Origin of the sequence: Bacillus nitratireducens (assembly GCF_036320425.1) — a bacterium.
GTDB lineage: Bacteria > Bacillota > Bacilli > Bacillales > Bacillaceae_G > Bacillus_A > Bacillus_A nitratireducens.
Genome location: NZ_JAUMJO010000002.1, coordinates 558,034 through 673,376, shown reverse-complemented (window position 1 = coordinate 673,376; position 115,343 = coordinate 558,034). Strand labels below are relative to the sequence as shown.

The window sequence follows — 115,343 nt, the reverse complement described above, 5'->3', positions numbered from 1 at the left end:
CATTAGAAGATGTTGATATCGGCTTTGCCTTTTTAGAAAAATTCCGTTCGAAAGGGTACGGCTATGAATCAGCTGCTGCGGTAATCGAATACGGTGTACATAAGCTAGGTATGAAACGAATTGTAGCAATTACTTCTATAGATAATGCTGCTTCAGGCAATCTGTTAGAAAAAGTAGGATTGCGATTCGAAAAAATAATTTCAGACTCCGGAGAAGATCTAAAATTATTCGGGTATAACGCATAACAAAAAGGTCGCCATTCATGGCGACCTTTTTGTTACTTCACTTCTACCGTATAATTCCCTGTTCCCCCACCATATTGATATACATGTAAATAATACTTACCTGGATGCGCATTGTAGCTGCCCACTAATTTATTTCCTTGCGTCTGAGCATACGTAACATAATTATTTAAATCTGCTGCTGAATAAAGAACCCAGTTTACCCCAATATTATTTTCCTTCGTTACGTTAATTTGGAGATTCCTAGCTGTTTCCACATTTATTTCAAAGTAATCACTTGTATCACCGTTTCCTAAACTTGCACGTAACAATTGGTTTAACTGCAGTTTATTCGCTGTTTGGAATGAATTATTCGGCTCTTTTTCTACACTGTTATCTTCTTTCTTTTGAACAGTTACACTTGCTGTAGCAGTATTAGTTAATCCTTTATCGTCTGTTACTGTTAATTTCGCCGTATACGTTCCTTCTTTTGTATATACGTGATTTGGATTTTGCTCATTACTTACCGCACCATCACCGAACTCCCATTTATAAGAAGCAATTTTCCCATCTTCATCTTTTGATCCATCGCTTTTAAACGAGATTGCTTCATTTACATTTCCGTTATACGGACCATTTATAACCGCTATTGGCGCTTTATTCACAGCACCTTCTTCTGTATTAATACCGTGGAACACAACATCATATTCAAATTGCCCTGATGCATTCACACGGTAATTCACGAAGTAAGCTGTTACTGTTTTATAGCCTGTCCATTCTTTCACACTTAAACGTTTTAACGTATCATTAACGTTTTGCGTAATTGTTTTCCAGTCTTCATTTTCTCCTTTTGCAGAAGTTCCTGTATATGTTCCTTGTAGTGTAAATGTATTAAAGAACTGTGATTTATTTTTCTTTACTGATACATTACTTAATTTTGCTTCCGCTGTAATTTCTGCCGCAATATCCGAAACTGGTTTCGGTGCATGAGTTGCTAAATAATCATCTGATACTAATGGAACGTTATATTTCTCACGATTATCTATTAACATTTGCATATAGTCTTGATACTCTTTATTTAAATTCGCATCTTGACTTAATGCAGAGCGGTATGCATCATATGCTGTCACATCATTTTTCCTAATAAGATCATGAATTTTGTCAAACATATCGTATCTCTTATTGTACATATACGATTGTAACGCAAAGGAATAATTGTAGAAATCCCACGTTCCATACTTTGCATTTAACGTTCGCTCTGCCGTATAACGTTCTGCTGGATTTGAAGATAGTCCTCCTATAATACTCTTTCGCGGTACAACATTATCTGTTCTCGTTGCCCCTGCAAAAAACTCAGCATTCCCTTCTTCAAACCAAGATAATCTCTCATTCTCATACAGCTTACCTTGTCCCCAAAGTCCTGGCACTTCATATCTACCTTGTAAGTAATGCGTGAACTCATGGCGGAACAATTCTTCTAAACTATAAATACTTTCTTCTGGCGTACGTTCATAAGTAAAGAACGTACCTGTTCCTTCTATATAAAGACCACCGTTATTCGTTTCATATCCATATAATTGACGATTAAATTGATATTCAGCAGGGCTATTATAAATAACCATCGTTAATACGTCATCGGGATTTCCTTTTTCTAACGGTTGGTCACTTTCAACCGTACGATGGAATTGTGCCTTCACTTCTTTTGCTGCCCAATATAAACGTTTAACTTTCTCCTCAGTCACTTTATCTCCGGCTTTTAAAACAATTGCACCATCATCAAACGTATACGTTTTCGGCAAATACTTTTTCTTCCCATCTTCTCGTATTTGATCTAAATTAACAACGTTACCGTTTGCATCTTTTCCGCCATAATTCGTCGTAATTTGCTCAGCTGCTACGAAATATTGCTCACCTAAATAAGGATAGATTTTCATCGCATCTGTTGCAACTTGTAATCCTTTTGTCCCCGTACTATGGAATAGACCGAGTCTACCTGTATAATAAATGCCATTATTAATAAGCCATCCGTTTTTTTCTGTAATCGTTCCCATTAACGCAAATCTACTTAACTCATTAATATAACTATCTATTCTCTGATACCATACTGTATCTTTCGGTGCTTTTCTCGTATCGTACAAATACGATTGAATATCGTAATCAACACCTTGCATAATATCGTAAATCGCATTTCCAGCTGAAAGATTATCTACCAATGTAGAAAAATTATCATTATATTGCTTAAAAATCTTTGCAGCCGATGTTATCGTTTCCACATCACTCGAAGCATTTCCTATTAATTTTCCGTATGATGATACAACTCTATTTTGTTCCAATGTACCGAGCTTGAAATTTGGATTGTTCGCAATCGGTTTTAACGCCGGCAAGCACTTGTCATGATAGCTCCGTTCATTAAGTTTGCTTAATTCTGCATTATAAAAACCTAAATAAAATCCAGAGCGCAATACCTCTACTAATGTCTCAATCCCTTTTGAATCATCCTTCGTATAAGCTTGTCCTTGCTGCTTCAATTTATCAATAATCGCCTGCATCCTACTATCATTTTGATAGAATGCAAGGCTGTCCTTATTAAACTGAAATAGCCCCGTAATTTGCTCCCAATCGATTGTTACAAGTAAATCTACTAATTGTTGATTGCTTAATTGATTTAATTCAGCAATTGTATAAGTTTTTGCTACAGCTAATTGTTTACTTTCCTTTTTTACTTCAGGCGGTCTTTGCGATAAATCAGCAAATTGTAGCCTTTTCTCAAAAGACTTGCTTTCTAATACTTTCGATGAATGAGCTAATTCTTCCACTGGCAGTTGTACACCAACCGGCTCCATTTTTAGTACATTTCGATATGAAACTTGCTCTCCCTTAGTATCTTCCGCCAATATGCTTCCTTGAAAACTCCCTAACATTAAACTAGCAAAACTTACCCCTACTAAAACTTTTTTTGAATAGCCTTTCATACTCTCCCCTACCTTACATTTTTTAGTGTCCTGCACCATTATTTTACTATTCTGACTATTTATTCTGTATTGAGAAAAAAAGAAGGGAACGTTCACACATGTATCCATTCAAAGTGAAATTAACACTTGACTTCACATGTGATTCATGTCAAAAAAGGATAGATAATAGCGAAATTCCTGCTACATCTATCCTCTATTTCAACACTATGATTTTAACTTTATAAACGTAACTCCCGGCAATGTTTGCATATGCTGAATAAATGCATTCTTTTCTTCTGACGATATATTTTTCAATTGTATTCCTACCTTATAAACTATTTCTGTATCTTGCTGTAAAGCTTCAACTTCATATGAAAGTATTGGAATACCTTTCACTTGTAGCGTCTCTACTATTTGTTGTACCGCTTCCTGTTTATTTATACACATTTGCACTGTTATATTTTGCGGAAATAAAAATTGCACCTTAAAAATACGACTTACAATCTCTAAACCAATCAAAACGAGAATCATCGCTCCAATCCCTACAACATACATACCTGCTCCAATTGCTAACCCTATTCCTGCTGTAGCCCATAAACCAGCCGCTGTCGTTAATCCTTTCACTGCCTGCTTTTGAATAATGATTGTACCTGCACCTAAAAATCCAACTCCACTAACAACTTGCGCTGCAATCCGGCTCGGATCAAGAGCCATATGTTCTTCAAACACAATATCCGAAAAAGCATATTTCGAAACGACCATTATTAAAGCACTCCCTACGGCTACTAGGAAATGTGTTTTTAATCCAGCTTCTTTTGAGCGAATTTCCCTTTCAATACCGATTATCGCCCCTAACAAACCAGCAACACCGATTCGTATAATTAAATCAATATGTAAGCTCACGGGCACTTCCCCCTTTTATTCATTATAGAGAGATAAAACAAAAATTATCACATGCATCTATCCATCGATATAAAAGCATTTTATTAAAATACATTTAATATCCCAGTGATTTTATGTTAATATTTTAAATATTAACATAAATTGAATTCAACCTACTTTTTATACGAAAAACCATAAACTGTACTTTCCATTTAAAAACGAGATATGGATTGCATAAAATGAGGTTGAGAAAGTTTAGAAAACGCTTTCATTTTGTAACGTAATTTTTTAAAAATACTACATAAATAAAGGAGATTACCAACAATGAACGTCTCTTTACTAACACCTACTACCGATTTACAAGAAGAATACTTAGATTTTTATACCGAATGGAAAGATAGCGGTGAAACGATGATTCCATGGGTTATTTCAAAAAACCCTTCTAATTTCACGGCAATGATTCAAGAATTACACGACGCACATAACGGAATAAATATTCCTGAAACTTGGGTACCAGATTCTACTTATTGGCTCGTGACAGATGAAAATAGAGTTGTAGGAGTTGTTAATATACGTCATAGTTTAACTGATCATCTATTTAACGCTGGTGGTCATATCGGTTATGGTATTCGTCCTTCTGAAAGAAGAAAAGGTTATGCTACGAAATTACTAGAGTTATCACTAGAAAAAACGAAAGAATTAAACATCGAGAAAGTACTTGTCGTTTGCGACGAAGTGAATACTGCTTCTGAAAAAACAATTTTACATAACGGTGGGCTTCGTGATGATGATTTCACTGAAAAAGATGGAAATGTTGTAAGAAGGTTTTGGATTGAGCTATGAAGAAGTCATCCAATGAAAATAATCTTATTATAGAGAAATATAGTAGAAGTAACGAGCTAAAAGTAAAACAACTTATTGATTTATATAATGAAGACTCTTATCTATTTAACTTATTACGAGATAGTAAAACAAAATGTGCGTATGTTGCCTGCTATAAAAAAGATGTAGTAGGCATCTTTCTCACCTGGAACAGTAGCTTCCATCCATACTGCACATACTTTCGAATATATACGAACCCTTTCTATTCAGAGCTACACATAGAACAATTTTTATTAAACGAGATTCTAAAACGAGAAAACTTCAACTTACCATTACAAACCTCTATATGGGAAACATCGGCTCATTTAAAAGCCTATTATGAAGAACATAATTTTACGGAAATCCGAAGAACATATATACCGATATTAGACGTACGAAAAATCATAGCTATCAATACAATGATTCATTCAAATTATGCTGTACAAACCTTATCAAACATCTTGTCCAATAATAGCTTCTTTGAAAAGCTAGCTCACTTAGTAAAAACGAATTATGAGGATACTCACTTAGCAAATCCGGTTGCCTCATTCCCGCTCGAAGCTTGGAAAGAACAGATCTTAGCTGATGACGCATTACTAGATGGGAGCTTTGTAATGATAGATGAAGAGAATGAAATTATTGGGTACTCTTTCCTCCATACATCAGAAAAGGCTAATACAGTAGAACTAGGATGGTGTGGAACTCACACTACAGAAAATTTATCCTTACTGAAACTTCTCGTTTTCAAACAAGCTATGTATGCAAGTAAACACGGTTATTCTTTCATTCAAGGTGAATTCGATTCAACGAGTATATATGCAATGGAAATATTAAAATCCTTTCCTTTCAATTCTTGTGCTACTTGGATTACGTATCAAATAGAAGCCGGAAAGTGATTATACACCTTCCGACTTCTTTTATGCTGTTTCTATTTCAAACTGCACTGTAATATCACTAGGATCTACTACTGTAAATCCGTTTGTACTTTCGTTTACTTTATGTTGTTTTTCTATTAATCTTTCTTTCACTTCATCTAACGCTTCTTTGTGCGGTAATACAATTGTATACACCTTCAGTCCAGTTGCATGTACTGGTGGATGCGGGTTATTTACCCCGTTCCACGTATTTGCACCAATATGGTGATGGTATCCACCTGCTGAAATAAATAAGCAATCATCTTCACGCTGCTGTACTTCAAAGCCTACTGTTTCTACATAAAACTCATGTGATTTCTCTACATCAGCTATTCGTAAATGTACGTGCCCAACGACAGTATCAGCAGGTAATCCATCAAACTCATAATCAACGAGCGTTGCTAGTTCTTTTAAATCAAGTGGCGTACTTCCTCCTGGCCCTTCTCCCCACTGATCACGCGGACGGTCTGCATATATTTCGATACCATTCCCCTCTAAATCTTGTAAATAAAACGCCTCACTATACGTATGATCACTGGCGCTATTAAACCTTGAAATTGGTAAAATTTCATTTGAATATGTATAACGTCCTTCTTGCTCAGCTGGACTATCAATTACGTTCTTATTGCGAAGCACACCAAATAATGCCGAAGCAAAAGCTTCACGAGTCGGAACTAAAAAGGCAACATGGTATATTCCCGTTGTACGTGGTTCTTGCAGTACCCCGTCCTCTAATTTTTCAAGAACAAGTAATGTATTATTACTACCTTTTCCAGCTAAATGTGCTTTATTCCCCTCTTGCTTTATAACTTCTAAGCCTACTACATTTTTATAAAAATCAACTTGACGCTCTAAATCTTTCACTTTAAATTCAACATGACCAATACGTGTTTTCGGATGAATTTGTACCATGGATAACTTCCTCTCCTAGTCCTTTATTTCAAAATAAATTAACATAGCCGTTACTATGAAGGATACAACTAAAAACAGACTATGTAAATAAGAAAAATCAGAATTAATAGTTTTTGTGGGCCGTTAATAAAAAAAGCCATCTCCTCTGAAACTCAGAAGAGATGGCTTCTATTATAGAAACTATAAATCTTTTACTTTATTATCTTTTAACTAAATATTTATTTCATCTTATGTACTTCAGCAACTAACTTTCCGCCTTGTATGCCCATATAAAGCTTAACAGGCGCATCATTTGTGTTTTCAAATACTAAATCTAAATATGGATACGCAATTGTAGCATCTCTTCCCTGAGGGACATAACCTACTGTTTTAGAATGTGTAGTTCTCTCTACCATTTTCAAACCAGCTTGATCTGCTGCATTGTATAGAGTTGATGATGTTTGACAAACGCCACCACCATAACCATCTACTAATTTACCATCTACAATTTCTTTACCTAATTGATATCCTTTATCCGGCGTTGTATCACCGATTAATGCATTGAAAGAGAAACTGTCTCCTTTTGCTAATACAACTCCATTTATGCTCGCTGCCGACAAACGAATATTCTCAATACGGCCACCTGCTGATCCACCTAAATTCGTTTCATATCTACCAATTACCGTGCCACTTCCTTGCGCATCACTTAATGTTGCGATAGGCTTTTTCTCAACAATAGGTAATTGATATGAAGAATCCCACATACCTACGTTTAATAATTTATCTACTAATTCTTTTTCCATTAATTCATAAGAAGGTTTTCCTTCTTGCCAACTTCCATCAGGAGCTATACGTGAAGGAACCATCTTTTTGTCAACGCTTTTCCCAACTTCACTTGCAACCTTCGTTACCGATTTTTTAAATTTCGCTTCATCTTCAAAATAACCTAAGCTCGATAAGTCTAATTTTTTCACTTCAGTACCAGTACGCGCATCAACCAAGCTAATTGAATCCTGTACATCAGCCTTAGCCTCTACAACGTTCCCACCAATATCACTCACTAATGCTACATCACTTACTTTTGCGCCACAACCACTTACTACAGCTACGCATAGTACCCCTACTAATATACCCTTTACTTTTCGGAACAATATACTCTCTCCTTTTCCCCAACATTATTTCTTAAGTTTTATTTCATTTTATGTATGTTTTGTTACAATCATTTTACAATATATTTAGAAAATGTTACAAGTTGTTTTTTACTCTATTTAAATTACTCTTTTCTTTTGTAAATGTCTATACATATTTATATAAATTTTTAAGTTTGATAAGATTGTAACTTTTATGTAACCTATCTCTATCCAGTATATACCATTTAACAGATGAAATACAATTGTAAAACTCTTTCATTTCACCTCTTTATTCACCTACATGCTTCATAAAACATAATGCTGATTTCTCATATATGATCATTATTAAACAACTGAAACCAACTTTTTATAGATCAAAAAAATCAATCCATTCAGCGCATCTAGGTATTTGCCGTGCCACTACTCCGCTTTTGCACATACATTATGATGAATTTAACCTATTTTAAAGAAATGGAGGATGTTTTATGTACCCCTACAATCCATACGATCCATATAACCAAAATGCTTATCAGCCTCAATATGATTTACAAGCACAATACCAACAATATATAGATCCAGCAGAACAAGTAGATCCATATGATCAAAATCGACAATTCCAACTTCCAATCTCTTTTCCTGGTACTGGAAACCGTCAACTAGAAAGACGAGTAAATGAGCTTGAGCAAAGAGTACGTCAACTAGAAAACACAGTTGAGCGACATACGCGTAGATTAAACCGCTTAAATCAGCGTTTACGTACAGTTGAAAACAGACTAAACATTCCATTTTCAGCATTAGAAGATGGATTTTAATTTCGAAAACTAAAAAATATATGAAGGAAGGGCTCCCCCCTTCCTTATATAAATTGACGAAAGTTTTTTCCATCTCTATACTGATAAGAGTTAATGAAATGAAACAAGGTGATAAAAATGGATTTTGAAATAAATTTTCTTTCCTTTTATGTAGTACAAGTAGAAGGAAAAGGTGAAGCAGTTGATAAACGCTATAAACATTTTCAAACATTAGACGCTGAAGAATATGAAGATAGCTCCTTAAAAGAATTTTTGAATGGTGAATTATTAAAAATTTCAAAGCGAAAAGTAGAACGTCACGCAAAAACGGAACAAGCCCCAACCAAGATTGGTCGCTTTATTGTAGAAGAAGGACATGAACTTGATTCAAACCCTCATTACAACCTTTTTAATCGTATTCGCTTTGCGGAAACAAAGGAAAACTTCAAAGATATGAGTGAGCCTCTCGTTTATACATATCTTGACACAAGTGCTGTACGCGGTGGTGTATTTTTAATTGCGCAAGCAAAACTACGTAAATACTTTGATGATCCATTCGTTTTCGTTATGAAATGTGACTTCGAGCCGAAAGTCGCTTCTATTTCCGATGAATCCACACTGATTCGTAACGTCGAAATGGCCATCACAACAAAAAACATGAAATCTATCCAATATCCGTACATGCCTGAAGAAGGCATCGTCGAAGTAGGCGAGCTAAAAATTCACCAAGCATCACACGCCCGTTACTTTGAAGACTTCTTAAAATTCGTCGAGTACGAGCGCTCTATGCCTGAAATTATGAAAACACAAGTAATGGACATGGTATACGACCAAATTGAAGATGTATTTGAAGAAGGTACGGAAGAACGCGAACAATTCGACCAAGCAATGGAAGTATGGGCTGCCAGTCCGAAACGTGAAATTATGGAACAATTTTCAACCGAAGAAGTAATGGAAGCTACCGCTCAAATCGTCGAGCATGCTCCTGAAGTGGAATTAAAGTTAAAAGCAGATCATATCTCTGTGAAGGCCCTGCTTGCTGATTTCGGAGACTTAATACATATCGCAAAGGTAAACGACCGCTATGTATTAATGATTGAGGCTGACACACTTACGTTTGAAAAAGGCTTCTCTCCCATTGAGTTTCTGAAGCCGGATGAGTTGCAAGACGTAATTGAGCGGATTGAGAATAAGCAGCAGTATTCTTATGATACGAACGGGATTGAATAAATGCTTCCATATAATTATTTTTACTGAGCGTTTTTAACAAGCGCTCTTTTATTTTGGACATAGTTAACATTTATATGAAAAACCGATTCTACTAAGAATCGGTTTCTCTGCTTTATACAAAATATGCTTATTTTTAATCCAAGATAACATTTGTTGCAGCGTCAAGTAGATTTCTTCCTTGTTGCACAAGCGTATTTCCATTAGAGATATCCGCTTCAATATTTCTAGTAGACCAAGTTCTTCTATAAGTTTTTCGTGTTTTTCCTTTTAGTCAATATGTATGTTGTTAAAATGAAAATTTCATTTTACTACCTCAAATTTATTGTACTCGTAAAAAGATAATTGAAAACGATATTTCGGATGCTCTCTCACCCAATCGTAGGCTTCTTCTAAAATATCCATTTTGTTTTGCGGGTCATTAAGTTCACTACATTCGTCCCTTTTCTGTTTGCACAGAGGGCAGAATCCATTCACTATCTCAGCACTCATCGCACGAATAGTTTTACTTTCTACGTCAACTATTAGACGAAGAATAAGGGCATGTTCCGCTTTTGTAGTCACCATCATTTCAGCAATCCTATCCTCATTCCAAAAGACACCGTTTAATTCCATCTTTACATTGACATCTTTGATATCCAAGTTTATCATCATCACATCTCCCATGTATAAAACGCTTATCTTACTTTTCAATTTTAATCTTTAATACACCACGTTTTAAAGATATGTTAAGCTTTTTCCAATTCTTCTTCTTTGCTATAAGAGGAAGTGTAATAAAAGCAAAAAGTGATGTGAATATAATACAAAAAACTAAAATGGTTAAAATGTTAAAGATTGCTTCCATTTAACTGTATCCTCTTTCATTTCTATGAGTTCTTATTTTATTAATACACTTTAAAATTCTTACTACGCCTTAATTTTCAAAGCAATTATAATGACTCAATTGCAACAACAACTTTATTCCCATTTAATATGAATACATTATTCACCCGTCAATACGATGACATTAAATTTATGTAGTTAGAAATGGAGGAGAATCTCATTTAACCTCTGTATTCTCCTCCATCTCAGCCAAATACCTAAGTTGCCGCTCTGCCTTTCTCACTGCAGTAGGAAAGTGCTTTTTCAGAAGTTCTACTGCAGATTCACTTATATAATATCTTTCCGTTATACTTTCCCACGTGTCACTACTTTCAAATGCACCCCATACAAAAGGACGCTCTGCACTTTTTTTCATTTCTTTAAATGCCCATTTTCGCATCTTTTTTTTCGCTTTTTCTGTTAGTTTTCCGTTCTTTACAAGTTCAAGCTCACCATGTCTCTTGTATCGCTTATTAATATCTCTCTCACTATATGCTTTAAGAAATATATTCGCTGTATTCTCAGCATCTGCGAAAGCACGATGTTGCCTACCTTCCCATGTTAAATCAAGCTGCTCCACTGCAAATTGTAAACTTGGTGTATGCTCAAATAATTCTTCATACGCTTGGAAAACAAATTTTTGCACATCAAATCTGCTCTCTTTTTCCATGCATGGGCATTCTACACCATGTAATGTACAATCGTGAGATAGAAAACGATAATCTTCTTTTCCCCATGAAATAAATATAAAATCTTCTCCGATAAACTTAATAAATTTCTCTATAATTTGAGGGAACTTCTCTACACCAATTAAATCTTTCTTTGTAATTCCGGTTAATTTTGTTGTATGACGAGTTAATGGGGCACTTGGTTTTACTAACTCTGAAAATTCTCCAATAATCTTCATTGTACTCGCATCTATTTTTACAGCTCCAATATCAACTATTTCTGACGGATCTTCCGATTTATATGGCCTAAAATTCCTTTCAATATCAAACACAATGAAATGTGTAGCGTTTTTCAATTTATTTACCTCTTTCTAAATTCCTTTTCACGCAAATACTTTATTTTCAGTATTTATTTATTAATGCACTTTATGCATGAAATACCTCGTGTAAAAAAAACAAAAATTCAGTCTTATTATCATATGTACATTGGAGGATATTCAATAAGAACGCAAAAAAAAGAAGGGCAAGCCCTTCTTTTTTTCATAATTACTTCTTGTTTACGTTTGTAGCTTGAGGTCCACGGTTACCTTGTTCTACTTCGAAAGTAACTTCTTGACCTTCTTCTAAAGATTTGAAGCCGTCGCCTTGGATAGCTGAGAAATGAACGAATACGTCTTCTCCGCCTTCAACTTCGATGAAACCGAAACCTTTTTCTGCGTTAAACCATTTTACTTTACCGTTTTGCATTTAAAAAATCCTCCTACAATGTACCTATATGTACATATTCATTTTCAACCACTTTACAATAATACGTCATAAATTAAAAAACTGCAACCCCCCGAAGGAGATTTAACATTGCTACCCCCTTGGAAGTTACAGCTCATTTAAATCTCTATATTATTAAAAGTAAAATGGTTTAAAGTAACTATATCATATCAATATAATAAAAGTAAAGTTTTTTTCAGCTATACAGCTTTTTTCTTCCATTGCATCGCTTTTAATTCACCTGATCCAGCTACAACATAGTCTTCCTTTTCATTCACAATGCGCCAACCATGCCCTTTAACCGAATCACATACTGTAACAATTCCTTCTTCAAGAAGCACACGGCAAACAGCGCTAATTCCCGCCTTATTTTGCGTTGACGTTGTATATAACACATGTTGATCTACACTTAAATCTAAATAGCTACTAGCTTTTTGTTCACTTTGACATGTATGCCAACATATTTTTTCATTCTCAATACTATCATCTATTTTACAAAAAGAAATATTCCCACTAACTCCCCTACACGATCCACTTGCCGCTACTAAATAGGAATTATGTATAGTCAACGCAGAAATCATCTGGTTCATCGCTATTTTAATCCTTTTTAATTTACGTGTCTCTAAATCCAAAAGCCAAACACCACCATATTTAGTATGTATTTTCGTACCGATAAATAAGTAATGTTTATATAAAAATAATGATCGAATAGATGGTGCCTCGCTATCGTAATCAAGAAATGGCTGAATAGTCTCCCATGTGGAACCAAAATTATTAGAATGATACAGTGTTTTATCTCCATGAGCAATTACTGTTCCATTTTCATTACTACATACATTCCAGCTCGTTGCTTTCGTTGGAAAGCGCTGGATCGTCCACGTTTCTCCACCATTCATACTACGAATAAAAACTCCTTCGTCTCCTACTCCATAAACTACGTTATCTTCACTATGTAAATCTCGAATTCGTTTTTGGAATCCAGTTAAAATCTGTTTCCATTCTCCATCTTTTTCAATGAATAAACCATTATATGTAGTAGCTAACAAAAGCTTTCCATCTCTTAACTTTGTAATAGCGGTTGCACTGAACTCTGTTTCCACGTTGACACTCCCATTCTTAGAACTTCTCGGCAAAAGCAATTGCAAAATCACTGCATTTTTCAACGTCTTCTTTATCTTCTGGAGCTAATTCAATTTTCAATCCTTCTTGTACAAGTTCTGCCCCGCATTTTACAAGACGTTCTTCAAATATCGTTACTGCTTCACAAAACAGTTCATACGCCGTATCACCTGATCCAAAAACAGCCACTTTTTTCCCCGTTAAATCTATATTTTCTAACTCATCATGGAAATCTTCCGCTTCAAATGGTAATTCACCATCACCCCACGTATAAGATCCTAAAATGATTCCATCATAAGCTAATAATTCTTCAGCATCCATACCTTCCATCTCTTGTAATACTACTTCATGATCAAAGGCATCTAAACTTACTTTAATTAAATCAGCAATACTCTCTGTATTCCCTGACATACTTGCATACGCTATTAAAATTTTCGCCACTTTGGCATCCCCCTCTTACAATGAATGATTCTCATTCTCATTATATTAATAATGAGAATCAATTTCAATTATATTTTTTGCTATTTTATTTAATTCCATAAAAAAAGAACGGATGACTATACAATCATCCGTTCTTTTTTATTATTTTTTAAAAATACCAAATGGTTTTCCAACTGGTAATACAACTTTTCCGAAGTGTGTATTTAACACAGCTGCTGCTGAACCATAGAAAGATAATAATGAAATACATAGTTCAGAATACGCTGCTAAATTATGCATTGCGTGCGGCATAACACCTAAAGTACTTAATGAAAGACCGATAAATAAGAAATCAATAAGGACGAAAATCATAAATAATACTTTATGTGTTTCCATTGCACCAATTGTCATAAAGATCGTGAAAATCAAGTATCCGATAAAGGCTACACCAAGCTGTTTTGAATCTGCAGTTTGGGCTAATTTTTCGCCAAATACTCCAAGTTGAATTAACCAAGTCATTCCAACACCTAACCAAAATAGGCCGTACGCACCAAATGCTGTTGTACCAAACGTATTGTTGTGCTTTGCATCGTGAATGCATGCAAAGATTTGTGCAAATCCTCCTAAAAAGATTGCCCATGGTAATACAAGTGAAACGCCATCTGTTAAGCCTAACTTTTGAGACGATGCTACAAGTGTTACCATCGCTAATCCAAATAGACCGATTCCAGATGGATCTGCTGTTGTCATTTTCACATGATGTGTAGTAGTTTGATTGCTCATATAAACCTCCTGATTATAAACATACTCGAATACAATACTTAAATCAGAAGGCTATGTCAATGGTTTTTTTTGTATGTTGTCAGACCTTATTCCCTATAATAATCGAATACACTTTGGGCGATTTCATACGGTTTTATATTTACATTTGGCAACTCATTTAGCGGCATCCATAAAGGAATATAACTCCCTCTATCTTTCAGCTCGAACTCCTCGCCTTTACCACTTCCGAACACTCCATCTGTAATATGGGCATTATAATAATACTCCGTACCTTTATACTCCACCTTTGCGATCAGATTCTTCACTTGTATATGTACCCCTAATTCTTCATAAACCTCTCGCTTCGTTGCTTCTTCAGGTGTTTCTCCTTTTTCAATTCCCCCACCCGGAAAAACAAAATACATTCCATCTTCTCGAACACGTTTTATAAGAGCGATTTTACCGTCCTGTACAATAATAGCTGCACCACGATTTCTTCTCACTTTATTACCTCAACACCAATCGCAACTGTTCCCCATTCATTTTCTTGTTCTTTCGTATATATTTCGTATGTACTTTCTAACATTTCTTTTATACTAACTCCTTCACAATCAAATAATTTTTTATCAATTTGTTCGTACATTGCTTTAAAACTTTCGTATCGTTTTATCTCCGTTACTTTTACAGCCATCGTTTCTGCTGTCGTAAGGTTCGTAAATACAATTTCATCGTCTTGTTTTATAAGTTGACGTTTTTTATCGTATAAGCGTACTTCATATACTTTTTTTCCTGATTGAATTGACTGAAAAGGTTTATTATATAATCCCATTTCGTATCTCATACATTCCACTCCCTTTTATTCATCTTGCCTACTAACATTTTTGCACATTACTATTTCATACAACATAGTTCGCCTTACTTCACCTTGCATATAATGTTCCATATCCATTACTTTCTTTAGAGAGGATGCTAAAATTGGTATGTTATATTTAAATCAAAAACCAGAATATAATAAATATGATATCGGTGATTATACTTACAGTAAAGTAGGCCCTTTTATTTTTTCTTGGAATGATGAAACAAAATTAAAAATAGGTAAGTTTTGTTCATTAGGAGAAGAAGTCGTTTTCATACTTGGCGGTGAACATCGTGCTGATTGGATAACAACTTATCCATTTAATGTCCTCTTCGAAGAAGGAGCACACATTACTGGTCATCCTTCTTCAAAAGGTGATATCGTAGTCGGAAATGACGTATGGATTGGTTATCAATCCTGCATTTTATCTGGTGTTACAATTGGTAACGGGGCCATTATCGGGGCCAAGAGTGTTGTTACAAAAGACGTACCTCCATATGCAATCGTCGCTGGTAATCCTGCCAAACTAGTTCGATATCGTTTCCCGCAAGAAATCATTGAAAAACTAGAAAACCTTGCATGGTGGGACTGGGACATTTCCGTTATAAAAGGAGCTATTCCATTTCTACTCTCCAACAAAATCAACGAATTTTTCACTTCTCCCGAAGAAGAAGCTACTTGATCCAAACAAAAAGAGCATCCTATTCTTTCAGGATGCTCTTTTTGTATTTATTTTTTATTTATTTGTAAGTGATTACATGGAGAACATTGAAATGGAATTTTATCTAAGCAATTAAAGTTTGTTTCACAAATTTGTTCAATTGTTGGAACAAACGGAATAACAACCATATTACTTTCTATTATTTGTGTAACAGGTGGCAATACTGTTCCTACTTGATGTTCGAAACGAATACTTGCTTGATTAATATAATTCCCTGAACCACTTGGCGCGCTCTGAACTACTACTTGGAACGAAACTGTCCGTGCTTCACCTGGATTTAAACTTCCTATAAGAAATCCTGATACTGGGTTTACATTTGGCACCGGCGTATTATCAACAGTTACACTTCCAAGGACAAATTGAACACTACTATCTAACATATCTTGAAAACGAATATTTTGTATCGCTGTATCACCCGTATTTGTAATAACTGTCGTAAACGTAATAACATCTCCAATTGTTGCTGTTTGATGATCCGCCGTTTTTACGACTGTCGTTGAGACATTTTTAGGAATAAACGGGATAACAACTGTATTGCTATCGCCTTCAACTACTACAGGCGGTTCATTTGGATTCACAGTTGCAAACCCACTCGCTGTCGCTGTATTTGTAACTAAGTTATTTATTTGCCCTCCTGTTATTACAACTTGGAAATTAATAATCGCTGCATCATTTGGTTGAAAATCACCTAAAGAGATACCAGTATTCGGATTGGTAAATGGAAAAGGTACATCATTTACTATTATCGTGCCATTTATAAATAACGTATTTGGGTCAATGATGTCTGTTAAAATAATATTCGTCACAGGAACTGTACTATCATTTATAACAGCAATTCCATAAGTGACAACATCTCCTACCATTGCTACTTCAAAATCCGCTCCTTTTGCAACAAACAAAATTGCAGTATTTACCGTTACAATAACTGTATTACTTGTGTCCATCACTGTAACTGGTGGCTCTCCTGGTACTAAAATATACTCTGCTAATGCCCCAGCAACGTTCACTACCGTACCACCATCAGGAAAACTTGTAATCGTAGCTTCATATGTTACAAATGCCGTCTCACCGACTGGAATGTCTAAAATTGTAAATCCAACCTGCGGGTTTACTCCTGGTTGCGGGATTCCATTTACAGTTACACTGTTTGGCACAAAAACAGCCTCCTGAGATAACACATCTATAAATTGAACATTCATCGCATCAGCAGTACCAGTATTTAATATACGAACAGTATACGTTACCGTTTCTCCTACTCCAACAATTGGATGATCTACTTCTTTCAGCATATCTAAACTACCTCTATTTACTGGTGTGACTGTCGTATTACTTGAATTCGTAATTGTAAACGGTGGTTCTCCTGGAATCAATTCGAAATCACCAGTTACTCTCGCTGTATTCATAATGCTACTAGAAGGTGGAATTGCGATTACATTTACTTCAAATGTGATTAATACGCTATCCCCTACTGCAAGATCCGGTAATGAAAAACCTACAAAAGGATCTAAACCTACCTGCGGAATTCCATTTATTTGTACACTTCCTGGAACGAATTCTAAACTAGGTGATGGGACGTCAATAAACTGAACATTTGTCGCTGTTACCGTTCCCGTATTTGTAACTTGCACACTATAAGTTAACGTATCTCCTAAACGTGTCGCGTCTTTATTTGCAGATTTTATAACGCTGAATCGTCCTCTATTTACCCTAGTTATCGTCGTATTACTTGGCTGATTCACTACAACCGGTGGCTCTCCTGGCACTAAAGTAAAACTTCCAGTTATATTTGCAACGTTCGTAATCGTTCCTGATGACGGGATGTTTGTAACTGTCGCTTGAAACGTCACTATTACCATTTCACCAACGAGTATATCTCCAACTTCAAACCCAGTAACCGGATTTAAGTTTGGTTGCAGGGCTCCATTTATCGTTACACTATTTGGGACAAATGACGCTCCTGCTGAAATCGTATCAATAAACTGAACATTGTTAGCTGTTACTGTTCCTGTATTCGTTATTTGCACTGTATACGTTAATACATCCCCAACTAAGGTAGCAGCTCTATTGACTTGTTTAATAACAGTATAGCGTCCTCTATTTACAGTTGTAAGCGTTGTGTTACTTGGCTGATTTACTATAACTGGTGGTTCTCCTGGTACTAATATAAAGCTTCCAGTAACATTTGCCGTATTGGCAATTGTTTCGTTTAATGGGACACTAACAACAGTTACTTGGAATGTGACTTCTACACTTCCCCCTGGATTTATATCTGGAAGTGGGAATCCATTATTAGGATTGAACCCAGGTTGTATCACACCACCTATCGTTACACTATTCGGTACGAATGTTATAGAGGAAGGTAATACATCACTATATTGAATATTCGTCGCTGTCACTGTCCCTGTATTTTGAACTACTGTCGTATATGTGATTGTATCGCCTACTGCAACAATTGGCTCACTTACTGATTTTAAAACATTCAAACCAGATTCATTTATTTTCGTTAATGTCGTGTTACTTGTCGTTGTTTCAGTAATAGGTGGCTCTGTTTCACTTACAGCAAATGTAGCTGTAACGTCTACAAAGTTAACAACGGTTCCACCTTCCGGTATGCTCGTCACCATCTCTTGATATGTGACAAGTGCAAAATTATCTACAGGTATATTTGGAACTGTAAAACCAATGAAAGGATCTAATCCTGGTGCCGGCACCCCGTTTATGCTCACACTTCCCGGTACAAATGCTACACCGGCGGAAGTAGTATCGATAAATTCAACATTGATCGCTGCCACTGTGCCGAAATTAAAGATTAATACATCATACGTTAAAATTTCTCCTACAGTGGCTACTTCTTTATCTACTAATTTTAATGGAAAAATAAACGCTATATTAATTGTCGTAACGACTAAATTCGTTAATATCGTTTCCGTAATCGGTGGTTCCTGCGGATTTGGTTGTGAAGTAAATGTAACGTCTGCATCATTTAATATGACTTCATTATCTGGAATTTCTGTAATCGTCACTCGGAACGTTACCTCAATACTTCCACCATTAATTAATAATGGAGTAACTGTAAATCCTATTTCTGGATTTAAACCAAGTTGCTGCACCCCGCCTATCGTTACACTATCTTCTACAAATGTCGTTCCTTCTGGTATGACATCTTGGAAGAACACATCTGTAACAGGTATAATTCCTACGTTTGAAATTAGCACGGTATACGTTAATACATCCCCAACCGCTCCAGTTGCAACGTCAACTGTTTTGATTGCTGTTACTTCACCAGGAGGAGGTAACGGTATCGTAACTACTGTCGTATTACTTGAATTTGTCGTTGTTACAGGGGGCTGTAAAGGATTTAATAAAAAAGTGGCTGTAGCAGATGCCGTGTTTAGTACGGCTCCGCGCGTGGATGGCGCAACTACTGTTACTTGGAACGTTACAGTCAATGATGTTCCAGCAGCGATATTAGGAAGCGTAAAACCTATATTTGGATCAAATCCAGGTTGAGGCGTTCCATTTATCGTTACACTATTTGTTACAAATGTTGTTTCTGAAGCAATTGGATCAATGAAGGAAACATTCGTCGCTGTTACCGTTCCATTATTTCTAATGACAACAGAATACGTGTAAGTTTCTCCAAGTACAGCTTGTTGTACAGATGAAGATTTTTGTATATTTAACTGTGCTGTGTTTACTTGCGTCACGACGAAATTGCTATTCGTAACAGTTGTTATTGGAGGATTTGCTGGGTTTATAAGAAAACTTGCAGTAACGTTCGATTGATTTCTTATATTCCCTCCACTTGGAACACTCGTCACTGTAACTTGCAACGTAATTGTAGCAGTTTGCCCGACTGGAATATTTGGTACTGGAAAACCTGTCATAGGATTCGCGCCTTGCTGAACGACTCCATTTATCGTTACGCTATTCGCAACAAACGTTGTTCCAACAGGAATCGGATCTTGAAAAATAATATTTGTTGCAGGAACAGTTCCTGTATTTTGAATGCGAATTGTATACGTTAACGTATCTCCTACTCCTGCTTGTGGTGTATTTACACTCTTCATTACATTAAGTGATCCTATATTCACTCGCGTCACAACAATATTACTAATCGTTACAATTGTAATTGGTGGCTGCAAAGGACTTACTTGAAAATCAGCAGTCACATTCGCATTATTCGGAAGAACTCTATTTGGTGGTACACTCGTGATCGTCACCTGAAAAGCAACTGTTACCATCCCTCCTACTGGAATATTGGCAAGCGGAAATCCAGTCGTTGGGTTTAAACCTGGCTGCGGTGTTCCGTTTATTGTTACACTATTTGCTACAAACGTTGTTCCAGATGGAATAGGATCGAGGAATGATACATTTGTTGCTGCTACTGTTCCACTATTTTGTATACGAACTGTATACGTTAACGTATCTCCTACACCTGCTTCAGTAGCGCTTACACTTTTCATTACATTTAGCCCTGAAGAATTCACAACTGTCATAACAGTATTACTTGGTACTGTTACAGTAATTGGTGGCTCTGTTGGATTTACAAGGAAATCTCCAGTTACATTCGCATTATTTACGACATTATTTCCTTGGGGAATTTCATCAATTAATACTTCAAACGACACAATTACACTCGCACCAGTAGGCAAATTATTTAGTGGGAATCCAAGTTCTGGATCTGCCCCTTCTTGTAAAACACCATTAACCAATACACTATTTTCAATAAATAAAGTCCCTTGCGGAATTGAATCTTGGAAAAACACATTTGTAGCTGGTACACTACCCGCATTAATTATTTCGATTGTATATACTAAAACATCCCCTACCGTTGCAACATCCGTATTGACTGATTTCACAACCTCAAAATTCCCTGATTGTACAGTTGTATTAACAATGTTACTAGGAACATTAATTGTTACTGGTGGTTCACTCGGATTCACTTGAAAACTTGCTGTTACATTTGCTTGATTTAAAATATCTTCATTTGGCGGATCCTGCTCAATTAATACTTCAAATGTAACTACAACTGTCTGAGCCGCAGGGATATTCGGAAGAGAAAATCCTGAATTTGGATTTAGTCCACTTTGTGGTGTTCCATTAATTGTTACAGAGTTTGCAACGAAAGAAACCGCTGAAGAAGTAGTGTCTTGGAAAAATACATTTGTTAACGGAACGTTACCTGTATTTTGGACGGCAATCGTGTATGTTAAAGTATCACCTACTGCCGCTTGAGCTGTATTTACTTCTTTTATTACATTTAAACCACCTGTATTAACTTGTGTTACAACGGTATTCGTTTGCCTATTAATCGTTACTGGCGGTTGATTCGGAATAACGACGAAATTAGCAGATACATTACCGCGATTCGCAATCGTACCTCCTGATGGGGTAGATGTCACTCGTACTTGAAAAGTCACCGTTCTACTTCCACTTGGAGATATATTCGCTACTGTAAACCCAGTCGCAGGATTTGCTCCAGGCTGTGAAACCCCATCTACAGTCACACTATTTGGAATAAAAGTCGTTCCAGTTGGGATCGGATCTTGAAAAATAACATTTGTCGCAAGTACATTTCCTGTATTTTCAATTGTAACGGTGTACGTAAGAACGTCATTCACTGTCGCAAAAGCTCTATCCACTGTTTTTCTCGTTCTTATATCAGCTATATTAATAGTAGTAAATACAGTATTACTTGTCGCTTGACCTGAAATTGGTTGTTGGCCAGGCACTGGAGTAAAGTTAAATGTTACACTTGCACGGTTCGGTATTGGATTGACAAGAGGGTTCGATGTCACTCGAACTTGAAAGCGCACTACAGTCGTTTGCGAAGCATTAATACTTCCAAGATTAATACTACTTGATGGATTCGCTCCTGGACGCGCTACTCCATTTACGGTAACACTATTTGGAACAAATGTTGTTCCTGCAGGGATACTATCAACAAAAATAACATTGTTTGCAGCAACATTCCCATTATTCGTGACATTCACTGTGTACGTTAATACGTCATTAAGCGTTGCCGTCTGTAGATCTACAGATTTTTGCATACTTATAGTTGCTTGATTCACTGTCGTTTGTACTGTATTTGAAGAAGATGTACTTGTAATAGGGGGACTACCGACAAAAGGACGGAATTGATATGACACCATTGCACGATTTGGAATAGGGTTTGGGTTCGGGAACGATGTTATTCGAACTTGAAATGTAACAATTCTTTGCGTGTTATTTGGGATTGTACCTAAATTAATTCCATTCGCTGGATTCGCACTCGGTTGTGTTACTCCACCTACCGTTACACTACCTGCTACAAATGTCGTTCCGTTCGGAATACTATCTTGTAATACAACGTTTTCTGCACTTCCTGTTCCTGTGTTCGGGACCGTAATCGTATAGGTGAGAGTATCCCCTACCCCTGCAACTGTTCTATTAACCGATTTAACAGGATTAATGATTGGACCTGTCGCATCAATTTGAACACCAAAACCAGCTGCAGCGTATCCATCTCCATTTGTGACAAAGCGAACAGTTGCTGACGTCTGATTGTTTACTAAAGAAGATGAGGCATCTACATTCGTAATATCCCACCCTTGTCTTCGGACCGCTAAAGCTATTCCTAACGGCTGATTCAAATCTCCAAATGTGCCGCTCGTATCTAGATTGCCACTATCATTACAAATTTGTGATTGAAAGAAATTATTCGCGGGGTTTCTCGGTCCGAATAATGCGACTGTAGCATTTGCATTCGGTCCAAAGCGAAGCTGATCTCCAACAATGTTAGAATCACCTTCTTGAGCAGTTACGAGCACTCTTCCTGTAACAGCTCCTGTTGCCGGAGTAGCAAATCCTGAAATAGTAGCATCAACTGGCGGGGATGAAGCATCGATAATTTCTTGACCTGCATATACTGATAAATTCCGAAGTGGTAAACTTGCATTTTGATAAACTACCTCAAGCGTCCAGCCAGCTGAACGACTGATTGTTGGATCAGCTGAAGTTCTTGCAGCTGGCACGGCACCTGTTGTATATGTGCCTGCCCCACCTGCACTTACAAGATTCGTTACATTAGCAGAGCGAGCATAATAAAACTGGTTTCCTACCGAACCTTGCTGCGCCGTTGCAGGATCTGGTGTAACAGAAAATGTTCCTGCTGGTGTTGTAAATGAAATATTATCATTTAAAAATGCTGTAACATCCTCTGTATCGGTCCGGTATGTGCCGGCCCATACTAGTTCTGCGTATAAAACACTACTCCCTGCTGGAAGGTTCAAAATTGCACTTGAAGAATTTAATGGCCAGTCATTCGTTGTTCCTGCCGGGAATCCAGGTATTTGAAGCGATGTATTTATCGTTGTAAACACATTAATCGTACCGAAGTTATTGTTTGGTGCAGGTGATGTAGGACTTAGTCCCAACGTGTTCCCAGTGAACGTGACGGCACCAGTTACAGTTGTCGTAAAGCGATTCATAAAAGGCACACAATCATCTCATTTCATTTCATTTATAGTAAAAAGTGCTCTATACTATAAAATGTAGACAAACTATGCAACGTACGTTGTCCAACAAAATTCCACATATATGGAGAGGAGTTTATTACACTATGCGCTACGTTATCGTAACAGGAACTTCCCAAGGTTTAGGTGAGGCCATCGCCACGCAATTGTTAGAAGAAAATACAACGGTCATCTCTATTTCTAGAAGAGAAAATAAAGAGCTTACTAAACTCGCAGAACAATATAACAGTAATTGCATTTTCCATTCCTTAGATCTTCAAGATGTACATCATTTAGAAACTAACTTTAACGAAATCATTTCATCCATTAAAGAAGACAATGTATCTTCTATTCATTTAATTAATAATGCGGGTACAGTTGCACCTATGAAGCCGATTGAAAAAGCAGAAAGCGACCAATTCATTACGAACGTTCACATTAATTTACTTGCCCCTATGATCCTTACATCTACGTTCATGAAACATACGAAAGACTGGAAAGTAGATAAACGCGTTATTAACATTTCATCTGGCGCAGGAAAAAATCCTTATTTCGGATGGGGCGCTTATTGTACAACGAAAGCTGGCGTAAATATGTTTACACAATGCGTAGCGACTGAAGAAGAGGAAAAAGAATATCCAGTAAAAATCGTCGCTTTTGCACCTGGTGTTGTGGATACAAATATGCAAGCACAAATTCGCGAAACAAATAAAGAAGACTTCACAAATTTAGACCGCTTCATCACATTAAAAGAAGAAGGAAAGCTATTATCACCTGAATATGTGGCGAAAGCTATTCGTAGCTTACTAGAAACAGAGGACTTCCCGCAGGGTGAGGTAATTCGAATAGATGAATAACAAAAAGGCACGCTATACTAGTGTGCCTTTTCATTCTACTTCTCTAAAAATATAAGTACAGACTCCATAATCTGTTCATAACCGATTTCTTGATAAATTTTATTCGATGTTGGATTTGCCAGGTCAGTATATAATGTCGTTGTTTTGTAACCTTCATCTAACATACGTTGACTAAGTGCAGCTACACAATTTGATGCGTACCCTTTTTTCCGTTCTTCTTTCGGCGTATATACGAAATTAACTGTTATATTATTTGTAGTTGGTCTTGTTTTTGCAGCTACAGAGACTAATTTCCCGCCAACCTCCAGACCAAATAGACGGTTGGTAGTTATTAATGTATGTGCGGTTTGCTTCGCTTCCTCTTTCGTAGTAGGTAGCTTCACGTCTTCGCAAAATTGATATATCCATTTTTCTATTAATGGTAGCTCATCACTATTTATCGTACGAAAGATCTCATCCTTGTTCCACTTCTTCTTTACTCGTTTTAATTCATATACACCTTGCTCCATTCCAACTACAATTTTTTTCTGTTCTAATATCGCAATCTCTTCAGCTAACTTCTGTATGACTTTCTTATTACCAATGAAACCAGGAATATCCGGATATACTTTCGTTAACTTCTTTGCAAGTTCCACAATATCTTCTTCCGCAATTTCAGACGTAGCAACAATCATTTGTTTCTCTACAGTTTGAAGAAATACAACTGCAATTTCTTCTCCTTGTTTCGCTACCGCCATAAATATCGGTTCTTGAACAACTTGTAAAACGCCTAATATTAAATTATTCTCCTGCTCATTCTTTTCTAAAAATGGTGTAACATCTTCTTTAAAACGGAGAACCTCTTCATATACGTGTAATTGAATCATCGACAATCTCTTCCCTCAATTTATATTTTAATTAAGTATTGGCGATTAATTCATTAAATCCTCCTTTTACGATTCAATAATATTTGAAACTAATGTGCTCAAATCATTTTCAGCATGCAACACTCTCTTCTTTTCCTTCTCAAATATCTCTTCTTCTTTTCGAAAAGATTCTTTGCGTTTTTGAATCATACGCTCCATCTCTTTTTTACTCGGACCACCATATACATTTCTTTTTTGAATAAAAGCTTCTGGTGATATAATTTCTTTCCACTCTTCTTCTAATAAATTTACTCTTAACTTTTCTTGCAAGTACATATTTACTTCTTTGAAATGTAATTCATGTAATTCTTTCTTCTGCTGCATAGACATATTCGCAATCGCACTTGCTGCATGGTGTGCATGCCGGAATGGTATTTCATAGTTTTTTGTTAAAACATCTGCGAAATCAGTAATCGTAATCGCGTGTTTATATGAACGGCTTTTTAACGTTTCCGCTTCTACTTTCATCGTTCGAATAACTGCGTTCATAATACAAAAAACACGAATCACCTTTTCGATTCCTTTATATAAATACGGCTGCAAATCATCCTCCGTATCGACAATATCGCCAAATGGTGTATTATGAATCATTTGAAATACAGTAAAGGCTTCCCCTAAAGCACTACTCGTAATAGCGCGGGCATGTTCAATTGAAACAGGATTTCGTTTTTGCGGCATAATACTACTTATTTGCACATATGGCTTCGCTACAGTAATCCCACCATATTCTTTCGTCGCTAATAGTAAAAAATCATGAATCCATCTACTTGTGTTCGTCATAATAACCATTAGCAACGAACTAACTTCTAATAAATAATCTGCCCCAGCGACAGCATCATATGAGTTCTCAATTACATTTGTAAATCCCAGTAGCTGTGCCACTCGTTCTCGCTTAATCGGGAAACTTGTTGTAGAAAGGGCCGCTGCCCCCATTGGAGAGTGATTTACAAGATGATACGCTTTTCTCGTTCGTTCTAAGTCTCTTTGCATCGTATCGTAAATTGCCAAAACATAATGACCAAATGTTGTTGGTTGCGCTGGTTGTGTATGTGTATACGCAGGCATAATTGTTTCCATATGTTCCTCAGCGAGCTCCAGCATACTTTCTTGCAGCAATAAATGATGTTCCATTAACCGTAATACATATTGCCGCAAACTCATGCGATACATCGTTACACCCATATCATTTCTACTCCTACCGATATGCATATTACTGACAAATTCACACTTTGCTTCTTGAGAAAGTAAATGTTCAACTAAGAAAAAAAGATCTTCATGTTGCTCTGTATATAGCAACTGATCCTTTGGAATTGCCCCTACCTTTTTAAGCGCTGTTAGTATAACTTTCGCTTCTTCTCTTTTCATTAACTTTTCTTCTGTTAACATAATAATATGTGCCCTATGCACTTGAAACATATCTTTCAATAAATAATTACGCTGAAAATCAAATACATGCTGTAGTACACAGTCTACATATGTTTTCCCAGGGAAATCAGCGCCTTCATTTTTAATAAACTCTTCTTTACTCTGTTTCATCACCTTTTCCCCTTTCGCCTAAGTATTACTACCCATCATACCCAGGGATGAAAAAAAAGTGCTTGTACGTAAAAATAAACTCGGCGCTCATAGCACCGAGTTTATTTAATAAAAGTCGCATCATACTTATCACTTTGCAATACTTGGAAATGTAAATTTGCTAAATGTTTACGTATTTCAGCACTGTCATCTTCATTTAAATTATTTGCCAAGAAAACAATTTCTGTACAGTTTCCGCGTTTATCCATTGCATAAACTGCTTTAGTTACCGTCCATGGTGTATAACCATTCTTTTGCCCGGCATGCCTGAATGTTTTACGATATTTCTTCGCACTCATATCTGTTTCAACGATATTCGCCCACACTTTTTCTTCCGCTTCTGTAAGACCACCTTGATGATTGGCCTTTTGAAGCAGTACCATATAATCGTTAGCGGAAGCAGCCGGCAATCTATCCGACCAAATTTTATCATATCGTTCCTCTAAATAAAGAGGAATTTCCTTCTGTAATAATGGCCCCTTCTTTTTTAAGCGTTCATGAATAATCATAGCATATTCACGATATTGCTCTTGAGACATTTCTTTTAACTTTTTCTCTATTTTATATTTTGGAACATGTAATTCTTTATGCAAATATCCCGGAATGTATAAAGATGAAACAATCGGAAATAGCGGTTGATGTGCAGGAAGCGCTAAACTTTGTAAATTCCGATTAATATTGTCTAATCCTAATACCTCCATTAAATATTCAGTATTTGCATTAGAACTAAACTTAACCATTCCTTTTGCAACTTCTTCTAAAGAAACCGCTCCTTCAGTTATCTTTTCTTTTTTTTGCAAGTAACTTTGCCATCTATCTTGTGCACCACCATCTGTACTCGGCACATAATAACGATTCACATCATTAATTGAAACGAAACTAGACGGATCGATTTTCCCCTCTGTAACTTGTTTCGTATATTCAAGCGCCACAATTAACTTCATCGTACTAGCAACTGGCAATACAACATCTGGATTTACAGAATACACAACTTTATCATTTCTCTTTACTAGAAGAGCGCTATTTTTTTCATCTTTATGTTCTTCAATAAAGGATGCTATGTACTGCGCATCATCATTATTTGAACTCCACACCTTTTCCACTAAAAAGTTACCCGATATCAGCAAAACAAAAATACCCAAAATCACTGCGCATACTATAGTTTTTTTCAAGTAAAATTCCTCTCCTATTGTGTAACTCTTCTCTATTTATCTCTTAAAAACAAAATAATGGAGATGATTATTTAAATAATCATCTCCATTATTTTAACTTGTATGTTCCTATTATGTCTACGTCATAATTTTCACAAAATCTTCAAGAAACTTTTTATAATGTAATGACCAACCAATTCTCACCCAATTTTTCAATGCTTTCGCATCAGGTTGCGGGCGAAAATCAGCGATACTTTCTCCTTTTGCAACTCCAACCGTATCGACATCCACACGGCGATACACGTAATCTAAAAGAGATGGATTTGCCGCTACCATCATTGTAACAACGTCATGTACTGGACTACCTGTTATTTTGGAATTTAACTTTTTATAAGCTTTATAATAATACGTAAATATCGGTTCGATTAACTTATTAAAACTTGTTTTAGAGTGTTTCGTAATATACTTTACCATCTCCGGCGTAATAATAGCTTCAGATGTAACGTTAAGTGGCACTAATGTCACATTCTTGGCATTTTGCATAACTAATTGTGACGCAATAGGATCACCATGAAAATTCGCCTCCGCGACTGGTGTAACATTACCAGGCATTAAGAAAGCACCGCCCATTATATAATACTCTTTCACATACTTCATCATCGGTTTTTCTAAAATAAATGCTGTCGCTAGTGTCGTTGACCTGCCAGCATCAACAATGATTAATTCTCCTTTATACTTTTCAAGAATATCGAAAAATGCACAAAAGGGTTTTATATTTGGTGAAAAAGCTTTTGGGGGTTTAATAGGTCCTAAGCCATCTGCGCCGTGAATCTCCGGATAATACGTCACAAAATCCCCGGATAAAGGGATTTTCGCACCATTAATAACAGGTATATCTTCCCTTCCTGCCATTTGCAATAAATACGCCGCATTACTCGTTGCCTTTTCTTGTGTTACATTTCCGTATCCCGTTACAACACCAACAATATCAATATCAGGATGCATAATTCCATACATGATGGCTAAAGAGTCATCAATTCCTGGGTCTCCCAAAAATAACACTTTTTTCATCGACCTCAACTCCATCCCCTCAATTGTTATTAATTTATGAATAACCTTACATATACAGAATAAAAAAGAATAAATTCACACAAAAAAACGTAGTCCTCTATAAGGACTACGTTCTTCCTCTAACCTATACTGTTCTTCTTCATAGCACTCATACTTCCAATAATATAAGCGATAAACGCAAAACAAATTGGGAAGACAACTGTATGTATACCGAACGGATTTGGATAGAAAAGATGAATACACATATATGAGCCTACCCCAACTAAAATAGAGGCAAGCGCTCCTGTTGCATTTCCTTTTCTCCAATATAACCCTAATACGATTGGCCAAATAAATGCTGCTTCTAATCCACCGAAAGAAAATAAATTTAACCATATTAAAAAATCTGGTGGTTTAATTGCTGCTGCATAAACGAGCAGCCCTACGATACCAGTAATCCACAAACTTCCTTTTCTAATCGTACTGTCTGCTGCATCTTTATTTATGTAATTTACGTATATGTCTTTAATAATTGATGAACTTACAAGTAACAATAACGAGTTTACTGTAGACATAATCGCTGCCATTGGTGCAGCTAAGAAAACTCCAGCTAACCAAGGTGGCAACACTTCCATCGCGAGTAGCGGCATGACTTTATCCGGTACTGTTATACCCGGAAGTACGACTCGCGCAAATACACCTGTTAAATGCATACCAATCATAATTGTACCTACAACAACCGTTCCAATTATTAACGCTTGGTGCATAGCTTTTGAATTTTTATAAGACATGGCACGCACGCTAATTTGCGGTAAACCAACAACACCAATTCCAATTAAAATCCAAAATGATGTCACATATGATTTCGTTAAACTACCATCCGCTCCGAATGGTGTAATTAAATTTGGATTGATTTGAATAAGCTCCTGCATAATCTTTTCAATTCCACCACCAGCAATGACAGTAGCAATTAAAATGATTGTCGTTCCAACTAACATAATGATTCCTAATAACGTATCTGATAAAGCAACTGCACGAAATCCACCAATTAATACGTATACAAGTACAGAAAAAGTAAATAAAAATAGTGCTGTTGTATAAGATAGACCCGTTAGTGATTCAATTAATCGGCCACCACCGACCCATTGAGCTACTGTTGCTGAAAATAAAAAGATAATAATACATAACGCAGAAAGTATAACAACTGCTTTATTATTGTATCTTCCCTTTAAATAATCGATAAGAGTAATGGCTTCCATCTTCCTAGCGATAATTGCAAACTTTTTACCGATAACCGTTAAAACGATATACCCTGTTACAACTTGAATCGCAGATAATAATACCCATCCGAGGCCCATATTGTACGCAATACCTGGACCACCAATAAAGCTACTAGCACTACCGTACGTAGCAATCATTGTCATCGCTAATAATAAACCGCCAAGTTCACGCCCACCAAGAAAATATTCTTGTAAAAATTTATTATTAGCAGTCGCTTGTACGCGTCTTGAAGCATATACACCAATTAAAAACACAACGATAAATGAAATTATCATTGGAATGATCACATACCAATTCATCTATTATTCCTCACTTTTTTCTTCCTCATCGAGTGAAATATCTTGAAATACAAAACGAACAACTAAACTAAGTAAAATAACCATAACGACAAACCCAACGATACAGCTATAAAAAAACCATGCTGGAAAACCGAATACATATGTATATTCACTTGGATTTTTACTACCAAGCCCATAAGCAAATCCGTACCATATTATAAAATTAATAATAGCAAGTCCAAGACCAATTAACGCTTCTCTATGGGCGATTCGAAAGCGTGGATCATCATGATAATCCTTCATTTTTCTCCCTCCTCTCACGATGTATTATTGTACCATTGTTCTTCTAGTTTTTCCTACTAGAAAGCAAAAACAAGCAGGATTTTTTATAATCATATAGAAGACCCTCTTACATTACATATTTTTTACAATTGTAACACAAATGAAATTTGAATTTTCAGCATTTGTTAATTATGATTTAAATTAGAGGCTTTCCATCTAGTTCCCACATCCTTGATTTCGGAATAAACGCCGTCTCGTACTGCGTTTACATTATACTTTCAAGGGGGTTATACAATGAGTCAACTAGCTGTAAATCTTCATGAAAAGGTAGAAAAGTTTCTTCAAGGTACAAAAAAGTTATATGTGAATGGATCCTTCATTGAAAGCGCTTCCGGTAAAACATTTAAAACACCTAACCCAGCAACCGGCGAAACACTTGCCGTCGTTTCTGAGGCTGGTCGAGAAGATATTCATAAAGCTGTTATTGCAGCTCGCATGGCTTTTGACGAAGGTCCTTGGTCTCGCATGAGCACTGCTGAGCGAAGCCGTCTTATGTACAAGTTAGCTGATTTAATGGAAGAACATAAAGAAGAGCTTGCACAGCTCGAAACATTAGATAACGGAAAGCCAATCCGTGAAACAATGGCAGCAGACATACCACTTGCAATTGAGCATATGCGCTATTATGCTGGCTGGGCTACGAAAATCGTTGGTCAAACAATTCCTGTTTCCGGTAATTACTTTAACTATACACGCCATGAGGCTGTTGGTGTCGTCGGTCAAATTATTCCTTGGAACTTCCCACTTCTTATGGCAATGTGGAAAATGGGAGCAGCGCTTGCTACAGGATGTACAATCGTTTTAAAACCTGCAGAGCAAACGCCACTATCCGCTCTATACTTAGCTGAATTAATTGAAGAAGCTGGATTCCCGAAAGGTGTTATTAATATCGTTCCTGGATTCGGTGAATCAGCTGGACAAGCTCTTGTTAATCATCCACTCGTTGATAAAATTGCATTTACTGGTTCTACTCCAGTCGGTAAACAAATTATGCGACAAGCATCTGAATCATTAAAACGCGTTACACTTGAGTTAGGCGGTAAATCACCAAATATCATCTTGCCAGATGCTGATTTATCTCGCGCGATTCCTGGTGCACTTTCTGGTGTTATGTTTAACCAAGGACAAGTATGCTCTGCTGGATCACGCTTATTTGTTCCGAAGAAAATGTATGATAATGTCATGGCTGATCTCGTCCTCTATTCTAAAAAACTAAATCAAGGTGTCGGTCTTAACCCTGAAACAACAATCGGTCCTCTCGTTTCTGAAGAACAACAAAAACGTGTAATGGGCTACATTGAAAAAGGGATTGAAGAAGGCGCTGAAGTACTTTGCGGAGGAAGCAATCCATTCGATCAAGGCTACTTCGTTTCTCCTACAGTATTCGCTGACGTAAATGACGAAATGACGATCGCAAAAGAAGAAATTTTCGGTCCAGTTATTTCTGCAATACCTTTTAATGATATTGATGAAGTAATTGAACGTGCAAATAAATCACAGTTCGGCTTAGCGGCTGGTGTGTGGACAGAAAATGTTAAAACAGCACACTATGTTGCAAGTAAAGTACGTGCTGGTACTGTATGGGTAAACTGCTATAACGTCTTTGATGCAGCATCTCCATTTGGAGGATTTAAACAATCCGGCCTTGGCCGTGAAATGGGATCTTACGCATTAAATAACTATACAGAAGTGAAGAGCGTTTGGCTCAACTTAAACTAACGAAAAAGAACCTGACCTATCCGGTCAGGTTCTTTTCATTATGTATTCATTTAAACTTGCAATCCCCCGCTTACATTTAACACTTCTCCTGTAATATAGGAAGCGTATTCTGATGCTAAAAAGGCTGCAGCATTTGCAATATCTTCTGGCGTTCCAATTCTACCAACCGGAATCGCACCAACCATCTTTTCTTTTACTTTATCTGGTATCGTTTTTGTCATATCTGTATCCATAAATCCTGGACAAATCGCATTACAAGTAATACCGAAACTCCCAACCTCTTTCGCTGCTGTTTTTGTTAAGCCTACAACACCTGCTTTTGTAGCTGCATAATTTGCTTGTCCTATGTTTCCTTCTCTACTAATTGAAGATATATTAATAATCCGCCCATACCCTTGTTGCCTCATATAAAGAAGTGCTGGCTGCATACAATAAAAAACGCCTGTTAAATTAACTTGTAATACTTGCTCCCAAGCAGACTTCTCCATTTTATGTAACATTGCATCTCTTGTAACCCCAGCGTTATTCACTAAAATATGTAGTGTACCAAATTTTTGAACCGCATATTCAATTAGCGACTTCGCTTCATTTTGATTGCTCACATCACATCGATATAAGCTCACTTCATATCCTTCATCCAATAACTCACGTGTCGTTTTTTGTAGCTTCTCTTCATTTACATCACTAATTAATACTTTAGCCCCTAGTTTTGCAAAAACTCGTGCGATTTCTTTTCCAATCCCCTGCGCAGCACCTGTTACAACTGCTGTTTTTCCATTTAACAAGTCCATCCCTATCCCCCATTTCTATTAGCTATACTGTATATTTCGGCTCTATGCTTTCCAAATCCTCTTTGTATAAAAAAGTCTATTTGTGTCAAACTAACTTTGCAACGTCGCATAAAGTGAAACTTTAATCAGTGGGGAGTTTGTTCATCCCCCACTGATTATTAGCCCTCACCAATCGGGCATTTACGGGCAGTTAATCTCCCACCTAGCTTCTTTGTTCCATCTGAATTTTGAGGTGGGAGTTTTACTACCCGTTATGCGGGATAAAACACAAGGAGATTGTGTCGAATGAAAAACAAAAATGTAAACCGAAACAAATCTGCTGATGGCATTGATGTTGAGTTCTCTCGCGAACTCGCTGACCACAATGACTTAGAAGCAAACGCACGTGCAAATGCCGCTGATGCACGTCAAAAACGCCAGTCATCAGAAAAATAAGGCACTACAACGTTCCTTATTCTTTTCAACAGGGACCTACTACCCGAAAAATAAACCGAGAGCTACTCTCGGTTTATTTTTTATATTTTTTTATATAATGTGCCAAAGCGAGCAACGGATATATATGTCCGTAACTATGATACCGAATATAAAAGCCACCCGGTAACCCTGTACCAGTAGGATATTTTTCATTCATAGTAGGCTGCGCGAGCAAATATGAAATTCCTTTTCGAATAATTGGTGTTTCTTGATCATAGTAAGAAATGAGTGCATCAAGCGCCCACGCTGTTTGTGACGGTGTACTAAAGGGTAACGAAACAAATTTTTTCTCCTCACTACTTTGACATGATTCTCCCCAGCCTCCATCTGTGTGCTGTACATGTTCAAGCCATAAAGCTGCTTTTTTCACCGACGGATGAGTAGAAGGTACTCCTAATGCAAGTAGACCTGTCATCGCTGCCCATGTACCGTATATATAGCATATCCCCCATTTCCCATACCATGATCCATTCAGTTCCTGTACATCCATTAACCATTTGACTGCTTTCTTTTTTTGCTCTTCAGGCAATTCATTCGGTGCGTATGTGCCGAAAAATTCTAACACCCTACCTGTAATATCTGGTGTGGACGGATCAGTTATCATATCACTCGCATTCTCAATCGGTAAATTCGCTAATATACGGCTCGTTACCCCCCGTTCGAAAGCTCCCCAGCCTCCATCATTGTTTTGCAATCCTTTTACCCACTCCACACCTCTTTCCCACGCACTATCTACTCTGCTACTCCCTCTACTTCGCGCTAACGCTCTAAGAGCAGCTGTTGTATCGTCTACATCAGGGATTGTCGTATTCACATCTGAAAATCCCCAGCCGCCAGCCATAATTGATGGTGCATGTATGCTCCAATCCATTCTCTTAGTTTGTTGTCTTTGTAGTAAATATTCCGTTGCCTTTTGAATCATCTTATTTTCTTTCATTACATTAGCTTCTTGCAATGAATAGCTAAGTAAAGCGGTATCCCATACGGTAGAAGGAGAATTTTGCAAATGACTTCCTCTGTCCATCTTCCATATATAAGATTTTAATCCTATCACAGCTTTCTCAATAATTGGAGACTGAATAGAGTGCCCTAATGCAAGCAAAGCATAAATCATATAAAACGTAGCACTCGCGTAACTATATAATGTTCCATTTTCATCTATACGTTCTCCTATAAAGCGCTCCACTTCTTCGTATCCTTTATGATGTAAAGAAAGTGGATAAGCTATTACCTTTTTCACATCACCTACAAACGATTGAAACAACGGAGACCGCTCCTCCCGAAACCATTGTCCACCTTCGCCTGCAATATGATTTAAATTTGGCAATAACTTTTTTTCTACACGGAATCTCTTATTCATACAAATCATCATCGGAATTAAATGTATACGGGCTGAGCTACTTAACTCAAATATACTGAGCGGGGAGTCATCTTGTAAAAATAAGATTGGCGTTGGAAAGTGAAAAAGCGTAGGAAATTCATATTCTCCATGAATCGCTAATAAAAATTTCGTCATAAAATGAGCACGAGAAACTCCCCCGTGTTCCTTAATAAACATTTCAGCTCGCCTCATATTCATATCTTCCTTCGAATATTTTTCCGAAGCAAGTAAAGCAGCATATGCTTGAATCGTCGCGGATAAATTCCCTCCATTTTCATCTTCGTATAATTTCCAAGTCCCTTCATTTGTTTGAAGAGACGCTAACCTTTTCACGAACGGCTCTATTTCGTCATTTCGTCCTAATAATTTGAGTAAAAAAATCATGTGACAATCCGTTAGCAATGCTCCTTCAAAACAAAATTGCCATGTTCCGTCTCGCCTTTGCATCGTTTGAAGTGCAGTCGTTCTCCGCTCTATCTCCTCACGCACTTTGTCGTATAGTAGCACATTGCTCACCCACCCTTTCTAAGTCCGTATACGATATTCGAAAACTTAGCTAAATATGTATGAAAACAAAGAAAAGCAGAACGTGTATTACACACATTCTGCTTACAAACAATACCCAACCCCGACAACAATTCCTAACAGTGCACCAACAACAACTTGATACGGTGTATGTCCAACGAGCTCATTTAACTTTTTATATTCTGTTTGTCTACCATGGAAAAAATCGTTCAATATTTTCGCTTGCTTACTTACCGCAAGCCTTACTCCTGAAGCATCGTACATAACAATAATGGCAAAAATAGCGGCAACCGCAAATATTGGACTCTCCACACCTTCCACCACTCCGACACCTGTAGCAAGTGCAGTAACAGTAGAAGCATGCGAACTTGGCATTCCACCTGAAGCGAAAAACTTAGCAAAATCGAACTCGCCTGTTTTTATTAATTTAAAAACAACTTTCGTTAACTGTGCTAAAAACCAAGAAATTATAGCTGCTATAAGTGGGTCATTATGTAAAATTGTTTCCATGTTTTTCAGCTCCTCACTGACTATAATGGAATTTCTATATAATATAAGTATAAAGAAAAATGCGTAGAAAATACTACGCATTATGATACTTTTGCTGATTTATTTTTAATAAATTTCGGTTGTTTCTGTAATAGAAACTTTGTTTTCGCCATTGAAAAGACAAATAAAGCAACCCATATACAGAAAAACGCAATCATATGAGTAGATGTGAAATGTTCACCAAAAACGAACACACCTAAAATTAAGCTAATAGTCGGTGCGATGTATTGTAAAAATCCTATCATATAGAGCGGAATAAGTTGTGCTCCTTTAGCAAAATAAAAGAGTGGTAATGCTGTAACAATACCCGCACCTATTAAAAGAAACGTTGATATTGCCGAAATAGAACCGAACGAACCGAAACCATGCACTCCTGTCATAAACAAATATATAAGTGCAAATGGCGTCACTAACATCGTTTCCATCGTAAGCCCGATTGTTGCGTCGTAATTTAATAATTTTTTCGTTAATCCATATAATCCAAATGAAAAAGCAAGTGAAAGAGAAACCCATGGAATTGATCCGAAACGTACCGTTAAAATAACAACACCTAATCCAGCTAAACCAACCGCAACATATTGCCAAAAATTAAGCTTCTCTTTTAAAACAACTGTACCAAGTAAAATACTTATAAGTGGATTAATATAATACCCAAGACTCGCTTCGATTACATGGTTATGATTTACTGCCCATATGTATACAAACCAGTTTCCACTAATAAGTACTGAAGCAATTGTTAATGACATTAATAATTTAGGTCGTTTAAAAAGGGCCACTAACTCCCCACCAAACTGACGAAATCTCTTTGTTATTCCTAAAACTAACAACATAAAAACAAATGCCCAAACGATGCGATGCGCTAATATTTCATCTGCCGGTACTTCCTCCACCCATTTCCAATAAATCGTAAGGACTCCCCACATCGTATACGCACCCGCCGCATATATAATCCCCTGCTTTTGTTGTGCTGCTTGACTCCCCATCTTCCCTGTTCTCCTCTTCTCTTTTTTTCTTCATTATAAGGTCTCACATGCTTACTTTACCAATATTCAATCTGCATTTCTTTCGACATTCCTCTTACAAATCCCTTATATGTATAAAAACACTCCTACTGTTATAATAACGAGCACTGGAATGCCGAAGACAAATTTACTTTTATGTGTCTTATGATGAAACGTATACATACCAATCCAAGCTCCAACCGCTCCTCCAGCTGCAGCTGATAAAAATAACGTATTTTCTGGCGTTCTCCACTGCTTTTTCTTTGCTTTTCGCTTATCAAGCCCCATCATACTAAATGCTATGACGTTGATAATAATAAAATAAATCCATTTCATCTCTTTCTCTCCCTTAAAAAATTCGCTTTATGTTAACACGAAAATAAGGTGGGTACAAATAAAAATGGCTATAGGTAAAAAATAAATCTTTTTAACCTACAACCATCATTATAATACCTTATACTCTATTTCTAATCTTACTATGTTTTTTCGCGTATATAAAATAGATAAAAATACCTACAATAACCCAAATTGCAAAACTGATTAAAGTAGTTTTAGAAAGATTTAATGCTAAATATAAACAACTTACTATCGCAAGTATAGGTAAGAATGGAACTAACGGAGCTCGGAACGGTCTTTCCAAATTAGGATGTGTCTTCCTTAATACAATTACAGCAATAGACACAAATATAAACGCTGTTATCGTTCCCACATTCACTAAATTCGCCAACAAATTCAAGTCCAATAAACCTGCTAATACAGCCGCAAGAATACCCGTAATCCATGTATTAAAAAATGGTGTTTGATAACGTTTATGAACACTCGAAAATCTTTTTGGTAACAAGCCATCTCGGCTCATCGAGTATGATACTCGAACAAATGCAAACATAGCAACTAACAGAACTGTTGTTAAACCAGCTATCGCTCCAACTGATAATAGACCAGCAATTCTATCCTCTCCTACAATACGCAGTGCATACGCAACTGGATCAGCTACATTCAGATCCGTAAATGGAACCATTCCAGTTAACACAAATGAAACACCAACATAAAGAATTGTACAAATGCATAAAGAGACCAGTAATCCGATTGGAACGTTACGTTGTGGGCGTTTCACTTCCTCTGCTGCTGTTGCAACTGCATCGAAACCTAAAAAGGCAAAAAATACAGTAGCAGCTCCTCCAATAACACCATGGTATCCAAAAGGAAGAAACGGCTGCCAATTCTCTGGCTTTACATATTTCGCTCCTACAATAATAAATACTAAAATAACAGCCAGTTTAATAATAACCATTATATTATTTATACGTGCGCTTTCTTTCACACCACGACTTAGTAAAAATGTAACAACTAAAATAATAATAACCGCTGGCAAGTCAATAATTCCGCCATTCCCCATCCCTGGTGCAGAAGCAATGATTGCTGGAATATGAATATTAAACCCTAGTAGCAATGATTGAAAATAGGCTGACCATCCCGCCGCCACCGCAGAAGTAGCTAATAAGTACTCTAACATGACACACCAGCCAACTATAAAAGCAAAAATCTCACCTAATGTCATATACGTATACGAATACACACTTCCTGAGACCGGGACTGTAGATGCAAATTCAGCATAACAAAAGGCTACACAAGCACATACAATTGCAGCTAACATAAAAGATAATACAATTGCTGGACCAGCATGTTTCGCCGCTACAATACCTGTTAATACGAAAATGCCTGTACCAATAATCGCTCCAATTCCTAAAAGCGTTAAATCAATTGCTCCTAAAGTTTGCTTTAACACTTTTTTCTTTTCTTCATTCATTGCTTTCTTTATTAATAAGCTCATTCGTAGAAACCTCTTTTTCAAAATTATCCCTTACTCATTACAATCTTTATTACTGTTGCTATTACACATTAATAATATTCATGATTTACTTCCACTCCCTATATAAACTCCACACATTACACGATTTAAAAACAGAAAAATCAATCTTCTAAAAATACGCTTGTTAACATGCATATTTTTAGAAGATTGATTGAATTTATCACACGATTAATTATATTGTCAACAATATAATTAATTCACCTGCATTGAATAATTATAAAAAAAATAGTATTCCGAAATATACGATACCAATCGAAAATATTGTTAATTCCCATTTCAATACATTTCGTATTATTTCAAAATTAATTTTTATACATACAACTTAATGCGAATTCCACATACAACTACAATTAAATGAGACACTTCATTATATCGAAATAGTCATTCGACCTTATGAATTAATCAACTTTCCACACATTACACACGGCATTTTGACTTAAAAAATAAAAAAAACGCAGATTTTCATCTGCGCTTTATTCTTCTGCTTCAATTTCTGTACTATTATTATCGATATGTTCCTTTTGGACTTCTTCTTGCAACTCCGCTGAAATCATTCCATAATAAATTTCTGGATATAATCCAAATATTTGATATACACTCCCTAAAAACGGCATCGGAATCCCTCTTTTCTAAAGTTGTATTGCCATTCTTAAGGATTCCCTTTTCGATCATTATACATTCGTTTTTGGTGCTTCTTCTTCATCGTGAACATGTAATACATTTTGCCATTTTTTATAAGGTGCACTATTTGGATCTACATACCCTTTCGCATACGAACGATCCCACAATTGCTTAATAAACATCTCTTTTTCTTTCTTCGCAACCATATCCGCGCCTGTTCCGTAGTAATTTTGGAAATACAACTCAATTTCATCAAGGAATAATCTTAACAACTCGTCGGATGTTTCTTCTAACGTCGGGTCATATTTCGCCTCACGATCATACATTAAAATCATATCTAAAATATTATGGACATGCTCTTTACGAAGCCATCTAATATCTTGAGCACCTAATACAAATGGATGTGTATATAAATGTCCACCTTGTATCATCGCTTTGTCTTGTTCTTCTTCAAACCTGGACAAGATGTTTTCATAAATGAACGGATTATGAAGCAACGCTCTGTGCAACTTATAACTTTCGCTTGAAATATTTTTCCCCATCGACTGGATTAAAAAGCTACGGCCGACACCGTTATATTGATACACGAATTGTCCATCCACAGCAACTAAACTAATCCAGCGGTACATATACGCGTATAGAAGAGCACGATTACATTTATCGTAATCTAACTTTGTTTGCGTTGCATTCAAGTCTGGCATAAAGGCTGGCAAGTGCCAATATTTATCTAAATGCGGCGTCAAACTAGATTTTTTACTATTTAATTTGTTCACGCGGCGATAATACGATTGAAAGTAATCACCTTTATCATTCATAAAACCATTTGAAATATGCCCAGATGAAAGCTTAGGAAAATCTTGTAGCGATAATCCGTAATGAGCACGATAACAAATCACTTCAAATGGTGAAAACGTCTCGTTTACCGTATCTTTTTCTTTGAACATTTCTTGCAATAACTCTTCTTGCAATTCTTGTTTTAAAGATGGATGTACACCCCAATATTGTAATTCTCTGTGATGAGAAACTTTCGGAACGAACGGACTTGCTAAATGGAAGAGATCTTCAATTTTTTCACGAACGTATTCATCACGATCACGCTTCTTGAAATCTGCTTCTTTTCGCAATGCTTCAACGATATTAAGCTCTAATTTGTCACGATAGCGTACTTGAAGTTCGTCATAACAATAACTCAATATATGTTCACGATAGAAGTCTTCAACCTTTTTTGACTGAATTTCTTCGGCCTTCGCATCACGACAATATTCCCCGTACAAGCTCATATAAATTTCGGCTGATATATCTTTCGGTAATACACCTAAATTTAAATGTTGCTGCATATCTTGCCAAATCTTTTCTTGCAATTTCTCTTCAGCTAATACGTATACATTCGTTGGGTTCGTTTTCCCCTCAAATTCTTTACTTCGCTTTTGAATTTCAAACAATAAATTTTCACGTGTTTCGTGTAAGTTATCAAAAAACCTTTCCCAATATTGAATCATTTTATCAACTGCTTGGTATAGCGATTGATACACGAGTTCTAACAACATTTCTTTACGATACTCACTTAATTTGTGTACGTACTGCGTTACAATATCTTCAAATTCTTTTTTAAACAAACGCTGCTGATTATTAATCATTTTTCCAAACCAGCCTTGTTGCTGCGCGATTTCTACTCGGCGAACAGCTGTTACCGTTCCATCAATATTACTCACATTAAATTTCTTATCGTAGTTTTGAATTAAATTACGCTTTTGTTCATTATTTTCATGTAGTCGATTCATCTTCTCTACTAACTGCTTTCGAATTTCATACAGCATAAAACGCGCTGCGACGGGATGGACGGGATCCGTTTTCTTTAAAAACCATGTATTTAATTGATAAGACTGTCCTTCTGAGCCACTCGGTGTAAAGCGATCTGATTCGATCATGTCATATAAAAGGGTAGTTACATGTTCATGTACACGGCTCGGAATCGCATACGCATATAAACGAACCGCATGATCAACTCTCGCTACTTCACCTTTCATTTGTTCCATTATTTTAAGTTTCGCAGCCGATATTTTGCACTCATGCTGCAGGCGGTTTAATTCTTCATCTTTTTGCACTGTACGGTGTACATAGCTTTCAACAGCCTCTAAAAACAACTTAGACTTTGCGACACCGACCTTACCGCCCTCTGCTCCTTCACGCGTTTCATTGAACATTTGTCTATAAAAAATATGGGCCTGCTCTGGACGAGTAGCAAGATGCTCTAAATCTTCTAAATAACTTTTCCCGCGCTCTGGCTTTTCACGCTGCATACCACGTTTGACATCTTGGTCGTATCTTTGCTTCTTTTCTTGAAACAGTTGATCTAAATGAAGCCAAGATTCATCTAAACCTTGAACCGCCCATTTTAAAGCACAATATTTCAAAACGTGCTCATACGGATAAATAAGTTTTGCCGTTCCTGCTCCGCAATATCTACCTTTCCCGCTCGATTCTGCCAATTGCTGAATTTGATTATCTTCTTGTGCAAAATGATTCGCAGACATTGGACTAAATAACTGTAAATGAATTGTATTTGCCATTTGCTCCATATAATCTGATAAGTTGTGCAAATGGTGCCCATGTAAATTTTCATAATCATATAAGAAGCAATAATTGTACGGTAAATGATGCTGCTTTATCGTATGATTCGTTCTTCCATCTTCATCCACTTGATCAGGACGATATTCTAATTCAATCGTGACGCCGCCTCGTTTTGATAATTCACCGGTAGAGCCGAGTGTAATAGCATGTAATTCTTTTAACGAGGCATAGCCATTTGCTTGCACCGTTTCAAACTCTTTCGCACTAACCGTTCTCGTCTTCACTAAAACATCTGGCATTAAAAACGCACCGCGAATTAAAATGTTGTGATGCTGCAATTTTTTCCGAAGCATTTCACGCAAATATAATGCGATTTGTAAAAACATCCCTGAACCTGTTCCGCCCGCTAGTGATGTTACGATAATGACACGCACTCCATATTCCGTTTGATCGCTTGTAACCGGAAAAATCTTCTCGATTTCTTGCCAAAAGGATGTCAATTTATCTTCTTTCATCGCAGCACGTAACGCTAAACGGGAAATGACGCGTAACTGTCCTGCCCCTTCTGTCAGTGGTTTATCAAGTATAGTCGGGTCCATCGGAAACCACTCCGGAATCGTTGGATCTCCCGCAATATACTCTCTTGGCGTTTTACTCGAACTTGTTTGCGTCTTAAACTTCCGAATATGATCAAATTTACTCAATGTATTCACATCTGTATCAAATACGTGCATTGCTACCTTTTTTCGGCGCTCCTCCGGTAGCCTTTCATATATTTGATGTGTCACAGTACTACCGATTCCACCTAAACCAATTAATATCGTTGGAACTTGTAACGTCATGTGAACCACCTTCCTATTCTTGCTTGTTTGAAAAAGGGGGAGAAAGCTAAAATCCCCCTCTTTTCCCTATCTCCTATTCACACTCGTACCTGTAAATCTCTTTACCGTATCCTCTATCAATTACTAAAAGTTCATTTGGATATAGTGTCTTATGTTCCATTCCAACCTCATCCTCTGTTATAAACATTCCATCAATAATCATCCCAACTACTTGTGACTCTTTCGCTACAAATATAGATTTCGATCCTTTTTTCGCTATTAATGTTACAGATTGCACCGTTTTTCTTTCTGCTCGGAATGGAATACCAAAATAGTGCTTCCACCATTTATTTTTAAGTAACTCTGGTTCGGATTGATAAAGCCAATCTTTCGCTACCTCTTGATCCCATTCATAATATAATAATGCTTTTCGGTGAAATCTCGGACGAACAATCCATCCTAAGATAATAATTCCTACTACTAAAAGTAATAAAGTGATAGGAATTACAAATTTAAAAATGAGCGCATATTTCTCAAAAAATGGTGCATTTTCTATGTGAAGTACAATCTTTTCCTTTACTTCTTGTAATTTTGAATCATTAATCGTGATGGTAGCTTCTACGGTGCCTGTATCTGTAAAATTGAATGTGTCGGAGTAATAAGGTCGAGGATAAACGTAAATTTGATTATCATGTTGTTTTACTTCATAGTTGATTGATTGATTGGATGTGACACCAGTAGATTTTAATAGTTTCTTTACAGCCTCTTCTGTCATCGGTTTACCATCTAACTGCGGCTGTAAAATAAATGGTTTACTATTTTCCAAATTCGTTACCTTTTCTTCGTAACCTTTTGTAACAGTTTGAAGTGTTAATTTCGGTTTTATGGATGTATCAATTTTGAATTCTTTCGTCTGCCTATAAAATCCCTTTATGTTCATATGAACTTTTCCGCGTACTAACTCTTTGCCAACTTTTGTCTCATAATAAAACACATGTCTTTTATCATCCCACTTCATCGGATACTGCTTTCCGTCTATTTCTACTTCTGCTTCAAAATAAGAAATTTGAATTGGTAGCTCCGTAGGTTTTGCTTCAATAACAGCCGTTACTCCTTCGTACATTTTCTCAACATTTTTTCTATCTTTATCATCTTTGTCATAAGTAGAAACAGTATAATTAAGCGCTGGTTCAACAAGTACTTGTAACCCTTCTTTCTCAATATCTTGATCCACTTCTATCGTATATGTTCCTGGCTTAATCACTTCCTGATTCGCTGTACTTACATGTACTATATTTCCGAATAATTTAGCTTCTCCTGGTGCATGTATGGAAAATGAAGACTGCACTTGTAACGGTTTAGAAATTTGCATAACTTTATAATTAGACAAAGACGATGATTGTCGTACAAGCGTCATACGCTTTAATGGGAACGGCGTTGTAATTTCTATTTTTTTCCCTACTATTTTCGTTTTGACAATTGTTTCAACCGAGGAGAACGGATCACGATTTGCAACTAATGCTGCCACTTGATTGACGCTTTTTACAATACCATCCTCTCCACTAGATGGCATCGTAACTCCATTTATCTCTTTCTTCCATATTTCTTTAAACGTATTTAGTTGTGCCTTTTCTTGCTGCCCTAAATCCTCTTCCATCGTGATTAAGACTGGATGTAAAGAGATCTTTTTCGAATCCATTTCTTTCTTAAACTCTGCTAATTTCTGTGTAATTTGTTCTTTTCCGCCAATCTTATCTTTCTCCAAATCATTAAATGCCCCGTCAGTTAATACAATAAGCCAAAATTCACGTTTCCCATCTATATCTGCTTCCTTTTTTATAGATTGCATCGCCGTTTCTACTGCGCTAAATGGAGTATTTAAATATGTTTTCCACGCCCCAATCCCCTCAATTTCTGTTTGCCTTTGATCCTTTGTTAATGAAATGTTTAATGGAGCATTCGGCTTGCTCATTGGAACGTAAGAAAATTTATCTTTCTCATCTAATAGCGCAACTAAACTTTGCAAGGCGTAATTGGCATACTTCCAGCGATCGTTATTTCTCATGCTGCCCGAATCATCATATACAAGTGAAACGACCCTTTCCTTTGCCTCCTCTCCTTTTGCAAAAACTGAAAAAGGTAAACATATAAATAGAAACAGCATGAACGTGGCACAAATTCGAATTTTCATGATGAGGCTTCGCCACCTTTGTAGACAAATTCCTATGTTTAAATTTATGAGAGGAAACAAGATATATGACTTGTATTTTAGGACAACAGTTCACAACGAGTATATTATGTAAATAAAAATGAACTACTCCCATATTTTATTTCGAGTTTTTTCCTTATTATATATCTGAAATAACACATAGCTTTCATACTTTTCCCGCTATAAATTCCACCACTAAAGTTTGATTTTCTTTTCAATACAAGAAATAAAGAGTACGCTATAATTAGCGCACTCTTTATTTCTTCACATATACTTCAACAATCGGATTTTCCTTCTGATCTGCATGTAAACGTATATTCTCTTCCGGCGTATTATAAATGCTAGCTACTAGCATAACTGTTAACAAATTAGGGATTTTTCCGTCACTCCCGTATTTTCGTTCAAGAGCTTCTGTATACTCAAAATCCAAATCTCCTTGCACATATGTATACACTTCAAAACCATCTTCTAAATTACAAACTACTGTGTCTATAATATCCGCTCCTACTTGTTTCTTCATTTCTCCCCGCAATGCTTCAATAAATTCTGCCCAAGGAACTTCGTACGTCTGAAATTGATCTGTAGATTTCATTTCTCTTCCTCCTCGTTATGTATCCTGTTCGTATATTTCCCCTTTCGTATAAGATATACAACAGCAAAAGAAATTTATATAAAGTGAAACTTTAATCAGTCGTTTTTTTTCCTATGAACTTTAATACAGATTCTCTTGAACGTTCAATTTCTTTAATATTTTCATCATAATATCTTGATGCATACGCATAGAAGATTATGTCAATAGTCAGAAATTGGGCAAATAATGAACTTGTTGCTGCACTACGAAATTGAGCCTCTGGTGCACGAACATGATGTAAAGACATATCAACTTTATTTGTTAATCTGTTATTCCCAAATCGAGACAATCCAATTGTTTGAATACCAGATGCTTTAGCAATATCAACAAGTCGCAGTACTTCTTCAGTTTCTCCACTATTCGATATACTAAAAAACACACAATTTTTTGTTGATGCAGCAAGTGCAGTAGCCATAATATGTGCATCCTGATATGCACTTACAATCTTTCCTAAACGTAACCATTTATGAGTAATATCTTCCGCAACAAGCCATGAAGCTCCTAATCCATAAACATAAATAACATCTGCATTTCTCATATCTTCAATTATTTGATTGAGAACAACTTCATCTAAATAAAGTGCTGTTTCTTGTATCGCTTGTACAGAGTTGGAAACTATTTTTTCTTTAATAGCCGTTATTGTTTCATTTGGTTCAATGTCATAAAAACCTTTCTTCTCTGGGTATGAGAGATGCGATGATAAAGATACCTTTAGCTCTGAAAAACTAGAAATTTCAATAGAGCGACAAAGCCTAGTGACCGCAGAGCTACTCGCATTAGCATGAGCAGCTAATTCATGTATAGTCATTCTAATAACTTCTTGTGGATTATTTAAAATATATTGCGCTACTTTTCTTTCAGATTTTGGTAATTGATATAATAAACTTTCAATTTTTAATAATACATTCACTATATGCATATTGAATTGCCCCTTTGCCTTTTAACTAGCTCATATATTTCAAAGCTAAGTAATAACAACCTAATGTAGATGATACATCTTCTAAAATAAATTGTACTTCCGGTTTTTCTTGTTTAATTTTTTCAATAAAGGAAGTTTGTACAGTCTGTATATTAGTTAGCACACTCCCCTTAATAGCAATTGTAACATTGTTGTCAAAATTTAATTTTTTACAAACATCAAGCGTAATCTTGGCAAGGTGACAGCCTGCTTGTTCGAGAATATTCTTTGCAAAATCATCACCTGCTTTTGCTTGTTGAACAATTATCGGAACAAAAGAAGCAATCTCCGCCTTAGTTGCGGAATAAATAAATTTTTTCAACTCAAGCACACTCTGATAACCAAGTTTTGTTAGTATCAACTGAGTTAGGTCACTATAATTTAATCCCTCATCTTCTTCTTGCCTCATTTTCATAAAAACCTGCATAGCAATCCAATAACCACTTCCTTCATCACCAAGAATATGTCCCCAGCCACCTGCCGATTTTTCAATACCATTTTGAACTCCAATACTAACAGATCCTGTCCCTGAAATTGTTAAGATACCATTTTTCCCCTTTAGTAAAGCGGCATGTGCAATAATTCCATCATTTACAATCATAAATGGAATATTAAACGCCTCAGAAAGAGCATCCGTTATACCTTTTGTATTTTTAACCCCTCCATACCCCGCTAACCCTAAGCATATATACTGGCATTCTTCATTTTTTAAAAGAGCTAAACATTGTTCAATAGCATCAATAATGTTAATAAGAGCTTGCTTTTCATCTAAAAGTAAGTTTCCGCATCCTGCTTTACCTTCACTTATTTTTTCACCAGTTAAATCATAAGCCACCGCTTCAGTTTTAGTGCCCCCACCGTCTACTCCGATAATATAATTCATATAGATTCCTCCTCATTCATAAAGTAAAACTTCAATCAGTGGGTGTTTTCTTCATCCCCCATTGATTATTCCACCTAACCAAACGAGCTTTTATGGGTAGTTTACCTCCTACCTAACATCTTCGCTTCCACTAAATTTTGAGGTGAGAGCATTCCTATCCTCGAATAGTGGAATAGACAAAAAAGGAAGGAATGTCCTGTTCCTTCCTTCCCCCTCGTTTGAGATTTTTTTTCGATAAAATCACTTCATTAAAAATTGGAATTTCTCCCAAGGATTTAAGTAATCAAGAAGAAAAATTTCTTCCTCAATTATCCTGCCAACCACATTTGTTTTACCTGAATTCTCCATTTCTTTCAATGCAATTTGCAATTCGCCTTTATATTGTCCGTATAGCTTATTTTCAATTAAAATATCTCCCCTTCTAATATTAGGGGTATACGTTGGTTCAAATTCTTCTCGTTTATATTTTACACGTGATTGAGTCGAGCGAATAAGATATTCTGAAACGTCTCCACGATAGAAATGAGGTTCTTCTAGCACAATCTTTTTTTCTAACTCTGTAATCGTGTCATATAGTTCTATATTAAACGTAAACAGCTCACTGTTTAAATTACTAAGCGCTTCTAATTCTGCCTCTGATGCATATGCGTTAGCAATAATCACATCATCGATTAATTCGGTTGCAAATAAATGTTTCGCTTGCGTTACTATTGGTAATTCACGATGCATTTCAAGTGTACATAAGCCTTCCGTTACTGGCCAAGGTCCGTAAGTTGCTACGTGCGAACTAACAAATGCAGATGTCTGAATATTATGAAATTTAAATTTTTCGCAACACTTTAAAAAATGATCATAACTTAATCCTGCATAACGATGAGGATAGAAGTTATGTGAACCTACTAAGTTCTCTTTATTAGGCTTATAAGCAATAATATTATCTAAATAATTCGTTGCATTACTCATATTAATTTCAATTTTTAAATTATAAGGATTATATGTCATGATAGACTCTTCATTTCCTGTAAACCCCATATCCAGACGGACTCCATACGCTCCTAAATCAGCAAAGAATGATAAATCAGCATAGGAAATATCTAAATCCCCAAATACCCGAGGAGAAATATCGACCATTACTTCCATATCTAATTGATTTGCAAATTCAATTATTTCTTTAAATTCTTTCATAATTTTTTCTTTATCACCTTCTACCGAAAGCAGGCAAGTAAAGATTTTTTTGAACCCATATTTTTGCGCCAGTGCAATATACTCTTTATCCTGTGCTATGGTTGAATGTTCTGGGTAAATTGAAATACCTAATTTTTTCATTTTTAAATCACCTTTACCTTTCTACATTCCCCATTATTGCTGCAGTGCTAGTTTTTTTATAATGCGAATCATATGTTCAATGAGCTTTTGTTCACTTATCGCTGTCATTAAGTGATCTTGAGCATGAATCATTAACAATGTTTTTTCACTTTGAACTCCATTCAATTCAGCTTGAATTAACTTTGTTTGTGTTCTATGAGCCAAGCTAAGTTCTTCCCCAGCTTGGTTAATAAGTTCTTCCGCTCTTTCAAAGTTAAATTCTTCTGCAGCTGTTAATGCTTCATAAGCTAGTCCTCTCGCATTTCCACCGTGAGAAATAATTTCAAAAATTTCCATTTCATTATTATTGATTTCTGTTGACATATCATGACACTCCTAATCTTAATAAATTATAGACACGGCATTCTCTAAAAGAATCAATGTTTCAGAGAATATCAGATTTCAATTCGTCCTTACTATTACATTTGTTATTATTCTAATCATCTAAAAAATAGCGGTAAATACTCTTGATGCGCTTTTAATAGTTTCTGTAATACAGCTTCTGCTAAATCATCACTTGGAATAAGTGGGTTAATTGTTAAAGCTAATAAGGCCTTATCATAAGAACCAGTTACAGCTGCCTCAGCACCTACTCTTTCAAATGATTTGATTTGTTGAATTAACCCTTGAACTTGAACTGGTAATTTTCCCATTGTTATAGGAACTGGTCCATTTTTTGTTACAATACAACTAACTTCAACAGCTGAATCATAATCGATTTCAGTAATGGATCCTTTATTCTGGACATTTAATACTTGAATGTCTTTTTTATCATTATAAATAGAAGAAATAACATTACACGCTGCGTCACTATAATACGCACCACCTCTTTTTTCTAATTGCGGAGGTTTAATGTCAAGTTTTTCATCTTTGTATAAATCAAATAGATCTTCCTCTAGCTTTTTGACAATTTCAGCACGAGTTTTCCCCGATTTAAATGCTTCTAATTCTTCTTCTAAAATATTCTTTGTTTTGTAATAATAACGATGATATGGACAAGGCACCACACCTAATGATTTCAAAAATCTTGGATTCCAAGGAAGAGGTGCAATATTCTTCATTGTCATCTGGATTTCTGGATTCCCTAGTATATCAAGCACTTTCTCTGTCACTTCCTGATCATCAACATACACATGTGTCCCAAATACCATGTGGTTTAATCCAGCAAAATCAATATGTACTCTCTCCAGCTCCACATCTAACATTTTCGAAATAGACATATGCATATTAAATGGCACATTACATACACCAATAACTTTTTTATGCTTGCTGTAACGAAGAAGAGCTTCCGTTACCATTCCAGCAGGATTTGTAAAGTTAATTAACCATGCATTCGGGCAAAGTTCTTGCATTTCTTCTGCGATTTCTAAAAGAACGGGAATTGTTCGTAGTGCTTTAAATAGCCCACCTGCACCATTTGTTTCCTGGCCAATTAATCCTAGCTGCAAAGGAATACGTTCATCTTTAACTCGGGCATCTAGTAAGCCCACTCTCATTTGTGTTGTCACAAAATCAGCACTCTGTAAAGCTTGACGACGGTCTAATGTTAAATGGATTTCCATTGGAACTCCCGCTTTTTCAACCATTCTTCGTGCTAAGGCACCTACAATTTCAAGTTTTTCTCTTCCTTCCTCAATATCAACTAACCAAATTTCCCTAACTGGTAACTCATCATAACGTTTAATGAAACCTTCAATTAATTCTGGCGTGTAACTAGATCCGCCACCAATTGTAGCAATTTTTATTCCTTTTTGCTTTTCCATTTCACTAACACCTCATTTTAGATAACGAACTTTTTTACTTTACGCGTAGACAATAGGGTAACAAATTAGTGCACTCACTACTATTAAAGACAAGAACAAAATTAACGCTTGTTTCTTGTTTTTAAACTTACCTTCAACCAAAGTAATAATAACAGTTAATCCTGCACTGAAGGCAAAGGTATTACCTAGGTACAGTGACAATTGTTTATCTATTCCACCTACATTCATTAAAGGATTAAAGATAAGATTAAAAACAAGAATAAAACTAAAAAGTAAAAATGCACTCTTGTAACTAAAAAAGTGAATTTTGGATGTTGAATTCATTTTTATCCCCCTTTTCTTTTTCATATTAAAAGGAGCTTGAAGCCATTAGTCCCAAGCTCCCTTTCATATATTTTTATAAGACCGCGCTTGTTTCTTCTGTTGTTTCTGTTGTTTCTGTTGTTTCTGTTGGATTTTCTTGTGCTAAAAGCTTTTTATCATACATTTTAAAGAATGGTAAATAAATAGTAACTGAGATTGCAATATTAACTAATACAAGAATAATTGCTCTCCAATCACCGCCTGTCGAAAGGTAAGCACCTATTGGGGCTGGCAATGTCCATGGAACCATTACATACGTTGGATTAACTAATCCCATTGACGTCGCAAAGTACGCAAGTGTCGCACCAATTAATGGTGTTATAACAAAAGGAATAATTAAGATTGGATTTAGTACAATTGGCATTCCAAAAATAACGGGTTCATTGATGTTAAATATACTAGGAACAATTGTTGCTCTTGCCATCGTCTTACTATAACTAGATTTTGCTGTTAATAACATAGCAATTACTAACCCTAATGTTGCACCAGAACCACCAATCCAAATAAACCATTGGAAGAACGTTTCAGGAGCTATGTGCGGAATTGCCTTCCCAGCTGCAACTGCTGCTGAGTTATTAGCTAAGTAAACCTCCCAAACTGGACGAGCAACAGCACCTACAACTGATACCCCATGAATACCGAATGACCAGAAGAATGTTATTAAAAAAACAGGAATTAATACGCCCGGTAATGTATCTCCCGCTTTAATAAGTGGTGCAACAGCTTTATCAACAAGTGAATGTAGATCAATACCAAAGACTACTGTAATTATTGTCATGATAACCAATACAATTGTAACTGGTATTAATGCTTCAAATGAACGGGCTACAGAATCTGGAACGGACTCTGGCATTTTTATTGTAAAATTTTTGGACTTACATAGACGTAAAGTTTCAACCGCAAATATGGAAACAATCATCCCTACAAATAGTCCATGCCCGCCAAGATTTGACATTGGCAACACAAAACCTACACCCTCTATCATTTTTACACCTATTGTAAACAAGAATGCAGCTACCGATAGTAAACCTCCTGATAGAGGATCTAACTTATAACTTTGAGACAAGCTATAACCTATTCCAAAGGTAATATATAGTGTCATAATAAACATCGTTAATCGATAGGGTATTAAAATATCTGCGACATGTTTTGCTGCCCATTCCCCTATTGCGGAATCTGCTGCTACCGGTGGGAACGCAATGATAAGAAATAAGCTCCCGAAGATGATAAATGGTAGAGCAGAAACTACCCCGTCACGTATTGCACGTAAATGTTTTTGCTCAGACAGTTTAGCCATGGGTGTTGAAAGATTATTTTCTAAAAAATTTACAATTTTATCCATTTTCACTTTCCCCTTTAGCCATTTAATGGTTAAACCTATTTGTTAGACTATTACTTTACTAGTTCGTTTACTAACTTTAATAGAGTAGGGCCACCCAGAGGACTGTATGCTTGAGGTGGGATTACTTGACATGGCACACCTGCTTCATCTGCAGAGTTTTTAAAACTATCAAAACGATGTTTTACTTGTGGAGCTACCATTGCAACATCCCAACCGTTACGTACTTCTAAATCAAATTCTTGAGTACCAACTGCCGATACCTCTAAATCTATTCCTTGTTTTGTACCTTCCTTTTTTAAAGCGCTTACAATTATTGCACTTGACATTCCACCAGAACATACGAATAATACCTTCATCTTTATTCCCCCTATTATTTCTTTTTTATTTAATACATTTTAAATCGCTTTTCTTATAAATCCTTCTGCTACTTTTAAGCGTTCTACCGCTTCTTCATAAGAAACATTTGTCAAAATCATGATAATAGCAATTTTAGGCTGATTATTTGCCTTTACTAAGTATTCTTCTGCCACTTTGTAACTGCATTCAGTGGCATCCATAATAATACGTTTTGCACGCTCAACTAGCTTTTCATTTGTTAACTGTAAATCTACCATTAAGTTCCCATAAACTTTTCCAATTCCAACCATTGAAGCTGTTGAGAGCATATTACATACTAATTTTTGAGCCGTTCCAGCTTTTAAGCGAGTGGATCCCGTCAGTACCTCAGGTCCATTTACAACTTCAATAGCAACTGTAGCAATTTTTCCAATCTCTGACTCTTTATTACAACTTATTGAAACTGTGCCTGCCCCAATTTGATTTGCATAATTTAAGCCTGCAATAACATAAGGAGTACGCCCACTTGCAGCAATACCTACTACAACATCCTTGCTAGTTAATTGAATTTCCTTTAAATCTTTAAGGCTTAATGTAAAACTATCTTCTGCCCCTTCAACCGCCTTAATAAATGCACCTTCTCCACCTGCGATTAGGCCTATTACTTTACTAGGATCAGTATTAAACGTTGGTGGACATTCTACAGCATCCAACAATCCAATCCGTCCACTTGTTCCAGCACCTATATAGATTAATCTACCGCCTTGTTTCATTGCTGCAACAATCATCTCTACAGCCTTTGCAATTTGAGGAAGTTCCTTTTGAACACAGTAAGCAACTTTTATGTCTTCTTCATTCATCACCTCCAGTAAGTTAAGCGTTTTCATTTCATCTAAAAACATAGTCTTTTCATTGCGACATTCCGTTGTTAAATGTTCTATCATATACACCATCCCTCTGCCATTCGTAATCTAATCGCTTTCGTTGATACGACTATAACACCACTAAAAATAAATTTCAATTATTTTTAGTGAAATTAAAATGAAATTTCAAAACTGTATATACAACTAGAATATTAGCTAGTATAATACATAATTGTTAACGTTTACAAAAAGTATAAACTATACAGATTAGAAAGGAATTCACGCTATTGAATAAAAGTAACTTAACAAGAAACTTAAAAATCTATGTAAAGTAGGTGTAATGATAATGTACATTGTTGGGTTAATGTCTGGAACATCATTAGATGGTATTGACGCTGCGCTTGTACGTGTGAATAATAGCGGTGTAAGAACGGAAATAGACATAATTGAGTTCATTACATACCCTTTTCCAAAAGATGTTGAAGAAGAAATTATACAGTCTCTGTCTGTAGATACCTCCAACGTGCAACTAATTTGTAGTTTAAACTTTAAGCTTGGAAATTTATTTGCAGATGCTGTAAAGAAAGTTTGTAAGAAAGCTAGACTACCTTTAGAACAGTTGGATCTTATAGGATCCCATGGACAAACTATTTACCATCAGCCTATACAAGAACAAAACTGGGTGCCCTCAACGCTACAGATTGGTGAACCCTCGGTAATTGCTTATGAAACAAATACAACCGTAATTTCTAACTTTCGTACCATGGACATAGCAGCAGGTGGACAGGGTGCTCCTCTGGTACCTTATACCGAATATGTTCTTTATCGAAGTGAAACAAAGGGCAAATTGTTACAAAACATAGGTGGTATTGGAAATGTAACTGTTTTGCCTAAGCAAGCCTCACTTAATGAACTGTATGCCTTTGATACAGGGCCCGGGAATATGATTATCGATGAAGTATGTCGCCAATTGTTTAGCGTAGAGTACGATGAAGGTGGTAATTTAGCTAAAAAAGGAAAAATAAACGAACAGCTCTTATCATACTGTATAAATCACCCTTATATTATGAGCCCTCCTCCCAAAACAACAGGTAGAGAATTGTTTGGTAAGCAGTATGTTGACATACTATTAAATAAGTTTAATTCGCTTTCCAGCCACGATATATTAGCAACTATAACAATGTTCACAGCAAAATCCATTGTAGCGAACTATTGTAAATTCATCTTTCCACAAGTTAAAATCGACGAAGTCATTGTTGGAGGTGGTGGCAGCTATAATAAAACTTTACTCAACATGATTCAATCACTACTTGGGGAATCAATTCAAGTTTATACCCAAGAAGAGTTAGGATACTCCTCAGAAGCTAAAGAAGCGGTAGCATTTGCTCTTCTGGCAAATGAATCCTACCATGGTAACGCAAGTAACGTCCCAAGTGCTACAGGTGCAAAAAATGCTGTCATCCTAGGAAATGTATCTTTTCCTCTCCCGAATCAATGGATTAAGAAAAGAAATTCTGTAGAATAAAATAAATTTTCCAACAGCAAGAATCTTCTCCATTTCTAGCTGATTATTAGATCTAACCAATCGGGATTTTTTATGATATTTTTTGTACAGGGTCACCTTTAAACGAGTTTATTATCTTCATACACTAAATAATATAGTTACTAAAATTAACACCAATAGTTTTTTAAGTGTCACTACCCTTTTCATAAGAACTATCACCCTTCCTATTGTCTGTCCATATTTCCCCTTTCGTATAACAATTATGATAGATAGGTCATTCGTACAAGCCGCACTTGTCCTGCTTACATATCGTATTACGGTAATGCGGAAGGAGGAAAGAACATGCATAGAAAAAGATGTTATGATACATGCCAACGTTATTTTGGTAAAGTGGTTCGAATTGAAGATCGTGATGGCCGTATTCACTTAGGCAAAATAATCGATGTAACAAACGATTCTGTTTGGATTGAACCAATGCAACAGCGCTCATCTTTTGATACAGGATTCGGATATTATAACGCATATTCAAACGGTGGATGTGATATTTGCGGTGGTATTAGCAGATGTGATAACTGTGGATTTGGATGCGGTGGTGGATTCAGTGGTGGATTTAGTGGCTGTGGATGCGGCGGTCGTGGTTGCGATAGTTGTGGCTGGGGTGGCGGCGGTTGTGGCTGGGGCGTTGAACTCGGATTTGGCTTTATTTTTGGAATTACTTTGGCTGCATTATTTTTCATCTAACATAGTAAAGAGTTGACTATCTTTAGCCAACTCTTTTTCTCTATTTTTCACATATAAAAATCCGATGTCCTAAAATATGTTGATACATAAGCAATACTTGTTCGTGTTGCACCCACGCCTCATACAATTCTTCTGGAATAAACGGTGATACATTCCACTCTGGCTCTTCCATATGTCCTGCAACTGTTTCTGCAATAGTTCCGCCACCTGCAATTGTAATTCTTTTAAAATTTGCTGCTTTAAATAAATGAATCCACTCATTCTCAGTTAATAATTCTTTCATACCATATAACTGTCCAATCTTTTCTTCCTCTTTCTTCTCAATATGTTTTTCGGTAATCATTTCAATGACAACAAGCTTTCCATCCTTCTGTAATACACGATAACATTCCGAAATAACCTTTTCTTTATTTGTAAACGCGAGTATAGATTCTCCAAGTACTAGTTCAAATGAATCATTTAAACACGGTAATCCTTCTACATCGCCTTGAATCAATTGTATATTTAAACCATCAAACAACCATCTATCTTTCGCTTTTTGAATCATAATTTCATTCTTTTCAACTGCGGTCACTTTATAACCCAATTCTTTTGTCATATACGCCGCTGTTTTCCCCGTGCCACAACCTATCTCAAGAACATTTGCTCCATGTCTAAGTGGCAATTGAGCTAATAATTGTTTTGTTAACGTAAAACCACCTGGATGAGCACTCCCTATTCCGTAATAAGCTAAAAAATCAATGTACGAGTTTCTTTTCATGGGATTCTCCCTTTTTTATTTTATATATTCCAGGAAGGAAGAAAAGTGCATAAAAAAAGGGCGCATCGCTCGCGCCCTCTCTCTTACTTATCTTCAGAAATATATGCCCATTTGTAGCTGTAATCTCCACCAACTGGATGGTGAATAATACCTTTTACTTTCGCTCTTTGAACAAGAGCATCGCCACGTTGATATAATGGTGCAATTACAGCATCATCAAGTAACATTTTCTCAGCTTTCAGTAAGCTATCCCAACGCTCTTTCGTTTTCGTTAATAGCTCGCCTTTACCTTTTTCTACAATTTCATCATATTTCGGATTTGAATATCCAGTTTGGTTATGAGGTCCATTTGTAACGAACATATCAATGAATGTCATTGGATCTAAGTAATCAGGTCCCCAACCAGCGTAAGATAAATCATAATCTAGATCTGATTCTAATTTTAATTTTTGTTTAAACGGTTGGTTTTTCAAATTCACTGTTAAGCCCGGTAAGTTCTTCTCAAGCTCTCCTTTTAAGAACTCACCTACTTTTTTCGCATTATCGCTATCGTAGTTTAATAGCTCTACAGTTACTTGCTCTTTTCCAAGTTCTTTTTTCGCTTTTTCCCAATGCTCTTTTGCTTTTTTCACATCTGTTTTTAAAATATCTCCGTTATCTTTACGGAAGTCTTTTCCATCTGGACTCTTCGCAAATTCTTTTGGTACTAAGTAATCTGCAGGTGTAGATCCGTCATTTAAAATTACATTCGTTAAGCCTTTTTTATCATATGCCATTGCAATCGCTAGACGTAAATCTTTACTCTTTAACACTGTATCTTGATTAACACGTTTTTGGTTTAATCGTAAGAAGAACGTTGACGGTGTTTTTTGTGTAAAGAAATCTGGATTTGATTTATATTTATCAACCATTTCAGATGCAAGTGCTGCACGATCGATTTGTCCACTTTCATATAAGTTTACACGTGTACCGCTATCTTTTACTACGTTAAAGTTGATTTCTTCTAACTTAACTGTTTTATTATCCCAGTATTGTGCATTTTTCTTTAACTTCCAACCTTCTTCATGTTTCCAGTCTGTTAATGTAAATGGTCCGTTGTATAACGTTGTATCTGATTCTAAACCGTATTTTTCTCCTTTTTCTTTTACGAATTTTTCATTTAACGGATAGAATGTTCCGAATGAAGTTAATTCTACAAAGTAAGGAACTGGATTTTCTAATTCTACTTCTAACGTGTAGTCATCTACAGCTTTTACACCTAACGTATCAAGTGGTGCTTTTCCATCATTAATTGCTTTTGCGTTCTTTAAATCAAACATAATGTATGCATATTCAGCTGCTGTATTTTTATCTACCGCACGTTTCCAAGCAAACACGAAATCTTTCGCTGTTACAGGGTCTCCATTTGACCATTTCGCATTTTTATTTAATGTGAATGTATATTTTTTACCATCATCACTCTTTTTATATGATTCAGCAACCCCTGGTGCTGCTTTATTATCTTTATCAAGTCGATATAAACCTTCCATTACGTTGTTTAAAGCAAGAAACGATACTTGGTCTGTTGCTTTTGAAGAATCCATAGATGGAATCTCTTGGCTCTCCGTTAAATTAAGTACTTGCTTTGCAGCTAATTTTCCGCCTTCTTTTTCGCCACTTTTCGGCGTTGTGCTTGCCTTATCTTTATCCCCTGATCCCGAGCAAGCTGTTAATGCCATACTCATTACTAGAACTGGTGCTACAACCGCTGTTAATTTTGTCATCTTTTTTCTCTTCATTTTTTTGTACCCTCCCCAATTATATGTACGATATTAACATTTAGAGATTCTCTATTAACTTTCGTTATCAGAAAATTCTTATTAATTAATATTCTACTATTTTTTTGAGTTTTGTAAAGTAGTTTTGTAAATTTTCTAAATATTTATTTTTTTATGATAGTAACTTGTTATTTTACTATTACTACTATATGAATTATCCCCCATCTACTATATGTAAACATACCTCCTCTTATTCTTCTCTATCGCTAAGTTCTATATTTTTCTTATAAAAATGATATCACTAGCTGTCTTATTGAATCCCTTCTACTATTCCTACAGTCAAACTTTAAAAGTGGCCTCAAAATTCCCATGTGCTTATTCTCCTATTCATAAAAAAAGCATTTCAAAAGCATATTAGCCACTTTTGAAATGCTTTCATATTATTTCTTGCCGCCATCCTCAGTTACATACGCCCACTTAAAGCTATATTCTGGACTAATGTTGTGTTTCACAATTCCTTTGACATTCGGTTTCATTACATATGCTCTTCCTGTTTGATATAAAGGAACTAATCCTGCATCTTCTTCAAGGAATAATTTTTCTGCTTTTCCTAACGTTTCCCAACGTTTCTTCGGATCAGACAATAATTCATTACCTGCTTTTTGTACCATTTCATCATATTTCGGATTTGAATAACTCATTTGGTTATATGGGCTCTTCGATTCAAACATATCAATAAATGTCATTGGATCCGAATAATCTGGGCTCCAACCTGCAAACGAAACTTCATAATCTTGCGCTGACTCTAATTTTAATTTTTGTTTGAATGGCTGAATTTTCGTGGTAACTGTTACACCTTTTAAATTTTTCTCAATTTGATCTTTAAAGTAATCAGCAATCTTTTTCGCAGTTCCATCATCATAGCTTAGTAATTCAATTGTAACTTGATCTTTTCCAAGTTCTTTTTTCGCTTCTTCCCAAGCTGCTGCGCCTTTTTTCGTATCATATTTTAGACCATTTTTAAATGTATCTTGATAATCTTTACCATCCGGCCCTGTCGCAAGCCCTTTTGGAACCAATTGATCCGTTGCTTTTGATCCATTATTTAATATAACGTTTGCTAAACCTTTTTTATCAATTGATAATGCGATTGCTTCACGAAGTTTTTTGCTCTTTAACGGTGTATCTTGTCCGTTACGCTTTTGATTTAAACGTAAGAAGTACGTACTTGCTTCTGAATACTCACCATATTCATCTTTGTTCGATTTATATTTATCTACAAATTCTCCTGATAATAATGTAAAGTCAATCGATCCTGTATCATATAAATTTACTTTTGTAGCCACTTCTTTTACAACGCTGTAATTAATTTCTTCTAATTTCACAGTCTTATTATCCCAATATTTATCATTTTTCTTCAGCTGCCAACCTTGTTCATGTTTCCACGATGCCATTACAAATGGCCCGTTATACAATGTTGTATCTGCTTCTAAACCAAACTTCTCTCCTTTTTCTTTTACGAACTTTTCATTTAAAGGATAATATGACGGGAATGCTAATAGATTTAAGAAGTACGGTACCGGTTTTTCTAATTCTACTTCTAGTGTATAATCATCTACCGCCTTCGCTCCTAATTCAGTTCCAGGTTTTTCTCCTTTATTAATCGCTTCTGCATTTTTAATATAGTAAGCAATAAATGCATATTCTGCAGCTGTGTTTTTATCAAGTAAGCGCTGCCATCCAAACACGAAATCTTTTGCTGTTACAGGATCTCCATTTGACCATTTCGCATCTTTACGCAGTTTAAACGTATATTTTTTGCCATCTTCGCTTTTCGTACTAGATTCCGCAGCAGCCGGAATAGGCTTATTATTTTTATCAAGACGGTATAACCCTTCCATCGTGTTCCCTAAAATTTGTGCCCCTAATGTATCAGTAGATTTAGAAGTGTCCATCGTCGGAATCTCTTGGTTTTCCGTACGATTTAATACTTGCTTCGCTGCATATTTAATATCAGATTTTTTTTCTTCCCCACTATTAGATGTAGTAGTCGTTTTCTTTTCCCCACCTGACCCAGAGCATGCTGTCAATGCAACGCTCATTGCTAAAACTGGTACTACAACCGCTGTTAACTTTTTCATCTTTTTTCTCTTCATTTTTATACCCTCCCTAATTATATGTACATTACCAACCCTTGAGAGACCCCTTGTTAATGATTTACTTTTCAGAAAATTACAACTAATGTTATTCTACTCTTTTTTTCGTATTTGTAAATAGTTTTATTTTAAATATTCTGATTTTAATCTTCATAAATTAGTATGATTTATCCCCCATCTACTATATGTACGTACTATACGCCTTATTCTTCTCTATTTAACTGAATTAAAAAAAGCATTTCAAAGTAGCTAAGCTACTTTGAAATGCTTTTTTAACTCTATTATTTTTCAGTCACGTATGCCCACTTAAAGCTAAATTCTGGGCTGATATTATGTTTTACTACACCTTTTACATTTGGTTGTAAAACATAAGAATCTCCACGTTGATATAAAGGTACAATCGCTACATCTTCTTCAAGTAATGTTTTTTCAGCTTTTCCTAACTCTTCCCAACGTTTTTTCGCATCACCCATTAATTCAGTACCGGCTTTTTTCACCATGCCGTCATATTTAGGGTCAGAGAAGCTCATTTGGTTATGAGAATGTCCAGTCTCAAACATATCTAAGAATGTCATTGGATCTGCATAATCCGGATTCCAACCACCGTATGAAATATCATATTGTTGCTCAGATTCTAATTTTAGTTTTTGCTTAAATGGTTGAAGTTTAATGTTAACTGTTACACCTTTTAAGTTTTTCTCGATTTGATCTTTTACATATTCTCCAACTTTTTTCGCATTACCAGTATCATAGTTTAAGAATTCAATTGTAACTTGATCTTTGCCAAGCTCTTTTTTCGCTTCTTCCCAAGCTGCTGCAGCTTTTTTAGCATCTGGTTTCAAACCGTTTTTAAATGTTTCTTGGAAGTCTTTACCGTCTGGTCCAGTTGCTAATCCTTTTGGTACTAAGAAGTCAGCTTCTTTTGATCCATCATTTAAAATTACGTTTGCTAAATTCTTTTTATCAATTGATAGTGCAATTGCTTCACGCAATTTTTTGCTCTTTAATGGCGTGTCTTGTCCAGCACGTTTTTGGTTCATACGAATGAAGTACGTACTTACTTGTGAATATGTGCCAAATTCATCTTTCTTACTTCTATATTTGTCAACGAACTCTCCGTTTAATAAAGCGAAATCAACTTGTCCGCTATCATATAAATTGATAAGAGTTGCTGGCTCTTTAACAACACTGAAGTTAACTTCTTCAAGTTTTACAGTCTTTTTATCCCAATATTGATCATTTTTCTTTAATTGCCATCCTTGTTCATGCTTCCAATCTTTAAGAACGAACGGTCCATTATAAACTGTTGTATCAGACTCTAAACCGAACTTCTCCCCTTTTTCTTTTACGTATTTTTCATTTAATGGGTAGTACGATGGGAATGCTACTAAGTTTAAGAAGTACGGTACTGCTTGCTCTAACTCAACTTCAAGTGTAAGGTCATCTATCGCCTTCACTCCTAGTTCAGCTACAGGTTTTTCTCCTTTATTAACTACTTCTGCATTTTTTATTGGGAAAGCGATAAATGCATACTCAGCAGCTGTTTTTGGATCTAATAAACGTTGCCAAGCATATACGAAATCTTTCGCCGTTACTGGATCACCATTTGACCATTTTGCATCTTTACGTAATTTAAATGTATATTTTTTACCATCTTCACTTTTCGTACTAGATTCTGCCGCAGCTGGAATAGGCTTATTATCTTTATCAAGACGATATAATCCTTCCATCGTATTCCCTAGCATTTGTGAAGATACTGTATCAGTTGATTTTGAAGAATCCATCGTTGGAATCTCTTGTGTTACTGTTCGATTTAAAACTTGTTTTGCTGCTAATTTTTCCCCTGACTTGCTATCTCCACTTGAGTTTGTGCTTGTCTTTTTATCTCCGCCTGATGTAGAACATGCTGTTAGTGCCATGCTCATTGCTAAAACCGGTACTACAACTGCTGTTAGTTTTTTCATTTTTTTCTTTTTCATTTTTGTACCCTCCCTAATTCTAAACGATATCTAATCAAGAATTTTCTGATAATTCTGTTTCTCTCTATATATTTATCAGACGATTCTTACTACTTCTTATTCTACTAATTTTTTAAAATTTGTAAAGTATTATTATTAAAAATTTTTAAAAAATTATTTTCTTACAGTAATATTCATAAAAATTCCATATAATGTTCAAATTCTATTTCTCATCCATATAAATGTACCATTTTAATAGTCTTTATTATGTTTACACATTAAATCCCTGTGAATTATTGTTAATAAATAATGTATATTTTTAGAAACTCCTTTCCTACAAAAATAAAAAAGTCAGCAAAGCTGACTTTTTTATCCGGCCATTTTCTCTTTTTTCATTTCATCTAATACTCTCGTATACTTCTCATTATTGAATTCATTTTCGCTTTTTGCAACAACTACAGTCGCTACACCGTTACCAATTAAATTTACAATCGCTCTTGCTTCTGACATGAAACGATCAACACCCAGTAAAAGTGCTAACCCTTCTAACAGGATAACATTCAGTGCAGATAAAGTAGATGCTAATACGATAAATCCTCCACCTGTTACTGCTGCTGCTCCTTTCGATGTAACTAATAAAATAGCTATTATAGTTAATTGTTGACCTAGTGAAAGATCAATGTGAAAAACTTGCGCTAAAAATATAGTTGCCATTGATAAATATATTGTTGTTCCATCTAAATTAAAAGAGTAGCCCGTCGGAATAACTAAGCCTACTACTGGCTTTGAACATCCGAATTCTTCCATCTTTGTCATCATTCGTGGTAGTACAGATTCCGATGATGATGTCCCTAAAACAATGAGTAATTCCTCTTTAATATGTACTAAATATTTCCACAAACTAAATTGATACAGTTTACAAATAAAATTTAAAACGATAAAAACAAATAATGCCATTGTCGCATATACGCAAATCATTAATTTACCAAGCGGTATTAATGTACTTAAACCATATTTTCCAATTGTAAACGCCATTCCACCAAACGCCCCAATTGGTGCCAATTTCATAACAATTGATAATATGTTAAAGAACACTTTCGACAACCTATCAAAAAAGTCTATAAGAGGTTGTCCATTTTTCCCAAGCATCGTTAAACCTGCGCCAAATAAAATGAAGAAGAATAATACTTGTAATATATCACCTTTTGCAAATGCCTCAAACATATTAGAAGGTACGATATGTAAAAAGAAGTCCCTCCATTGCATTTCCTGTCCGCTTTGTACATATTGTGAAACATCTCCGCCCTTTAACTTGGAAGGATCTAATCCATCTCCAGGACGTACGACATTCGCTATGATAATACCAATGACAAGAGCAAAAGTTGTAACAACCTCAAAATATAATAGCGCTTTCCCACCAACGCGGCCTATCTTTTTCATACTTCCCATACTTGCAATACCAAGCACAATTGTTAAAAAGATAATTGGTGCAATGACCATTTTTATCATATTAATGAACATCTCACCAATTGGCTTCATTTGTTGTCCAACACTAGGCCAAATCGCTCCTACTGCAATACCACAATAACTTGGAATGTTAAATTCTTTACAATTTTCATTTTCAATACTCCCCTGTTTTCTTTCATTTCTCCCATACTATTTCTATCGATGACAATCATTTATTTTATGTGATAGCCCCCTTGTTGTTTAACTTTAACCCCTGTTATTAGGTTACACTATTATGTGAAATTTTTAAATAGTATATAACATTTCAACGTAAAAGATATACTATTAAACAAAAAAAGCAGATATAATATCCGCTTTAATTTTCCTCAATTTGTTTCTCACTTAATCCAAGATGTGTTCTAAGTGTATTACTCAAATTTTGTAAGTCTTTTTTATTAGGATTATAATAATATACCCGTTGCCCATTTGGGCCATTTGGTAAATATAAATCATCACCATTTAGCTGCATCTTCTCAACTGAGCAATCTAAACCATATTTATAAAAAGATAAAATATCATCCAGTGCTAAATTTGTTTTAAAATCACCATCGACGGCCTCAACCATTTTCTCAACTTTTGTAATAGACCCTACATTTTTTAATTTACTTAAAATCGCCTCAATAACAATTTGTTGGCGCTGTCCCCTCATTGCATCACTATCAATATGACGAGTTCTCGCCAAAGCAAGTGCTTCTTCTCCCGTTAATTTTTGAATCCCTTTTTTCAAGTGAATCGTATCAGGTTCATCTTTACTATTTTGTTCAGTAAATTCAACCGGGACATCTACCTCAACACCATCGAGCCCATCGACAATTTTAATAAATGACCCAAAATTAAATTTCACAAAATAATCTACCGGTACTTGCAGTAACTTTTCTACTGCCTCAACAGAAGCTTGTGGCCCTCCATCCTTTCCGTTTTTAACGAAACCACTTCCATATGCGTGTGTTATTTTATCTTTTTTCTTTTCGATTGGAACATATGTATAAGTATCTCTTGGTATACTGGTTAATTTCACTGTCTTATCTTCTTTATTAAACGTAGCTAACAATAATGCATCCGTATGAAATGCACCATTATAGCCCTTTTGCCGTTCTTGATTTTCATCAATTCCCATAATTAACATTGAAACGTTGTGTGTAATTGGCTTTACAGCTTTCTCACGTAAATTTGATTTTTCACCACGCGATAAGTTCAAATTAGATTTTTGTACGAGATTAGAAGTTTTCATATATACATAGGCACCATACCCAACTCCGCCAAATAGTAATACTCCTAACAATACACTTATTATCGTTGTCTTTTTATATTTTCGTTTATTTTTCTTTTCTCTTGAAGGAGAGGTATTCTCCATATAGTTCCCTCCGTTTTCTATTCATCTAATAAGTTTTTTAATTTTTCATAATTAGTGCTATCCTTTTGAAATACATTCTCTTTCAATCCTTTGTTTATTTGTATCCATTCAGTCGTAATCGAATATTGAATCATACCTTCATCGAAACTAAGGAACTTCAACATAATCCCCGTATTTTTCTCTACAACCATTTCAAATTTCCCTCTTAAATCTTCAGATGTACTTACAGGCATTTCTATGTTTATTACCCCTTCTATTTTGTAGCAATCAAGTCCAAGATACTTCGTTTCTTTATAACTCCAATCTTTATATCGAATTAATAGATCAGCAAATTCTGATTGAATACTGTACTTAGCGAATCCCACATATTCGTCATCATACCTTTTCTTCTCACCTGATTTTCTCAATAACCTTTCCGTAGGGCTTAATTTTACTATTCCATTATTTCTTTCTTTTGGACTCCATCTCGTCTCTTTATACGTATTATTCTTATCATTAAACTCTTTTTTTCCTTCCTCGCTATAAATCATCGTACTTTTTTTCGATAGCTTGTCTTCTTTAGATGAAATACCACTTTGTTTCTCCGTATCAATCGCATATTTATATGTTGTAGCAATTCTTGTAGAGCTAGAATATTCTTCGAATTGCCCTGAAACATTTTGGAAGTGATCAATTGAATCAAACATCTTTTGATGAATCTTTTCCTTATCTGGATAATTGACGTTCGACTTTATTTCTTCTTCATTCTCATAATCAGAAAACGCATTCTTCTTTACGTAATTAAACATCCCTCCATTTTGTGCAAAGCTCTGTATAGAAAACTCAGACATAGATACAATTGATAGCGTTAGAACAGCGGCACTAATAAACATCATATGTACTCTATAACTCTTTCTTTTTACAGGAAGATTATGAAGTGTATCATTAATTTTTTCGTTTAGTGCCTGTGGCAAGACGGTATTATCCTTTTCTATTCTCTTTTTTAATTTTTCATCAAATGATTTTTCTTTATCCATTTTAACCACCTCCTACTCCATCTTTAATCGCTCTTCTAATTGTTCCCTTGCACGTGACAATCTTGATTTAACCGTGCCTTTTGGAATTTCTAAAAGCGTTGCAATACTTTCTTGATTCATATCTTCATAATAATAAAGTACAGTTACAGCTCTTAGTTCTTCCGTTAAGGACTGAATAGCATTACAAAGATCAATATCTTCATATCGATCAAACGCCACCATATTACTATCATGATCCTCAATTACAATTACTTTTTTATAAGAGCGAATTATATTGTTACACTCATTTATTAAAATTCTAATGAGCCAAGTTTGAAAAAACTCTTCCTTTTTCAGTTTTTTTATATTTTCATAAGCTTTTAAAATTGTTGCCTGCATTGCATCCTCTATATTCGTCTCATCACGTAACATCGCCTTCGCAATGCGATACATTTTTACTTTTTCTGTATGTATAAGTGTCATAAAAGCCTCATGATTACCCTTTTTTGCTAAAGAAACATCTGTTTCTTCTTTTACAATCATCTTATATAAAGGAATTACTTTCACAATTGGTCCTCCTGTTTCAGCCTCTCTATTAATTAAACTTTACACATATTAGACGGAGTATCCTAGAAAAAGGTTCAATTCTTTTTGAATATTTCTACAAGAAAAAATATAAACATTCCATTTTGACTATCCACTTAAATGTTTCTCTAAAAGATATCCCTTCGAATTTACAAACGAAAAAAGCCCACTAATTAAGTGGACTTTCTACTTTACAACGGCAAATCTCTCTTCCTAAACACTACAATTGCTAATATAAAAATGCATAGTGCCCCAACAGTTAAGCCTACACTTACCGGCCATATACTATATGTTCCTTCAGCAATTTCTTTCGGACGAAACAATGTAAACAAGGATATATTTCTCATCCATTCTAACTTATCACTTAATTTACCTACCATATCCAATACGAAAAATAAGATAGTTAAACTTGCTGAATAACTTAGTGCCTTTCTTTCGTCATTACATATACAAGAAAAGAAAAATGAATAAGCACTAACTACTAAAAATATTAGTCCTCCGACTACATTTATCTTCAGGAATAATTCTTTATTTAAGTTATTATCTTGTAGAAACCATTCTGCACCCAATATACCAGCTACATAAGTAACAATTACAATAATTAATAGTCCCAATATGAGAACGGTAGCTTGCGTAATTGCAATTTTCACCCTGGATACAGGTGTTGCTAATAAATATGCCATCGCTCCTTTATCTACATGACGAGCAATTAAATGCGTTGCAACCGTGACGCAAAAAATTGTTAAAATGATAATAAACAATAGGCTATAATATTCACCAGCTAAAAAATCCATTACATTTTGAATTGGACTCTCCATTCCAACAATTTTTTTTACACTATCAGGCATAGCGCTTATTAATTCATTTAACCCTTTCGCTGAAACCATCGATGGGAATATCCAAATTAATAACCATAAATAAAGAGCTGCACCAGTAGCATAACTCAAAATACTTTTTTGCGTTTCTTTCAAACTAGCTAAAAATAGTTGCTTATTCATGCTTTACCCCTTCTTTCTTATCGTAATAATGCATAAATAAATGTTCTAAATCCGTCGCTCTCGTTTGTAGTGCAGTTACATTATAGTTTGAAAGTATTTGTAAAACAGTTTGATAATTTCCTTGCACAATAATTGACGCCTCTCTACCTTTCACTCTTTCAAATTGCAAATCACATTGTCTAAGAGACTCAATTTCTTCTTGAGATGATACCGTTACATCTATTACTTGTCTTCGCATTCCTTGTAAATCATGAATATCTTCTACCGTTACTAAACGTCCATCTTTAATAATAGCTACTCTGTCACAAGTTCTCTCAATTTCAGTGAAAATATGCGACGACATAAGAATCGTTTTCCCTCTTTGCTTTTCCTCTAATATTAAATCTATAAACACTTGTTGCATAAGTGGATCGAGTCCTGATGTTGGTTCATCTAAAATTAGTACTTCTGGATCATGCATAAATGCAGCAACAATCCCTACTTTTTGTTTCATTCCTTTAGACATTTTTCGAATTGGTGTTTTCACATCGAATTGCAGACGCTCTATCAAGTCATCACGTCTCTTCGTTTCCTTTAACCCACGCATTCCTTGCATCAAATTTAAAAAATCTAATCCATTCATTCCTTCAATAAAAGAAATTTCTCCTGGCAAATAGCCAACTTCTCTTTGAATTTTCGCAGCATCTTCCCAACAATCTAACCCGAAAATTGTCGTTTTACCAGCCGTCGGTTTTATAAATCCCATTAAATTACGAATCGTTGTTGATTTTCCAGCTCCATTTGGTCCTAAATAGCCAAACACTTCTCCTTCTTTCACTTCAAATGTAATATCAAACAAGCCTTTCCCATTTGAAAACTGTTTTGTGACATTTTGAACTGAAATCATAAGTCCACCTCATTTTTTGAAATATTTAATGTATGATATTTCAAAATCATTGTACTCCTCACCTTTCATATTCGCAACAACTTTTTGAAATATTTATATGTCCATATTTCAAAAATATTGTTTTCAATTATTTTTTCTTGTATATTTTAAATGAGGTGATTACTTTGAACGGCTTTGAAAAAGTGAAAGAAAAGAAAAAACGTGCCATTAAAGATGCGGCCTTTAAATTATTTTCAGAACGTGGATTTAATGAAGTGAAAATAGAACATATTGCAAAAAAAGCAAACGTTTCTCAAGTTACAATTTATAATCATTTTGGAAGTAAAGATGCGTTATTTAGAGAGCTGATACAAGAATTTATAATATCTGAATTTCAATATTATAAAGATCTTGCAGAAGAAAACTTACCTTTTCATGATATGATGCAAAAAATGATTGTAAGAAAAATGAATACTGGCGGGTTATTTCAGCCTGATATGTTACTACAAATGATGCAAAGAGACGAAGAACTCAGAGAATTTATTTATAATTATCAAAACGAACAAATCTTGCCTTGGTATATAGAAATATTAGAACAAGCACAGAAAAAAAATGAAATTAACCCTCACCTTACTAAAGAAATGATGTTACTGTACATTCAAATGTTCACTAAGTTAGGTGATGATTTCGGAGCACAACTTCTTGAAGGAAATCGCGAAAAACATATACAAGATATCGTTACGATGTTCTTTTATGGACTTTCTGTTCCAGAAAAGTAATTTTTCTCAGGAATAAATAAAATCACAAAAAAGCCCTTTGGATATTTAAATCTCAAGGGCTTTTTCATGTCAAAAAAATGATTAAAATTACTATGATTGGTTACTTCAAAGGTAAGTGTTCGTTCCATGATTGAAATATTATTACGCACATTATCAGGTAATACATGTGTGAACTACCCACCACTTAGCATGTCTTACTAGCTTACTTGAAGTGGGGGCTTCTCGGTTTATCGCTACTTTTGATAGCTAACGAATTTGTCTTAGGACAGCCGAGCTAACTCCCTTGTTCCAAAGGTTATTTCTTACGATTTATATCAATGCTAATAACCGCATGGCTTCCTTCTTGATATTGATAGCTGCGTTATAGTCACGACTGATTGTGAGTCCACATGAACACGCATACGTGCGTTCACATAATGGCATTTCTTTTTTGTTTCCACAACGACTACACATCTTTGTAGAAGGAAACCATTTATCTATTTTTACAAGCTGTTTTCCTTGGTCTTGTAACTTATATGCTAAAAATGTCGTGAACATCCTCCAGCCGTTATCCGCTACACTCTTAGCAAAGCGAAGTGCTTGTGACATTCCTTGCATATGCAAGTCTTCTATTGCTACAACGTCAAAACTCGTAGCTAATTCTTTAGACTTGTGATGAAGGAAATTTTTACGTTGATTGGCGACTTTTTCATGTAACTTCGCTACACGAATGCGTTGTTTATTCCAACGCGCTGAATCTTTCACTCGTCTTGCTAATACTCGTTGTGCCTTTGCTAATCTGTCTAACATCTGACGATAAAAGCGAGGATAATTGGCTTTCTCATCTTCGCTACTCACGTACAATTCAGCCATTGCGAAGTCTAATCCAACTACACTTTCTACTTCTTTTTGAGCGATTTCTTTTTCATATTCGGTCAAAATAGACACGTAATACTTACCAGTTGGTGTCATCGAAATCGTACATGATTTGATGATATGATTTGGCGGGATCTCTCTATGTTGCTTCAATTTCACCATTTTCAATTTCGGTAATTTGATATAACCATGAAATAACATAATATTTCCGTTTACTCGATTCGTTGTATAAGATTTTCTACTTTTTCTATTTTTGAATGTAGGAAAATCACTTTGACCACTAAAAAAATTCTTATAGGCAGTTTGCAAGTTTAATTGAGCGTTAGCCAATGCTAAGGAATCGACTTCTTTCAACCATTCATACTCCACTTTGTATTTCGCAGGAGTAGGGAATTTTTGTTTCTTTAGTTCTTCCTTGTTCTCTTTGTATGTTTCGTATATTTCTTCTCGCTCAGCCAGCATTTTGTTATACACAAAGCGTACACACCCGAAAGTTTTACGAATAAGATGTGCTTGTTCTTCTATTGGATACAGACGAAATTTGTACGCCTTATTATGCTTTGTCATATCAATTCATCTCACTTTTCGCTTCATTTCCCATAAGCTATGACAGTGATCACACAACCTAAACAATAACATGACTATTATCTACGTTCATTGTTATACCAAACTTTACCTCTTATAAGACTGAGTATATCAGAAGCGAAATAAATAGGAAAATCAAATGTTTGGCTGCGCCAAACCGAAATTCCTCTCCCACCTACCGCTAGACTATCGTCTTTCACACGCCCCAGGAAGGAGACTTCTTTCGGATAATGCGTTAAAATATCTTTTATTATTTAAGAAAATAAGCATATCATTTATTCGTTCAGTTTTTTTCATATTTCCCTCCCGAAAAGGTGTCATGTATTGAAACCTTTTTAGTCTATATTATAATTATTAACTAATAAAGGAGTTTTATATTTATGACATTAGAAATAGCTATTTTTCTTTCAATGAATGGGCAAGCAAAGGCGGCAATTAATTTTTATACACGTAATTTAGACGCCAAGAAGTTAATGATTGTTACGTACGAAGAACTGGCGAAAAGAGATCATTCTTTTAAAATTACAAGTGAAAATAAAGATCATATTGCCCACTCTGTTTTACAAATTGGGACTACAAAACTAATGATAGCAGAAGATACAATGAATCCTACTGAACGTTATAACGTTGGAAATAACATGTCACTTTGCATTCAAAGTGCTAATTTAGAAGAAATACAAAGATTTTATAATAATTTAATTTCCGATAAGCATGTGAAAATAATCTCTCCACTAGAAAAAAATATATTTAGTGAAGCATATGGTATTATTGAAGATCCTTACGGCATACAAATCCAATTAATGTATGACAAACGACTAAACTAAATACTTAGTCACATTCGCATATTCCTGTAAAATAAAAAAGACACGAAATTCGTGTCTTTTTTATTTTACAGGAATAACTCTACCCGTTTCACTACTTTCAATAGCCAATTGAATCACTTTAATAACCTCTAAACCTTCTTCTGCTGTTACAGGTGGTTTCTCACCATTTACAATACTATCTCTTACACCCTTATAATACATTTCGTAACAGCCAACTTCTGTCGGAATACGCACTAACTCTTCTTCTGTTTCTAAAGTAGCAAAATTCTCTTCAGAGTCTGCTCCATAACCATTATCTCCTGGCTTCATTCCAGTCTTTAATTGTTCTTCCTGTGAATCCATACCATACTTCACGATAGAACCTTTATCTCCATGCAGTGTAAAATGTGGACCTGCTTGCTTTACGTAACTGCTACTATGTAAAATGACACGCTTTACTCCGTAGTGAAGTACAACATGGAAGTAGTCATCAATTTCTGCACCTGGTCGTTGCTTTATTACATCAGCATGTATCGCATCTGGTTTCCCAAATAATGAAAATGCTTGATCAATTAAATGTGAGCCTAAATCATATAAAATTCCTGATCCTGGTAAATTCTTTTCTCTCCAGCGATCACGTACATGTGGGCGGAAACGATCGAAATGCGCTTCATATGCGTATACATTCCCTATTCTTTTTTCTTCTAACAATTTCTTTATCGTTAAGAAATCATTATCAAAACGGCGATTGTGATACACACTTAAAACGACATTATGTTGCTTCGCTAATGAAATAAGTTCTTCTCCTTCTTCAATTGAAACAACGAATGGTTTTTCCACAACAACATGCTTACCATGTACAATCGCTTCTTTTACATATGGAAAATGCGTTGTATTCGGTGAAGTAATAACTACTAAGTCAATATCAGCACGATTTACTAATTCCTCAATTGTGTCAACAACTTCAGTATTTGGTAATGCTTGTTTCACTACTTCTTCTTTTGATGATAAAATAGCACGAATATCATATTCTTCTATCGTTTGTAATAACGGGATGTGAAATGTTGTACTAGAAAATCCAAATCCTACAATCCCTACACCTATTTTTTTCATGTTGCCCCTCCATTTGTCCCGCTTTAACGGGCAGTAAGATTCCTACCTCAAAATTCAGCGAAAGCAAAGAAATTAGGTGAGGAATCAACTGCTCGTAAAAGCCCGATTAGTTCAACTAATAATCAGTGGGGATAAAGAAAATCCCCACTGATTAAAGTTCCACTTTATGAGAACGATTTCATTTCATTATTATAACAAGATTATTTTTATATACATAATGATTTGCTTATAAAAAAGCATCTTGCTATGAATGATAGCAAGATGCTTCCTTTACTCCGTTCTTTTCTTCGTCCACGTTTCTACAACTTCACCAGTATCATTAACATCTAATACTAAACTACCGTTACTATACCGGTCTTTATTTCGATACGCTTTCGGATCAATTTCTTCTACAATGTGTTTCTCTGTCTTCATGTAAATTAGTTCATCGTCTCGCACAATTTCAATACCGACAATGCGGTACGGATTACGCTTTAACTCTTTGAAAATAACAAGACCTCGCTTCGCCCTCGTTGATTTCTCAATTTCTGATGCTTTTAGACGTTTTACAGCACCTCGCTGCGTCACGAGAATAAGTTGATCTTTTTCACCATTTAACGGTTTACCAGAAGCGACATAATCATCTTCTTTTAAATTAATTGCTTTTACACCAGCGGCCCTTACACCAACTGGACTTACTTCATCTTCATGGAAAATAAGTGCATATGCACCATGAGTTGCAAGAACAATATCACTCGTTCCATCTGTCGCAAATATATCAACAACTTCATCTTCTTTTTTCAAGTTTACAGCGACGAACGCTCTTGAATAACGTTGCACTTTATATTGGTTTAATTCGGTTTTCTTAATCATACCGTTTCGTGTAACAAATACGATAAATCGTTTTTCTTCTTCAAAATTCGGTACGACTGTTGCCCAAATTAACGTTTCATCTCGCTCGAGTGTAACAAGATTCGCAACGTGTTGACCTAAATCTTTCCAACGAATTTCTGGCATTTCATATACAGGAAGATAAATATAATTTCCTTTGTTCGTAAATAAAAGAATGGTTTCTGTCGTGTTTGTATCGAAACGCTCTAGTAAGATGTCACCCTCTTTCATACCGAAGTCTTTCCCGTTCGATGCATTATGCGAACGCCAACCTGTTCGTTTCACATATCCTTCTTTCGTTACAGTAACGATGACATCTTCTTGCGGAATCATAACTTCCACATCAATTTTAATTTCTTCAATTTCCTCTTCAATTATCGCACGGCGATCATCACTATATGTTTTCTTTACTCTCTTCAAATCTGTTTTAATAACTTGAAGAAGCCTTTTTTCACTTTGTAGAATCGACTGTAACTCTATAATTTTCTTACTAAGTTCAGCTGCTTCTTGCTCTAGCGCTGTAATATCTGTATTCGTTAAACGATATAGTTGCAACGAAACAATTGCTTCTGACTGCGCCTCTGTAAATCCAAATTTCGCACTTAAATTATCTTTCGCATTACGCTTATCTTTAGACCCACGAATTGTTTCAATCACTTCATCTAAAATTGATAATGCTTTCTTTAAACCTTCTACAATATGCTGACGATTTTCTGCTTTTCGTAATTCATATTGTGAACGTCTCGTAACAACTTCTTTTTGGTGTCCAATATATGCATCCAAAATTTTAGGTAATGTCATAAGTGTTGGACGACGATGATTTATCGCTACCATATTAAAATTATATGGAATTTGTAAATCTGTATTTTTATATAAATAATTTAAAATGCCTTCAGCATTTACTTCTTTTTTTAATTCTACAACGATGCGAAGACCTGTACGATCTGTCTCATCACGCACTTCAGCAATTCCATCTAGCTTTTTATCTAGACGTAATTCATCCATTTTCTTAACAAGGTTTGCTTTATTTACTTCATACGGAATTTCTGTAATAACGATTTGTTGCTTCCCACCACGAATCGTTTCAACTTCTGCTTTTCCGCGAATAATAATTTTACCCTTCCCTGTTTCGTACGCTTTTTTAATACCATCAATCCCTTGAATAATACCACCTGTTGGGAAATCTGGCCCTTTAATGACTGTTAATAAATCATCAACAGTACTATTCGGCTTATCAATACGCATCATCGTCGCATCAATTACTTCTCCAAGGTGATGCGGAGGAATTTCTGTTGCATAACCCGCTGAAATCCCTGTCGATCCGTTCACTAATAAGTTCGGGAACATTGCCGGTAATACGACTGGTTCTTCACTCGTATCATCGAAGTTTGACACAAATTCTACTGTTTCTTTATCAAGATCACGTAATAACTCAGATGCGATTGGTGATAAACGCGCTTCTGTATAACGCATTGCCGCTGCTGGATCGCCATCAACACTACCATTATTACCATGCATTTCAACTAAAACATTACGTACTTTCCAAGTTTGACTTAAACGTACCATCGCCTCATATACAGAGGAATCTCCGTGTGGATGGTAGTTACCAATAACATTACCTACTGTTTTAGCTGATTTACGAAACGCTTTATCATGTACATTTCCTTCTACATACATAGAATATAAAATACGTCTTTGTACCGGTTTTAAACCGTCACGCGCATCTGGAAGCGCACGGTCTTGAATAATATATTTACTATAACGTGCAAAGCGGTCACCTAACACGTCTTCAAGCGGGAGGTCATGAAACTTCTCTGCCTGCATGTTATTCCACCTCCGTCTCCATAATCATTTCATTTTCTAAAATATTTCCCTCTTCTTGCATACCAAATTGTACATTTCGTTCGATCCATTTACGGCGAGGTTCTACTTTATCACCCATCAATGTCGTAACTCGACGCTCAGCTCTTGATGCATCGTCAATTTTCACACGAATTAACGTACGTGTTTCAGGATTCATCGTTGTCTCCCATAATTGATCGGCATTCATTTCGCCAAGTCCTTTATAGCGCTGCAACATATAGCCTTTACCGACCTTTTTTGTTACACCATCTAACTCTTCATCAGACCATGCATATTCAATTACTTCACTTTTCCCTTTTCCTTTACTTACTTTATATAAAGGTGGAAGTGCGATAAATACTTTACCAGCTTCAATAAGTGGTTTCATATAACGGTAGAAGAACGTCAGTAGTAACACTTGAATATGTGCTCCGTCCGTATCTGCATCGGTCATAATAACAACTTTATCGTAGTTAATATCTTCAACAGCGAACTCATTCCCTACGCCACCGCCAATTGCGTATATAATCGTATTAATCTCTTCATTCTTAAAAATATCAGCAAGCTTTGCTTTTTCCGTGTTAATTACTTTACCACGTAATGGCAATACAGCTTGAAAACGGCGATCTCGCCCTTGTTTCGCAGAACCACCGGCAGAGTCACCCTCTACTAAATATAATTCATTTTTCTGCGGATTACGTGATTGCGCAGGGGTTAACTTCCCGCTTAAAGTACCTTCTGATTTTTTCTTCTTCTTACCAGTACGCGCTTCTTCTCTCGCTTTACGAGCAGCCTCACGTGCCTGCGCTGCTTTAACTGCCTTTCTCACAAGAAGTGTAGCAACATCCGGGTTTTCTTCTAAAAAGTAAGCTAAATGCTCAGATACAATTGCATCAATTGAAGAACGAGCTTCACTTGTACCTAGTTTCCCTTTCGTTTGCCCTTCAAACTGAAGTACTTCTTCTGGTACACGTACAGAAACGATAGCCGCTACACCTTCACGAATATCTGTACCTTCTAAGTTTTTATCTTTTTCTTTTAATAACGATACTTTACGAGCATACTCATTGAACACACGCGTCATTGCTGTTTTAAATCCAGCTTCGTGTGTTCCCCCATCTTTTGTACGTACATTATTTACAAACGAAAGAATGTTTTCTGAATAGCCATCGTTAAACTGGAATGCTAACTCTGCTTCAATTCCGTTTTGTTCACCAGTGAAGTATACAACTGGATGAATCGAATCTTTCTCTTCGTTTAAGTATGAAACGAAAGCTTCAATTCCTGTTTCATAATGAAATACATCCTCTAAATCATTACGTTCATCTTTTATCGAGATTTTCATTCCTTTTAATAAGAATGCAGATTCACGTAATCTCTCACATAATGTTTCATAATTGTAATTTGTTGTACTGAAAATAGTTGTATCTGGTTTAAAATGCATTGTTGTACCAGACTCTTTTGTCTTCCCGATTTTCTCTAACGTCGTTGCAGGAATACCACCATTTTCAAAGCGTTGTTCATAAATGCTTCCATCACGTTTAATCGTTACTACTAACCATTCTGACAAGGCATTTACAACTGATGCCCCAACACCGTGTAAACCACCACTTGTTTTATAGCCACCTTGACCAAACTTACCACCAGCATGAAGTACAGTTAAAATAACTTCAGGTGTTGGTTTCCCAAGTTTATGCATTCCCGTAGGCATTCCTCGCCCTTTATCAATAACACTAATACTATTATCTTTATGTATTACGACAGAAATTTCGTCGCCAAATCCCGCTAACGCTTCGTCAACGGAGTTATCTACTATTTCATATACTAAATGATGCAATCCACGGCTATCCGTACTCCCGATATACATACCCGGGCGTTTTCGAACGGCTTCAAGTCCTTCTAGCACTTGAATTGCATCTTCATTATATTGGAACTGATGCTTCGCCAAACTCCTTGCCCCTTTCCTAATCAAATCAGAACATATGTTTCTATTATAGAATAACGCCTCGACTATAGTTTTGGCAAGTTATCTTATCTATTTTATATACCATTTTCAATAGAAAAATCCTTGTTTTTTCACAAGGATTCCTCTAGGCTACTATTTCAGAAAAATAATCGTTTGTCAACGAGAAATGGATATGTATTCCAAGATTATACATTCCAAACCTTTATCATGATCCAAATGATCAATATCCAAAACGGGATAACAAGTAACAATCCCCAAAAACAGCCTTTAAAAAATCTCATGATGAACACCTCGTTCATCTACCCCATCATATATAAGGGGCGGAATTAACATTTCCGTTACCAAAACATAAACTACTTTGTCATCGCATGCTCTACTTTAATACAACGATCCATTATTACAGTATAGCCTTTTTCTTGTAAAAGTTTATATGTATCTTCATCTTGTACTCCTAATTGTGCCCAAAAAACATCTGCATCAATCTCTACAAACTCTTTCGCAACATCCATTAAAAATTCTGAGCGGCGGAATACATTTACAATGTCAACATGTTCCTTAATATCCTTTAGTGAAGAAACTGCTTTTTCTCCAAGCACCTCATCTACTGTTGGGTTTACCGGTATAATACGGTACCCTGCATCTTGCATTGCTTTTGAAACCATATACGATGTACGTTCTGCTTTATCCGATAATCCAACAACCGCAATCGTTTTGCTTTTCTTTAATACTTCACCAATTTCCGTACGAGTTGGGTTTTCAATTGTCATAATTTATCCCTCCTATTCCTTTAGTATAGCCGATAAAGAAAGTCTCTTTCAACATGAAAGAGACTTTCTTTTATTCCGATTATTGATTCTTTGTAGCTGAATTATCTGCTAGTGTAGCTGTTTTCGTCATTTTTTGACCGTTGCGATAGAACGTAACTTCTACTTTCTCGCCTACTTTTTTCTTTTCATATAAATATTTACGGAATTGAAGTGAATTTTCTACTTTTTGATCATCTAATGATACTACAATATCATATTGCTCTAAACCAGCTTTTTCTGCTGGTGATACTGGATAAATTTTACCTAACACAACGCCATTTGTTACTTCTTTTGGTACTTTTAATTGGTTTAATGCATAAGCTTGCACATCTTCTAATGAAACTACACCTACACCAAGAGCTGGTCGTTTCACTACTCCGTCTTTTTCAAGCGATTCAATAACTGGTTTTGCGACATTAATTGGAATTGCAAAACCAATCCCCTCAACTTCTTGCTGCGCAATTTTACTTGAGTTAATTCCAATTAATTCACCGTTTTGGTTAAATAATGCACCGCCACTATTACCAGGGTTAATCGCTGCATCTGTTTGAATAACTTGTGCTTGCCAATCTGGACGTTTGTCCCCATCAATATCTACTGGAATTTCACGTTCTTTACTACTGATAATACCTTCCGTTACACTACCGTCAAATCCAAGTGGGTTACCGATTGCAATTGCTTTTTCTCCAGCACGAAGTTTACTAGAATCACCTAAAGTTGCAACTTTATTAACAGCAGATCCATCAATCTCTACAACTGCTAAGTCTAACCAAGGGTCCTTACCAACTAACTTTGCATCAACTTGCTTTCCGTCGCTCAATTTAACAGCAAGTTTATTTGCACCATCTACAACGTGGTTATTTGTTACAATATATGCTTTATTTCCTGATTTTTTATAAATAACACCTGATCCTGTGCCAGCTGTTTGCTCTTGTTCTGCCGGTTGCATTGCAAACGGATCAATAGTCTTCTGCATATTAATTACACCAACTACAACATCCTTTGCCCCTTCAACCATACCTGGCAAATCAGTTTCGCCCTTCGCTTTATTAACAACAGGAGCTAGCGTACCTTCCACTTGTTGATTAGAATTGAATGATGAAACTGCCGCGCCATTATTTTGCATCCATGGCATGTAAGGTGCTGCAAAACTAATTGTAACAGCCCCGACTACAGCTCCAACTAAACCTGTAAAAAAGTATCCTTTTTTACTACCTGATTTTTTCATTTCTCTCGTTTCACTATGCTCTTCATTTAAATTCGGTCCGTCGTAATATCCCATGTTTTATTTCCCCTCTCTGGTGAACTCGTACTTTCAGTATAGTCACTTTTTGTGTCCTTCTTGTGAACTCATCGTGAAATCCAATTTAAAAAATACTCCTATCTATCATTGTAGACAAGAAAAGTATTTTTTGTACATTCCACCTACAAAGGAGAGTATAAATTTGCTATATCCCGAAGCTAAAGTGCATAGTAACTTAAAGGTTATTCTTCAAACTTATAACCAACTCGAATAACAGTACCGATATGCTTCGCTTTATCTCCTAGTTTATTTCGTAGTTTTTTAATATGAGTATCCACCGTTCGGTCATCACCGTAGTAATCATATCCCCATAACTGATCTAATAAATGTTGACGTGACAACACAATTCCTTTGTTCTCCATTAAATAAACAAGAAGTTCAAATTCCTTATGTGTCAATATAATTTCTTCTCCATCGACTAAAACGGTTCTAGATAGTCGATTCACTTCTATTCCAGCTAAAGACATAGCATTTTCTTCAGTTACACCTACCGCACCATCCGCACGTTTCAATAATGTCTTTGCTCGAGCTACTAACACTTTTGGACTAAAAGGTTTTGTTACATACTCATCTGCACCTAATTCGAACCCTAGTAATGTATCATCCTCATCTGAACGTGCTGTTAGCATAATAATTGGTACTGCTGATTCTTTTCTAATTCGTCTACAAACAGACCATCCATCTATTTCTGGTAACATAATATCTAACATAATTAAATCAATTTCATGCTCTGCAAATAATTCTAACGCTTTTTTTCCGTCTTCTGCTTCGATTACTTCAAAGCCTTCATTACGAAAATAATCGCTAACGATTTCACGTAATCTTCTTTCATCTTCAACAAGTAATACTGTTTTATTCATATAATCTATCCCGCCTTTTTACTCTTTCAATCGAATAATACGTTGATTGGAGCTTCCGCGAAATGGAAGTGTTAAATCTTTTTTCTCGATTTCAAATCTTCCATCGACTAAAACATCCCCATAATGTAACAACTCTATCATATCATTATTTTGAGAACTCTGTATCTCTTCTAACGTATAACCTGTATACATCCATAGACTTTTTTTCAAATCTTTCACAGCTTTTGCTACTTTTTTCACTTCAGCAGCTTGGAAGAATGGATCTCCACCTGAAAATGTTACATCAGTTAATGGATTACTTGCAATCTCTTTCACAATTTCTTCTACTGTCATTTCAGTTCCGTTGCAAACATTCCAAGATGCCGGATTATGACACCCAAAACAACGATGCGGACAGCCCGCAAAAAACACGACTGTCCGCAATCCTTCTCCATCTACTACACTATCATGAATGATGTTCATAACTTTCATTTATGCTTCACCCGATCCATCTCTTCACTACGTTTCGCACTATTCCATTTCGACATATCTCCTACAAGATAGCCCGTTATACGGCGAATTCTTTCTATATTAGCCTCATCTTCATTTCCACAGCTTGGACATTCATTCTCAATAACTCCGTGATAACTACAGCACTTACAACGATCAACTGGATGATTAATTGAACCGTATCCAACGCCATTCTCTGCCATCGCTTGCACAATTTGCTTTAATGCCTTTTTGTTATGCATAGCTGCTCCGTCTAGTTCAATATACGTAATATGTCCCCCGTTACATAGGGCATGGAAAGGTCCTTCTAAACGAATTTTATTTATCGCTTGAATGTTATAGTAAACTGGGATATGGAATGAATTCGTATAATAATTATGGTTCGTTATACCGCTAATCACACCAAATTTCTCCCTATCTTTTTTCACAAACTTCCCTGATAAGCCTTCGGCAGGAGTTGCAATTACTGAGAAATTCAGTTCATGTTCTTCTGTCGCTTTATCCATTCTATCTCTCATAAAGGAAATGATTTCATACCCGAGTTTCCATGATTCTGCATCTTCTCCATGATGCTTTCCTGTTAAAGCTACTAAACATTCCGCAAGACCGATAAAACCAAGACTTAACGTCCCTTGTTTTAAAATGGATGCTACAGAATCTTCAGGCTGTAACTTTTCTCCACCGCGCCATACACCTTGTGAATATAAAAATCGAAAATCTCTCGCTCGCTTCGTACATTGATACTCAAATCTCTCTAATAATTGCGTAATTCCTAAATCTAAATAATAATTTAACGCTTCAAAGAACGCTTCTTTTGAACCACTAATTAACGCTAATTTTACTAAGTTTATAGACGTAAATGATAAATTCCCTCTTCCAATCGCTGTTTCTTCTCCATGTATGTTAGACATAACACGGGTACGGCATCCCATGTAACATACTTCACTTTCCGGTCTTCCATCATAATGCACTGCATTAAATGGCGCATCTAAAAATGAAAAGTTAGGGAATAATCGTTCAGCCGTTGTCTCTAACGCTAATTCAAATAAATCATAGTTCGGATCACACTCTTCAAAGTTCACACCTTTTTTCATTTTGAAAATTTGAATAGGAAAAATCGGTGTTTCCCCTTTACCAAGACCAGCCTGTGTCGCTTTTAAAAGCTGTCTAACTAATAACCGTCCCTCTTTTGATGTGTCTGTTCCATAATTTATAGAAATAAACGGTACTTGTCCCCCGCCCCTACTGTGCATACTATTTGAATTATGAATGAAAGCTTCACACGCCTGATACGTATCATTTTCTGTTTCTTTCCATGCAAATTCTTCTATTTGTTCTTTCGTAAGCGGATATGACTGTAATCGTTTCTTATGTCTCGCTACTGTTTTTCTCACATATGGAGCTAAATCAATATCAAAGAGTGCAAACGATTGACCACCATGCTGCATGTTTTGATTTGCTTGAAAAATAATTGAAGAAAGCGCCAACGCACTTTTAATGTCTTGCGGTTGTCTCATATGTCCATGTCCAGTATGAAAACCGGTAGCAAGCATTTGTGCTAAAGGAATTTGCGAACAAGTCGTCGTTCCTGTTGCATAAAAATCCAAATCATGTGGATATAATATATTTTGATCTATCGCTTTTTTCACTTGATCTGATAGTAAATTTGCTACAGCATAATACTTTGCGCTTTCAGATGCGAACGTTCCCATCACTCCCATTGGAGATCGGCCATCTACATTTGCATTTTCCTGCATTAAATCTTGTTCATTACCGTGTATAATTGTCTCAAATACTTTCATTAATTCTTCTCCACGTACATTTTGTTTCAACATTCATAACCCCCCACCAACATGTTGTTGTCTTTTGATTAAAATCATACAACATATAGTTCTAGTGTATTTGTGAAAAATGTAACATTCCTGTGAAATTTTTTTAAAAAATTAATGACTTTTTCATTTGTAAAAAAGAAATGTGCTCTTTACAAATGTATGGTACAATATACGGGAAAAACTCTTTTTACCCTTTATCAACACATTTGTATAAAGGAGACTGAACTCATGGTTATTACATATCTTTTATTTATCGTTGCCTACTTACTTGGCTCGATTCCGTTTGCATTAGTCGTTGGAAAAATCGGCTATGGAATTGACATTCGTGAGCATGGAAGCGGTAATTTAGGCGGAACAAATACATTCCGTACACTAGGGAAAAAAGCAGGTTTCATCGTTACAATTGCTGACATTTTAAAAGGTACATTAGCAACAAGTCTACCGATTATTTTCGGATTAGATGTTCACCCACTATGGTTTGGATTAGCAGCTGTTCTTGGACATGTATATCCAATCTTTGCGAAATTCCGCGGGGGGAAAGCAGTTGCAACTTCTGCTGGGGTGCTATTATGCTATTCACCAGTTGTTTTTGCAATATTAGCTGTTGTCTTTTTCAGCCTTTTATTTACAACAAGATACGTATCACTTTCTTCTATGGTAACAGCTGTCGTTGCTGTTATCGCATCCATTGTTAGCGGGGATAAAATCTTCATTATTGCGATGTGTTTATTAGCAGGTATGGTTATTTATAAACACCGTGCAAATATCGGACGAATTATAAATAAAACTGAACCGAAAGCAAACTTTTCAAAAAAGCAAAAATAAGATCGTAACCCACATAACGCAAAAAGAAAACGTGAAGCATATTAATAGCGTCTTTTTGCGTTATTTTTTATACTAAAGAAAAAGCAACATAATTTGGAGGAACTGTACATGAATCTTTCCGTAACAAAAGAAGCAGCACAATGGTATAAAAACGAATTAAACTTACAATCGGGTGAAACACTACGCCTTTTCGTACAATACGGCGGTTGCAGTACTGTGCAAAAAGGACTTTCTTTAGGTATTCGTAAAGATGACCCTGCGCACCCTGCTGTTCAAACTCAAGAAGAAGGTATTAACTTCTTTATTGAAGGCGATGATGAGTGGTTCTTCGATGGACATAATTTATCTGTTACATTTAACGACGGTGATGATTTCCCTCAATTTAATTATGAAAAATAAAAAAGCGTGGCTTCTGCCACGCTTTTTTATTTCTTTTTAATTTCCTCATATTTCGCATACCACTCAGGATATAATTTTTTAAATGATACAGGGCGGAACCCTTCTTTTTTCGCACAAATATTCGTTGTACTTGCAGTAATGCAAAGCTCACCATCACCGTTATATATTTCATAACCATATACAACACGAAGTGGACTCACAGTATCAATCCATGTTTTCACAATTGCTTTTTCTCCGTAACGCATTGCTTTACGATATGAAATTTGCAAGTCTAATACAGGAGAAATAATTCCCTCTTTCTCCATTTCAACATATGAAAATCCTAATTCTTGTATAAGTTTAGTGCGCCCAAGTTCCAGCCACACTAAATAGTTTGAATGGTAAACAACACCCATCTGGTCTGTTTCCGCATAGCGGATTTCAACTTCATGTTCTGCTACAAACATTTCTATTCGCCTTCTTTCACTTCTGCTACCTTGCATACATTTAATCATAATACAGTGGAATCAAAAATAAAATAAAAACAGTGAATCTTTTACCGAAAGGGGCAAGCACATGATCCAAATTGTAACTGTTCGTAGCGGTGATAGTGTTTATGGTTTAGCATCAAAGTATGGATCTACACCTGAAGAAATTGTAAAAGACAATGGACTAAATCCAGCTGAAACACTCGTTGTTGGTCAGGCACTTATCGTTAATACAAAAGGGAATAATTATTATGTACAGCCTGGTGACAGCTTATATCGAATTTCTCAAACGTATAACGTTCCTCTCGCTAGCTTAGCTAAAGTTAATAATCTTTCATTAAAATCTATTCTCCATGTCGGACAACAATTATATATACCAAAAGGCACAAAAAGAGCAGTAGAATCCATCGCTTATTTACAGCCTTCAACAATACCTATAAAAGAAAGTTTAGTAAGTGCTACACGTGCTATTAATCCATTTTTAACATATTTAGCCTACTTCAGCTTTGAAGCAAAAAGAGACGGCACTTTAAAAGAACCAACGGAAACAGCGAAAATCGCTAATATTGCAACACAAGGTAAAACTATCCCTATGCTCGTTATTACAAATATTGAAAATGGAAATTTCAGTGCCGATCTAACCTCGGTTATTTTACGCGATGCAACAATTCAAAACAAGTTTATTACTAACATTTTGCAAACAGCTGAAAAATATGGCATGCGAGACATTCATTTCGATTTCGAGAGTCTGGCACCTGAAGATCGCGAAGCGTATAATCGTTTTTTACGAAATGTGAAAACACGTTTACCTAGCGGGTACACATTAAGTACAACGCTTGTACCGAAAACAAGTTCCAATCAAAAAGGGAAATTTTTTGAGGCTCACGATTATAAAGCACAAGGACAAATTGTTGATTTCGTCGTCATTATGACATACGACTGGGGTTGGCAAGGCGGGCCACCGATGGCGATTTCTCCTATTGGTCCTGTGAAAGAAGTACTTCAATATGCAAAATCTCAAATGCCACCACAAAAAATTATGATGGGGCAAAATTTATATGGTTTCGATTGGAAACTTCCGTTCAAACAAGGAAATCCACCCGCAAAAGCAATCAGCTCTGTTGCAGCCGTTGCACTAGCTCGTAAATACAATGTTCCTATCCGCTATGATTTCACGGCTCAAGCTCCTCATTTCAATTACTTTGACGAAAACGGCGTACAACACGAAGTTTGGTTTGAAGATTCACGGTCCGTTCAAAGTAAATTTAATTTAATGAAGGAACAAGGTATAGGCGGCATTAGCTATTGGAAGATTGGTCTACCATTCCCACAAAATTGGCGTTTACTCGTTGAAAACTTCACAATCACGAAAAAGGGCTGACATAAGTCAGCCCTTTTTTTTCATATTGCTGTTGAAAATACACCTTTAATTCTCTCACAAAAAGAAGAATGATAATATCCTTCTTTTCTAACCGTTATCTACAATTGGTTGTTTGCCAGTTTGGTCTTGCATTTGCTTCCCTTTATTGCCACCAGCTTTTTTCGATTGTGTTCCAATTTGATTTGGTGCAAAGTCTTTTGAATTCTTTTTCGGATTACCCATTACTATCGCCTCCTTAACACTAGTATCGTACTAGTGTTAAGAATTATTCAGCCTGCTTAAAAAGTCTCATTTCATAACGTTTTTCAATACGTTCTTCAATTCGATCGATTGCATCACGATCGCTTAATAATTGTTGTTTATTTTCATTTACAAGTTCTTCAAACGATTTGCGGCGACTTCTTCTCATGCTGTTCACCCTCTCTCCTTCACTTTCTTACTACATAGTATGAGCAAACGAAAAACTCTTTAATCAGATTTGCAAGAAAATTTTATGTTTTAATACTCCTAAAAAAACTCCGTGCACAATATTTTGCACACGGAGTTTTTTTATACCATAACATTTAAATACTCTTTCAATTTTTCATCTGCATTCTTTTCATTTTCTTTATAATCATGAAGCGCCTGTAATACAAAATCATACTGTTCTAAAATATAACTTTCTAATTTCAAGACATCCTCTAAGCTATTAAGCATAATTCGCGTAGTACCAACTTCACTTTTTAACGCCGGTTCACATATTAAGCTCGTACATATTCCCTTTACATCATCTTCTAATATCTCTGTTAATACGTATTTCTTTCGCCCTTTTACCTTTAATCTCATAACTGGATAAAAAGCTTTTACATCTAGATAACTACCTACGTTCATACAACGTAGCCATTCTACATTTCGTTTATTGCGTACAAGTATTTCTCTTACCGCTTCGTATACTACGGTTTCATCAAGTACTTCCTTATTTACTTTTCGCTTCCCTTCTTCTTCAATAGCTGCACAATTTTGATAAACAGCAGCACACGTAATACAGTCATCAAATGCATTATGAGAACTTAGACGAATTCCAAGCATTCGCTTTAACGTTTCAAGTTTATGATTAGGCGCGTGCTTCATATATTTCTTTGCTAAAAATACAGTATCAATTACTTTATTTTTAGGTTCAGGCAGCCCAAGCATATTTACATTACTTTTCAAAAAACGCATATCAAAAGACGCATTATGAGCGACAATAACATTTGTATGTAAAAATGCTAAAAAGAAAGGTAACACTTCTTCAATCGTCGGTGCATCCGAAACGCGATAATTTGTAATACCTGTCAAACTCGTTATCCGGTTCGGAATTGGACGCTCTGGATTCACATACGAAACAAACTGATCTACTAGTTCATGATTATGATATTTCACTGCTGCAACTTGAATAATTTTATCATTATAAGGGTTAAACCCTGTTGTTTCAAAATCAATTACAACATAATCTAACGGTAAGGATACATTCCCCACTCTATACACCCCTTTATCTCTAAACGTTTATATTTCTTTTATCATAACATGGTGCTATCACTACGTGAAAAAGAAAAGGCAGAAATGGCAACTTCCACCTCTACCTTTTCACCGTTATTTTAATTTAGCAACCCGTTTCTCCATCTCTTTTTGCGTCATCGGTCCAATAAACTTATCCTGAATAACACCTTTCGTATCTATAAAATACGAAGTTGGAATCGTAATTACTTTATACGCTGTTGTCACATCAATGTTCTTGTCCAATAAAATAGGAAAAGTAATCCCTTTTTCTTTAGCGAAATTTCTTACTTTTTCTTCTCCCCCTCCTTTTTCTGAAGGCGTATAATTTATTGCTAAAATTTCTACATTTTCTTTATGTTCTTTATAGAAAGCCTCCATATCAGGCATTTCTTGCTGACAAGGTCCACACCACGTTGCCCAAAAGTTTAAAATAACTTTCTTCCCTTTTAAATCCGATAACTTTACCTTCGCTCCATCTAACTTTGTTAATTCAAAGTCTGGTGCACTCTTTCCTATTTCAATACCGTTCCTTGCGATCATCTCTTTCATAGCAGCTTCACTTTTTGCTGGCCTTTCTTGTACCACTTGATCCTTTTTACCAAACTGATCATAAGCTGCATATCCCGCTAAACAAAGTAACACTACAATAATCGTAAGCTTCCGCCACATTTTATATCACCCTAACGTGTTTATCTTCTTATAACATAATCACCAAAATACTATATACCTTATTTTAGCTTATACGGACAAGCTTGGAAATATTCATATTCGAAATAGTTAGAATATTTTTAGTTAAGATGAAATATTTACCTTTTTATCATATAATTAGAAATAAATACAAAACCTGCGAGGTGATATGTATTTTACAATTACTTATCAACCCTTTTACTTTTATTTTCTTCACTTTACCATTACTATGTATTTGTTTTAGCGGCTTGCTATACAAATTCAAATGGGCTGCTATTATTATTTCTTTTACTGTTCCACTTATTTTTTTCATCATCGTCTCGGGATTTGATATACACCTAACTTTACAAAACTTAGACGCTTGGATTGTTTATAGTGCTGTTTATTCTGTACTTTCCTACATAACAGCAGCACTAATACGAAGAAAACTACACAGATAGAACTTTCAAAAAGGGGGATTTTATGAATTTATTCGAAAAAATACTTTTATATATTCTTAGTTTTATATTTTCCCCAATCGGGATTATCACTTGGATCATCTCGCTCTTCAGTAAAAATCCTAAAAAAAAGCAAGTTGGGCGTATTTGTCTCCTTATCGCTTTAATCTCATTTATCCTTTTAGCCGGTCTCGGTATTCTTAGTTTCTTCACGATGACTACCACCACTACTATACAATAGTTATAGAAAGGATGATTATTTTGGGAGAACATCCTATAAGTAAAGAACTTCGCTATATACGAATATGTTTAGTTGTTTTAGTAATCGTTCTTTTATTTTTCAACGGTGAAAGAGTTGTTGAAATTTCTACAAATCATGATGCCGTAGAAAATGTTTCAACCAGTAATATGACACAGATCGCTGAAAATACATTTGCTATTCAAGAATATAATCCATCACTAAGTAGCGAACATACGGTCAAAATTTTCAAATATAATCCGGATACAAATCAACTTACTCTAGTCAAAGAGTTTAGCACTAACGATACTGAGTCTTATACGTATCAACTTAATAAGAGTGAATAAAGATAAGAGCACTATATAGCTCTTATTTTTTTATTAGCATCTCTTTAAACAATGACTTACACGTTAATAATTCTCTAGGATCCCCGCATTCCACAACAATTCCATTCTTCATGACCACAACTCGATCTGCTATCATCGCCCTCTCGGCATCATGTGTGGTCACAATTCTCGTTACATTCCCTCCTAACCCTTTCAGCATATTCCAAACCACTCCTTGATTACTCAGATCTAATCCCGCAGTCGGTTCATCTAAAACAATGAGATTCGGATTTGATACAATCGCTCGCAATAACGCCAGACGTTTTCTCTCTCCTCCCGAAAACTCTTCACCGCTTTTATGTAGTACAGTTTGAATCCCTTCAGGTAAACCCCTAATAATCGGCTTCACATTTACAAGTTCAATATTTTTTGCTAACTGGTTTTTTAAATACTCTTCCCCGAAATACATATTCTCTTTTACTGTCGTCCGAAAGAAACGAGGTTCTTGCCACACTGTAGTCATACGAGACCCATTACCATAATAAACAATGCTACCGTTAGATGGTTTATACAAACCCGTTATTAATTTTAAAAGCGTTGTTTTTCCTGCACCACTTTCTCCTACAATAATGACGAGTTCACCAGGATTAATTTGCAAATGAATATTTTTAATTCTACATCTCTCTTCGCCGTTCTCTTGAAATGAAACATTTGTTAATCTCACTCCCATCGCTTTTTCTACATTTCTGTCGTCAGCTCCTATATTTAAAAAGCAAAAAACTCGATTTGCCGAAGCAATAGCAACTTGTGTCATCATCAATAAATCACTTGCATAACGAACAGGAAAAAATAACATCTCAATTGTAGCTAATACCGCCACAAGCGAACCGACTTCCATTTCCCCCTTCATTATTTTTTGTGCACCTATAATAAGAACGACTACATATGCGCCTGTTTCTATTACCGTTCCAACTATCCCAATACAATGTTGCAACATCGTCTTCTTTACTTCTGTTTTATAAGCTGTTACTGTAACTCCTTTAAATAAACCAATTGCCCAGCTCTCTTTTTGTAAACTACGCAAATCTTGTATACCTTTTACAAACTGTGACATCATCTCTACAACACTTGATTGATTTTTTTGAGCAATCCCCGCAATATTCCTTACCTTTTTTCCCATAAGCATCGGAACAATTGCACTGAAAAATAAAAACGGAGTTACCCACCATATGAACTGTATATCTATATGTTGTAGTGCTATGAGCGCACCAATAAATTGCGCAAGTGCATGAATATATTCGATTAATATAGATCCATATAACCTTATCCAGTTCGGGATATCAGAAACGACTAATGTTTCTAGCTCTCCTTGTTTTACCTTCTCGCTTTCTTCAAAGGGTAATGAAAAAAAGTGACGTAATAAGTCTATACGCTTCTTTTGTAATATACGTTGACTCGCTTTTGCACTTATATAACCAAACACAAGTGCATTCGTCCACATCATAAATCTACTCCCCACAAACAATGCAATGTACATATATGCATCTTTTAACTCCCTCTGAATAAGATTATCAACAATTAATCCCATTAAAAGTGGTCTAGATAAATTTAAAATGGCAGCAATTATTCCACTACATATGGCTGCTACTACTAATATTTTCTCTTGTCGTAACGATAACAATATTCTTTTATACTCTTTCATGACGTTCCCTCCATTTTTAGTAAAAAGAAAGGGATGAAACCAATTGGTTTCATCCCTTTCCATAAAATAAGGAAGCTAACATACGTTAGCTTCCTTATCATTCATTTCAATTATTTAGTTTGACACTTTTGACTCTTCAATTTTCTCACGAAGAACCATTTGCAGGATACCACCGTGACGGTAGTAATCAATTTCAACTTCACTATCGAAACGAGCCACTACTTCGAATTGTTTTTCTTTGCCTTCTGCATCGATTGCAACTACTTTTACAAGATCGCGTGGTCTAACCGTTTTGTCAATTTGAATTTCAAATGACTCGTCACCAACAAGACCTAATGTTTCAGCGCTATCGCCATCTTTAAATTGTAATGGTAATACACCCATTAATACTAAGTTACTGCGGTGAATACGCTCGAAGCTTTCTGCGATTACTGCTTTAATACCTAATAAGTTTGTACCTTTTGCAGCCCAGTCACGAGAACTTCCCATACCGTAGTCTTTACCAGCAACAACTAGAAGGCCTGTGCCATCTTCTTTATATTTCATAGCAGCATCATAGATAGATGTTACTTCACCAGTTGGCCAATATGTTGTATATCCGCCTTCTGTTCCTGGTGCGATTTGGTTTTTAATACGAATGTTTGCGAATGTACCACGCATCATAACTTCATGGTTACCACGACGAGAACCGTAAGAGTTAAAGTCAACTGGTTGTACGCCGTTTTCTAATAAGTAGCGTCCTGCTGGTGTATGCTTACCGATTGAACCTGCTGGTGAGATGTGGTCTGTCGTTACAGAGTCACCAAATTTACCAACTATGCGTAAACCTGATAATGTTTCAACTTCACCTGGCTCTTTAGATAAACCTTCAAAGAATGGTGGGTTTTGAATGTATGTTGAGTCATTATCCCAAGTATATAAAGCTTCATTTGAAGTTTGGATTTCATTCCAACGCTCATTGCTGTTAAATACTTGCGCATATTCTTTCTTGAACAGTTCAGATGTAACAACATTTTGAACTACGTCTTCAATTTCTTTAGCTGATGGCCAAATATCGTTGAAGTAAACAGCATTGCCATTTGCATCTTTACCGATTTCATCATTTTTCAGGTCAATATCAACAGTACCTGCAAGTGCATATGCCACAACAAGCGGTGGTGATGCTAAGTAGTTCGCTTTTACAAGCGGGTGAATACGACCTTCAAAGTTACGGTTACCAGATAAAACAGATGTTACTAATAAATCGTTTGCTGCGATCGCTTCTTCTAATTCATCTGCTAATGGACCAGAATTACCGATACAAGTCGTACAGCCGTAACCAACTGTTTGGAAACCTAATTGATCTAAATATGTTGTTAACCCAGACTTATCTAAGTACTCTGTAACAACTTTAGATCCTGGTGCTAATGATGTTTTTACGTAATCAGGTACTTCAAGTCCTTTTTCAATTGCTTTCTTCGCAACTAGACCTGCCCCAATTAATACGTATGGGTTTGATGTATTTGTACAGCTTGTAATTGCAGCGATTGCAATTGCACCTGTCTTCATCGTTACTTCTTTATCTTTTAATGTAACCTTCACTTCTTTATCGAACTCTTGCTCATTAAATCCAAGTCCTTGTGTTCCAACTGGTGCTACAACAGCTTTGTGGAACGCATCTTTCATATCTGAAAGTGGAACTAAATCTTGTGGGCGTTTCGGTCCAGAAAGGTTAGATTCGATTGTATTTAAATCAATTTCAACAAGATCAGTGTAAATTGGATCTTTACTGCCTGCTGTATAGAATAAACCGTTCGCTTTACAGTATTCTTCAACAACGCGAATTTGCTCTTCATCTCTACCTGTTAAACGTAAGTATTCTAATGAAATGTCGTCGATTGGGAAGAATCCACAAGTTGCGCCGTATTCTGGTGCCATATTTGAAATTGTTGCACGGTCAGCTAATGGCATGCTCTGTAGTCCATTACCGAAGAACTCAACGAATTTACCAACTACACCTTTTTGACGTAACACTTGCGTTACTTTTAATGCAACGTCTGTTGCTGTAGTACCACTTGGAAGTGTACCAGTTAATTTCACACCGATTACTTCAGGTACTGGGAAGTATGAAGGCTGTCCAAGCATTCCTGCCTCTGCTTCAATACCACCAACGCCCCATCCAAGAACACCGATACCGTTAATCATTGTTGTATGCGAGTCTGTTCCAACTAATGAATCCGGGTATGCAACTAAGTCACCTTCAGCATTTTTCACAGCGTGAACAACTGGTGCTAAATACTCAAGGTTTACTTGGTGTACGATACCTGTTGCTGGCGGAACTGCACGATAGTTATCAAATGATTTTTGTGCCCAGCTTAAAAATTTATAACGTTCTTCATTACGTTTAAACTCTAAATCCATGTTGAATGCAAGCGAGTCTGCCGTACCCGCTCTATCAACCTGTACAGAGTGGTCAATTACAAGGTCTACAGTAATTTCAGGATTAATTTTGTCAGGATCCCCACCCATGTCTGCCATTGCTTTACGAAGCGAAGCCAAATCTACAACAGCTGGAACACCTGTGAAGTCTTGTAAAATTACACGAGATGGTTTAAATGGAACATCGATATCTTGAACATCTTTCGTTCCCCATTTCGCTAAATTTGTAACATGTTCTTCCGTAATTACGCGTCCATCTACTTGACGAAGTACAGATTCAAGTAAAACTTTCACGGAATATGGTAATTGAGATACGTTGCCAACCCCTGCGTTTTCAAGCGCTTTCAATGCATAATAATGATACGTCTTTCCATCTAGTTCAAAAGTTGCACGTGATTGAAATGGATTATGTTTGACCATTATGTTTCCCCCCTGTTAAACGTGACTAAGTTGTCTGAATATAAAATGTAGACAAACTTTTCAATACCTTACGATAATATCTTATTACAACTTTCTAAATAAGTAAATAATAAGAAACTTATGGATTACCATAAGTTTTCTTTATCTTTCTAAATTTGAATAGTGTCCATGCTCTTTATGAATACTATTACCATAAAGTAAAGCGCTCTTTCAGCGTTTTACTTTACGTTCATATATGCTATGAACAACTCATGGTTCGTCTATAAAAAAACATTATAGAGGTGAAAAAATGGGTAAGAGAAAAGCCAATCATACTATTTCAGGAATGAATGCTGCATCCGCACAAGGACAAGGAGCTGGTTATAACGAAGAGTTCGCAAATGAACCTTTAACACCAGCAGAACGACAAAACAATAAGAAAAGAAAAAAGAATCAGTAACGAAAAATCCCAAAAGGTATACCTTTTGGGATTTTCTCTAATGTTTATAACGTAACAACTCCGAAACTGTTACAAATCGATAACCCTGCTTTTTCAGCTCAGGTAAAATTTTTGCTAACGCCGCCACTGTTTGACTACGATCACTTCCTCCATCGTGTAACAGTACAATATCTCCACTTTTAGCATTTTTCACAACATGATTTACAATGGATTCAGTACCTGGATTCGCCCAATCACGAGGGTCTTGATGCCATGACCATAGAACAATTTGATACCCAGCTTTTTTTGCCGTAGTAAATACAGCATCGTTAATATATCCACCTGGTGGACGGAACAACAACGGTTCTTTCGCCCATCTTTCAAAATATTTCTTTCCATTTAAAATATCATTTTCTAATTTTTCATCTGATGAATTACTCGCATACAAATGATTCATCGTATGATTTCCAATTTCATGTCCTTCTTTCAACACTTGTTTTACTAAATATGGATTACGCTGAACTCGAAATCCAATCATAAAAAAAGTTGCTTCCGCCTTATATTGATGTAATAAATCTAGAATTTGCGGCGTGTATGTTGGATCTGGACCATCATCAAATGTGATTGCAATAACCTTTTCATTATTTGGCACTTCCCACGTTACATAGCCAGTTGGCTCTAACTCTTTTCGTAACAACATTTTAGCTTCCACTTTATCCACTTGAAATATATGTACTGCACAAATTAAAGAAAAAATTAATAGTATAATTTTTTGTTTCTTCATATTAGCTCTAAAAGTTTTGAGGTTGTTGAATTCACAACAACCTCATTTACTTTTCTAATTGATCTACATTTCGCATAATATTTTGGAGATTATTTTCGTATTGCTCAAGTTGTGGACGTTGTGTTTCCGAAGCTACTTCTAGCGCATTTTGAATCTGTTCATACGCTTCCTGGACCTCCTGGCGTAACTCTTTTAAATCATGACCGTAGTTTGGATCATTTTTCACAATGTTATTGAATATATTTTCTGCTTGTGTAACTCCTTGCTGTGCAGCTTGAAAAGCTTGTTGTTTATCTTTATGATATGGCATTATATGATCCCCTTTCTGTAATAGTTAGTCCCATTTATCTTTACCCTTTTTTCTAAAAACATTCTCGTATAAATTCGCAAACTTCTCTCATTCTAAATAGGAAGAGGAGGTGTTATATACAATGGGCAAAAACAATCGTGAATCGAAAGAAAAAAAAGGACAACCTGAACCATTAAGCGGATCTCATAAGGTAAAAAACCGTAATCATTCTCGTCAAAAAAATCATGCGCATCATGATATGTAAAACAAAACATTCACACTAGCTACCTTTGCCACATACAATGTTTATATTTTTCCATTTATTCTTCACCCCTGGTTCATTCATGCATAACATAGTATGAATTGAGATTTTACGGAGGGTGTCTTACATGGGCAAGAAAAAGAAGGATTGTCTTTTTCATGTTGATGGTTTCGAAGAATGGATGGAACAATTTTGTTCTGATTCTTGTAGTAATTTTAGTTTTCCAAATCAAATTCATATTGACCTTTGTGAAACAGAACAAGAATACATTTTGGAAACAGATGTACCAAATGTGACCGAACAAAATGTACTCATTAAAAAGATGGAGACAGGCCTAAACATATGCATACTTCATAAAAATACTTCTTTACAGCGGACCATTCCTTTACCCGCTAATATTATTTATAAGAAGATGCTGGCCTGCTTAGAGAATGGATTTTTGGCCATTCATATTTCCAAAAACGAAGTTGCCGATAAGCATGAAAAGAAGGTTCTTTTTTCAAATTGAGAGTTAATATAAATACAAAAATAAGCCCCAGTAACTTGCTGGGGCTTATTTTATTTCGCATGCATTTCTATATTAGAATTTCTATCATATCTTTTTTTCAATAAGCCTTTTGTAACTAAAAGTACAGGAAATGCTACAGTTGAAAATATAGCTAGCGCTAAAAATACTACAAATCCATTTTGATACCCGTAATAATCGAGAAGTACTCCCCCAAACCAAGGACCAATTACTCCTCCAATTCCTGAAAAGCCCATCGCTCCGAAGTATGTTCCTTTCAGATTGGAATCAGCGATCTCATCAATAAATACATCTGTCATTGAGAACATTAAAACTTCTCCAAATGTAAAAATAATTGTACAAATAGCTGCCCCTAACATGGATTCTACTAGTCCAAATCCAAACAATCCCCCGCTCACAAATAACGTTCCAACCATAATAGACGCTAATGGCGTATACTTTTTACACATTTGAATAACAGGGTATTGAATAACTACTACCGTAATTGCATTTAAAGCTAGCATATATGAGAACAACTTTACTCCATCCTGAAATATATGTGCATTTGCAAAGTATTGAGATACTGTCGTCGTTAAATGCGAAAAGCCACAATTACTCAAAATAATACCGACTAAAGCAACTAAAAATACTACATCCTTTCGCAAAATACGAATTGCATTTAACATTGTAACAGGCTTTTCTTTATTTATTTTCTTTCGTTCCAGTGGATACTTCTTAAATTGGAACGCCAATATAGCTGTATATAAAATGTATACTCCAGCTGCTACTAAAAAAGGAATTGTTGATTTTGCGCTTCCAATCTGTAATCCGACAAGTGGACCAATCGCCACCCCAACATTTATTGCACCATAACGCAAATTATATACGAGTAAACGATACTCTGGTTTCGTTAAATCTGATAATAAGGCTCTTGAAGTCGGTTCAAAAAAGGCCCTACATAATCCATTCAAAGCATTTAATATAAAGAAACTTAAAACATGATCTGCAACTGAAAAACCTATAAATACAAACACCCAAACGATCATGGACCATATTATAATCATCTTTCGGCCGAATCGATCCGATAAATTCCCTCCGATAAAACTAGCAAAAACTCCAACAAGTGCACTCATTCCGATAATAGCACCCGTCATTCCAGCTGATACCCCTTTAACAGTCGTTAAATAAATTGCTAAAAAAGGAATACTCATTGAAGTGGCGAACCTCGCAAATAAAGTCCCTATTATAATTGTCATTCCAAGCGGATGAATCTGTTGTAACTTCCCCTTCATCTCTAACCTACTCTCCCTTTTCCTACAAAAAAAAGAAAGCAAAGGATCTGCTTTCTTTTCCCTTTTTATACTTGAGATGTTTGTACCCGAGCTGTTCTCGTTATGTCCATATCAATTCCATATGTAAACTGTAATTCCTTACAAACATCTTTAATTAAAATCGCGACATTATACGTTTCATTAAATTGTAAAACTATGCTTTCTACTTCTTCGTATGTATACTTATATTCTCCTGTAATGACACTTTTTAAATCAAAGCATTCATTAATACAAAGTTGTACAAGTAGTTGGTCATATTTTTCTAGTACATCTTCTTTCTTCCAAAGTAACTCCTTTACATATAACCGATCAAATTTCACACTTTCTCGGTTACAGTCCGTTAAAATCCGGGTCATTTCATTTAGTTCTCGATATAATTCAGAAATATTTCTGCTTAAACTAAGCAGTTTATCTACGCCGTTTTCATATGACATATTTATTCCACCCCCGCATTTTCTTCTTATTATAGCAAGAAAATTCTAAAAATAGTTTCTTTCTTCTGAAATATTAGGAAACTAATTTCAATTGCTTTACAATGAAACTAGCTAACACGAAAGGGGAAAGAAAATTGGAACAAAAATTATATTACATCGACGCTTATAAGAAAGACTTTACTACTAAAGTTATAAAGCAAGATTATAATGCAGAAGGAAACTTATATGTTGTCTTAAATGAAACTGCATTTTATCCAACAGGCGGCGGACAACCACACGACACTGGAACTTTAAATGGTATTCCGGTAAGTAACGTTGAAGAAGTAGATGGAGAAATTCGACATTTCATAGTAGAACAATTAGATACAGAAGAAGTAGAGGGTAAAATAGATTGGGAGCGCCGTTTTGATCATATGCAGCAACATACAGCTCAGCACATTTTATCTGCTGCTTTTTGGGATCATTTTAACATACCAACTATTGGGTTCCACCTCGGAAAAGAAACGATAACAATTGATTTAGAAACGGAAAATTTGCATGCAGAAACAATTGAAAAGGCAGTGCAAATTGCCAACAAAATTGTTTTTGAAAACCATCCGATCCGTATAGAGTGGATGAACTTAGAAGAAGCGAAAACATTACCTCTTCGCAAAGAACCGACTATGACAGAAAATATACGCGTTGTTATAATCGAAAACTTTGATTATAACGGCTGTGGCGGAACACATCCGAAACATACAGGTGAAGTAGGGCCTATTCAAGTACTAGGATGGGAGCGCAATAAAGGTGGTATACGCTTAACGTTTATCGCTGGCTGGCGCACACTAAAATTAATGGGACAACAACAACAAATTATGAAAGATGTTTCTAAACAATTAAACAGTAGCGAAGCTGATATTCCAGCAAAAGTATCCCAACTTCTTACATCCCAAAAAGAAAACGAAAAAGCACTGCAAACAATGAATGAAAAATTATTATTTGCAGAGGCAAATGAACTGCTGCAACAGCCCGCAAAAATACACGGTGGAATACTTATTTCTAAAGTATTTACAAATCGTTCTATGCAAGAAATCGCAAAACTTTCTGCTATTATTACAGAACAACAAGAACATGCAATTACATATTTCGTCATTGAAAATGATGACAAACTACAATGTATTCTTGCTTGTGGAAAAACAGTCACACTCGATATGAACACACTTTTAAAAGATGCCCTTCCTGCAATTGAAGGAAAAGGTGGCGGAAATAAAAAGAGTGCTCGCGGCGGCGGAAAAGCGGTTATGACTGGGGACGAGTTTTTAAATCAACTTGTTTCTTCTTTACAGTCAGCGGTGTAAAATATTTTTGCGAAGGATAGCTAATAGCTATCCTTCATCTCTATTTACAGGCCTATATTTTGTTTCACCCCTTGATAACTCCCTGCATTTGCAAAACCGTCACTTATAAGAGCTATAAAAGTTTGCGAAAAACCATACTGACTTAAATCTTTAATCGGCACCATTTGCACATCTTGAATTGGATTATGATCAAACTCATTAGAAGGTAGCGTAATTTCACCTTCAATCCTTTCAAGCAAAAACGTAATATGCAATAAAGATGGGCTAGCATCCGGTTTATCACAAACATAGAGTAGCTTCTTAATTTTAACTTCTAACCCTGTTTCTTCTCTCATTTCTCGAATCATCGCTTCTTCTAACGTTTCACCATTCTCTACCCTTCCTCCGGGTAAAGACCAATTCCGATTAGCCACTTTTTGCTGTACTAGCAATACTTTTTCATCTTCAATTAAAATTCCAGTAACACGAACTTGCATTACATTTTCCATATGTAATCTCCTCTTCCCATTATATTTACAAATTAATTCTTCCACTAAAAGAACATACGTTTTATAATTAAAGAAAATTATGGAAGAAAGTAGTTGTTACATTCATGCGTCCACCTTTAACAAAGTCTATATCACTTGAAGATTTCCAAAACTATTATTGGTTAAAAGCAGAACTCCAAACATTTTGTCGTGAGCACGGTTTGCCAGCTAGTGGCTCTAAGATTGAAATAACCGAGCGTATCTCACATTATTTAAATACTGGTAAAATATTAAAAAACAGCTCTGGTCAAAAGGTGTGTAAAGCTTCCCTCTCTTATAAAGACCTTTCTCTTCAAACAATTATTACTAACAATCACCGCTGTAGCGAAGATATTCGTGCCTTTTTCAAAGAAAAAATCGGAGCAAACTTCCGCTTTACAATAGCTCTTCAAAAGTTTTTTAAAGAGAATGTCGGAAAAACATATGAAGACGCGATAACGTTTTGGTATGAAGAAAACGAACGTAAAAAAGACCCATCCTATAAAACAACTATCGGCACACAATTTGAATACAATAGTTTTACTCGTGCTTTTTTCGAAGACCCATACAACAAAGGAAAATCAAAAGCTGATGCTATCGCTGCCTGGAATGAAATAAAAGCAAAACCTGGTAGCAATGTTTATGTTCCTCAAAAAGTAGAAAACTAATTATCTTGCTAGTCTTCTACTTTTTCAAATAATAGAGCAAGTCCAATTCCCCCACCAATTCCTAATGTCGCAACTCCATATTTCATATGCTCTCTTTTAGCCTGATAAAACAAGCGTGTTACAAGCATAGCTCCAGACGCACCGTACGGATGACCAAGTGCTATTGCACCACCATTTATATTTAACTTTTCATACGGAATTTGTAACTCCTTTGCACAAGCAACAACTTTTGAGGCGGATGCTTCATTTATTTCAAAGTAATCGATGTCTTCTATTTTTACATTCATTTCGTTTAATAATTTGTTCACCGCAAATATCGGGCCAGTCCCCGGAAAATTTGGATCTACTCCAACTACAGCACTACGAACGAAACGAAGAACAGGCTTGTATCCTAATTTTCGGGCTTGCTCCTCTTCCATTACAAGAACGGCACATGCTCCATCATTTACACCGCACGAATTACCTGCCGTTACTGTACCATTTTGTAAAAATGCGGGTTTTGTTCTTTTAATCATTCTTTCATAATTTATTTCTCGTTTTATAGCCTCGTCTAAAGATCCATTAAACAAAATTATTTCATCTTGTAAATATCCGTTCTCTAATGCTTGCAGTGTCCGTTTATAACTTAGACAAGCGTACTTGTCTTGCATTTCTCGCGTTATATTATAACGATCTGCAACATATTCAGCCGCTAGTCCCATATCAGGATCACCAATTGTTTCAGGTGAAAATCGCGCTCTATTTTGAAAAGGTGATGTACTTGTACTCTCTACTCCTCCTGCAATATAACAATTACCTGCCCGCCTTGAATGAGATGACACGCGGTGCGAATAGCTTCCAATCCAGCACCACATTGCCGATCAATCGTTACACCAGGAATATGATAGCCAAGTCCTGCCTCTAAAGCAGATAATCTTGCAACGTTACCTCCTGGTCCAACAACATTTCCTAATATGACATCATCTATTTCTCTCTCAATTCCTTTGCTTAGAAACGTAAGAAGTGGTGCTGCTAATTGCTGAACTTCATAATCTTTCAACATCCCGTTTTTTTTACCAATAGGTGTTCTTTTCGCTTCTACAATAACCGCCCTATTCATATATCTTCTCCCGGTTTTCAATCATACTTTTTGCTTCGATACGAGCAATCTTCCCGCTATTTGTATAAGGTATTTCATCAACAAAGTGCCATTCTTTCGGTATTTTAAAAGATGATAATCGTTGTAAGCAAAAACTCTTTAATTGTTGCTTTGTAGCACTTCCTTTTACGATAGCGACAGGCTTTTCACCCCAATAACTATCTTTTATACCAACAACAACAATTTCTTCAACAGCTGGATGCGTATATAGCAAACTTTCTATCTCTTCTGGATAAATATTGATTCCTCCAAATAAAATCATGTTCTTCTCTCTACCAACAATATATATAAATCCTTCTCCATCTTGGTAGCCCACATCTTGTACTGTCATCCAACCATCTTTGGTCAATTGCGGAATAATAGCTCCATCCGATACATAACCCATAAAAAACTGATCACTTTTCACATACACAGTTCCTATCTCGCCTGTCCGTACTTCTTCTCCTGCATCATTACATATTCGAACTTGTACATTATGACAAGTTTTCCCCACTGAAGTCGGCTTTCTTTCGCTCTCTTCATCGACCAATACCGTTACAAAGCTTAGCTCCGACGCACCATAAAATTCATATCTTTTTGCATAAGGAAACATATTCTTCATCTTTTCTTTCGCTTCAGCTTCCCATTTCGCTCCTGACGAAATAATTTTCATTTCACTTTCAATTACTTTATTTTCTTTATACAAAGACTCAAGCATTGTAGGGACTGTATACATTACAGAAATATTCTCTATCTTTATACTAGATAGCACTTGAACTGGTACAAACTTTCTCGTTATGTGTACCGTTTGTCCTAGAAATAATGCACTTATTGCCCCGTATAAGAAAAGAGAATGAACAAGCGTCCCAGCTATTAAAATAGAATCTTCCTTTTTCATATAAAAGTCATGTACATTACAATCAAAACTATGAACCCACGACTGTTGCGCACGTAAAAACGCTTTTGCTTTTCCAGTTGATCCTGATGTAAATCCCATATAAAAAGGAGCGTCTTGTACATGTTCTACAGAATGGTATGTAGGAAGAAAGTTCTCAATCATTTCTTTCCATTCTTCAATCTCAATAATCCTTCCTTCTTCGCAGAATATATCATTGAGCCTATACTGCTCCGCCACAATAACATCCGGTTTACTAATCACTAGTCTGTCTTTAAGTTCATCTCGTTTCCATTTTATATCCAGTGGCACACAAACCCATCCAGCCATAGCAGCACCAGCAAATATTTGTAAAAACTCAGCACAATTTTCTAATACAATTGCTACTGTTTTATTCTTCGATTCACTTTCATTCAACCAGTTTGCTACTTTACAAACTGACTCGTACCAATCTTTATATGTTAACACTCTATCATTTTCTTTAATTGCTATTTTATTCGGTTGTAAAGAGGCATACTTTTTGTATTTTTTTGTAATTCCCATATGAAATATCCTTTCTCTACAAAATAATAAAAAGAAACACGCAATGAACGTGTTTCTTCTCTTTCTTATCCCGCATTTGTATATTTTCTATTCTTTAAAGCGGGCGTAATAATGTGTTTCAATGAACGATGTAATTTTGTCACGAGAATTGCTGCTATAATTGCTTTTATGCAATCCCCTGGTAAGAACACAGCACTCACTTTCATCGTTTCCCATACGGAAACCCCCATTAAGAAAGCTTGTACAGTAATACCAAATACATAAACTACGAAAATACCACCAATTATATTAATACATAATACCTTTATTATAGAAACTTCACGTAAGCGCTCAATTAAATAACCAATGACAAACGCTCCTACAATATAACCAAGTAAATATCCTGCACTTGGTCCAACAAATACACCTGGACCACCTCGTCCACCCGCAAGTAATGGTGCTCCAACTCCAACTATAAGTAAGAAAATAAGCTGACTTAATGCACCAAGACGTGAGCCTAACAACCCACCAGCAAGCATAACACCGAGTGATTGTAATGTAATCGGAACTGGTGTAATAGCAAGAGCAATTGGAGGTATTAACCCTAACACTCCCATAATAGAACTAAATAAAGCGACGAAAACTAAGTTTTTTGTATTCATGTTTGCTTCTCCTATTTGTAAACTTAAAATATTTTTTAGATAACATATTATAGGAGTTATATTATCTTTCCATTCGATTCTTGTCAACTGAAATTAAAAATAAGTTTACAAATAAAAATTCGGTTATTTCTCTTTATGCAAATGCTCAAGTTCTTTCCTAAGCGCCTGTTTTAAAAACTTCCCAACAGATGTTTTCGGAATTTCCTCTATAAATACAATATCGTCTGGTAACCACCACTTCGCAAACTGTGGTTTTAAAAATTCATATAGTTCTTCTTTTGTAACAGTACTATTTTTCTTTTGTACAACGCAGGCAACTGGACGCTCTTGCCACTGCGGGTGTGGAATTGCAACGACAGCCGCTTCAAATATAGCTTCATGTGCCATTAGAGCATTTTCAAGATCAACTGAGGAAATCCATTCTCCCCCGCTTTTAATAACATCCTTCGTACGATCAACAATCTTTACGCACCCTTCCTCATCAACCGTAACGACATCTCCTGTATATAACCATCCATCACGAAAACCTTCGACAGTACGCTCATCGTTATAATAGCTTGCAGCGATCCATGGCGCTCGTAAACATAGTTCTCCCATCTCCGTACCGTCCCACTTCACTTCACCACTTGTACCGACTACTTTCATCTCTACACCAGGGACAAGATATCCTTGCTTAGATCTTATCTCAAGTTGTTCTTCATACGCCAAATCTGTTTCATAGCTTTTTAGACGTGCAAGCGTTACGAGTGGACTCGTTTCAGTCATGCCATATGCATGTACGAAAGGAACATTATATTTTTGCTCAAACGCTTTAATAACACTTTTCGGTGCAGCTGCGCCTCCGCATAGAAGTCTCGTTACACTAGATAAATCGTAACTATTATTTTCTAACTCTTGTAAAACACCAAGCCAAATTGTCGGCACACCCGCAGCTATCGTTACTTTTTCAGTTTGAATCATTTCTAATAAAATTTTCGGCGTAAACATCGGCCCCGGAAGAACTTGTTTTGCCCCAAACCAAGTAGCCGCAAAAGGAAGTCCCCAAGCGTTCACATGAAACATTGGCACAATAGCCATTGCTGCATCACTTTCCGATAAAGCTGTCGTATCCGCTAATCCGAGTGCCATACAGTGCAACACTGTACTACGATGTGTATAAACAACACCTTTTGGATTCCCTGTAGTCGCTGACGTATAACACATACCAGCAGGTGTATTTTCATCAATATCTTTAACAAATTGGAAATTTGGCTCGCCTTCTTCTAAAAGTTTCTCATAATGATATACAGGCTGAAGTGTAGTTTTTGGAAGCTCCTCTTTATCAGTCATAATAATATATGCTTGTACAGTCGATAATTCAGACTGGATATTCTCAATGAGTGGTACAAGATCTTCATCAATAAGTAAAATACGATCTTCTGCATGTTGAATAATGTATGATATATGTTGAGGAGATAAACGAATATTAATTGTGTGTAATACGGAAGCAATACCTGGAATAGCAAAATATGCCTCCACATGTCGATGATGATTCCACGCTAACGTTCCTATGCGCTCGCCTTCTTTAATCCCAAGCTTTTTTAACGCACTTGAAAGTCTTCTTGTCCTTTCCCCTAGTTGCTTATACGTTAATGTCGTAACTGTATCATGTGTCCGTGAAATAATTTCTTTCTTTGGGAATAGTTTTTCTGCCCTTTCCATCATAGAACTAATTGTTAGAGGTACATTCATCATCATATTGTTTACATCCTCCCTTTAAAGCGTTTTCATTTCGTTCATTATAACAGACTTCTACAAATAATTACGATATTTTTCTGTATTTTCTGAATTATTTCTTTGGAAATAATTCAGAAAATACTAAGAGAAAATATATTAAAATTCCTTCTTACGATATATAAATACCGAAATGAAATAAGAAAAGATATATATGATAACGCCAATTATTGTATATAGAATTGAAACGTATACAGATGAATTTACATTTGATATTGGAAATTGTTCTATTAGATATCCAATTACACTTTGTAATCCAAAATAAGTAACAAGTCCCCCACATGCGCCTCCAATTGTAATAGCATCAGATTTTTCTGCTCCAAAAACATAGAGAAGCGGATAAGCTATTGCTCCGGCATTAAGAATGATGAACGTCCCTAAAGAAACACTCTTAAATATACCATCATCAATTGGTGTATCTGAAACTAAACCATGTACATAAAATATGCCGTACGATAGTAAAGTACCAATAATTACAACTAAAAAATAGAAAAGATAGTGACTTTGTACAATATTATTTCTAGTAACCGGTAAAGTAAGTACATATTTTTCATACCCCGACTTACTCTCATATTTAATAACTTCAAGTGCAGGAATCGCAGCAAATAAGATAATGAACGTAGCAATTAAACGGTACATTGAAGCATTACCAAAATAAAAAACAAATCCCGATCCTAATATCGCTATTCCCATGAACGTAAAGAAAGTTCGATACACTAGATAATAGTTTGTCAATAATAAACCTTTCATTTATTTTTCACTCCTCGTTAATAAAACACTTATTTCCTCTATCGAAATGGTTCTATGAGCAATCCCATTTGGTAATTTATGCACATCTGATACAAGTACATTGAAATAAGAACCATTATTCCTTTTCACCACAACTATATCTTTGTTGATTAAAGTTAGTTGTTCCTCATCAACATCTACAATGGCATAATTGTCCAAAACCTTATCCTTTTCTTCATTCAATAAAACTTCTCCATCTTTTATCACAATAAGGTGACTAGCTATTTTTTCTACATCACTCATAATATGTGAAGAAAGTAATATACCACCATTACTTTTATTCACAAAACTTTTTAATTCCTCTAATACCTCCTCCCTAGATGAAGGATCAAGACCTCCCGTCGCTTCATCTAGGATTAATAATTTTGCATTATGCGACAATGCAACAGCTATAGATAGTTTCATCGACATTCCACGGGAAAATCTACCTACTTTTTCATTAGTAGGTAAAGAGAAAGAATGAACTAATCGGTAAAAATTTTCTCTATCCCAAGATTCAAACATCTTTTCAAAAACCGTATTTAGTTGTTTTATTGTAAGATGAGCTGGGAGATTCATAGCATCAAATACGACTCCAATCTTCTCCTTAATCTTGGCATCTTTATTTATATTTTCTTCACCTAATATTTTTACTGTACCGCTATCTTTAGAAATTAATTCTAATACTGTTTTAAATGTTGTTGATTTACCTGCCCCATTGTCACCAATGAATCCAACAATTGACCCTGATGGCACATTGAATGTAATATTTTTTAAAACAGCTTTGTTTCCAAATGATTTACTTAAATTTCTAATTTCTAGAACGTTTGACATCATTTCACTCCTATCTTAGCTTTTAATAAAAATAGGTTTTCTACTATTAAAAATTATCCACTTTGTCTCTCACTTTCTTTTTTAGTTTAAAAATAATACGATTGCTATATTCCTTATTTTCTACCAAAATTCGATACACCTCTAATACCCCTAACACACGAACAAAAAGATAAACTCCAAGAGCAATAAGTACAACACAATAAGGATAGTACTGCACGAGCTCTCCAGAAGTAATTCGTTTTTTCTCAAATAAAAATGGTATCGCTCCTGCTGCTATGAAACAAAATCCAACGATCACTACTGCAGCATACTTTTTCTTAATAATCGCATATCTTTTTGTCAATTCTTTTAGAAAGTTTTGATCAAATAGTAGTTCTTCCTTTTTCAATACATTGTATCGACTCTCTTCTATCGTTACAGGTACCATCATTGCTCCAATTCCAAGGACAGCAATGATAATGACAAGGAATGTCGACATTGTTGCATTTTCTTTAAATAATAAATACGGTATTGTAGATAAAATGAGCAAACTAAATCCTAACGCAATATATTTAGAAATTTTTTGTCCATACACTATATACCCTTCTGCCATTTCCTGACTTACGTAATAGCCCTCCACATTTTCATTACTTTGCTCAGCAGTTTCTTTTAATAAATAGTCGAGTGATACTTCAAATACATTTCCAATCATTATTAATTTTTCAGTTTCAGGAAATCCTTGACCGTTTTCCCATTTACTAACTGCTTGCCTTGTTGTGTTTAATTTTTCAGCTAACGCTTCTTGAGAAAGGCCCTTTTCCTTTCTTAATTTAAAAAGCTTTTCACCAAATCCCATATGTGTGTCCCCCTTTGTTTTCTTAACTAAATTGTATGTAAGCATTGCCCTTATCTCTATCTTCCTGCGGTTGCACTTTGTCAACTTACGGTTGCGATTGTGTTATATAGCGGTTTTCTATACGATTTAGCTAGTTTTCTTCTGTGATTATCGCGTTAATAAAACACTCTCTCCTAATAACCAATCATAACAATTAAAGGTAATTATTGTTATAAAAAACAAAAAACTCCCTTATTCATTTAAAGGAGCTTTCGATATGAAATATTCCAATAGGGACTAATTTTTCTTCCTCATATTGATTCACAATTTCTTCTATACATTTTTGTATGTCATATAGCGACAGTATATGTTGTCATCTCCTTATATAAGGCATACTCATATATATGTAAAATATTACTCCTATTAACTTCCCTAATAAAAACACTTCTCAATAATCATAACGGCTTCTGCTTAAACTTTTCATAATGTCGTACTTTTAATAAAAGGATATTCCCGCAATCTGTACAAATATAAGCATCTACTGGTGAAGATGTGAACATCGTTTCCTTTTTCCGTATTTGTGCATAACCGATAAACTCACCTTCTCCTATGTTTTGAGAACCGCAATGAGAGCATGTCTGCACGTCTTTCTGTTTCATGAGAGCACCACCTTTAATCTGTTTCCACTCCCTTCGACAGTCCGCTTCCATTTCCCTTCCAAAAAACTTCTTATTCTCTTACATTTCAACAGGAATCTCAGAAGTAAAATCGTATATGTACTATGAACTATATTAATTGACGGAGGAATCTTATGAGTACGATTATGACATTCAATGCAGCACAAGAAATTGAAAACGCAGAAATAGATATGCTCTCTTCTAGATTAGCGCTACTACAAGCAATAAGCGGAAATCCAATGCAAATACAAATGAAAAAATTCGAGAGCGCCACTGCCTTTTCATCAAAAGTAATTCTTGGTCCTGCTTTTAATACAGTAAAAGGCATTACATATACAAATACAGATGCGATAGATGAAATCATCTCTTATTTTGAATCACTACAAATCCCTTGCCGTTTTGAAATTACACCAGCGCAAGGTACAGCTGAACTATTTCAACATTTATCTCAAAAAGGTTTTTATCAATCTAGCTTCCATACCGCTTTATATAGTATACCGAGAGCAGATCCATCCCTTATTCCTTCTAACATTTCAGTACGCCAACTAAAAGAAAATGAATTTGATATTTTTGCAGACATATATGTACGTGGATTTAACATGCCATCCTTTACAAAAGATGGTGTGCACCAAAATAACGAAATTCTCTACAATAAATCCGGCTGGCATTTTTTCATAGCCGAAGTTCAAAACACTCCTGCTAGTATAGGGGTACTTTATATAAATAAAGGTGTTGCCTCTTTAGCTGCATCCGCTACTTTACCGGAATTTCAGCGTAAAGGGTGTCATACTGCATTAATTCAAAAACGAATTGAGACCGCTGTTGAAGCCAATTGTAATTTAATAGTTGGACAAGCAAGATTCGGTAGCGGCAGTCAAAATAATATGGAACGTGCCCATATGAAAATTGCTTATACAAAATCAATATGGACTGCGAAAGACATGTAATTAACATTCTTTCTCCTTCCGTTACAACCTTATACATTTTATGACAATTCCTTTTCTATTCTATTAATCACTTGAATATTCAAATTATATTCGCTACGCTATTACTAGATACATCATTCAACTTGCAATATGAAAAGAGAATTCTAATCAAACTACAAGGAGGAAAAATGTATGACTAAGCATGATCATGGTTTAAAAGAAAAAGTAGAGGGTGCCATTGATAAAGTAAAAGGTGAAGTAAAAGAAGTTGTCGGGAAAGTCACTGACAATAAAAAATTACAAGCTGAAGGAAAATGGGATAAGGTAAAAGGCACTGCTAAAGATACTGTCGGTAATGTAAAAGAGAAAATACATGAATATAAAGAGAACAAATAAAAAAGAGCCACGATGTATGGTTGTGCAAGTAGTAAGTTACTAAATCTGAGAAGATTGTCAGCTACTCAAAGATGAAAATACAACCGAGAAAGTAAGAGAGTTTGTATTTTATATTTACCAATAATCTTATTTTAAAACGACAAATAGATGCCTCAAGCTCAAGGCATCTATTTGTCTATAAACAACTATTTTACTTCTATTGTATAATTACCTAATCCTAATCACTCAGGTTTTTCCTTACTAACATTTTCTAAGATAATGCCTTTGCTACAAAAGATTATTTGCTTTAAGATTAATTTTACATCTTATTTTTATTTACTTTGTGAAATCTGGTTTTAGGTCACCTGTATACGGTTCATGCTCAACAAAGATTTTTATATCTTTTCCATCCGCATCTTTCCCCATTCTTGTATACGTAAATTTATCTTTATTTAACTCTGTAAGTTCAAGAACCGCACCATATTTATTATTTCCTAACGAAACGTGAGCTCTTATTTTATTCCCATGTACAACATCGAAGAAACCATAATCCCCACGACTTACACCTGTATTCACATTGAAAAACTCGTATTTATTTGTATTTTTATCATATTTTGCTAGACTGATTAAGTTAGAGTTGTACTTTGTTACATTATTACCCTGTTCATCTAATACCACTGTTCCGTTCCATAGAGTACTAGATAAGATTTCATCTCCATCAACGTCTGTAACTACTTTCCCGGTCGAACTTTCTAAATTTTTATCAGGTCGCGTGAAAGAAAGCTCTTTTTCTTGATAAGGAACATGTTCAACAAATACTTCTACATCGTTCCCTTTTGCATCTTTCCCCATCCTTTTATATGTAAATTTCTCCTTATCTAATTGCGTTAATTCAACAACTGCCTGATAATTTTGCGTTTCAGAAATTAACACTCTTTTCTTCCCATCATTGGTTATAAAAAAGGTACCACTATCATTACGACTCTCTCCTGTATTTGCATTAAAAAATTCATACCTTGCAGTTTTAGCGTCATATTTTGCAAGCCCGATGAAATTTTGGTTTTCTTTCGTTAAATCATTATGATCTTTGTCATAGACTTTTGTCCCTTTCCAGTTTGTTTCACCAAGTATACTAGCTAGTAGTTGCCCTTTCGTTTGTTGAGTTTGTTTAGTTTCTTGTATTGCATTGTATAAAAATTGTGCGTACTGTTCACGCGTCACATCCATACTTGGAGCGAATTCCCCTCCTCCTACTCCTTTTGCAATATTATTTGTTTGAACAGCACTAATTGCATTTCTTGCCCATGAGTTCGTTGAAACGTCATTAAAAGTGTGATCACTCTTTGCCTTTAAATGAAAAGCATTTGTAAGAACCTGTGCCATTTCTGCACGTGTTAAAGATGCCTTTGGTCTAAAGTTCCCATGCTCGTCACCCGTAAAAACACCCATTTCTGTTAAAGACAAGATTTCCTTTATATAGCTTGTCGAATCTTCGCTTACATCCCCGTATGGGTTCTGATAACTTTTGTTTTCTGCCATATTAAAATAACGATACATTAAAGCTGCAACTTGTTCACGTGTTACGTTATCTCCAAAACCAAATCTTCCATCATCATAGCCGAAAATGATTTTCTCACCTATTAATTGCTGAATCGCCTCATATGCCCAGTGCCCCTTTGGAACATCTTTGAATACACCAGTATGATTTGTTTGTGGTGTAACCTCTTCTGCTTTTACTTCTCCATTTTTTTCACTTAATAGACTTCCACCTAAAACTGCTGATATGATACATGTTTTTAAAATTGTTTTATTCATAGCTTCCCAATACCTTCCTTCATTTAACAATGAATTACACCACTTATCTTCCAAAAGAAGATTCTATATGAGCAATTCATGTTTTAAATTTTAATTACAGCTAATTGTATACAAATTTTCAATTCCCCAACTTTGATACGAAGTATGTTGCTACCTACATCGTTACACTTCCAAAGTTCTTTTTCATAGTATCCATAGCTGTTATATATAGGAATTATAAATAGCAACTATAAATTGCCCATAAATAAATTATTAAAAAAAGATAAAATTAAGATAATATATTTTTAATCTCAATCAAAAAACGTTATTCTTTCTCATCTAGCTTGTTAAGAAAGAATAACGTTTTTTTTAATTCTAGGGTTACTTGTGGCAAAAAAGAAAAGTTTTATTTTATATGTCCAACAACAATTTCACGGCCTTTTCCAAACAAAACATCGAAAAAAAGCCGTGGCATATACTTATTTTATAATTGACGGAAGACGACCAAAATAGCTCTTTTTACTTCCCTTCATTCTTCTCTAACACATACAAATCTTCTTCAATATTTGTTAATTTTTCAGTTACAAGTTTTCTTGCATCTCCAATTGCTTGATTGTATGCAAATGGTCCTACTAACTTTATCATTTCTTCTATTAAACGTTCTGCTTGGAAACGTCCAATTTCATCTAAATCTTCTTCAACGAAAAATTGCTGAATTTGTGCTACAAGCTCTTCTTTTTTATCATTCGGTATTTTTATGTTCATCATCATTCATTACTCCTCTATATTTAAGATAATACTTTTCTTAACTCTACCATAGAAAATCGATTTCCTGGACAAGTTTTTGTAACCCCTTCTAACTCCCTATGGCCGAGTATATTTCCTTTCTCTATGGCAAACTGCTTCATAAACATTTTACATAAAGAATATAATGAATTCATTTGTGCAGTAGTTGGATCATATTTATCAAAATTTCCCGTCATACATATTCCAATTGTGTTACTATTATTATCTTTCGCATGTGCTCCAATATGTAACCCCCGTCCTTCGACTACAGTTCCGTCTTCTTCAATAAAATAATTGTAACCAATCCCACTCCATCCTCTTACCTTTTGATGAAATTCGTGGGTTTTATACACATCCCATCCATCTTCTGACGTATGGTGGATAATCAGTTTATTTACTTTCTCTAAAGGAACTAATTCATCTTGAAATGTTAAATTTACACATTTAATTTCCATTTGAACTTCCTCCCCTTAAAAATCAATTATAATAATTGTTTTATCATCTGGTCTTATTCTATTTTCTCCTTCTAGCCTTTCAATGATTGCTACATATTCTTTTATACTATTCTTTCTTATATATACCACAATTTGTTCTAACGACCACTCCGGATGGAACAATCCGTCCGAACAAATAAAGATCCCACTTACATCAGCTACATGTAATTCCCCATGTTGTAAATAAGTCATTGACTCTTCCATCCCATTTGCAACTGAGTAACCGTTTTGTACATTCGCAAGATAGCGGTTGTATTTTAACTGCTCCCGAACATCTTGAAAAACATGTTCTTCCGGGACTGGTAATCCTTTTTTACGCTCCTCTTCTCTCTTCTTTTTTGCACGTTTACTAATTCCCTTAACTGTATCTTTCGTTAATACTCTTATTGCTCCATCCTGAAGTATTGCAACGATCATACAATCACCTAATTGTGCATATTCAAGTTTATCGCCTTCTATTTGAACTGCTGCAATACATGTACACCACAGATGGTCTTTTTTTCTCGTATCAACCTTGTACTCTAGCATCTTGTTTTGCAATAATTCATTCGCCTTTGCAACTTCACCTTGTAAACTATTGATCTCTCGTAGCGAAGTAAAATGACTTGCAAATAAATGTGAAGCGATGTATGCTCCATTATGCCCTTCTTCATCACCAAACGGAACGAGCGGTGTCGCTCCATCACATACACCGTAAATCATTTTATCTTCATTACAAAAAAATGAATCCTCACACTCTTGTTTTAAAGGACTCTTCTGTTGGTACGTTGTTATCTTCATATCTGTATCCCCTCCCATTTTATCAAACACTCAAACTATTTAGATTAATCTAATTTTCCAAAATAAACTGTTTTCCCCAAAAACTTTCAATTTCATATATAATCTTGAAATAATATGATTATTTAGTGAAGGACGGGAAAGAGATGGTCAGATTTCTTGGTGTTATTTTTGGTTCTATTATTATTGCAATTGCCTTTAATCTTTTCCTTATCCCCCATAAAATATTAAGTAGTGGAATTGGCGGAATTGCTATTATTTTAGGGATTGTAACCCCTGTAAACACAGGTATTATTAACTTTGTATTGAACTTACCTATCCTTATTTTAGGATACATAGGTCTTGGAAAAAAAGTAATTTTTAACACGGTTGTTTCTGTAATTGTATTATCTGTTGCATTATACTATGTTCCAGTAAAAGTCGTAGCAACAGATCCACTTTTATCATCTGTATTTGGCGGTGTCATCGCCGGAGCTGGTATCGGTCTTGTCTTTAACTGCCATGGCTCAACTGGTGGATTTGATATTATCGGTATGTTGTTATCTCGTAAGCGAGATATTAAACTTGGTGGATTCCTTATTGCATTAAATACCGTTGTTGTTGTCATTGCAGGATTTTTCTTCACTTGGGATGTTGCCCTTACAAGCTTACTTTCAATTTATGTAACTGGTAAAGTAATTGATGCCGTTCATACGAAACATCGTAAAGTTACACTTATGATTGTAACAAATCAAGCAGAAGAAATGAAAAAAAAGCTTCTTTCAACTGTAGTACGTGGAATTACGTTACTTGATGGTGAAGGTGCTTATTCAAACGAGAAAAAACGTGTACTTATGACAGTCGTTTCACGTGAAGAACTGGCAAGTATGAAACTAACGATTTCGGAAATTGATCCTCATGCATTCGTTAATATTACGGAGACTGTTGAAGTATTAGGATTGTTTAGAAAAGTGTAAAAAACTAGGTGGATCTCCACCTAGTTTTTATTTTCCATAAATTCAATTCGATTTCCAAACGGATCTGACACGTAAAATCTGATTACATCTGGTCGCACATGATCATCTATTACTTCAATACCTTGCTCTATTAACCCTTGTTTAAATTCATTAATTTTCAAAACATAAAAAGCTGGATGCGCTTTTTTAGCTGGATTAAAATTTTGCTCAACTCCGATATGAATCTCTTGATTTCCACACTTAAACCAACACCCACCACGCTTCTTTAATTCCTCTGGCTTTGGGATTTCCTCCATACCAATTTTATTACCATAAAATTCTCGTGCTTCTTCTTCACATCCTAGTGGCGCCGCTACTTGTACATGATCAATTCCTTGAATATAATTTTTCATATTCCTTCCCCCTCTTCTATTCTAATGTTATAACGAAAATACATTCATGGAACTTAGAAAAAATTAATAAAGTAATATAAGATTCTCTTATTACTACCTTTTTTACCTTCCACTAAAAATAAAAAAGAAAATTTAT

General features: G+C 35.6%; 106 protein-coding genes and 5 pseudogenes (1 of these 111 running past the window's edge). 26 read left to right on the top strand and 85 right to left on the bottom strand.

Going from position 1 to position 115,343, the window contains the following annotated elements; genetic code table 11:
* Nucleotides 1–245, top strand: partial view of a GNAT family N-acetyltransferase gene (locus tag Q3V31_RS09730; protein WP_000636218.1) — the 3' portion only. Its footprint begins 259 nt before the window's first position; the window shows 245 of its 504 coding nt (coding positions 260–504); its start codon lies beyond the left edge, outside the window; it ends in the stop codon at nt 243–245.
* Between the two features lie 32 nt (nt 246–277).
* Here the strand turns inward: Q3V31_RS09730 and colA are convergent, their stop codons facing one another.
* A complete protein-coding gene (colA, locus tag Q3V31_RS09725) occupies nt 278–3,193 on the bottom strand; it encodes a collagenase ColA (protein ID WP_329764953.1) in 2,916 nt (971 codons plus the stop codon).
* A gap of 204 nt (nt 3,194–3,397) precedes the next feature.
* Nucleotides 3,398–4,075 carry an MgtC/SapB family protein gene (locus Q3V31_RS09720; RefSeq protein WP_090813952.1) on the bottom strand — a complete coding sequence of 226 codons (678 nt, stop codon included), beginning with the start codon at nt 4,073–4,075 and terminating at the stop codon, nt 3,398–3,400.
* 303 nt (nt 4,076–4,378) lie between these two features.
* Here Q3V31_RS09720 and Q3V31_RS09715 point away from each other — a divergent pair, with 303 nt between their 5' ends.
* Nucleotides 4,379–4,897 carry a GNAT family N-acetyltransferase gene (locus Q3V31_RS09715; protein WP_016130049.1) on the top strand — a complete coding sequence of 173 codons (519 nt, stop codon included), beginning with the start codon at nt 4,379–4,381 and terminating at the stop codon, nt 4,895–4,897.
* The gene (locus Q3V31_RS09710) at nt 4,894–5,811 is read left to right on the top strand and encodes a GNAT family acetyltransferase (protein WP_329764952.1); all 918 of its coding nucleotides are present in this window, start codon (nt 4,894–4,896) and stop codon (nt 5,809–5,811) included. Before Q3V31_RS09715 ends, Q3V31_RS09710 begins: the two co-directional genes overlap by 4 nt.
* Nucleotides 5,812–5,832: 21 nt before the next feature.
* Here the strand turns inward: Q3V31_RS09710 and Q3V31_RS09705 are convergent, their stop codons facing one another.
* Both Q3V31_RS09705 and Q3V31_RS09700 read right to left on the bottom strand, forming a co-directional pair.
* The gene (locus Q3V31_RS09705; protein WP_016130051.1) at nt 5,833–6,741 is read right to left on the bottom strand and encodes a VOC family protein; all 909 of its coding nucleotides are present in this window, start codon (nt 6,739–6,741) and stop codon (nt 5,833–5,835) included.
* Nucleotides 6,742–6,959: 218 nt separating this feature from the next.
* A complete protein-coding gene (locus Q3V31_RS09700; RefSeq protein ID WP_000488981.1) occupies nt 6,960–7,871 on the bottom strand; it encodes a VanW family protein in 912 nt (303 codons plus the stop codon).
* Between the two features lie 464 nt (nt 7,872–8,335).
* On the opposite strand from Q3V31_RS09700, the gene Q3V31_RS09695 reads away from it, so the two are divergent.
* Together Q3V31_RS09695 and Q3V31_RS09690 are read left to right on the top strand one after the other, a co-directional pair.
* On the top strand, nt 8,336–8,662 hold the full coding sequence (locus Q3V31_RS09695) for a hypothetical protein (RefSeq protein ID WP_000283697.1): 327 nt from the start codon (nt 8,336–8,338) through the stop codon (nt 8,660–8,662).
* Between the two features lie 117 nt (nt 8,663–8,779).
* On the top strand, nt 8,780–9,871 hold the full coding sequence (locus Q3V31_RS09690) for a DUF3900 domain-containing protein (RefSeq protein ID WP_000345021.1): 1,092 nt from the start codon (nt 8,780–8,782) through the stop codon (nt 9,869–9,871).
* Between the two features lie 300 nt (nt 9,872–10,171).
* Here the strand turns inward: Q3V31_RS09690 and Q3V31_RS09685 are convergent, their stop codons facing one another.
* From Q3V31_RS09685 to Q3V31_RS09650, 8 genes are all read right to left on the bottom strand, one after another.
* Nucleotides 10,172–10,519: a hypothetical protein gene (locus tag Q3V31_RS09685; RefSeq protein WP_033670266.1), complete on the bottom strand. Its 348-nt coding sequence runs from the start codon at nt 10,517–10,519 to the stop codon at nt 10,172–10,174.
* Nucleotides 10,520–10,907: 388 nt separating this feature from the next.
* Nucleotides 10,908–11,753, bottom strand: coding sequence for an exonuclease (locus Q3V31_RS09680; RefSeq protein ID WP_000786405.1), 846 nt, complete (start codon nt 11,751–11,753; stop codon nt 10,908–10,910).
* A gap of 190 nt (nt 11,754–11,943) precedes the next feature.
* Nucleotides 11,944–12,144: a cold shock-like protein CspB gene (gene cspB / locus Q3V31_RS09675; protein WP_001179147.1), complete on the bottom strand. Its 201-nt coding sequence runs from the start codon at nt 12,142–12,144 to the stop codon at nt 11,944–11,946.
* Between the two features lie 218 nt (nt 12,145–12,362).
* Nucleotides 12,363–13,262, bottom strand: coding sequence for a WD40/YVTN/BNR-like repeat-containing protein (locus Q3V31_RS09670; RefSeq protein ID WP_090813951.1), 900 nt, complete (start codon nt 13,260–13,262; stop codon nt 12,363–12,365).
* 16 nt (nt 13,263–13,278) lie between these two features.
* A complete protein-coding gene (locus Q3V31_RS09665) occupies nt 13,279–13,722 on the bottom strand; it encodes a flavodoxin (protein WP_001062757.1) in 444 nt (147 codons plus the stop codon).
* 141 nt (nt 13,723–13,863) lie between these two features.
* The gene (locus tag Q3V31_RS09660; protein WP_000070943.1) at nt 13,864–14,484 is read right to left on the bottom strand and encodes an acetate uptake transporter; all 621 of its coding nucleotides are present in this window, start codon (nt 14,482–14,484) and stop codon (nt 13,864–13,866) included.
* 86 nt (nt 14,485–14,570) lie between these two features.
* The gene (locus tag Q3V31_RS09655; protein ID WP_090813950.1) at nt 14,571–14,966 is read right to left on the bottom strand and encodes an NUDIX hydrolase; all 396 of its coding nucleotides are present in this window, start codon (nt 14,964–14,966) and stop codon (nt 14,571–14,573) included.
* A complete protein-coding gene (locus Q3V31_RS09650) occupies nt 14,963–15,304 on the bottom strand; it encodes an ASCH domain-containing protein (protein ID WP_001268352.1) in 342 nt (113 codons plus the stop codon). The genes Q3V31_RS09655 and Q3V31_RS09650 overlap by 4 nt, the downstream gene beginning before the upstream one ends.
* Before the next feature lie 139 nt (nt 15,305–15,443).
* On the opposite strand from Q3V31_RS09650, the gene Q3V31_RS09645 reads away from it, so the two are divergent.
* Nucleotides 15,444–16,001 carry a CatB-related O-acetyltransferase gene (locus tag Q3V31_RS09645; RefSeq protein ID WP_000966296.1) on the top strand — a complete coding sequence of 186 codons (558 nt, stop codon included), beginning with the start codon at nt 15,444–15,446 and terminating at the stop codon, nt 15,999–16,001.
* A 47-nt stretch (nt 16,002–16,048) separates the two neighbouring features.
* On the opposite strand, the gene Q3V31_RS09640 is transcribed toward Q3V31_RS09645, so the two are convergent.
* Nucleotides 16,049–23,521: a DUF7507 domain-containing protein gene (locus tag Q3V31_RS09640; protein ID WP_329764915.1), complete on the bottom strand. Its 7,473-nt coding sequence runs from the start codon at nt 23,519–23,521 to the stop codon at nt 16,049–16,051.
* Nucleotides 23,522–23,643: 122 nt separating this feature from the next.
* Between Q3V31_RS09640 and Q3V31_RS09635 the strand changes: the two genes are divergently transcribed.
* The gene (locus tag Q3V31_RS09635) at nt 23,644–24,393 is read left to right on the top strand and encodes a (S)-benzoin forming benzil reductase (RefSeq protein WP_001271088.1); all 750 of its coding nucleotides are present in this window, start codon (nt 23,644–23,646) and stop codon (nt 24,391–24,393) included.
* Between the two features lie 35 nt (nt 24,394–24,428).
* Here Q3V31_RS09635 and Q3V31_RS09630 read toward each other — a convergent pair whose 3' ends face one another.
* The 6 genes from Q3V31_RS09630 to Q3V31_RS09605 all read right to left on the bottom strand — a co-directional run bounded on the left by Q3V31_RS09630 (nt 24,429) and on the right by Q3V31_RS09605 (nt 30,936).
* Nucleotides 24,429–25,265 (bottom strand): GNAT family N-acetyltransferase, encoded by an 837-nt coding sequence (locus tag Q3V31_RS09630; RefSeq protein ID WP_139265972.1) that lies wholly within the window; start codon nt 25,263–25,265, stop codon nt 24,429–24,431.
* Nucleotides 25,266–25,325: 60 nt separating this feature from the next.
* The gene (argH, locus tag Q3V31_RS09625; protein WP_071735520.1) at nt 25,326–26,834 is read right to left on the bottom strand and encodes an argininosuccinate lyase; all 1,509 of its coding nucleotides are present in this window, start codon (nt 26,832–26,834) and stop codon (nt 25,326–25,328) included.
* A gap of 101 nt (nt 26,835–26,935) precedes the next feature.
* Nucleotides 26,936–28,045 carry a serine hydrolase gene (locus Q3V31_RS09620; RefSeq protein WP_000751348.1) on the bottom strand — a complete coding sequence of 370 codons (1,110 nt, stop codon included), beginning with the start codon at nt 28,043–28,045 and terminating at the stop codon, nt 26,936–26,938.
* Nucleotides 28,046–28,162: 117 nt separating this feature from the next.
* Nucleotides 28,163–29,095: a nucleoside hydrolase gene (locus Q3V31_RS09615; protein ID WP_090813947.1), complete on the bottom strand. Its 933-nt coding sequence runs from the start codon at nt 29,093–29,095 to the stop codon at nt 28,163–28,165.
* A 119-nt stretch (nt 29,096–29,214) separates the two neighbouring features.
* A complete protein-coding gene (gene panF / locus Q3V31_RS09610; protein WP_001104841.1) occupies nt 29,215–30,654 on the bottom strand; it encodes a sodium/pantothenate symporter in 1,440 nt (479 codons plus the stop codon).
* Between the two features lie 3 nt (nt 30,655–30,657).
* Entirely contained in the window at nt 30,658–30,936 is a 279-nt protein-coding gene (locus Q3V31_RS09605) for a YhdT family protein (RefSeq protein WP_000656242.1), read from the bottom strand.
* A 273-nt stretch (nt 30,937–31,209) separates the two neighbouring features.
* Here Q3V31_RS09605 and dhaS point away from each other — a divergent pair, with 273 nt between their 5' ends.
* On the top strand, nt 31,210–32,694 hold the full coding sequence (dhaS, locus tag Q3V31_RS09600; RefSeq protein ID WP_090813946.1) for an aldehyde dehydrogenase DhaS: 1,485 nt from the start codon (nt 31,210–31,212) through the stop codon (nt 32,692–32,694).
* Nucleotides 32,695–32,744: 50 nt separating this feature from the next.
* Here dhaS and fabG read toward each other — a convergent pair whose 3' ends face one another.
* Entirely contained in the window at nt 32,745–33,485 is a 741-nt protein-coding gene (fabG, locus tag Q3V31_RS09595; RefSeq protein ID WP_016130060.1) for a 3-oxoacyl-ACP reductase FabG, read from the bottom strand.
* A gap of 285 nt (nt 33,486–33,770) precedes the next feature.
* Here fabG and Q3V31_RS09590 point away from each other — a divergent pair, with 285 nt between their 5' ends.
* Nucleotides 33,771–33,920, top strand: coding sequence for a YfhD family protein (locus Q3V31_RS09590; RefSeq protein ID WP_000792006.1), 150 nt, complete (start codon nt 33,771–33,773; stop codon nt 33,918–33,920).
* Nucleotides 33,921–33,993: 73 nt separating this feature from the next.
* Here Q3V31_RS09590 and Q3V31_RS09585 read toward each other — a convergent pair whose 3' ends face one another.
* The 18 genes from Q3V31_RS09585 to murQ all read right to left on the bottom strand — a co-directional run bounded on the left by Q3V31_RS09585 (nt 33,994) and on the right by murQ (nt 54,092).
* Nucleotides 33,994–35,847: a terpene cyclase/mutase family protein gene (locus tag Q3V31_RS09585; RefSeq protein WP_090813945.1), complete on the bottom strand. Its 1,854-nt coding sequence runs from the start codon at nt 35,845–35,847 to the stop codon at nt 33,994–33,996.
* Nucleotides 35,848–35,949: 102 nt separating this feature from the next.
* The gene (locus tag Q3V31_RS09580) at nt 35,950–36,375 is read right to left on the bottom strand and encodes a divergent PAP2 family protein (protein WP_000447809.1); all 426 of its coding nucleotides are present in this window, start codon (nt 36,373–36,375) and stop codon (nt 35,950–35,952) included.
* Nucleotides 36,376–36,455: 80 nt separating this feature from the next.
* Nucleotides 36,456–37,397, bottom strand: coding sequence for an EamA family transporter RarD (gene rarD / locus Q3V31_RS09575; protein ID WP_329764903.1), 942 nt, complete (start codon nt 37,395–37,397; stop codon nt 36,456–36,458).
* Nucleotides 37,398–37,502: 105 nt separating this feature from the next.
* On the bottom strand, nt 37,503–37,751 hold the full coding sequence (locus tag Q3V31_RS09570; RefSeq protein WP_090813943.1) for a DUF1294 domain-containing protein: 249 nt from the start codon (nt 37,749–37,751) through the stop codon (nt 37,503–37,505).
* A 118-nt stretch (nt 37,752–37,869) separates the two neighbouring features.
* On the bottom strand, nt 37,870–39,246 hold the full coding sequence (gene bcaP / locus Q3V31_RS09565; protein ID WP_000054726.1) for a branched-chain amino acid transporter BcaP: 1,377 nt from the start codon (nt 39,244–39,246) through the stop codon (nt 37,870–37,872).
* Nucleotides 39,247–39,758: 512 nt separating this feature from the next.
* Nucleotides 39,759–39,899 (bottom strand): hypothetical protein, encoded by a 141-nt coding sequence (locus tag Q3V31_RS09560; RefSeq protein WP_001116183.1) that lies wholly within the window; start codon nt 39,897–39,899, stop codon nt 39,759–39,761.
* A gap of 57 nt (nt 39,900–39,956) precedes the next feature.
* Nucleotides 39,957–43,319: a tubulin-like doman-containing protein gene (locus tag Q3V31_RS09555; RefSeq protein WP_090813942.1), complete on the bottom strand. Its 3,363-nt coding sequence runs from the start codon at nt 43,317–43,319 to the stop codon at nt 39,957–39,959.
* Nucleotides 43,320–43,392: 73 nt separating this feature from the next.
* Nucleotides 43,393–45,489 (bottom strand): vWA domain-containing protein, encoded by a 2,097-nt coding sequence (locus Q3V31_RS09550; protein ID WP_329764900.1) that lies wholly within the window; start codon nt 45,487–45,489, stop codon nt 43,393–43,395.
* Between the two features lie 274 nt (nt 45,490–45,763).
* Nucleotides 45,764–46,099 carry a hypothetical protein gene (locus tag Q3V31_RS09545; protein WP_097872309.1) on the bottom strand — a complete coding sequence of 112 codons (336 nt, stop codon included), beginning with the start codon at nt 46,097–46,099 and terminating at the stop codon, nt 45,764–45,766.
* A 91-nt stretch (nt 46,100–46,190) separates the two neighbouring features.
* Nucleotides 46,191–47,057 carry a MurR/RpiR family transcriptional regulator gene (locus Q3V31_RS09540; RefSeq protein ID WP_090813939.1) on the bottom strand — a complete coding sequence of 289 codons (867 nt, stop codon included), beginning with the start codon at nt 47,055–47,057 and terminating at the stop codon, nt 46,191–46,193.
* A gap of 25 nt (nt 47,058–47,082) precedes the next feature.
* Nucleotides 47,083–47,979 carry a BadF/BadG/BcrA/BcrD ATPase family protein gene (locus tag Q3V31_RS09535; RefSeq protein ID WP_090813938.1) on the bottom strand — a complete coding sequence of 299 codons (897 nt, stop codon included), beginning with the start codon at nt 47,977–47,979 and terminating at the stop codon, nt 47,083–47,085.
* Nucleotides 47,980–48,219: 240 nt separating this feature from the next.
* Nucleotides 48,220–49,305 carry a DUF871 domain-containing protein gene (locus tag Q3V31_RS09530; protein WP_329764896.1) on the bottom strand — a complete coding sequence of 362 codons (1,086 nt, stop codon included), beginning with the start codon at nt 49,303–49,305 and terminating at the stop codon, nt 48,220–48,222.
* 33 nt (nt 49,306–49,338) lie between these two features.
* Nucleotides 49,339–49,668: a PTS lactose/cellobiose transporter subunit IIA gene (locus tag Q3V31_RS09525; protein ID WP_090813936.1), complete on the bottom strand. Its 330-nt coding sequence runs from the start codon at nt 49,666–49,668 to the stop codon at nt 49,339–49,341.
* 116 nt (nt 49,669–49,784) lie between these two features.
* Nucleotides 49,785–51,107 carry a 6-phospho-beta-glucosidase gene (locus tag Q3V31_RS09520; protein WP_329764893.1) on the bottom strand — a complete coding sequence of 441 codons (1,323 nt, stop codon included), beginning with the start codon at nt 51,105–51,107 and terminating at the stop codon, nt 49,785–49,787.
* Nucleotides 51,108–51,146: 39 nt separating this feature from the next.
* Nucleotides 51,147–51,431, bottom strand: a complete 285-nt coding sequence (locus tag Q3V31_RS09515) for a hypothetical protein (protein WP_001089442.1) — start codon at nt 51,429–51,431, stop codon at nt 51,147–51,149.
* Nucleotides 51,432–51,504: 73 nt separating this feature from the next.
* Nucleotides 51,505–52,812: a PTS sugar transporter subunit IIC gene (locus Q3V31_RS09510; protein ID WP_329764891.1), complete on the bottom strand. Its 1,308-nt coding sequence runs from the start codon at nt 52,810–52,812 to the stop codon at nt 51,505–51,507.
* A 50-nt stretch (nt 52,813–52,862) separates the two neighbouring features.
* Nucleotides 52,863–53,168, bottom strand: coding sequence for a PTS sugar transporter subunit IIB (locus tag Q3V31_RS09505; RefSeq protein ID WP_090813933.1), 306 nt, complete (start codon nt 53,166–53,168; stop codon nt 52,863–52,865).
* Between the two features lie 39 nt (nt 53,169–53,207).
* Nucleotides 53,208–54,092 carry an N-acetylmuramic acid 6-phosphate etherase gene (gene murQ / locus Q3V31_RS09500; RefSeq protein WP_090813932.1) on the bottom strand — a complete coding sequence of 295 codons (885 nt, stop codon included), beginning with the start codon at nt 54,090–54,092 and terminating at the stop codon, nt 53,208–53,210.
* 265 nt (nt 54,093–54,357) lie between these two features.
* Between murQ and anmK the strand changes: the two genes are divergently transcribed.
* Together anmK and Q3V31_RS09490 are read left to right on the top strand one after the other, a co-directional pair.
* On the top strand, nt 54,358–55,536 hold the full coding sequence (gene anmK, locus Q3V31_RS09495) for an anhydro-N-acetylmuramic acid kinase AnmK (RefSeq protein WP_090813931.1): 1,179 nt from the start codon (nt 54,358–54,360) through the stop codon (nt 55,534–55,536).
* A 321-nt stretch (nt 55,537–55,857) separates the two neighbouring features.
* Complete coding sequence (locus tag Q3V31_RS09490) at nt 55,858–56,256, top strand: hypothetical protein (protein WP_000554826.1); 399 nt, start codon at nt 55,858–55,860, stop codon at nt 56,254–56,256.
* A gap of 40 nt (nt 56,257–56,296) precedes the next feature.
* On the opposite strand, the gene Q3V31_RS09485 is transcribed toward Q3V31_RS09490, so the two are convergent.
* The 10 genes and pseudogenes from Q3V31_RS09485 to Q3V31_RS09440 form a co-directional block, all read right to left on the bottom strand.
* Nucleotides 56,297–57,016 carry a class I SAM-dependent methyltransferase gene (locus Q3V31_RS09485; RefSeq protein ID WP_016130064.1) on the bottom strand — a complete coding sequence of 240 codons (720 nt, stop codon included), beginning with the start codon at nt 57,014–57,016 and terminating at the stop codon, nt 56,297–56,299.
* 83 nt (nt 57,017–57,099) lie between these two features.
* A complete protein-coding gene (locus Q3V31_RS09480; RefSeq protein ID WP_016130065.1) occupies nt 57,100–58,794 on the bottom strand; it encodes a peptide ABC transporter substrate-binding protein in 1,695 nt (564 codons plus the stop codon).
* Between the two features lie 419 nt (nt 58,795–59,213).
* On the bottom strand, nt 59,214–60,929 hold the full coding sequence (locus tag Q3V31_RS09475; protein ID WP_139265971.1) for a peptide ABC transporter substrate-binding protein: 1,716 nt from the start codon (nt 60,927–60,929) through the stop codon (nt 59,214–59,216).
* A gap of 281 nt (nt 60,930–61,210) precedes the next feature.
* On the bottom strand, nt 61,211–62,908 hold the full coding sequence (locus Q3V31_RS09470) for a peptide ABC transporter substrate-binding protein (protein WP_016130067.1): 1,698 nt from the start codon (nt 62,906–62,908) through the stop codon (nt 61,211–61,213).
* Between the two features lie 348 nt (nt 62,909–63,256).
* Nucleotides 63,257–64,506 (bottom strand): annotated as a pseudogene (locus Q3V31_RS09465) (dicarboxylate/amino acid:cation symporter).
* 203 nt (nt 64,507–64,709) lie between these two features.
* A complete protein-coding gene (locus Q3V31_RS09460) occupies nt 64,710–65,747 on the bottom strand; it encodes an LCP family protein (RefSeq protein WP_090813929.1) in 1,038 nt (345 codons plus the stop codon).
* A 17-nt stretch (nt 65,748–65,764) separates the two neighbouring features.
* Nucleotides 65,765–66,763 carry an anti-sigma factor gene (locus tag Q3V31_RS09455; RefSeq protein ID WP_329764887.1) on the bottom strand — a complete coding sequence of 333 codons (999 nt, stop codon included), beginning with the start codon at nt 66,761–66,763 and terminating at the stop codon, nt 65,765–65,767.
* A gap of 12 nt (nt 66,764–66,775) precedes the next feature.
* Nucleotides 66,776–67,309, bottom strand: coding sequence for an RNA polymerase sigma factor (locus Q3V31_RS09450; RefSeq protein ID WP_000864747.1), 534 nt, complete (start codon nt 67,307–67,309; stop codon nt 66,776–66,778).
* 209 nt (nt 67,310–67,518) lie between these two features.
* Entirely contained in the window at nt 67,519–68,325 is an 807-nt protein-coding gene (locus tag Q3V31_RS09445) for an ABC transporter permease subunit (RefSeq protein ID WP_090813927.1), read from the bottom strand.
* The gene (locus Q3V31_RS09440) at nt 68,318–69,211 is read right to left on the bottom strand and encodes an ABC transporter ATP-binding protein (RefSeq protein ID WP_090813926.1); all 894 of its coding nucleotides are present in this window, start codon (nt 69,209–69,211) and stop codon (nt 68,318–68,320) included. The genes Q3V31_RS09445 and Q3V31_RS09440 overlap by 8 nt, the downstream gene beginning before the upstream one ends.
* A gap of 164 nt (nt 69,212–69,375) precedes the next feature.
* Between Q3V31_RS09440 and Q3V31_RS09435 the strand changes: the two genes are divergently transcribed.
* A complete protein-coding gene (locus Q3V31_RS09435) occupies nt 69,376–69,969 on the top strand; it encodes a TetR/AcrR family transcriptional regulator (protein WP_090813925.1) in 594 nt (197 codons plus the stop codon).
* Between the two features lie 74 nt (nt 69,970–70,043).
* On the opposite strand, the pseudogene Q3V31_RS30965 reads toward Q3V31_RS09435, so the two are convergent.
* The 3 genes and pseudogenes from Q3V31_RS30965 to Q3V31_RS30960 form a co-directional block, all read right to left on the bottom strand.
* Nucleotides 70,044–70,142 (bottom strand): annotated as a pseudogene (locus Q3V31_RS30965) (helix-turn-helix transcriptional regulator); the annotation flags it as partial.
* A gap of 136 nt (nt 70,143–70,278) precedes the next feature.
* Entirely contained in the window at nt 70,279–71,391 is a 1,113-nt protein-coding gene (locus Q3V31_RS09430; protein WP_090813924.1) for an RNA-guided endonuclease TnpB family protein, read from the bottom strand.
* Between the two features lie 252 nt (nt 71,392–71,643).
* Nucleotides 71,644–71,730 (bottom strand): annotated as a pseudogene (locus Q3V31_RS30960) (helix-turn-helix transcriptional regulator); the annotation flags it as partial.
* A 59-nt stretch (nt 71,731–71,789) separates the two neighbouring features.
* Here Q3V31_RS30960 and Q3V31_RS09425 point away from each other — a divergent pair.
* Nucleotides 71,790–72,233, top strand: coding sequence for a VOC family protein (locus Q3V31_RS09425; RefSeq protein WP_090813922.1), 444 nt, complete (start codon nt 71,790–71,792; stop codon nt 72,231–72,233).
* A gap of 60 nt (nt 72,234–72,293) precedes the next feature.
* On the opposite strand, the gene Q3V31_RS09420 is transcribed toward Q3V31_RS09425, so the two are convergent.
* The 8 genes from Q3V31_RS09420 to Q3V31_RS09385 all read right to left on the bottom strand — a co-directional run bounded on the left by Q3V31_RS09420 (nt 72,294) and on the right by Q3V31_RS09385 (nt 83,296).
* Nucleotides 72,294–73,325, bottom strand: coding sequence for an oxidoreductase (locus Q3V31_RS09420; protein WP_071735545.1), 1,032 nt, complete (start codon nt 73,323–73,325; stop codon nt 72,294–72,296).
* 270 nt (nt 73,326–73,595) lie between these two features.
* A complete protein-coding gene (gene parC / locus Q3V31_RS09415; RefSeq protein ID WP_001147481.1) occupies nt 73,596–76,019 on the bottom strand; it encodes a DNA topoisomerase IV subunit A in 2,424 nt (807 codons plus the stop codon).
* A 1-nt stretch (nt 76,020) separates the two neighbouring features.
* Entirely contained in the window at nt 76,021–77,985 is a 1,965-nt protein-coding gene (gene parE / locus Q3V31_RS09410) for a DNA topoisomerase IV subunit B (protein ID WP_001062211.1), read from the bottom strand.
* A 371-nt stretch (nt 77,986–78,356) separates the two neighbouring features.
* On the bottom strand, nt 78,357–78,770 hold the full coding sequence (locus Q3V31_RS09405) for a CoA-binding protein (RefSeq protein WP_000151377.1): 414 nt from the start codon (nt 78,768–78,770) through the stop codon (nt 78,357–78,359).
* Nucleotides 78,771–78,849: 79 nt separating this feature from the next.
* On the bottom strand, nt 78,850–80,091 hold the full coding sequence (locus Q3V31_RS09400) for a S1C family serine protease (protein WP_000542627.1): 1,242 nt from the start codon (nt 80,089–80,091) through the stop codon (nt 78,850–78,852).
* Between the two features lie 203 nt (nt 80,092–80,294).
* On the bottom strand, nt 80,295–80,972 hold the full coding sequence (locus Q3V31_RS09395; protein ID WP_001044681.1) for a response regulator transcription factor: 678 nt from the start codon (nt 80,970–80,972) through the stop codon (nt 80,295–80,297).
* Between the two features lie 18 nt (nt 80,973–80,990).
* Nucleotides 80,991–81,443: an anaerobic ribonucleoside-triphosphate reductase activating protein gene (nrdG, locus tag Q3V31_RS09390; protein WP_000867055.1), complete on the bottom strand. Its 453-nt coding sequence runs from the start codon at nt 81,441–81,443 to the stop codon at nt 80,991–80,993.
* Entirely contained in the window at nt 81,440–83,296 is a 1,857-nt protein-coding gene (locus Q3V31_RS09385) for an anaerobic ribonucleoside triphosphate reductase (protein ID WP_090813921.1), read from the bottom strand. The genes nrdG and Q3V31_RS09385 overlap by 4 nt, the downstream gene beginning before the upstream one ends.
* 225 nt (nt 83,297–83,521) lie before the next feature.
* Here Q3V31_RS09385 and plsY point away from each other — a divergent pair, with 225 nt between their 5' ends.
* Together plsY and Q3V31_RS09375 are read left to right on the top strand one after the other, a co-directional pair.
* Nucleotides 83,522–84,118 (top strand): glycerol-3-phosphate 1-O-acyltransferase PlsY, encoded by a 597-nt coding sequence (gene plsY, locus Q3V31_RS09380; protein ID WP_000237189.1) that lies wholly within the window; start codon nt 83,522–83,524, stop codon nt 84,116–84,118.
* Between the two features lie 108 nt (nt 84,119–84,226).
* Nucleotides 84,227–84,517 (top strand): HesB/YadR/YfhF family protein, encoded by a 291-nt coding sequence (locus tag Q3V31_RS09375; RefSeq protein ID WP_001054449.1) that lies wholly within the window; start codon nt 84,227–84,229, stop codon nt 84,515–84,517.
* 26 nt (nt 84,518–84,543) lie between these two features.
* Here Q3V31_RS09375 and Q3V31_RS09370 read toward each other — a convergent pair whose 3' ends face one another.
* Nucleotides 84,544–84,963: an acyl-CoA thioesterase gene (locus tag Q3V31_RS09370; RefSeq protein ID WP_000495819.1), complete on the bottom strand. Its 420-nt coding sequence runs from the start codon at nt 84,961–84,963 to the stop codon at nt 84,544–84,546.
* 109 nt (nt 84,964–85,072) lie between these two features.
* On the opposite strand from Q3V31_RS09370, the gene Q3V31_RS09365 reads away from it, so the two are divergent.
* Entirely contained in the window at nt 85,073–86,365 is a 1,293-nt protein-coding gene (locus tag Q3V31_RS09365; protein WP_090813920.1) for a glycoside hydrolase family 18 protein, read from the top strand.
* An 87-nt stretch (nt 86,366–86,452) separates the two neighbouring features.
* Here Q3V31_RS09365 and sspN read toward each other — a convergent pair whose 3' ends face one another.
* The 4 genes from sspN to Q3V31_RS09345 form a co-directional block, all read right to left on the bottom strand.
* Nucleotides 86,453–86,587 (bottom strand): acid-soluble spore protein SspN, encoded by a 135-nt coding sequence (gene sspN, locus Q3V31_RS09360; RefSeq protein WP_000527988.1) that lies wholly within the window; start codon nt 86,585–86,587, stop codon nt 86,453–86,455.
* A gap of 43 nt (nt 86,588–86,630) precedes the next feature.
* The gene (locus tag Q3V31_RS09355; protein WP_001254700.1) at nt 86,631–86,774 is read right to left on the bottom strand and encodes an FbpB family small basic protein; all 144 of its coding nucleotides are present in this window, start codon (nt 86,772–86,774) and stop codon (nt 86,631–86,633) included.
* Between the two features lie 140 nt (nt 86,775–86,914).
* A complete protein-coding gene (locus tag Q3V31_RS09350) occupies nt 86,915–87,862 on the bottom strand; it encodes a 3'-5' exonuclease (RefSeq protein WP_000528747.1) in 948 nt (315 codons plus the stop codon).
* A gap of 114 nt (nt 87,863–87,976) precedes the next feature.
* The gene (locus tag Q3V31_RS09345; protein WP_000269051.1) at nt 87,977–88,552 is read right to left on the bottom strand and encodes a TlpA family protein disulfide reductase; all 576 of its coding nucleotides are present in this window, start codon (nt 88,550–88,552) and stop codon (nt 87,977–87,979) included.
* A gap of 480 nt (nt 88,553–89,032) precedes the next feature.
* Between Q3V31_RS09345 and Q3V31_RS09340 the strand changes: the two genes are divergently transcribed.
* Together Q3V31_RS09340 and Q3V31_RS09335 are read left to right on the top strand one after the other, a co-directional pair.
* Nucleotides 89,033–89,248, top strand: a complete 216-nt coding sequence (locus Q3V31_RS09340) for a hypothetical protein (protein ID WP_329764858.1) — start codon at nt 89,033–89,035, stop codon at nt 89,246–89,248.
* An 11-nt stretch (nt 89,249–89,259) separates the two neighbouring features.
* On the top strand, nt 89,260–89,592 hold the full coding sequence (locus Q3V31_RS09335) for a YmzC family protein (RefSeq protein WP_002076849.1): 333 nt from the start codon (nt 89,260–89,262) through the stop codon (nt 89,590–89,592).
* Nucleotides 89,593–89,614: 22 nt separating this feature from the next.
* On the opposite strand, the gene Q3V31_RS09330 is transcribed toward Q3V31_RS09335, so the two are convergent.
* Entirely contained in the window at nt 89,615–91,336 is a 1,722-nt protein-coding gene (locus tag Q3V31_RS09330) for an ABC transporter ATP-binding protein (RefSeq protein ID WP_329764855.1), read from the bottom strand.
* A 51-nt stretch (nt 91,337–91,387) separates the two neighbouring features.
* Nucleotides 91,388–94,111: an aconitate hydratase AcnA gene (gene acnA, locus Q3V31_RS09325; protein WP_000238548.1), complete on the bottom strand. Its 2,724-nt coding sequence runs from the start codon at nt 94,109–94,111 to the stop codon at nt 91,388–91,390.
* Between the two features lie 289 nt (nt 94,112–94,400).
* Here acnA and sspO point away from each other — a divergent pair, with 289 nt between their 5' ends.
* Nucleotides 94,401–94,550, top strand: a complete 150-nt coding sequence (gene sspO / locus Q3V31_RS09320) for an acid-soluble spore protein SspO (protein WP_000518053.1) — start codon at nt 94,401–94,403, stop codon at nt 94,548–94,550.
* A 37-nt stretch (nt 94,551–94,587) separates the two neighbouring features.
* On the opposite strand, the gene pdaB is transcribed toward sspO, so the two are convergent.
* Both pdaB and Q3V31_RS09310 read right to left on the bottom strand, forming a co-directional pair.
* The gene (gene pdaB / locus Q3V31_RS09315) at nt 94,588–95,313 is read right to left on the bottom strand and encodes a polysaccharide deacetylase family sporulation protein PdaB (RefSeq protein ID WP_000744280.1); all 726 of its coding nucleotides are present in this window, start codon (nt 95,311–95,313) and stop codon (nt 94,588–94,590) included.
* Between the two features lie 46 nt (nt 95,314–95,359).
* Nucleotides 95,360–95,623 carry a hypothetical protein gene (locus Q3V31_RS09310; RefSeq protein ID WP_001146298.1) on the bottom strand — a complete coding sequence of 88 codons (264 nt, stop codon included), beginning with the start codon at nt 95,621–95,623 and terminating at the stop codon, nt 95,360–95,362.
* Between the two features lie 121 nt (nt 95,624–95,744).
* On the opposite strand from Q3V31_RS09310, the gene Q3V31_RS09305 reads away from it, so the two are divergent.
* Nucleotides 95,745–95,867, top strand: a complete 123-nt coding sequence (locus Q3V31_RS09305) for a small acid-soluble spore protein P (RefSeq protein WP_000517651.1) — start codon at nt 95,745–95,747, stop codon at nt 95,865–95,867.
* Between the two features lie 124 nt (nt 95,868–95,991).
* Nucleotides 95,992–96,372: an Hsp20 family protein gene (locus Q3V31_RS09300; protein ID WP_000516751.1), complete on the top strand. Its 381-nt coding sequence runs from the start codon at nt 95,992–95,994 to the stop codon at nt 96,370–96,372.
* A 50-nt stretch (nt 96,373–96,422) separates the two neighbouring features.
* Here the strand turns inward: Q3V31_RS09300 and Q3V31_RS09295 are convergent, their stop codons facing one another.
* Entirely contained in the window at nt 96,423–97,661 is a 1,239-nt protein-coding gene (locus tag Q3V31_RS09295) for an MDR family MFS transporter (RefSeq protein WP_000676839.1), read from the bottom strand.
* A gap of 65 nt (nt 97,662–97,726) precedes the next feature.
* On the bottom strand, nt 97,727–98,134 hold the full coding sequence (locus Q3V31_RS09290; RefSeq protein ID WP_000119681.1) for a hypothetical protein: 408 nt from the start codon (nt 98,132–98,134) through the stop codon (nt 97,727–97,729).
* 134 nt (nt 98,135–98,268) lie between these two features.
* On the opposite strand from Q3V31_RS09290, the gene Q3V31_RS09285 reads away from it, so the two are divergent.
* Nucleotides 98,269–99,471: an alanyl-tRNA editing protein gene (locus tag Q3V31_RS09285; RefSeq protein WP_170959291.1), complete on the top strand. Its 1,203-nt coding sequence runs from the start codon at nt 98,269–98,271 to the stop codon at nt 99,469–99,471.
* A gap of 44 nt (nt 99,472–99,515) precedes the next feature.
* On the opposite strand, the gene Q3V31_RS09280 is transcribed toward Q3V31_RS09285, so the two are convergent.
* Complete coding sequence (locus Q3V31_RS09280; RefSeq protein ID WP_000432579.1) at nt 99,516–99,959, bottom strand: NUDIX hydrolase; 444 nt, start codon at nt 99,957–99,959, stop codon at nt 99,516–99,518.
* 104 nt (nt 99,960–100,063) lie between these two features.
* On the opposite strand from Q3V31_RS09280, the gene Q3V31_RS09275 reads away from it, so the two are divergent.
* On the top strand, nt 100,064–100,645 hold the full coding sequence (locus Q3V31_RS09275; protein WP_071735557.1) for a DUF6434 domain-containing protein: 582 nt from the start codon (nt 100,064–100,066) through the stop codon (nt 100,643–100,645).
* Between the two features lie 8 nt (nt 100,646–100,653).
* Here Q3V31_RS09275 and Q3V31_RS09270 read toward each other — a convergent pair.
* The 9 genes and pseudogenes from Q3V31_RS09270 to Q3V31_RS09235 all read right to left on the bottom strand — a co-directional run bounded on the left by Q3V31_RS09270 (nt 100,654) and on the right by Q3V31_RS09235 (nt 108,689).
* Nucleotides 100,654–101,744: pseudogene (locus Q3V31_RS09270) on the bottom strand (acetyl-CoA C-acyltransferase).
* On the bottom strand, nt 101,737–103,200 hold the full coding sequence (locus tag Q3V31_RS09265; RefSeq protein ID WP_329764832.1) for an acyl-CoA synthetase: 1,464 nt from the start codon (nt 103,198–103,200) through the stop codon (nt 101,737–101,739). Before Q3V31_RS09265 ends, Q3V31_RS09270 begins: the two are co-directional and overlap by 8 nt.
* Nucleotides 103,201–103,265: 65 nt before the next feature.
* The gene (locus tag Q3V31_RS09260; RefSeq protein ID WP_001093323.1) at nt 103,266–103,841 is read right to left on the bottom strand and encodes a biotin transporter BioY; all 576 of its coding nucleotides are present in this window, start codon (nt 103,839–103,841) and stop codon (nt 103,266–103,268) included.
* A 123-nt stretch (nt 103,842–103,964) separates the two neighbouring features.
* Nucleotides 103,965–105,578, bottom strand: coding sequence for a long-chain fatty acid--CoA ligase (locus Q3V31_RS09255; protein ID WP_090813916.1), 1,614 nt, complete (start codon nt 105,576–105,578; stop codon nt 103,965–103,967).
* Nucleotides 105,579–105,713: 135 nt separating this feature from the next.
* The gene (locus tag Q3V31_RS09250) at nt 105,714–106,364 is read right to left on the bottom strand and encodes an ABC-2 transporter permease (RefSeq protein ID WP_000677373.1); all 651 of its coding nucleotides are present in this window, start codon (nt 106,362–106,364) and stop codon (nt 105,714–105,716) included.
* Complete coding sequence (locus Q3V31_RS09245) at nt 106,365–107,216, bottom strand: ABC transporter ATP-binding protein (protein WP_000073171.1); 852 nt, start codon at nt 107,214–107,216, stop codon at nt 106,365–106,367.
* 46 nt (nt 107,217–107,262) lie between these two features.
* Nucleotides 107,263–108,051 (bottom strand): helix-turn-helix domain-containing protein, encoded by a 789-nt coding sequence (locus Q3V31_RS09240; RefSeq protein ID WP_000505626.1) that lies wholly within the window; start codon nt 108,049–108,051, stop codon nt 107,263–107,265.
* A gap of 262 nt (nt 108,052–108,313) precedes the next feature.
* Nucleotides 108,314–108,482: pseudogene (locus Q3V31_RS30955) on the bottom strand (GNAT family N-acetyltransferase); the annotation flags it as partial.
* A gap of 3 nt (nt 108,483–108,485) precedes the next feature.
* Nucleotides 108,486–108,689 carry a hypothetical protein gene (locus Q3V31_RS09235; RefSeq protein ID WP_000810204.1) on the bottom strand — a complete coding sequence of 68 codons (204 nt, stop codon included), beginning with the start codon at nt 108,687–108,689 and terminating at the stop codon, nt 108,486–108,488.
* A gap of 152 nt (nt 108,690–108,841) precedes the next feature.
* Here Q3V31_RS09235 and Q3V31_RS09230 point away from each other — a divergent pair, with 152 nt between their 5' ends.
* Complete coding sequence (locus Q3V31_RS09230; protein ID WP_090813915.1) at nt 108,842–109,654, top strand: GNAT family N-acetyltransferase; 813 nt, start codon at nt 108,842–108,844, stop codon at nt 109,652–109,654.
* Between the two features lie 171 nt (nt 109,655–109,825).
* Nucleotides 109,826–110,029 (top strand): CsbD family protein, encoded by a 204-nt coding sequence (locus tag Q3V31_RS09225; RefSeq protein WP_002033531.1) that lies wholly within the window; start codon nt 109,826–109,828, stop codon nt 110,027–110,029.
* A gap of 315 nt (nt 110,030–110,344) precedes the next feature.
* Here Q3V31_RS09225 and Q3V31_RS09220 read toward each other — a convergent pair whose 3' ends face one another.
* The 4 genes from Q3V31_RS09220 to Q3V31_RS09205 all read right to left on the bottom strand — a co-directional run bounded on the left by Q3V31_RS09220 (nt 110,345) and on the right by Q3V31_RS09205 (nt 113,862).
* A complete protein-coding gene (locus Q3V31_RS09220; protein ID WP_141435215.1) occupies nt 110,345–111,823 on the bottom strand; it encodes a DUF4822 domain-containing protein in 1,479 nt (492 codons plus the stop codon).
* A 498-nt stretch (nt 111,824–112,321) separates the two neighbouring features.
* Nucleotides 112,322–112,573, bottom strand: coding sequence for a DUF2164 domain-containing protein (locus tag Q3V31_RS09215; protein WP_002076869.1), 252 nt, complete (start codon nt 112,571–112,573; stop codon nt 112,322–112,324).
* Nucleotides 112,574–112,590: 17 nt separating this feature from the next.
* The gene (locus Q3V31_RS09210; protein WP_016096339.1) at nt 112,591–113,043 is read right to left on the bottom strand and encodes a peptidoglycan recognition protein family protein; all 453 of its coding nucleotides are present in this window, start codon (nt 113,041–113,043) and stop codon (nt 112,591–112,593) included.
* Nucleotides 113,044–113,058: 15 nt separating this feature from the next.
* Nucleotides 113,059–113,862 (bottom strand): protein phosphatase 2C domain-containing protein, encoded by an 804-nt coding sequence (locus Q3V31_RS09205; RefSeq protein ID WP_016130077.1) that lies wholly within the window; start codon nt 113,860–113,862, stop codon nt 113,059–113,061.
* A gap of 143 nt (nt 113,863–114,005) precedes the next feature.
* Between Q3V31_RS09205 and Q3V31_RS09200 the strand changes: the two genes are divergently transcribed.
* Nucleotides 114,006–114,815, top strand: coding sequence for a YitT family protein (locus Q3V31_RS09200; RefSeq protein ID WP_000251329.1), 810 nt, complete (start codon nt 114,006–114,008; stop codon nt 114,813–114,815).
* A gap of 20 nt (nt 114,816–114,835) precedes the next feature.
* Here Q3V31_RS09200 and Q3V31_RS09195 read toward each other — a convergent pair whose 3' ends face one another.
* On the bottom strand, nt 114,836–115,207 hold the full coding sequence (locus Q3V31_RS09195) for a VOC family protein (protein ID WP_000800764.1): 372 nt from the start codon (nt 115,205–115,207) through the stop codon (nt 114,836–114,838).
* Nucleotides 115,208–115,343: the final 136 nt, after the last annotated feature.

Excerpts from the sequence above, each read along its gene's own strand:
- Q3V31_RS09250 (WP_000677373.1), bottom strand. The coding sequence starts at position 106,364 with ATGAAAGGTTTATTATTGACAAACTATTATCTAGTGTATCGAACTTTC.
- cspB (WP_001179147.1), bottom strand. The coding sequence starts at position 12,144 with ATGCAAAACGGTAAAGTAAAATGGTTTAACGCAGAAAAAGGTTTCGGT.
- Q3V31_RS09475 (WP_139265971.1), bottom strand. The coding sequence starts at position 60,929 with ATGAAGAGAAAAAAGATGAAAAAGTTAACAGCGGTTGTAGTACCAGTT.
- Q3V31_RS09650 (WP_001268352.1), bottom strand. The coding sequence starts at position 15,304 with ATGAGATACGAAATGGGATTATATAATAAACCTTTTCAGTCAATTCAA.
- anmK (WP_090813931.1), top strand. The coding sequence starts at position 54,358 with ATGTACATTGTTGGGTTAATGTCTGGAACATCATTAGATGGTATTGAC.
- Q3V31_RS09425 (WP_090813922.1), top strand. The coding sequence starts at position 71,790 with ATGACATTAGAAATAGCTATTTTTCTTTCAATGAATGGGCAAGCAAAG.
- nrdG (WP_000867055.1), bottom strand. The coding sequence starts at position 81,443 with ATGAAAGTTATGAACATCATTCATGATAGTGTAGTAGATGGAGAAGGA.
- Q3V31_RS09685 (WP_033670266.1), bottom strand. The coding sequence starts at position 10,519 with ATGATAAACTTGGATATCAAAGATGTCAATGTAAAGATGGAATTAAAC.
- Q3V31_RS09520 (WP_329764893.1), bottom strand. The coding sequence starts at position 51,107 with ATGGAAAAGCAAAAAGGAATAAAAATTGCTACAATTGGTGGCGGATCT.
- rarD (WP_329764903.1), bottom strand. The coding sequence starts at position 37,397 with ATGGGGAGTCAAGCAGCACAACAAAAGCAGGGGATTATATATGCGGCG.
- bcaP (WP_000054726.1), bottom strand. The coding sequence starts at position 39,246 with ATGAGCTTATTAATAAAGAAAGCAATGAATGAAGAAAAGAAAAAAGTG.
- Q3V31_RS09430 (WP_090813924.1), bottom strand. The coding sequence starts at position 71,391 with ATGACAAAGCATAATAAGGCGTACAAATTTCGTCTGTATCCAATAGAA.
- Q3V31_RS09395 (WP_001044681.1), bottom strand. The coding sequence starts at position 80,972 with ATGAATAAAACAGTATTACTTGTTGAAGATGAAAGAAGATTACGTGAA.
- Q3V31_RS09445 (WP_090813927.1), bottom strand. The coding sequence starts at position 68,325 with ATGAATAAGCAACTATTTTTAGCTAGTTTGAAAGAAACGCAAAAAAGT.
- Q3V31_RS09305 (WP_000517651.1), top strand. The coding sequence starts at position 95,745 with ATGGGCAAAAACAATCGTGAATCGAAAGAAAAAAAAGGACAACCTGAA.
- Q3V31_RS09690 (WP_000345021.1), top strand. The coding sequence starts at position 8,780 with ATGGATTTTGAAATAAATTTTCTTTCCTTTTATGTAGTACAAGTAGAA.
- Q3V31_RS09570 (WP_090813943.1), bottom strand. The coding sequence starts at position 37,751 with ATGAAATGGATTTATTTTATTATTATCAACGTCATAGCATTTAGTATG.
- Q3V31_RS09375 (WP_001054449.1), top strand. The coding sequence starts at position 84,227 with ATGAATCTTTCCGTAACAAAAGAAGCAGCACAATGGTATAAAAACGAA.
- Q3V31_RS09205 (WP_016130077.1), bottom strand. The coding sequence starts at position 113,862 with ATGAAGATAACAACGTACCAACAGAAGAGTCCTTTAAAACAAGAGTGT.
- Q3V31_RS09365 (WP_090813920.1), top strand. The coding sequence starts at position 85,073 with ATGATCCAAATTGTAACTGTTCGTAGCGGTGATAGTGTTTATGGTTTA.
- Q3V31_RS09275 (WP_071735557.1), top strand. The coding sequence starts at position 100,064 with ATGCGTCCACCTTTAACAAAGTCTATATCACTTGAAGATTTCCAAAAC.
- Q3V31_RS09370 (WP_000495819.1), bottom strand. The coding sequence starts at position 84,963 with ATGTTTGTAGCAGAACATGAAGTTGAAATCCGCTATGCGGAAACAGAC.
- Q3V31_RS09705 (WP_016130051.1), bottom strand. The coding sequence starts at position 6,741 with ATGGTACAAATTCATCCGAAAACACGTATTGGTCATGTTGAATTTAAA.
- Q3V31_RS09280 (WP_000432579.1), bottom strand. The coding sequence starts at position 99,959 with ATGGAAAATGTAATGCAAGTTCGTGTTACTGGAATTTTAATTGAAGAT.
- Q3V31_RS09210 (WP_016096339.1), bottom strand. The coding sequence starts at position 113,043 with ATGGAAATTAAATGTGTAAATTTAACATTTCAAGATGAATTAGTTCCT.
- Q3V31_RS09460 (WP_090813929.1), bottom strand. The coding sequence starts at position 65,747 with ATGGAGAATACCTCTCCTTCAAGAGAAAAGAAAAATAAACGAAAATAT.
- argH (WP_071735520.1), bottom strand. The coding sequence starts at position 26,834 with ATGAAACAGAGTAAAGAAGAGTTTATTAAAAATGAAGGCGCTGATTTC.
- Q3V31_RS09660 (WP_000070943.1), bottom strand. The coding sequence starts at position 14,484 with ATGAGCAATCAAACTACTACACATCATGTGAAAATGACAACAGCAGAT.
- Q3V31_RS09560 (WP_001116183.1), bottom strand. The coding sequence starts at position 39,899 with ATGCCGTTTTTAGGGAGTGTATATCAAATATTTGGATTATATCCAGAA.
- Q3V31_RS09220 (WP_141435215.1), bottom strand. The coding sequence starts at position 111,823 with ATGAATAAAACAATTTTAAAAACATGTATCATATCAGCAGTTTTAGGT.
- Q3V31_RS09215 (WP_002076869.1), bottom strand. The coding sequence starts at position 112,573 with ATGATGATGAACATAAAAATACCGAATGATAAAAAAGAAGAGCTTGTA.
- Q3V31_RS09715 (WP_016130049.1), top strand. The coding sequence starts at position 4,379 with ATGAACGTCTCTTTACTAACACCTACTACCGATTTACAAGAAGAATAC.
- Q3V31_RS09580 (WP_000447809.1), bottom strand. The coding sequence starts at position 36,375 with ATGGAAACAATTTTACATAATGACCCACTTATAGCAGCTATAATTTCT.
- Q3V31_RS09710 (WP_329764952.1), top strand. The coding sequence starts at position 4,894 with ATGAAGAAGTCATCCAATGAAAATAATCTTATTATAGAGAAATATAGT.
- Q3V31_RS09515 (WP_001089442.1), bottom strand. The coding sequence starts at position 51,431 with ATGAATTCAACATCCAAAATTCACTTTTTTAGTTACAAGAGTGCATTT.
- Q3V31_RS09200 (WP_000251329.1), top strand. The coding sequence starts at position 114,006 with ATGGTCAGATTTCTTGGTGTTATTTTTGGTTCTATTATTATTGCAATT.
- pdaB (WP_000744280.1), bottom strand. The coding sequence starts at position 95,313 with ATGAAGAAACAAAAAATTATACTATTAATTTTTTCTTTAATTTGTGCA.
- Q3V31_RS09385 (WP_090813921.1), bottom strand. The coding sequence starts at position 83,296 with ATGTTGAAACAAAATGTACGTGGAGAAGAATTAATGAAAGTATTTGAG.
- Q3V31_RS09260 (WP_001093323.1), bottom strand. The coding sequence starts at position 103,841 with ATGAATACAAAAAACTTAGTTTTCGTCGCTTTATTTAGTTCTATTATG.
- Q3V31_RS09420 (WP_071735545.1), bottom strand. The coding sequence starts at position 73,325 with ATGAAAAAAATAGGTGTAGGGATTGTAGGATTTGGATTTTCTAGTACA.
- Q3V31_RS09490 (WP_000554826.1), top strand. The coding sequence starts at position 55,858 with ATGCATAGAAAAAGATGTTATGATACATGCCAACGTTATTTTGGTAAA.
- panF (WP_001104841.1), bottom strand. The coding sequence starts at position 30,654 with ATGAATTGGTATGTGATCATTCCAATGATAATTTCATTTATCGTTGTG.
- Q3V31_RS09265 (WP_329764832.1), bottom strand. The coding sequence starts at position 103,200 with ATGGGAATTACAAAAAAATACAAAAAGTATGCCTCTTTACAACCGAAT.
- sspN (WP_000527988.1), bottom strand. The coding sequence starts at position 86,587 with ATGGGTAATCCGAAAAAGAATTCAAAAGACTTTGCACCAAATCAAATT.
- Q3V31_RS09300 (WP_000516751.1), top strand. The coding sequence starts at position 95,992 with ATGGGCAAGAAAAAGAAGGATTGTCTTTTTCATGTTGATGGTTTCGAA.
- Q3V31_RS09545 (WP_097872309.1), bottom strand. The coding sequence starts at position 46,099 with ATGAAATCTACAGATCAATTTCAGACGTACGAAGTTCCTTGGGCAGAA.
- Q3V31_RS09355 (WP_001254700.1), bottom strand. The coding sequence starts at position 86,774 with ATGAGAAGAAGTCGCCGCAAATCGTTTGAAGAACTTGTAAATGAAAAT.
- murQ (WP_090813932.1), bottom strand. The coding sequence starts at position 54,092 with ATGATAGAACATTTAACAACGGAATGTCGCAATGAAAAGACTATGTTT.
- Q3V31_RS09455 (WP_329764887.1), bottom strand. The coding sequence starts at position 66,763 with ATGGATAAAGAAAAATCATTTGATGAAAAATTAAAAAAGAGAATAGAA.
- Q3V31_RS09335 (WP_002076849.1), top strand. The coding sequence starts at position 89,260 with ATGATTATTTTGGGAGAACATCCTATAAGTAAAGAACTTCGCTATATA.
- parC (WP_001147481.1), bottom strand. The coding sequence starts at position 76,019 with ATGCAGGCAGAGAAGTTTCATGACCTCCCGCTTGAAGACGTGTTAGGT.
- Q3V31_RS09695 (WP_000283697.1), top strand. The coding sequence starts at position 8,336 with ATGTACCCCTACAATCCATACGATCCATATAACCAAAATGCTTATCAG.
- Q3V31_RS09505 (WP_090813933.1), bottom strand. The coding sequence starts at position 53,168 with ATGAAGGTATTATTCGTATGTTCTGGTGGAATGTCAAGTGCAATAATT.
- Q3V31_RS09525 (WP_090813936.1), bottom strand. The coding sequence starts at position 49,668 with ATGTCAACAGAAATCAATAATAATGAAATGGAAATTTTTGAAATTATT.
- Q3V31_RS09615 (WP_090813947.1), bottom strand. The coding sequence starts at position 29,095 with ATGAAAAAAGTGTTATTTTTGGGAGACCCAGGAATTGATGACTCTTTA.
- Q3V31_RS09480 (WP_016130065.1), bottom strand. The coding sequence starts at position 58,794 with ATGAAGAGAAAAAAGATGACAAAATTAACAGCGGTTGTAGCACCAGTT.
- Q3V31_RS09440 (WP_090813926.1), bottom strand. The coding sequence starts at position 69,211 with ATGATTTCAGTTCAAAATGTCACAAAACAGTTTTCAAATGGGAAAGGC.
- Q3V31_RS09635 (WP_001271088.1), top strand. The coding sequence starts at position 23,644 with ATGCGCTACGTTATCGTAACAGGAACTTCCCAAGGTTTAGGTGAGGCC.
- plsY (WP_000237189.1), top strand. The coding sequence starts at position 83,522 with ATGGTTATTACATATCTTTTATTTATCGTTGCCTACTTACTTGGCTCG.
- Q3V31_RS09310 (WP_001146298.1), bottom strand. The coding sequence starts at position 95,623 with ATGCCATATCATAAAGATAAACAACAAGCTTTTCAAGCTGCACAGCAA.
- Q3V31_RS09340 (WP_329764858.1), top strand. The coding sequence starts at position 89,033 with ATGAATTTATTCGAAAAAATACTTTTATATATTCTTAGTTTTATATTT.
- Q3V31_RS09345 (WP_000269051.1), bottom strand. The coding sequence starts at position 88,552 with ATGTGGCGGAAGCTTACGATTATTGTAGTGTTACTTTGTTTAGCGGGA.
- fabG (WP_016130060.1), bottom strand. The coding sequence starts at position 33,485 with ATGGACTTGTTAAATGGAAAAACAGCAGTTGTAACAGGTGCTGCGCAG.
- Q3V31_RS09550 (WP_329764900.1), bottom strand. The coding sequence starts at position 45,489 with ATGAAAATTCGAATTTGTGCCACGTTCATGCTGTTTCTATTTATATGT.
- Q3V31_RS09245 (WP_000073171.1), bottom strand. The coding sequence starts at position 107,216 with ATGTCAAACGTTCTAGAAATTAGAAATTTAAGTAAATCATTTGGAAAC.
- Q3V31_RS09295 (WP_000676839.1), bottom strand. The coding sequence starts at position 97,661 with ATGAAGGGGAAGTTACAACAGATTCATCCGCTTGGAATGACAATTATA.
- sspO (WP_000518053.1), top strand. The coding sequence starts at position 94,401 with ATGGGTAAGAGAAAAGCCAATCATACTATTTCAGGAATGAATGCTGCA.
- Q3V31_RS09195 (WP_000800764.1), bottom strand. The coding sequence starts at position 115,207 with ATGAAAAATTATATTCAAGGAATTGATCATGTACAAGTAGCGGCGCCA.
- Q3V31_RS09230 (WP_090813915.1), top strand. The coding sequence starts at position 108,842 with ATGAGTACGATTATGACATTCAATGCAGCACAAGAAATTGAAAACGCA.
- Q3V31_RS09470 (WP_016130067.1), bottom strand. The coding sequence starts at position 62,908 with ATGAAAAAGAAAAAAATGAAAAAACTAACAGCAGTTGTAGTACCGGTT.
- Q3V31_RS09555 (WP_090813942.1), bottom strand. The coding sequence starts at position 43,319 with ATGACGTTACAAGTTCCAACGATATTAATTGGTTTAGGTGGAATCGGT.
- Q3V31_RS09255 (WP_090813916.1), bottom strand. The coding sequence starts at position 105,578 with ATGATGATGAATGTACCTCTAACAATTAGTTCTATGATGGAAAGGGCA.
- Q3V31_RS09645 (WP_000966296.1), top strand. The coding sequence starts at position 15,444 with ATGTTATATTTAAATCAAAAACCAGAATATAATAAATATGATATCGGT.
- dhaS (WP_090813946.1), top strand. The coding sequence starts at position 31,210 with ATGAGTCAACTAGCTGTAAATCTTCATGAAAAGGTAGAAAAGTTTCTT.
- Q3V31_RS09590 (WP_000792006.1), top strand. The coding sequence starts at position 33,771 with ATGAAAAACAAAAATGTAAACCGAAACAAATCTGCTGATGGCATTGAT.
- Q3V31_RS09485 (WP_016130064.1), bottom strand. The coding sequence starts at position 57,016 with ATGAAAAGAAACTCGTACATTGATTTTTTAGCTTATTACGGAATAGGG.
- Q3V31_RS09400 (WP_000542627.1), bottom strand. The coding sequence starts at position 80,091 with ATGGGATATTACGACGGACCGAATTTAAATGAAGAGCATAGTGAAACG.
- colA (WP_329764953.1), bottom strand. The coding sequence starts at position 3,193 with ATGAAAGGCTATTCAAAAAAAGTTTTAGTAGGGGTAAGTTTTGCTAGT.
- Q3V31_RS09240 (WP_000505626.1), bottom strand. The coding sequence starts at position 108,051 with ATGGGATTTGGTGAAAAGCTTTTTAAATTAAGAAAGGAAAAGGGCCTT.
- Q3V31_RS09225 (WP_002033531.1), top strand. The coding sequence starts at position 109,826 with ATGACTAAGCATGATCATGGTTTAAAAGAAAAAGTAGAGGGTGCCATT.
- Q3V31_RS09605 (WP_000656242.1), bottom strand. The coding sequence starts at position 30,936 with ATGAAGGATTATCATGATGATCCACGCTTTCGAATCGCCCATAGAGAA.
- Q3V31_RS09235 (WP_000810204.1), bottom strand. The coding sequence starts at position 108,689 with ATGAAACAGAAAGACGTGCAGACATGCTCTCATTGCGGTTCTCAAAAC.
- Q3V31_RS09540 (WP_090813939.1), bottom strand. The coding sequence starts at position 47,057 with ATGCATATAGTGAATGTATTATTAAAAATTGAAAGTTTATTATATCAA.
- Q3V31_RS09535 (WP_090813938.1), bottom strand. The coding sequence starts at position 47,979 with ATGAATTATATTATCGGAGTAGACGGTGGGGGCACTAAAACTGAAGCG.
- Q3V31_RS09510 (WP_329764891.1), bottom strand. The coding sequence starts at position 52,812 with ATGGATAAAATTGTAAATTTTTTAGAAAATAATCTTTCAACACCCATG.
- Q3V31_RS09405 (WP_000151377.1), bottom strand. The coding sequence starts at position 78,770 with ATGACAATTGAAAACCCAACTCGTACGGAAATTGGTGAAGTATTAAAG.
- acnA (WP_000238548.1), bottom strand. The coding sequence starts at position 94,111 with ATGGTCAAACATAATCCATTTCAATCACGTGCAACTTTTGAACTAGAT.
- Q3V31_RS09330 (WP_329764855.1), bottom strand. The coding sequence starts at position 91,336 with ATGGAAAGGGATGAAACCAATTGGTTTCATCCCTTTCTTTTTACTAAA.
- Q3V31_RS09290 (WP_000119681.1), bottom strand. The coding sequence starts at position 98,134 with ATGTCATATGAAAACGGCGTAGATAAACTGCTTAGTTTAAGCAGAAAT.
- Q3V31_RS09530 (WP_329764896.1), bottom strand. The coding sequence starts at position 49,305 with ATGAAAAAATTAGGTATTTCAATTTACCCAGAACATTCAACCATAGCA.